At 58.8% G+C, this 114,494-nt stretch carries 108 protein-coding genes and 2 tRNA genes (2 of these 110 running past the window's edge); 54 read left to right on the forward strand and 56 right to left on the reverse strand.

Annotated elements, in window-relative coordinates; all coding sequences use genetic code 11:
* On the reverse strand, positions 1-2,700 hold the 5' portion of the coding sequence (locus tag ACQQZ8_RS12710; RefSeq protein WP_431710167.1) for a proline dehydrogenase family protein. The gene continues 822 nt to the left of window position 1, outside the view; the window shows 2,700 of its 3,522 coding nt (coding positions 1-2,700); the start codon lies at positions 2,698-2,700; its stop codon lies off the left edge, out of view.
* Between the two features lie 260 nt (positions 2,701-2,960).
* Here ACQQZ8_RS12710 and ACQQZ8_RS12715 point away from each other — a divergent pair, with 260 nt between their 5' ends.
* From ACQQZ8_RS12715 to ACQQZ8_RS12725, 3 genes are all read left to right on the forward strand, one after another.
* The gene (locus ACQQZ8_RS12715) at positions 2,961-3,938 is read left to right on the forward strand and encodes a LysR substrate-binding domain-containing protein (RefSeq protein WP_431710168.1); all 978 of its coding nucleotides are present in this window, start codon (positions 2,961-2,963) and stop codon (positions 3,936-3,938) included.
* Between the two features lie 130 nt (positions 3,939-4,068).
* The gene (gene putP, locus ACQQZ8_RS12720; protein ID WP_431710169.1) at positions 4,069-5,574 is read left to right on the forward strand and encodes a sodium/proline symporter PutP; all 1,506 of its coding nucleotides are present in this window, start codon (positions 4,069-4,071) and stop codon (positions 5,572-5,574) included.
* An 86-nt stretch (positions 5,575-5,660) separates the two neighbouring features.
* Entirely contained in the window at positions 5,661-7,223 is a 1,563-nt protein-coding gene (locus tag ACQQZ8_RS12725; protein ID WP_431710170.1) for a DUF1731 domain-containing protein, read from the forward strand.
* On the opposite strand, the gene ACQQZ8_RS12730 is transcribed toward ACQQZ8_RS12725, so the two are convergent.
* Entirely contained in the window at positions 7,206-8,171 is a 966-nt protein-coding gene (locus ACQQZ8_RS12730; RefSeq protein WP_431710171.1) for an AsnC family transcriptional regulator, read from the reverse strand. The two genes, ACQQZ8_RS12725 and ACQQZ8_RS12730, sit on opposite strands and share 18 nt — an antisense overlap.
* Positions 8,172-8,404: 233 nt before the next feature.
* On the opposite strand from ACQQZ8_RS12730, the gene ACQQZ8_RS12735 reads away from it, so the two are divergent.
* The 6 genes from ACQQZ8_RS12735 (at position 8,405) to ACQQZ8_RS12760 (ending at position 14,903) form a co-directional block, all read left to right on the forward strand.
* The gene (locus ACQQZ8_RS12735) at positions 8,405-9,151 is read left to right on the forward strand and encodes a DUF5058 family protein (protein WP_431710172.1); all 747 of its coding nucleotides are present in this window, start codon (positions 8,405-8,407) and stop codon (positions 9,149-9,151) included.
* A gap of 19 nt (positions 9,152-9,170) precedes the next feature.
* Entirely contained in the window at positions 9,171-9,899 is a 729-nt protein-coding gene (locus ACQQZ8_RS12740; protein WP_431710173.1) for a hypothetical protein, read from the forward strand.
* Between the two features lie 95 nt (positions 9,900-9,994).
* A complete protein-coding gene (locus tag ACQQZ8_RS12745) occupies positions 9,995-11,161 on the forward strand; it encodes an amidohydrolase (RefSeq protein ID WP_431712197.1) in 1,167 nt (388 codons plus the stop codon).
* Positions 11,162-11,451: 290 nt separating this feature from the next.
* Positions 11,452-13,077, forward strand: a complete 1,626-nt coding sequence (locus tag ACQQZ8_RS12750) for a biotin carboxylase (protein ID WP_431710174.1) — start codon at positions 11,452-11,454, stop codon at positions 13,075-13,077.
* An 83-nt stretch (positions 13,078-13,160) separates the two neighbouring features.
* On the forward strand, positions 13,161-14,363 hold the full coding sequence (locus tag ACQQZ8_RS12755) for a serine hydrolase domain-containing protein (protein WP_431710175.1): 1,203 nt from the start codon (positions 13,161-13,163) through the stop codon (positions 14,361-14,363).
* A 123-nt stretch (positions 14,364-14,486) separates the two neighbouring features.
* Positions 14,487-14,903: a DoxX family protein gene (locus tag ACQQZ8_RS12760; RefSeq protein ID WP_431710176.1), complete on the forward strand. Its 417-nt coding sequence runs from the start codon at positions 14,487-14,489 to the stop codon at positions 14,901-14,903.
* Here ACQQZ8_RS12760 and ACQQZ8_RS12765 read toward each other — a convergent pair.
* From ACQQZ8_RS12765 to ACQQZ8_RS12775, 3 genes are all read right to left on the reverse strand, one after another.
* Positions 14,900-15,748, reverse strand: a complete 849-nt coding sequence (locus tag ACQQZ8_RS12765; RefSeq protein ID WP_431710177.1) for a Cof-type HAD-IIB family hydrolase — start codon at positions 15,746-15,748, stop codon at positions 14,900-14,902. The genes ACQQZ8_RS12760 and ACQQZ8_RS12765 overlap by 4 nt on opposite strands.
* Before the next feature lie 108 nt (positions 15,749-15,856).
* Positions 15,857-16,579: a tyrosine-protein phosphatase gene (locus ACQQZ8_RS12770; protein WP_431710178.1), complete on the reverse strand. Its 723-nt coding sequence runs from the start codon at positions 16,577-16,579 to the stop codon at positions 15,857-15,859.
* A 61-nt stretch (positions 16,580-16,640) separates the two neighbouring features.
* Positions 16,641-17,426 (reverse strand): nitrilase-related carbon-nitrogen hydrolase, encoded by a 786-nt coding sequence (locus tag ACQQZ8_RS12775; RefSeq protein WP_431710179.1) that lies wholly within the window; start codon positions 17,424-17,426, stop codon positions 16,641-16,643.
* A 289-nt stretch (positions 17,427-17,715) separates the two neighbouring features.
* On the opposite strand from ACQQZ8_RS12775, the gene ACQQZ8_RS12780 reads away from it, so the two are divergent.
* The 7 genes from ACQQZ8_RS12780 (at position 17,716) to ACQQZ8_RS12810 (ending at position 25,097) form a co-directional block, all read left to right on the forward strand.
* A complete protein-coding gene (locus tag ACQQZ8_RS12780; RefSeq protein ID WP_431710180.1) occupies positions 17,716-18,279 on the forward strand; it encodes a GNAT family N-acetyltransferase in 564 nt (187 codons plus the stop codon).
* Entirely contained in the window at positions 18,276-19,574 is a 1,299-nt protein-coding gene (locus tag ACQQZ8_RS12785; RefSeq protein ID WP_431710181.1) for a sensor histidine kinase, read from the forward strand. Before ACQQZ8_RS12780 ends, ACQQZ8_RS12785 begins: the two co-directional genes overlap by 4 nt.
* Positions 19,571-20,188 (forward strand): response regulator, encoded by a 618-nt coding sequence (locus ACQQZ8_RS12790; protein WP_431710182.1) that lies wholly within the window; start codon positions 19,571-19,573, stop codon positions 20,186-20,188. The genes ACQQZ8_RS12785 and ACQQZ8_RS12790 overlap by 4 nt, the downstream gene beginning before the upstream one ends.
* Positions 20,189-20,305: 117 nt before the next feature.
* Entirely contained in the window at positions 20,306-22,477 is a 2,172-nt protein-coding gene (locus tag ACQQZ8_RS12795) for an MMPL family transporter (protein WP_431710183.1), read from the forward strand.
* A 101-nt stretch (positions 22,478-22,578) separates the two neighbouring features.
* On the forward strand, positions 22,579-23,028 hold the full coding sequence (locus tag ACQQZ8_RS12800) for a DUF2871 domain-containing protein (protein ID WP_431710184.1): 450 nt from the start codon (positions 22,579-22,581) through the stop codon (positions 23,026-23,028).
* Positions 23,029-23,070: 42 nt separating this feature from the next.
* Positions 23,071-24,102, forward strand: a complete 1,032-nt coding sequence (locus ACQQZ8_RS12805) for an alcohol dehydrogenase catalytic domain-containing protein (RefSeq protein ID WP_431710185.1) — start codon at positions 23,071-23,073, stop codon at positions 24,100-24,102.
* A 62-nt stretch (positions 24,103-24,164) separates the two neighbouring features.
* Positions 24,165-25,097 carry a LysR family transcriptional regulator gene (locus ACQQZ8_RS12810; protein ID WP_431710186.1) on the forward strand — a complete coding sequence of 311 codons (933 nt, stop codon included), beginning with the start codon at positions 24,165-24,167 and terminating at the stop codon, positions 25,095-25,097.
* Positions 25,098-25,154: 57 nt separating this feature from the next.
* Here the strand turns inward: ACQQZ8_RS12810 and ACQQZ8_RS12815 are convergent, their stop codons facing one another.
* From ACQQZ8_RS12815 to ACQQZ8_RS12835, 5 genes are all read right to left on the reverse strand, one after another.
* Entirely contained in the window at positions 25,155-26,648 is a 1,494-nt protein-coding gene (locus tag ACQQZ8_RS12815) for an aminobutyraldehyde dehydrogenase (RefSeq protein ID WP_431710187.1), read from the reverse strand.
* Between the two features lie 2 nt (positions 26,649-26,650).
* Positions 26,651-27,037 (reverse strand): cupin domain-containing protein, encoded by a 387-nt coding sequence (locus tag ACQQZ8_RS12820; protein WP_431710188.1) that lies wholly within the window; start codon positions 27,035-27,037, stop codon positions 26,651-26,653.
* The gene (locus tag ACQQZ8_RS12825) at positions 27,034-28,467 is read right to left on the reverse strand and encodes an NAD(P)/FAD-dependent oxidoreductase (protein WP_431710189.1); all 1,434 of its coding nucleotides are present in this window, start codon (positions 28,465-28,467) and stop codon (positions 27,034-27,036) included. Before ACQQZ8_RS12825 ends, ACQQZ8_RS12820 begins: the two co-directional genes overlap by 4 nt.
* A gap of 99 nt (positions 28,468-28,566) precedes the next feature.
* A complete protein-coding gene (locus tag ACQQZ8_RS12830; RefSeq protein WP_431710190.1) occupies positions 28,567-28,929 on the reverse strand; it encodes a DMT family transporter in 363 nt (120 codons plus the stop codon).
* A gap of 25 nt (positions 28,930-28,954) precedes the next feature.
* Positions 28,955-30,376 carry an APC family permease gene (locus tag ACQQZ8_RS12835; RefSeq protein WP_431710191.1) on the reverse strand — a complete coding sequence of 474 codons (1,422 nt, stop codon included), beginning with the start codon at positions 30,374-30,376 and terminating at the stop codon, positions 28,955-28,957.
* A gap of 198 nt (positions 30,377-30,574) precedes the next feature.
* On the opposite strand from ACQQZ8_RS12835, the gene ACQQZ8_RS12840 reads away from it, so the two are divergent.
* The 3 genes from ACQQZ8_RS12840 to ACQQZ8_RS12850 all read left to right on the forward strand — a co-directional run bounded on the left by ACQQZ8_RS12840 (position 30,575) and on the right by ACQQZ8_RS12850 (position 33,913).
* Positions 30,575-32,032, forward strand: coding sequence for an aldehyde dehydrogenase family protein (locus tag ACQQZ8_RS12840; RefSeq protein ID WP_431710192.1), 1,458 nt, complete (start codon positions 30,575-30,577; stop codon positions 32,030-32,032).
* Between the two features lie 154 nt (positions 32,033-32,186).
* Positions 32,187-32,681, forward strand: a complete 495-nt coding sequence (locus ACQQZ8_RS12845; RefSeq protein ID WP_431710193.1) for an Lrp/AsnC family transcriptional regulator — start codon at positions 32,187-32,189, stop codon at positions 32,679-32,681.
* A 56-nt stretch (positions 32,682-32,737) separates the two neighbouring features.
* Positions 32,738-33,913, forward strand: a complete 1,176-nt coding sequence (locus tag ACQQZ8_RS12850) for an AAA family ATPase (protein ID WP_431710194.1) — start codon at positions 32,738-32,740, stop codon at positions 33,911-33,913.
* Between the two features lie 27 nt (positions 33,914-33,940).
* On the opposite strand, the gene ACQQZ8_RS12855 is transcribed toward ACQQZ8_RS12850, so the two are convergent.
* The 7 genes from ACQQZ8_RS12855 to glyA all read right to left on the reverse strand — a co-directional run bounded on the left by ACQQZ8_RS12855 (position 33,941) and on the right by glyA (position 42,937).
* Positions 33,941-35,350, reverse strand: coding sequence for a mycothione reductase (locus ACQQZ8_RS12855; protein ID WP_431710195.1), 1,410 nt, complete (start codon positions 35,348-35,350; stop codon positions 33,941-33,943).
* 145 nt (positions 35,351-35,495) lie between these two features.
* Entirely contained in the window at positions 35,496-36,356 is an 861-nt protein-coding gene (purU, locus tag ACQQZ8_RS12860) for a formyltetrahydrofolate deformylase (protein WP_431710196.1), read from the reverse strand.
* 223 nt (positions 36,357-36,579) lie between these two features.
* Complete coding sequence (soxG, locus tag ACQQZ8_RS12865; RefSeq protein WP_431710197.1) at positions 36,580-37,194, reverse strand: sarcosine oxidase subunit gamma family protein; 615 nt, start codon at positions 37,192-37,194, stop codon at positions 36,580-36,582.
* The gene (locus ACQQZ8_RS12870; RefSeq protein ID WP_431710198.1) at positions 37,187-40,090 is read right to left on the reverse strand and encodes a sarcosine oxidase subunit alpha family protein; all 2,904 of its coding nucleotides are present in this window, start codon (positions 40,088-40,090) and stop codon (positions 37,187-37,189) included. Before ACQQZ8_RS12870 ends, soxG begins: the two co-directional genes overlap by 8 nt.
* Entirely contained in the window at positions 40,087-40,386 is a 300-nt protein-coding gene (locus tag ACQQZ8_RS12875) for a sarcosine oxidase subunit delta (protein ID WP_431710199.1), read from the reverse strand. The genes ACQQZ8_RS12870 and ACQQZ8_RS12875 overlap by 4 nt, the downstream gene beginning before the upstream one ends.
* 11 nt (positions 40,387-40,397) lie before the next feature.
* Complete coding sequence (locus ACQQZ8_RS12880; RefSeq protein ID WP_431710200.1) at positions 40,398-41,615, reverse strand: sarcosine oxidase subunit beta family protein; 1,218 nt, start codon at positions 41,613-41,615, stop codon at positions 40,398-40,400.
* A gap of 2 nt (positions 41,616-41,617) precedes the next feature.
* Positions 41,618-42,937, reverse strand: a complete 1,320-nt coding sequence (gene glyA / locus ACQQZ8_RS12885; RefSeq protein WP_431710201.1) for a serine hydroxymethyltransferase — start codon at positions 42,935-42,937, stop codon at positions 41,618-41,620.
* A 154-nt stretch (positions 42,938-43,091) separates the two neighbouring features.
* Between glyA and ACQQZ8_RS12890 the strand changes: the two genes are divergently transcribed.
* The 10 genes from ACQQZ8_RS12890 (at position 43,092) to ACQQZ8_RS12935 (ending at position 53,401) form a co-directional block, all read left to right on the forward strand.
* Positions 43,092-43,748, forward strand: a complete 657-nt coding sequence (locus tag ACQQZ8_RS12890) for a GntR family transcriptional regulator (RefSeq protein WP_431710202.1) — start codon at positions 43,092-43,094, stop codon at positions 43,746-43,748.
* A gap of 757 nt (positions 43,749-44,505) precedes the next feature.
* Positions 44,506-44,967: a nucleoside deaminase gene (locus ACQQZ8_RS12895; protein ID WP_431710203.1), complete on the forward strand. Its 462-nt coding sequence runs from the start codon at positions 44,506-44,508 to the stop codon at positions 44,965-44,967.
* A 205-nt stretch (positions 44,968-45,172) separates the two neighbouring features.
* Positions 45,173-45,967 (forward strand): creatininase, encoded by a 795-nt coding sequence (locus ACQQZ8_RS12900; protein WP_431710204.1) that lies wholly within the window; start codon positions 45,173-45,175, stop codon positions 45,965-45,967.
* Between the two features lies 1 nt (position 45,968).
* Positions 45,969-47,711 carry a BCCT family transporter gene (locus ACQQZ8_RS12905; RefSeq protein WP_431710205.1) on the forward strand — a complete coding sequence of 581 codons (1,743 nt, stop codon included), beginning with the start codon at positions 45,969-45,971 and terminating at the stop codon, positions 47,709-47,711.
* A gap of 233 nt (positions 47,712-47,944) precedes the next feature.
* A complete protein-coding gene (locus ACQQZ8_RS12910; protein WP_431710206.1) occupies positions 47,945-49,201 on the forward strand; it encodes an aminopeptidase P family protein in 1,257 nt (418 codons plus the stop codon).
* Positions 49,202-49,310: 109 nt separating this feature from the next.
* Positions 49,311-50,114, forward strand: coding sequence for an IclR family transcriptional regulator (locus tag ACQQZ8_RS12915; RefSeq protein ID WP_431710207.1), 804 nt, complete (start codon positions 49,311-49,313; stop codon positions 50,112-50,114).
* A 76-nt stretch (positions 50,115-50,190) separates the two neighbouring features.
* On the forward strand, positions 50,191-50,541 hold the full coding sequence (locus ACQQZ8_RS12920; RefSeq protein WP_431710208.1) for a cupin domain-containing protein: 351 nt from the start codon (positions 50,191-50,193) through the stop codon (positions 50,539-50,541).
* Between the two features lie 365 nt (positions 50,542-50,906).
* Positions 50,907-51,800: an EamA family transporter gene (locus ACQQZ8_RS12925; RefSeq protein ID WP_431710209.1), complete on the forward strand. Its 894-nt coding sequence runs from the start codon at positions 50,907-50,909 to the stop codon at positions 51,798-51,800.
* Between the two features lie 138 nt (positions 51,801-51,938).
* Positions 51,939-53,132: a S8 family serine peptidase gene (locus ACQQZ8_RS12930; protein WP_431710210.1), complete on the forward strand. Its 1,194-nt coding sequence runs from the start codon at positions 51,939-51,941 to the stop codon at positions 53,130-53,132.
* A 5-nt stretch (positions 53,133-53,137) separates the two neighbouring features.
* A complete protein-coding gene (locus ACQQZ8_RS12935) occupies positions 53,138-53,401 on the forward strand; it encodes a hypothetical protein (protein ID WP_431710211.1) in 264 nt (87 codons plus the stop codon).
* A gap of 55 nt (positions 53,402-53,456) precedes the next feature.
* Here the strand turns inward: ACQQZ8_RS12935 and ACQQZ8_RS12940 are convergent, their stop codons facing one another.
* The 3 genes from ACQQZ8_RS12940 to ACQQZ8_RS12950 all read right to left on the reverse strand — a co-directional run bounded on the left by ACQQZ8_RS12940 (position 53,457) and on the right by ACQQZ8_RS12950 (position 55,028).
* Positions 53,457-54,347, reverse strand: coding sequence for a P1 family peptidase (locus ACQQZ8_RS12940; protein WP_431710212.1), 891 nt, complete (start codon positions 54,345-54,347; stop codon positions 53,457-53,459).
* Positions 54,348-54,651: 304 nt separating this feature from the next.
* A tRNA-Met gene (locus ACQQZ8_RS12945) sits at positions 54,652-54,725 on the reverse strand.
* Between the two features lie 230 nt (positions 54,726-54,955).
* A tRNA-Ala gene (locus ACQQZ8_RS12950) sits at positions 54,956-55,028 on the reverse strand.
* A gap of 189 nt (positions 55,029-55,217) precedes the next feature.
* On the opposite strand from ACQQZ8_RS12950, the gene ACQQZ8_RS12955 reads away from it, so the two are divergent.
* Complete coding sequence (locus ACQQZ8_RS12955) at positions 55,218-55,649, forward strand: VOC family protein (protein WP_431710213.1); 432 nt, start codon at positions 55,218-55,220, stop codon at positions 55,647-55,649.
* Positions 55,650-55,709: 60 nt separating this feature from the next.
* Here the strand turns inward: ACQQZ8_RS12955 and ACQQZ8_RS12960 are convergent, their stop codons facing one another.
* The 6 genes from ACQQZ8_RS12960 to ACQQZ8_RS12985 form a co-directional block, all read right to left on the reverse strand.
* On the reverse strand, positions 55,710-56,912 hold the full coding sequence (locus ACQQZ8_RS12960; RefSeq protein WP_431710214.1) for an MFS transporter: 1,203 nt from the start codon (positions 56,910-56,912) through the stop codon (positions 55,710-55,712).
* Between the two features lie 233 nt (positions 56,913-57,145).
* Entirely contained in the window at positions 57,146-57,433 is a 288-nt protein-coding gene (locus ACQQZ8_RS12965; RefSeq protein WP_431710215.1) for a hypothetical protein, read from the reverse strand.
* Positions 57,434-57,478: 45 nt separating this feature from the next.
* The gene (locus ACQQZ8_RS12970) at positions 57,479-57,670 is read right to left on the reverse strand and encodes a hypothetical protein (RefSeq protein ID WP_431710216.1); all 192 of its coding nucleotides are present in this window, start codon (positions 57,668-57,670) and stop codon (positions 57,479-57,481) included.
* Between the two features lie 83 nt (positions 57,671-57,753).
* On the reverse strand, positions 57,754-58,011 hold the full coding sequence (locus tag ACQQZ8_RS12975; protein WP_431710217.1) for a hypothetical protein: 258 nt from the start codon (positions 58,009-58,011) through the stop codon (positions 57,754-57,756).
* Positions 58,012-58,087: 76 nt separating this feature from the next.
* Positions 58,088-58,276 carry a hypothetical protein gene (locus ACQQZ8_RS12980; RefSeq protein ID WP_431710218.1) on the reverse strand — a complete coding sequence of 63 codons (189 nt, stop codon included), beginning with the start codon at positions 58,274-58,276 and terminating at the stop codon, positions 58,088-58,090.
* A gap of 33 nt (positions 58,277-58,309) precedes the next feature.
* The gene (locus ACQQZ8_RS12985; protein WP_431710219.1) at positions 58,310-58,576 is read right to left on the reverse strand and encodes a Rho termination factor N-terminal domain-containing protein; all 267 of its coding nucleotides are present in this window, start codon (positions 58,574-58,576) and stop codon (positions 58,310-58,312) included.
* 357 nt (positions 58,577-58,933) lie between these two features.
* On the opposite strand from ACQQZ8_RS12985, the gene ACQQZ8_RS12990 reads away from it, so the two are divergent.
* Together ACQQZ8_RS12990 and ACQQZ8_RS12995 are read left to right on the forward strand one after the other, a co-directional pair.
* Positions 58,934-59,095 carry a hypothetical protein gene (locus tag ACQQZ8_RS12990; RefSeq protein WP_431710220.1) on the forward strand — a complete coding sequence of 54 codons (162 nt, stop codon included), beginning with the start codon at positions 58,934-58,936 and terminating at the stop codon, positions 59,093-59,095.
* A gap of 340 nt (positions 59,096-59,435) precedes the next feature.
* A complete protein-coding gene (locus tag ACQQZ8_RS12995) occupies positions 59,436-60,344 on the forward strand; it encodes an endonuclease/exonuclease/phosphatase family protein (protein WP_431710221.1) in 909 nt (302 codons plus the stop codon).
* On the opposite strand, the gene ACQQZ8_RS13000 is transcribed toward ACQQZ8_RS12995, so the two are convergent.
* Positions 60,341-61,009 carry an alpha-ketoglutarate-dependent dioxygenase AlkB family protein gene (locus ACQQZ8_RS13000; RefSeq protein WP_431710222.1) on the reverse strand — a complete coding sequence of 223 codons (669 nt, stop codon included), beginning with the start codon at positions 61,007-61,009 and terminating at the stop codon, positions 60,341-60,343. The two genes, ACQQZ8_RS12995 and ACQQZ8_RS13000, sit on opposite strands and share 4 nt — an antisense overlap.
* A gap of 63 nt (positions 61,010-61,072) precedes the next feature.
* Positions 61,073-63,901, reverse strand: coding sequence for a hypothetical protein (locus ACQQZ8_RS13005; RefSeq protein WP_431710223.1), 2,829 nt, complete (start codon positions 63,899-63,901; stop codon positions 61,073-61,075).
* A gap of 156 nt (positions 63,902-64,057) precedes the next feature.
* Here ACQQZ8_RS13005 and ACQQZ8_RS13010 point away from each other — a divergent pair, with 156 nt between their 5' ends.
* From ACQQZ8_RS13010 to ACQQZ8_RS13035, 6 genes are all read left to right on the forward strand, one after another.
* Complete coding sequence (locus tag ACQQZ8_RS13010) at positions 64,058-64,972, forward strand: PfkB family carbohydrate kinase (protein WP_431710224.1); 915 nt, start codon at positions 64,058-64,060, stop codon at positions 64,970-64,972.
* A gap of 29 nt (positions 64,973-65,001) precedes the next feature.
* Positions 65,002-65,781, forward strand: coding sequence for an IclR family transcriptional regulator (locus ACQQZ8_RS13015; protein ID WP_431710225.1), 780 nt, complete (start codon positions 65,002-65,004; stop codon positions 65,779-65,781).
* A 463-nt stretch (positions 65,782-66,244) separates the two neighbouring features.
* Positions 66,245-66,397 (forward strand): hypothetical protein, encoded by a 153-nt coding sequence (locus ACQQZ8_RS13020; RefSeq protein ID WP_431710226.1) that lies wholly within the window; start codon positions 66,245-66,247, stop codon positions 66,395-66,397.
* A gap of 263 nt (positions 66,398-66,660) precedes the next feature.
* A complete protein-coding gene (locus ACQQZ8_RS13025; RefSeq protein ID WP_431710227.1) occupies positions 66,661-67,278 on the forward strand; it encodes a DUF3060 domain-containing protein in 618 nt (205 codons plus the stop codon).
* An 84-nt stretch (positions 67,279-67,362) separates the two neighbouring features.
* Complete coding sequence (locus ACQQZ8_RS13030) at positions 67,363-68,094, forward strand: response regulator transcription factor (RefSeq protein ID WP_431710228.1); 732 nt, start codon at positions 67,363-67,365, stop codon at positions 68,092-68,094.
* Entirely contained in the window at positions 68,087-69,025 is a 939-nt protein-coding gene (locus tag ACQQZ8_RS13035; RefSeq protein ID WP_431710229.1) for a sensor histidine kinase, read from the forward strand. The genes ACQQZ8_RS13030 and ACQQZ8_RS13035 overlap by 8 nt, the downstream gene beginning before the upstream one ends.
* Positions 69,026-69,084: 59 nt before the next feature.
* Here ACQQZ8_RS13035 and ACQQZ8_RS13040 read toward each other — a convergent pair whose 3' ends face one another.
* Positions 69,085-71,823 carry an aminotransferase class I/II-fold pyridoxal phosphate-dependent enzyme gene (locus ACQQZ8_RS13040; protein ID WP_431710230.1) on the reverse strand — a complete coding sequence of 913 codons (2,739 nt, stop codon included), beginning with the start codon at positions 71,821-71,823 and terminating at the stop codon, positions 69,085-69,087.
* Between the two features lie 357 nt (positions 71,824-72,180).
* Between ACQQZ8_RS13040 and hutH the strand changes: the two genes are divergently transcribed.
* The 3 genes from hutH (at position 72,181) to ACQQZ8_RS13055 (ending at position 74,918) form a co-directional block, all read left to right on the forward strand.
* Positions 72,181-73,734, forward strand: coding sequence for a histidine ammonia-lyase (gene hutH / locus ACQQZ8_RS13045; RefSeq protein ID WP_431710231.1), 1,554 nt, complete (start codon positions 72,181-72,183; stop codon positions 73,732-73,734).
* Positions 73,735-73,896: 162 nt separating this feature from the next.
* Positions 73,897-74,319 (forward strand): aspartate 1-decarboxylase, encoded by a 423-nt coding sequence (gene panD / locus ACQQZ8_RS13050; RefSeq protein WP_431710232.1) that lies wholly within the window; start codon positions 73,897-73,899, stop codon positions 74,317-74,319.
* An 86-nt stretch (positions 74,320-74,405) separates the two neighbouring features.
* Entirely contained in the window at positions 74,406-74,918 is a 513-nt protein-coding gene (locus ACQQZ8_RS13055) for a DUF6328 family protein (protein ID WP_431710233.1), read from the forward strand.
* Between the two features lie 11 nt (positions 74,919-74,929).
* On the opposite strand, the gene ACQQZ8_RS13060 is transcribed toward ACQQZ8_RS13055, so the two are convergent.
* The 7 genes from ACQQZ8_RS13060 to ACQQZ8_RS13090 form a co-directional block, all read right to left on the reverse strand.
* Positions 74,930-75,733, reverse strand: coding sequence for an oxygenase MpaB family protein (locus ACQQZ8_RS13060; protein ID WP_431710234.1), 804 nt, complete (start codon positions 75,731-75,733; stop codon positions 74,930-74,932).
* A gap of 482 nt (positions 75,734-76,215) precedes the next feature.
* On the reverse strand, positions 76,216-76,599 hold the full coding sequence (gene rbsD, locus ACQQZ8_RS13065; protein WP_431710235.1) for a D-ribose pyranase: 384 nt from the start codon (positions 76,597-76,599) through the stop codon (positions 76,216-76,218).
* Between the two features lie 35 nt (positions 76,600-76,634).
* Positions 76,635-77,558, reverse strand: a complete 924-nt coding sequence (locus tag ACQQZ8_RS13070) for a ribokinase (RefSeq protein ID WP_431710236.1) — start codon at positions 77,556-77,558, stop codon at positions 76,635-76,637.
* A gap of 47 nt (positions 77,559-77,605) precedes the next feature.
* A complete protein-coding gene (locus ACQQZ8_RS13075; protein WP_431710237.1) occupies positions 77,606-78,541 on the reverse strand; it encodes a substrate-binding domain-containing protein in 936 nt (311 codons plus the stop codon).
* Between the two features lie 65 nt (positions 78,542-78,606).
* Positions 78,607-79,572 (reverse strand): ABC transporter permease, encoded by a 966-nt coding sequence (locus ACQQZ8_RS13080; protein WP_431710238.1) that lies wholly within the window; start codon positions 79,570-79,572, stop codon positions 78,607-78,609.
* The gene (locus tag ACQQZ8_RS13085; protein WP_431710239.1) at positions 79,572-81,086 is read right to left on the reverse strand and encodes a sugar ABC transporter ATP-binding protein; all 1,515 of its coding nucleotides are present in this window, start codon (positions 81,084-81,086) and stop codon (positions 79,572-79,574) included. Before ACQQZ8_RS13085 ends, ACQQZ8_RS13080 begins: the two co-directional genes overlap by 1 nt.
* Positions 81,083-82,138 carry a LacI family DNA-binding transcriptional regulator gene (locus ACQQZ8_RS13090; protein WP_431710240.1) on the reverse strand — a complete coding sequence of 352 codons (1,056 nt, stop codon included), beginning with the start codon at positions 82,136-82,138 and terminating at the stop codon, positions 81,083-81,085. The genes ACQQZ8_RS13085 and ACQQZ8_RS13090 overlap by 4 nt, the downstream gene beginning before the upstream one ends.
* A 352-nt stretch (positions 82,139-82,490) precedes the next feature.
* On the opposite strand from ACQQZ8_RS13090, the gene ACQQZ8_RS13095 reads away from it, so the two are divergent.
* Positions 82,491-83,186, forward strand: coding sequence for a metal-dependent transcriptional regulator (locus ACQQZ8_RS13095; RefSeq protein WP_431710241.1), 696 nt, complete (start codon positions 82,491-82,493; stop codon positions 83,184-83,186).
* Positions 83,187-83,190: 4 nt separating this feature from the next.
* Here the strand turns inward: ACQQZ8_RS13095 and ACQQZ8_RS13100 are convergent, their stop codons facing one another.
* The 7 genes from ACQQZ8_RS13100 to ACQQZ8_RS13130 all read right to left on the reverse strand — a co-directional run bounded on the left by ACQQZ8_RS13100 (position 83,191) and on the right by ACQQZ8_RS13130 (position 89,009).
* Positions 83,191-84,066, reverse strand: a complete 876-nt coding sequence (locus ACQQZ8_RS13100; RefSeq protein WP_431710242.1) for a metal ABC transporter permease — start codon at positions 84,064-84,066, stop codon at positions 83,191-83,193.
* Positions 84,063-84,803, reverse strand: coding sequence for a metal ABC transporter ATP-binding protein (locus ACQQZ8_RS13105; protein WP_431710243.1), 741 nt, complete (start codon positions 84,801-84,803; stop codon positions 84,063-84,065). The genes ACQQZ8_RS13100 and ACQQZ8_RS13105 overlap by 4 nt, the downstream gene beginning before the upstream one ends.
* The gene (locus ACQQZ8_RS13110) at positions 84,800-85,699 is read right to left on the reverse strand and encodes a metal ABC transporter substrate-binding protein (RefSeq protein WP_431712198.1); all 900 of its coding nucleotides are present in this window, start codon (positions 85,697-85,699) and stop codon (positions 84,800-84,802) included. The genes ACQQZ8_RS13105 and ACQQZ8_RS13110 overlap by 4 nt, the downstream gene beginning before the upstream one ends.
* 177 nt (positions 85,700-85,876) lie before the next feature.
* Positions 85,877-86,851, reverse strand: coding sequence for a formimidoylglutamase (hutG, locus tag ACQQZ8_RS13115; RefSeq protein ID WP_431710244.1), 975 nt, complete (start codon positions 86,849-86,851; stop codon positions 85,877-85,879).
* A gap of 81 nt (positions 86,852-86,932) precedes the next feature.
* Complete coding sequence (locus ACQQZ8_RS13120; protein WP_431710245.1) at positions 86,933-87,280, reverse strand: cupin domain-containing protein; 348 nt, start codon at positions 87,278-87,280, stop codon at positions 86,933-86,935.
* A 64-nt stretch (positions 87,281-87,344) separates the two neighbouring features.
* Positions 87,345-87,995 (reverse strand): aminoacyl-tRNA hydrolase, encoded by a 651-nt coding sequence (locus ACQQZ8_RS13125; RefSeq protein WP_431710246.1) that lies wholly within the window; start codon positions 87,993-87,995, stop codon positions 87,345-87,347.
* A 42-nt stretch (positions 87,996-88,037) separates the two neighbouring features.
* Positions 88,038-89,009: a zinc-binding dehydrogenase gene (locus ACQQZ8_RS13130; RefSeq protein ID WP_431710247.1), complete on the reverse strand. Its 972-nt coding sequence runs from the start codon at positions 89,007-89,009 to the stop codon at positions 88,038-88,040.
* Positions 89,010-89,187: 178 nt separating this feature from the next.
* Between ACQQZ8_RS13130 and ACQQZ8_RS13135 the strand changes: the two genes are divergently transcribed.
* Complete coding sequence (locus tag ACQQZ8_RS13135) at positions 89,188-89,664, forward strand: PaaI family thioesterase (RefSeq protein WP_431710248.1); 477 nt, start codon at positions 89,188-89,190, stop codon at positions 89,662-89,664.
* 38 nt (positions 89,665-89,702) lie between these two features.
* Here the strand turns inward: ACQQZ8_RS13135 and ACQQZ8_RS13140 are convergent, their stop codons facing one another.
* Positions 89,703-90,278 (reverse strand): helix-turn-helix domain-containing protein, encoded by a 576-nt coding sequence (locus tag ACQQZ8_RS13140; protein WP_431710249.1) that lies wholly within the window; start codon positions 90,276-90,278, stop codon positions 89,703-89,705.
* A gap of 137 nt (positions 90,279-90,415) precedes the next feature.
* Between ACQQZ8_RS13140 and ACQQZ8_RS13145 the strand changes: the two genes are divergently transcribed.
* Positions 90,416-91,207 carry an IclR family transcriptional regulator gene (locus ACQQZ8_RS13145; RefSeq protein ID WP_431710250.1) on the forward strand — a complete coding sequence of 264 codons (792 nt, stop codon included), beginning with the start codon at positions 90,416-90,418 and terminating at the stop codon, positions 91,205-91,207.
* An 88-nt stretch (positions 91,208-91,295) separates the two neighbouring features.
* Here ACQQZ8_RS13145 and ACQQZ8_RS13150 read toward each other — a convergent pair whose 3' ends face one another.
* From ACQQZ8_RS13150 to ACQQZ8_RS13180, 7 genes are all read right to left on the reverse strand, one after another.
* Positions 91,296-91,766, reverse strand: coding sequence for a hypothetical protein (locus ACQQZ8_RS13150; protein WP_431710251.1), 471 nt, complete (start codon positions 91,764-91,766; stop codon positions 91,296-91,298).
* A 7-nt stretch (positions 91,767-91,773) separates the two neighbouring features.
* Entirely contained in the window at positions 91,774-93,360 is a 1,587-nt protein-coding gene (locus ACQQZ8_RS13155) for an acyl-CoA synthetase (RefSeq protein ID WP_431710252.1), read from the reverse strand.
* On the reverse strand, positions 93,357-94,211 hold the full coding sequence (locus tag ACQQZ8_RS13160; protein WP_431710253.1) for an SDR family NAD(P)-dependent oxidoreductase: 855 nt from the start codon (positions 94,209-94,211) through the stop codon (positions 93,357-93,359). Before ACQQZ8_RS13160 ends, ACQQZ8_RS13155 begins: the two co-directional genes overlap by 4 nt.
* Positions 94,212-94,308: 97 nt before the next feature.
* Positions 94,309-94,872, reverse strand: coding sequence for a 3-phenylpropionate/cinnamic acid dioxygenase subunit beta (locus ACQQZ8_RS13165; protein ID WP_431710254.1), 564 nt, complete (start codon positions 94,870-94,872; stop codon positions 94,309-94,311).
* A gap of 25 nt (positions 94,873-94,897) precedes the next feature.
* Complete coding sequence (locus tag ACQQZ8_RS13170) at positions 94,898-96,112, reverse strand: NAD(P)/FAD-dependent oxidoreductase (RefSeq protein ID WP_431710255.1); 1,215 nt, start codon at positions 96,110-96,112, stop codon at positions 94,898-94,900.
* 35 nt (positions 96,113-96,147) lie between these two features.
* Positions 96,148-96,495, reverse strand: coding sequence for a non-heme iron oxygenase ferredoxin subunit (locus tag ACQQZ8_RS13175; RefSeq protein ID WP_431710256.1), 348 nt, complete (start codon positions 96,493-96,495; stop codon positions 96,148-96,150).
* Positions 96,492-97,850: an aromatic ring-hydroxylating oxygenase subunit alpha gene (locus ACQQZ8_RS13180; protein WP_431710257.1), complete on the reverse strand. Its 1,359-nt coding sequence runs from the start codon at positions 97,848-97,850 to the stop codon at positions 96,492-96,494. Before ACQQZ8_RS13180 ends, ACQQZ8_RS13175 begins: the two co-directional genes overlap by 4 nt.
* Positions 97,851-98,381: 531 nt before the next feature.
* Between ACQQZ8_RS13180 and ACQQZ8_RS13185 the strand changes: the two genes are divergently transcribed.
* From ACQQZ8_RS13185 to ACQQZ8_RS13195, 3 genes are all read left to right on the forward strand, one after another.
* Positions 98,382-99,743: an MFS transporter gene (locus ACQQZ8_RS13185; RefSeq protein WP_431710258.1), complete on the forward strand. Its 1,362-nt coding sequence runs from the start codon at positions 98,382-98,384 to the stop codon at positions 99,741-99,743.
* 146 nt (positions 99,744-99,889) lie between these two features.
* Complete coding sequence (locus ACQQZ8_RS13190; protein WP_431710259.1) at positions 99,890-100,339, forward strand: PaaI family thioesterase; 450 nt, start codon at positions 99,890-99,892, stop codon at positions 100,337-100,339.
* Between the two features lie 151 nt (positions 100,340-100,490).
* Entirely contained in the window at positions 100,491-101,348 is an 858-nt protein-coding gene (locus tag ACQQZ8_RS13195) for an alpha/beta fold hydrolase (protein WP_431710260.1), read from the forward strand.
* 112 nt (positions 101,349-101,460) lie between these two features.
* Here ACQQZ8_RS13195 and ACQQZ8_RS13200 read toward each other — a convergent pair whose 3' ends face one another.
* The 3 genes from ACQQZ8_RS13200 to ACQQZ8_RS13210 form a co-directional block, all read right to left on the reverse strand.
* Positions 101,461-102,966, reverse strand: coding sequence for a CoA transferase (locus ACQQZ8_RS13200; protein WP_431710261.1), 1,506 nt, complete (start codon positions 102,964-102,966; stop codon positions 101,461-101,463).
* 103 nt (positions 102,967-103,069) lie between these two features.
* Positions 103,070-104,389 (reverse strand): MFS transporter, encoded by a 1,320-nt coding sequence (locus ACQQZ8_RS13205; RefSeq protein WP_431710262.1) that lies wholly within the window; start codon positions 104,387-104,389, stop codon positions 103,070-103,072.
* A 157-nt stretch (positions 104,390-104,546) separates the two neighbouring features.
* Positions 104,547-104,978, reverse strand: a complete 432-nt coding sequence (locus ACQQZ8_RS13210; RefSeq protein ID WP_431710263.1) for a MarR family winged helix-turn-helix transcriptional regulator — start codon at positions 104,976-104,978, stop codon at positions 104,547-104,549.
* A 231-nt stretch (positions 104,979-105,209) separates the two neighbouring features.
* Here ACQQZ8_RS13210 and ACQQZ8_RS13215 point away from each other — a divergent pair, with 231 nt between their 5' ends.
* The 6 genes from ACQQZ8_RS13215 (at position 105,210) to dmpG (ending at position 112,056) form a co-directional block, all read left to right on the forward strand.
* Positions 105,210-107,036: an FAD-dependent monooxygenase gene (locus ACQQZ8_RS13215; protein ID WP_431710264.1), complete on the forward strand. Its 1,827-nt coding sequence runs from the start codon at positions 105,210-105,212 to the stop codon at positions 107,034-107,036.
* A 63-nt stretch (positions 107,037-107,099) separates the two neighbouring features.
* The gene (locus ACQQZ8_RS13220; protein ID WP_431710265.1) at positions 107,100-107,957 is read left to right on the forward strand and encodes an alpha/beta fold hydrolase; all 858 of its coding nucleotides are present in this window, start codon (positions 107,100-107,102) and stop codon (positions 107,955-107,957) included.
* Between the two features lie 231 nt (positions 107,958-108,188).
* Positions 108,189-109,127, forward strand: coding sequence for a 3-carboxyethylcatechol 2,3-dioxygenase (locus ACQQZ8_RS13225; RefSeq protein ID WP_431710266.1), 939 nt, complete (start codon positions 108,189-108,191; stop codon positions 109,125-109,127).
* Positions 109,127-109,969, forward strand: a complete 843-nt coding sequence (locus ACQQZ8_RS13230) for a 2-keto-4-pentenoate hydratase (RefSeq protein ID WP_431710267.1) — start codon at positions 109,127-109,129, stop codon at positions 109,967-109,969. Before ACQQZ8_RS13225 ends, ACQQZ8_RS13230 begins: the two co-directional genes overlap by 1 nt.
* 98 nt (positions 109,970-110,067) lie before the next feature.
* On the forward strand, positions 110,068-110,997 hold the full coding sequence (locus ACQQZ8_RS13235; RefSeq protein ID WP_431710268.1) for an acetaldehyde dehydrogenase (acetylating): 930 nt from the start codon (positions 110,068-110,070) through the stop codon (positions 110,995-110,997).
* Positions 110,998-111,027: 30 nt separating this feature from the next.
* Positions 111,028-112,056 carry a 4-hydroxy-2-oxovalerate aldolase gene (gene dmpG, locus ACQQZ8_RS13240; RefSeq protein ID WP_431710269.1) on the forward strand — a complete coding sequence of 343 codons (1,029 nt, stop codon included), beginning with the start codon at positions 111,028-111,030 and terminating at the stop codon, positions 112,054-112,056.
* Between the two features lie 108 nt (positions 112,057-112,164).
* Here dmpG and ACQQZ8_RS13245 read toward each other — a convergent pair whose 3' ends face one another.
* Positions 112,165-112,515, reverse strand: a complete 351-nt coding sequence (locus ACQQZ8_RS13245) for a cupin domain-containing protein (RefSeq protein WP_431710270.1) — start codon at positions 112,513-112,515, stop codon at positions 112,165-112,167.
* A gap of 257 nt (positions 112,516-112,772) precedes the next feature.
* On the reverse strand, positions 112,773-114,008 hold the full coding sequence (locus ACQQZ8_RS13250) for an MFS transporter (RefSeq protein ID WP_431710271.1): 1,236 nt from the start codon (positions 114,006-114,008) through the stop codon (positions 112,773-112,775).
* Positions 114,009-114,143: 135 nt separating this feature from the next.
* Here ACQQZ8_RS13250 and ACQQZ8_RS13255 point away from each other — a divergent pair, with 135 nt between their 5' ends.
* Positions 114,144-114,494 carry the 5' end (the start) of a helix-turn-helix domain-containing protein gene (locus ACQQZ8_RS13255; protein ID WP_431710272.1) on the forward strand. The gene runs 357 nt beyond the window's last position, so the window shows 351 of its 708 coding nt (coding positions 1-351); it begins with the start codon at positions 114,144-114,146; its stop codon lies off the right edge, out of view.

Genomic DNA, 114,494 nt, shown 5'->3' on the forward strand with positions numbered 1-114,494 from the left:
GTGCAGGCCCGAGGTCAACCCGTAGTCGATCTCGTTGACCATCGCTACGGCCTCTTCCAGAGTTTCGGCGGTCATCACACCCAAGATCGGCCCGAAGTACTCGGTCAGGTGGTATTCACTACCGCGCTGTACCCCGTAACGTACACCGGGCGAGTAGAGGATGCCGGACTCATCCAAGGCCTTCGGTTCTAAGGCCCAGCTTTCGCCAGCCCCCAGCGTGGTCAGCCCGCGCTTGAGCTTCTCCCCCGGTTCTCCAATCAACGGTCCCATCTGAGCCTGCGGGTTCCAAGGGTAGCCCACCCGCAAGGATTTCACCGCGTCAATCAGCTGACTGTTGAAACGCCGGGATTCGGCGACCGAGCCCACCAGAATCACCAGCGAAGCGGCCGAACACTTCTGTCCGGCATGCCCGAACGCGGACTGCACCACGTCGCGTGCGGCCAGATCCAAATCCGCGTGTGGGGTGACGATGATGGCGTTCTTTCCGGAGGTTTCAGCCAGCAATGGCAGGTCCTTGCGGAAGGAGCGGAACAATTCGGCGGTTTCGTAGCCACCGGTGAGAATCAACCGATCCACTCGTGGGTCAGAGACCAACTGCTGACCCAGTTCACGTTCTCCAACGAAAACCAGTTGCAGCACATCGCGCGGCACCCCGGCATCCCAGAGCGCTTGGACCATCACCGCACCGATACGGGCGGCCTGGCTGGCGGGCTTAATGATCACTGCGGACCCGGCGGCCAGCGCCGAGAGGGTTGAACCGGCCGGGATGGCCATCGGGAAGTTCCACGGTGGGGTGACCACGGTGAGTTTTGAAGCAACGAACTTCGCGCCGTCTACCTCATCGAGTTCACGGCCCAGTTCCGCATAATAGTGGGCGAAGTCGATCGCCTCGGATACTTCCACGTCGCCCTGGTCGATGGTCTTGCCACATTCGGACCCCAGCACCTCAAGCATGGTGCCGCGGCGTTCCTCGAACAGTAGCCCCGCACGGTGCAAAATGTCGGCCCGTGCGGCCGAGCCAAGCTCCTGCCAGTCACTGGCTGCGTCCACGCCCATGGCGATCGCTTCATCCAACTCCGCAGCAGAATCGATGGTGTGCCCCGAAACCAAGTCCTTGCCAAGCGTGGAATCCTGCATCCGCTCCAGGATGGCACGCCCCCAGCGACGGTTGGCGTCTAGGTCCGGGTCGGTGTCCGGGGTGTTGAAGAAGGTGGTGGAACCATCGGCGAAACCCGCCACCTTGGCAGCTAGCCCCGGCTGGTCCTGATTGCGGTCTTGAACACGGTGGGAGGAAGGTACATGGTCGTTCATCGCTTCCAAGGAGGCGAGGAAACGATTGGTTTCACGTTCGAACAGGGCCTCGTTTTGCTCCAGTTCGAAAACTGCGGACATGAAGTTTTCCTGGCTGGCCCCTTCTTCAAGGCGACGAATCAGGTAGGCGATGGCCACGTCGAACTCATTGGGGTGCACCACCGGGGTGTAGAGCAACAGTTCGCCCACGTCCTTGCGCACCGCCTCGGCCTGACCGGTGGCCATTCCCAACAGCATTTCGAACTCGATGCCTGATGTCACCCGGCGGGCCTTCGCCAACAACCAGGCCAGCGCCACGTCAAAGAGGTTATGCCCGGCGATGCCGATGCGCACGTTCTGAATGTGGTCCGGGCGCAGCGCGTATTCCAGGACCGCTTTGTAACTGGTATCCGAATCCTGTTTGCTGTGCCAGGTAGCCAGTGGCCAGCCGTGGATGTCCGCTTCCATGGTTTCCATCGGCAGATTCGCACCCTTAACCACACGCACCTTAATCGGTGCGCCACCGGCGGCCACGCGCGCGGCAGCGAACTGCTGCAGTTCGATCATCGCGCCGAGCGCATCGGGCAGGTAGGCCTGCAAGACGATGCCGGCAGGCAGGTCCTTGAACTCATCGAGCGACAGCAGCTTGGTGAAGACCGCGATGGTCAGTTCTAGGTCCTTGAACTCTTCCATGTCCAAGTTGATGAACTTCTTGACCGGCGCGTTGGCGGCCATCTGGTAGAGCGGGCGCAGCTTCGCGATGATGTTCTCCACCGCTTCGTCAAAGGCCCAGTGGTTATGTGGGGCGACGGTGGAGGAAACCTTGATCGAGACATAGTCCACGTCATCGCGGGCTAGAAGTTTTTCGGTGCCGGCAATGCGGCGGGCGGCTTCACCTTCACCAAGGATGTATTCGCCGAGCAGGTTGACGTTCAGGTTCACACCCTCGCGTTTAATCTTAGAAATTGCCCCGCCCAGCTTCTTATCACTGGCGTCGATGATCAGGTGACCAACCATTTCACGAAGCACCCGACGGGCCACCGGAACCACGATACCCGGCAGCACCGGAGCCAGTGCGCCGCCTAGGGCCACGGCCTTGCGCATATACCAAGGCAGGAAGCTAGGCACTTTCGGTGCCAAAGTTCTCAGGTTCGCTGCGGCAACCTTCAGATCTTCGGGACGAATCACTCCGTCGACGAATCCCACGGTGAATTCCAGACCTTGGGGATCCTTCAAGACCCCAGCCAAACGGGTGGCCGAGGCATCCGCGGGATACTTAGCGGCTTCGGTCAACCAGTGCCGAACCAGAGCAATGGCCTCTTCGGCCAGCTCGGCGGGCTGCACCAAGGGGGTTCCGTCGGCAGCGACCGCTGCTGGTACATGGGAGGGGATGTTGTTCGTGAGTGACACGTTGCGCCTTTCCACAATGATGGGTGATTCCAGGAGCACCAACGCATCTTTCGTTCTGGGTCCAACCGGATAGGCCTGCTGGCAGATTCCGAGGGCTTACTTCGAAAAAGCTGTGTGCACTTTCGAGTATGACCCCTAATTCACTTCAGTAAAAGTGAACAAAAGTGAATTGTTACCATCGGTTTTTCCGATGTATCGTAATCGATACCAAAACCCTGTCTTGCACCGCGCTTAGTCACTTGGAAAGTGGTTCGGAAATTATGTTTGAAATGCGACGACTGCGCCTGCTGCGCGAGCTGAGCATCCGCGGAACCATCGTCGATGTAGCTTTCGCGTTGAGCTATTCGCCATCTTCGGTTTCACAGCAGTTGAGCTTGCTCGAAGCCGAGGCCGGGGTGAAGCTTTTGCAACGCAACGGGCGCACCTTGGCGTTGACCCCACAGGCACAGGTCTTGGTTGCACACACCGAGACGCTCTTGGATTCGATGGAGCGCGCCGAGGCAGATTTGAAAGCCACACTCTCCGCCGTGTCGGGAACCGTGCGTTTGGCCGCTTTTCAGACCGCGATGCTTGCGATTATGCCCACCGCTCTGCGTCGACTGCGCGCCGAGTTTCCCCAACTACGTGTGGAGCTAAGCCAGCAGGAACCGGAGCACGCCCTGTCTGAAACTGCTTTGCGGAACTTTGACCTAGTCGTCGCCGAACAATATCCGGGGCATGCGGCTAAGCACTTTGAGAACTTAGATCGGCGCACGCTGACGCACGACGCGATTCGACTGGCGTTGCCGGCAGTAGATCCCACCGACATCTCCGCATTCGATCGGGTTAATCGCATCGAGGAGGCCGCCTTTCTCCCCTGGGTGATGGAACCGGTGGGGGCTGCGAGCCGACACTGGGCCGAACAAGCTTGCCGGCTAGCCGGGTTTGAACCGGATGTGCGCTACGAGACTGCGGATCTGCAGGCACAAGTGCAGTTGGTGGAATCCGGCAATGCGGTGGCGCTGCTACCAGACTTGGTCTGGGCTCAGCGTCCCCGCCAGCTGCGCATCATCGATTTGCCAGGTGCCCCGGTGCGCACCGTGTTCACCGCGATGCGGCATGCTTCCGAACGCAACCCAGCGATCACCGCGGTGCGGGAGTGTCTCCATGATCAGGCCCGACTTCTACCCTCACCGCACACCGCGGAAAAGAACGCCGCGATCGTAACCTCAGGCACGAACAATATAACGAATGAATAACGACGAATGTTGCTGTCCGCGACAAATGGAACAAATGGTGCCATAGTGGTGACTCGCACCACTAGCACAGTGCGCCTCATTAGATCATGAGGGAAGTACCACGCACACTCGCGCTACCAATGAGGAAATTATGTCCGACCATACATTCCAAATGATCGCGATAGTCTTCTATATGTGCGTCATGCTCGGAATCGGTTATTTCGCTTACCGACGCACCAGCAATATCGATGACTACATGCTCGCAGACCGCGGGCTCAAACCATGGGTGGCGGCCTTGTCAGCCGGCGCCTCCGACATGTCCGGTTGGCTGCTCATGGGCCTGCCCGGTGCCATCTACCTTGCCGGTCTCCACGAAGCGTGGATCGCCATTGGTCTGCTCATCGGCGCCTGGTTGAACTGGAAGTTCGTCGCACCACGACTGCGTTCCTACACCGCGATCGCGCAGAACGCCATCACCATCCCGAGCTTCTTTGAGAAGCGGCTGAAGGACAAACGACACCTGCTGCGCATCGGCTCGGCAATCATCATTCTGGTGTTCTTCACCTTCTATGTGTCCTCCGGCATGGTTGCTGCCGGTAAGTTCTTTGAAGCGTCCTTCGAATGGCCATACCTGAACGGCATGTTGTTCGTCGCCGTCATTACTCTGCTTTACACCCTGTTCGGCGGCTTCTTGGGCGCCTCGCTCACCGATGTGGCCCAGGGCCTATTGATGTTTACCGCGCTGATTGCAGTGCCCATTGTTGCGGTCATCGAAATGGGTAGTTTCTCCACATTGGGCGCCCAAATCACCGAAGTGAATCCCGAGGCGTTCAACCTCTTCTCCTCCTTCAACGACACACACTGGCTACTGGCCATCGTGGCGATCTTCTCCACCGCCGCGTGGGGGCTGGGGTACTTCGGTCAGCCGCATATTATTGTGCGGTTCATGGCGTTGCGCTCCCCGGGTGAAGCTAAGGTCGCCCGCCGGATCGGTATCGGTTGGATGTTCCTGACCTCTGCAGGCGCAGTGGGTACCGCATTGATTGGTATCGCCTACTTCGCCGACGCCCCGCTCACTGAGGCCTCAAGCGAGACCGTCTTCTTGCTGCTCAGCCAGATCTTCTTCCACCCACTGATCGCTGGCCTCGTGTTGGCTGCCGTGCTGGCAGCAATTATGTCTACTATGTCTTCGCAGATGATTGTGTGTTCCTCGGCGCTGGTCGAGGATCTATACAACATCGTGGGCCGCAAGAGCTCACCGAAGATGTTGGTGATGTTGGGCCGGCTGGCCGTACTGACCATTACGATCATTGCCACGCTGCTGGCTTTGAATCCGGACTCCTCGATCCTGGATCTCGTGGCCTTCGCGTGGGCCGGTTTCGGTGGCGCCTTCGGTCCGCTGGTACTGCTGAGCCTGTACTGGCGCAAGCTGACCGCCCTCGGCGCTTTCGCCGGTATGGTCACCGGCGCGGTCACCGTGTTCGTCTGGGGCAATATCGATGTGCTGACCGGTGCGATGTACGAAATCGTTCCTGGCTTCCTATTGAACCTGCTGGTTGCCGTGGTGGTTTCCAAGCGCACCTACAAGCCGAATCCCGTCATCGACGAGGAATTCAGCCAGATGGAACTGGAAGTCAACCCACGCACCACCGTATAACGGCTGGCATTTTCTGCGCACTGCCCGGCGTCTTGCGGTTTCCCGCAAGACGCCGGGCAGTTTCTTTTTCACAGGAATAGGCCCTAGTGGTAGCACCACAACAGAGTTTTTGTCTCGCGTCCCAAGTCGAAGCTGGGCATCAATGCCCCATCGGCCTACGATGGAACAACAGCAACTTCCCGGCCACCGACCGGGCTGTACTTGCACTCGAATTCGAAGGACTGATTACTCTGGCAGCGTTGAAGCAGAACCTGGCTCATTGGCAGCGCACCGAGTCGTACTTTTTGGCCGCCGAACCCGATGCGCTCTTTGCCGTAGTCGGTGATCTGAAGCAGACCGGGAACTGGATGAAGAGTTTCGATGGCTTCATGGTGCATGATAATCAGCGCGGGGTCGGTAGTGCGGTGGACCTGTTACCGCCCGGAAAAGTCTTTGGTACGCTCCACCGCGAAACCGCTCCTGCGGGGTCGATTACCCGACGTAATCAGCAGCAACGGCTCGTTGAGTTCACTCAGCCTCAACCCGGTGGCGCAATGGTACTGCGCTGGGCGGTCCAGGCGGTCAGCGGCGGATCTCGTCTACATTTCACGGTGGAACTCACCGGCCCGGGTACCGCGGTGTTCAAACACACCGTAGCTAACCCGCTGTTTGATGACTTCGCCATTAACTGCGCGCGGCTTTACCGGCAGATCCCACATATGGCTCGTCACCGGGTGCAGCGGCATGTGGTCGTTGCCGGAGGCCGGGGCTTCCTCGGTCGTCGGTTGGTGGCGGATCTGATCTGCCACGGGAACTCGGTGGTGGTACTCACCCGAAGTCACGAAGATGATTTCCCCGCCGCGCAATTCCTCTGGGACGGCGTTCATCAAGGACCCTGGAAGGCCGCCTTTATCCGTGAGAACTACCCGGTCAGCTTGGTAAACCTCGCCGGTGAGCTGGTGGATAAACGCAACACCGAAGCTAATATCGAACTGCTCACCGCCTCTCGGGTGCAATCCACTCAGGCACTAGCTGACGCGGTCGCAGGGCTGGGCTTCAGCCTCGATACGTGGGTGCAATCCAGCACTACCGCCATCTATGGTGATGCCGGCGAGCGCAGGATCACCGAGTCCAGCCCCCTACCGACCGGGCCGGATGCGCTACCGGAAATGACCGGGGTAGCGCAGGCCTGGGAGGACGCTTTCGCGCAAGCTCCGGTCACGGCGGAGAACAACTATGTACTGCGTACTTCACTGGTCTTCGCAGACCAAGCACCATTGCTCAAAAGCCTCATGATGCTGGTCCGTACCGGGCTCGGTGGCCCCATCGGTGATGGGCAACAGTGGGTGAGTTGGATCTCCCTACCCGATTGGCTCGCTCTGGTTCGTCAGTTACTCGGGGTTGAAGGAACTCGACCGGATCCCGGGGTGATTAATGCGGCTGCGCCCACCCCGGTACGTAACGCCCAGATGATGCAGTGGCTGCGTCAGAAATATGCCATGCCGGGCTTTGGTGCGCCGGCGGCATTGGTGCGGGTGGGTGCCAACGTCTTAGGTTCTAACCCGCGCGTAGCCCTCACCGGCCGACATGTGACCAGCCAAGTACTCACGGAGCACGGCTTCGAATTTCAGCAGCCAACCTTCGAGTCCCTGCTAACCGATCTCGAATAGTCGACCGCCGCGTTTACGCGCCCGAACCACCATCGCGGTCCGAATCCTGGTCTGTCCTTCTCCCCACATCGGCGCGGTTAAGAACCTGTACAGGTCGATCTGGGTGGGCAGCGTCAGGTCGATCAGTAGCTGATAGTCTCCGGCCAAAGCCGCCGCGTAACGTACTTGGGGCAGGGCGCTGAGCTTTGTGCCCAGTTCATCGATCAGGTGCGGCGAGGTTTCCACCCAGAGTTGGGCCTCAATGGGCAGTCCCATGAGCCTTGGCTCCACCAAGGTCCGCACGGTGGCCTGCGACGTGGAAAGCAAGGTCTCCAATCGTCGCGAAGCCGAGGTCTCGCTGATCCCCACCTGCCGGGCGATGGATTCCACTGTCGCGCGCCCATCTTTTTTGAGGATGTCGATGATTTGCAGGTCTTGCGGACCGAGTTCTGGATTCGGCGTCCAGCTGGTGCGGTCTGCTCCATAAGGACCGAGCATCGCTGCTTCTTCCGCGGCGGTGAGTACCCCGGCGCGCCAGCCTCGAATGGTTTTGAAGTATTTCAACACCGGGTAGGTGGCATACTGCGAAATACCGGGGGTGGCTGGCAATTGCAGAGTAAGGATATCGGCCACATCCCCGTCGTAGTGAACCTCGGTGACCACATCGGCAATGCCTGTGGTGAGGTAGCTATAAGTGGTGTCCTCGCGCTGAGCGAGAGATTCGACGGTCAATCGGGCCGCGCCGGGAAGGCAGGAGAAAGTGCTCACCACCGACCCCTGCTGGTTACGGATGGCGGCTACGGTTAACTGCCCGCTCGTCAACAGCTCGTTCCCGTAGCGGGCGATGGTGCGTTCCGGCTCCCCCAGAACCGTGGCAATTTTGCGCCACGTCGCCCGACCGTCAACTTGCAGCGCCCCGACGATGCGTTGCTGCAACGGGTTCAGAACCTTGCCCGTCGAGTCCTTCATACTCGTTCCCCTCCACAAAAGTTGCTCCCCCTTGGAGAATACCCGCACTAAGCACCGGAGTAACTATCGATATCCCCCGAAACCTCGGCTACAACTCGACAGAATTGGAGGATTTAGCCAAATTTCTGACTACTCACACCATTTCTTGTCACCCGGACTTTTCTCATTCAGGATTGAGTGACGAAAGCCACATTGCACCATCTGCGCGATGGCTCCGGAGCTAGGAGAGAACCATGACCCACCCGCCAGTACTGGCACTCAGAGATCCGTCCTCCACCGATATCTGGGCGCTGGCCAACATCCCGGTCCTATGGATCTGTGCTTTGGGTGTTTTCGCGGTGATCTTTGTGCAAACGATTTTGTATGTCCGGGCCGCGCGCGCCGCCGCACCGCACGTTAATATGCCGAGCCGGGAGCTAAGCGAATCCTTTCGTGCGGGAGCCGTAGCCTCCATCGGCCCTTCGCTTGCAGTCGTACTGGTAGCCATCGCCTTGCTGGCCTTATTCGGAACTCCCGCGGTCATGCTGCGTATTGGTTTGGTCGGATCGGCGCAAGCGGAAACCGCCTCCGCGCAGCTGGCCGCCACCACCATGGGTGCCGATCTGGGTGGAGAGTCCTACACCCAGCAGGTTTTCGCGGTCGCTTTTATCACCATGAGTCTGTCCGGTGGGATGTGGATGCTCAGCACGCTGCTATTGACCCCGATCCTGAAAAAGGGTGGGAAGTCGCTCTCCAAGAAGAATCCTGCGGTGATGGCACTGATCCCCACCGCCGCCTTGATCGCAGCTTTCTCCTCGTTAGCCATCGCCGAACTACCCAAGTCCAACATTCACGCCATGCTGATTTTCATTTCCGCCGGGCTGATGGGGCTTTGCCTGTTGCTGGCCAAACTGCTCAAGGCGAGCTGGCTGCGTGAGTGGGCGCTGGGATTCTCGATCCTCATTTCGCTGACCGCCGCGTATTTCTTGCACACGGCCTAAGACTTCTGGAGTATTCATTATGGCAACATCAATCCCGGCCCCAGCATCCAACGCCGATGCCTCAATGGCCCGCTTCGAAGCTCAAACCACTCGCTACGGTTCCATCACCATGGCCATCGGGCTCCTGTTCTCCTTGGCCGGACCGGCTTACTTCTTCTTTTTCGCCGATATGGAAATCACCGCGGGCATGGTGTGGCTTTCGGTGGCCGCCGTCGCGGCAACCTTCGGCGTACTGTGGTTCGTTGAGCCGTTGACCTACTTCCCAATCCTGGGATCCGCGGCCATGTATCAGGCCTTCATGATCGGCAATATCTCCAATAAGCTGCTTCCCGCGGCCATCGTCGCCCAATCCACCATCAACGCCAAAGCCGGCACTAAGCGTGGGGATCTGGCCGCGGTGATGGCCATCTGTGGTGCGGCTACCGTGCACTTGACCAGCCTGCTGATCTTTGTGGGTGTCCTCGGCACGTGGTTAGTCGCCCGCATCCCCACAGAGGTCATCGAAGTGGCAAGACTGTACATCCTGCCCTCACTAATGGGAGCGGTCTTGGTTCAGGCGATTGTGTCAATGAAGCAACTGCGCCCCACACTGGTGGCAGTTGGCTTGGCCTTGCTCATGCAGTTCCTGATCCTTCCGGCTTTCCCGGCGCTGGGGATGTTCTCCACCGCCTTGGTGGTCATCTTCGCGATCATCGTCACCTGGCTGGTGCGTGACCGGAAGCAGTGCCAGAACACCGAGTCAGCCTAGAGCGTCGACCACCTTCGGCAACACCGGTATCCCTACGTTTCATTCAAGGAGTTCCTTTGCTCAACACCCAGCTTTCAGCCCCAGACACCGAAGCGATGCATCGCATGTACCGGCATCTGCACGCCAACCCCGAACTGTCCATGCAGGAGGAGCAGACCGCACGCTATATTGAAGCGCAGCTCGACGAGTTGGGAATCGAGCACTTCCGGTGCGGCGGTACCGGAGTGGTAGGTCTGCTGGTCAATGGTGCAGGCCCGACGATCGGGTACCGGGCCGACACCGATGGGTTGCCGATCAAGGAGGATACCGCAGCGGAGTATGCCTCTGTGTCTACGGGGCACTTGGCCGATGGAACCGAGGTTCCGCTGATGCATGGGTGCGGCCACGACACCCACGTCACCACGGCACTGACCGCCGCCAAACTGCTCACCCGGCAACGTGAGAACTGGGCTGGCACCATCGTGCTGATTTTCCAGCCCGGGGAAGAAACCGCCGCGGGGGCCAAGGCGATGGTTGCCGACGGGTTATGGGACAAAGCGCCACGACCCGAGGTAGTTTTGGGCCAGCACGTCTTCCCCTTTGCTGCGGGTCAGGTGGCGTTGACCAGTGGCCCAGCCATGGCCTTGGCCGATTCGCTGAAGGTCACCCTCTATGGCCGGCAGTCACACGGTTCGCAGCCACAGGATTCCATCGACCCGATCGTGCTCGGCGCTCACATTGTGACGCGCCTGCAGACCATCACTTCCCGCGAACTGGCGCCGCTCAGCCCGGCCGTGGTCACCTGCGCGACCTTCCATGCCGGACTGAAAGAAAATATCATCCCCGACCGGGCAGAATTTACGCTCAACATCCGCACCCTCACCCCCGAGGTCCGTCAGCAGGTGCTCGCTGCGGTGGAGCGGATCATCAACGCCGAGGCGCAGGCCTCCAACGCGCCGACCCCGTTGATTGAGAAACTTTATGACTTCCCCCGCCTGTACAACAATCCGGATCACACGGCGTTGGTCCAGAGCGCATTGGAAGCCGAGCTGGGTGTAGAGAATGTGCACCTGCAGCAGCCCAAGATGGGTTCGGAAGACGTCGGTTGGCTGGGTGACAGCATTGGGGTGCCCACCGTGTACTGGTTCTTTGGTGGCTTTGATCCCGCGCAAGCGAATCCCCCGGTTAACCACTCCCCGCATTTCCTGCCCCTAGAAGAACCAACACTGAGCACCGGAGTGCGCGCTGCACTGGCCGCCATCGGCCATTACGTGGCAAGGTAGTAGATAGAGATCTACGTCACAACTCCTGCCGTCGACCCGTGAGTTCGACGGCAGGCAGGTGCGGCAAACAACCTCGCTGACGCAGGTCAGCAAGGTTGTTGCCTGCGCTGCACCGGGAGTTCATCTCGCGTTCAGAAGGAGGGGATCCGCCACTTACTTAGTTCATGTCATATAGAAGTGACATAAATTGATTTTCAACACATGTTGACGCACGCTCGTGTTAAGCGTGTGCATTTCAAATCACACATCATCGCCGTCAGCTCAAGCAGGAAAACGTGGGGGACCCAACTATGAGCAAGGATGTTGCCGCACCAGAAGTAAATCACAAGCAGCGGATGCCAAAGCCAAGCGATATCGCCCGGTGGCGCGCAGCTCCGGTGAGTGAAGATGCTCCGACCGCCAATGTGGGCACCGATGCAGCTTATACTCCCCTAGAGCTTCCGGAAGAGACTCAAAGCCGGGTCGTGAACTTTGTCCGCCCCTTGAAGAATATGAGCGAAGTCCGCCATTTCTTCCGCACTAACGAAACGCCGATTTACTTCGTGGGCGCCACCCCTTTTAACCTGCTGGGCTTGGACCGGTGGGTCCGCAAGTTCAGCTTTATTAGCTACTACGATGGCTGGGATGGTGCGCACCCTCGCGTGTTCTCCCCGAGCGAGAAGCCATACTCCGAATTTGAAAGCGGCGAGGCAATCAACAATTGGTTGCTGCAGAACCCCGAGGTACGCGAACACATCGATTCTCGTCGCACCCCCAATGGCCCCCGCCCAAAGATCGCAATGGTGTTCTTCGATGAGGAAACTGAACAGATCTGTGAAGAACTGGGCTATGACCTGATCCTGCCCTCGGCCGAGCTACGGACACACTTGGACTCCAAGATCGTCACCACTGAGTTGGGTAACGCAGCTGGTGCCCCCTCGGTACCTAATGTGTTGGGTTACGCCACCAGCTATGAGGAATTGTTGGACCTGGCCGACTCCAACGATTTAGGTCACGATTTGGTCGTCCAGACCCCCTACGGTGATTCGGGCAAGACCACCTTCTTCATTGCCGACGAGTCCGACTGGTTTAAGCACGCCAAGGACATGATTGGCGAGCAGCTGAAGGTGATGAAGCGGATCAACAACGTCCCGGTGGCCGTTGAGGCTGTCCTGACCAGTTGCGGCACCGTTGTCGGCCCGTTCCTAACCGAATTGGCTGGCTACAAGGAACTCACTCCATACAAGGGTGGCTGGTGTGGCAATGAGATGCACCCGGACGTGCTCAGTGCCTCGCAACGCGCCCGCGCCATTGAACTGGTACGCCGAGTAGGTAACGGTCTGCAAGAGAAGGGTTACCGCGGTTTCTTCGAAGTCGACGTGCTGGTGGATACCGACAGTGACGAGGTGTACCTTGGCGAACTCAATCCGCGCATCTCCGGTGCCAGTGCCATCACCAATGTCACGGCCGGCGCCTACGCGGACGTTCCACTATTCCTCTTCCATCTCTTGGAGTACCTCGATGTGGAGTTCGACCTCGATGTCGACGAGATCAATGAACGCTGGGAGGCTTTGAGCGGCGCGGATATCTGGAGCCACATGATCATTAAAGAAACCGATGACATTGTGGAGTACCTCACCCACGCGCCACGCACCGGCCAGTATGTTCTCGACTCCAGCGGCAAGCTCCAGTTCGTGCGTTCGGCACTGGACTGGCATCAGTTGCAGCACCATAAAGAGGCGTTTTTCCTGCGGATTTACGGTGCCGAAGACTACCGTTGGAAGGGCGCTGATCTGGGGGTATTGGTCACCAAGGCGAAGCTGCAGTACGAGGGGCGCAATAAGACCCGACTGAGCATCGATGCCAAACACTTTGTGTCCTCAATCCGTGGACTCTATAAGGGCATCCCGGTTCCTCCCTCGGCTACCGAGGGGTAAGTCAGATGTCGTAGCTCTTTACCTGGCGGTGGTATCCTCCGAAGGATTGATACTCACCGCCGGGGAAGGACACTGATAGTTCCATGACAACTGCCAAACCCAAGGATCCGATCACGGTCGAGAATTGGCAGCACCAGGACAATCTGCGCTGGAGCTTCCAGAACCTCTCCTCGATCTTGCCTACCTCCCCGGTCAGCCGTGGCGGAGAACCCACAGCCAAACTGCACATGATGCAGATGGATCTGGGCAGCATCGAACTGATCGAAAAGCATGAAAACGAACCGTCGTTGACGGTCCGCAGCGTCATTCAAGCCACCAATACCGATGGCTGGTTGGTGATGCACCGCGGCAAGGTACTGGTCGAAGAGTACTTCGGGACGATGAACTCGGTTACCGATCACTTGCTGATGAGCGTCAGTAAAACTCTGGTAGGTACCGTTGCTGGCATCCTGAATGAGCTGGGCAAACTGGATCTGAACCTACCGATCACCCACTATGTGCCGGAGCTAGCTACCAGCGGTTATGCCGGAGCGACCACACGCCACCTGCTGGATATGCGCTCGGGTATCAAGTTCTCCGAAGAGTATATGGATCCTCAGGCCGAGGTGCGTCTGCTAGAACAGGCCATCGGCTGGGCGGTTCGCGAGGATACTAACCCGAACCCGGCTCAGGGAATGTACGAATATTTGGCCACTCTGCAGGCGAAAACCGAGCACGGCGGCCCATTTGAGTACCGCTCCTGTGAAACCGATGCGCTGGGTTGGGTCTGTGAGCGAGCCGGTGGTAAGAAAATGCAGGAGTTACTCTCGGAGCTGATCTGGTCTCAGATTGGTGCCCAACAGGATCTGGTCATGGGAACCGATCAGTTCGATGTGGGGATGTTTGACGGCGGTTTTAATGCCACCCTGCGCGATCTGGCCCGTTTCGGTTGGATCTACGTGAACAAGGGCGTGGCGCTGAACGGCAAGAAAATCATCGACGAAGCCTGGATCACCGACACCTTTACCGGGGACCCGGACTCACGCCAGGCCTTCGAGGACTCACCCGGGGATAACCGGATGCCCGGGGGCATGTATCGAAATCAGATCTGGTTCCCTTATCCAGGGTCCGATGTGGCGTTGGCTTTGGGTATTCACGGACAAATGATCTACATGAACCCCAACACCAATACCGTCGGAGTCAAGCTATCCAGCTGGCCTTACCCGCAGGATCCGGGACGTCTCTTCCCCACCATCCGGGCCTTCGACGCGATCGCTAACCATTTGGCAGCCACCCAACCCGCCTAATCCTAACTATCCGCGTTCCGGTAAGCATCTTCAGCTTGCCGGACGCGTTGTGGTGTTACCCGCAATTCAATCCGCGGCAAGGGTATCGTGAATGCTGTTACCGGCGCGAAGGAATCACCGAGGATGAACCGATCCACTCAGGCAACCTTGTCCAGTATTGCGGCCACCGGCCTACGGATCTGTGTGGGCGTAATCTTCCTGATCCACGGTTGGGATAAATTCTCCGCAGGGATCCCGGCCACCACTGCTTGGTTGGAAGGGCTGGGGGTGGAATATGCCGCGTTGGCCGCCCCGGTGGTGATGGGGGCAGAACTCTTGGCCGGCGCAGCCCTCATTCTGGGATTAGCGACCCGTTTCGCTGCCCTCGTGTTGTTGATCCACACATCTTTGGCTTGGTTTCTGGTACATCGCGGGCAGGGTTTTTTCGTTGCCGAAGGAGGGTCTGAATTCGTCATCTTGCTGGCGGTGGCCCTCGCCGGGATCGCACTGAGCGGCAGTTGCCGAACCGGCTTGGATCGGTTTATCGTCCGTCGTCGCTAGCCAGCAAAATTATTGAGCGTAGCGCTGGCATCCAACCACTGTTCTAATACTTGCAGGACCCCGTGTTCGCTATTCTTCGGGGCGCGGAAGCGGGCGGCGGTTCGAATCTCTGGGTGGGCGTTAGCCATCGCAAAACTATAGTCGGCGCTGCGCAGCATTTGTAGGTCGTTGAGGTAGTCGCCGAAGACCACGGTGTGTTGCGCCCCAATGCCCATGCTGCGTTGCAAGTTTTGCACGGCGAGGCCCTTATGCACCCCGAGGTTCATCAGATCCACCCAGTTCTCCCCGGAGATCACGACCTGAATCTTGTGGCTCACTGGTTCCAGTAAGGCGGCCACCGCAGCGGAATGGCCCGGCGCGTGGATCGCCAGCTTGAGGCTAGGGTCGGATGGTTCCGCCACTGTCGGCACAAGTTGGGTGCTGGCGTAGTACGGGGCGATTGCCGCGGCGAATTCCGCGCTGGGATCCTGTATGTAGGCGGTGTTAGCTGCGCAGCGTACCAACGCGTCCAGAAGCGCGGGTTCGGTCGATTCCAATAAGGTAAGAACCTCAGCCAGCAGCGCCTCATCGATGGGTTCGGATGAAATTTCTGTTCCTCCGCGCATCACCAAACTACCGTTTTCGGCGATGAAGGTCAGCGCGTGTTCAAGCCGGGCGAACTGTCCGGAGAGTTTGGCATATTGTCGTCCACTGGCCGGAACGAACGCGATCTCCCGTTCCTGTAGCCGTTCGATGAGCGGCCAGGCCGCGTCCGGAATGAGCCCGTGATCATCCAAGAAGGTTCCATCCATGTCCACCGCGACCAGTTTGATCTGTGCGCGGGGGTCGATCGGGTCGAAGGGCACTTATGCTCCTTTGCACGCCGCAAGGCGAGGTTGGGATCGGGTAGCTGTTCTGTAGCGCAGCAGGGGGCCGGCTTTAGGTGCTGGGCTCAACACCGTGGCTAGTGAGTTTTAGTCCACGAGTCGGGTGGCCAATTCGTCAAGTTTCGCCGTGCTCAGACCGTGGGCGATGAGATAGTCGGCTACCGAGCCATGGCGCGTTTCGACTTCGCGCAGCGCCGTATCTAGCCCAGGAATGCTGGTCCCGACCATCAGCTGCACCATTTTCTCGGTGACCGGGTATCCGGCGGCGGCGATGCGCGCACGCATCGTATCGAGCCAGGCACCTTCTAAGTTGGCGGTGGATGAAGCGTAGTCTTCGAATACGGCATCACGGTCGGCTCCCACAGCCAAGAGCAATAGTGCAACCGCCATCCCGGTCCGATCCTTCCCTGCGGTGCAGTGAACCAACGTGGCTTGGGCGTTATCGGCAACTTCCTCGGCCAGTTGAACCCAGGCGGTGGGATGGTTGAGCAGCAGTGGCGGGTAGAGCGAGTCTAGATCCGGGAAGGTGGTGGCCGCGCTCAACGCCCCTTCCAAGAGTGGTAGCCGCGTCCGGGTGGTTTGGCCAGCGATCTCGGGGAAACCGGGAGCCCGCTGGACCTCCTGATCACTGCGCAAATCGAAAATCCGGCTGATCTGGGTGTGCGCCAACCAATCGGTGATCTGGGTATCCAACTGTTCCGGAGCAGCGCACCGGTAAAGTACCGTGCTGCGAATCGTTGAACTTCCGGCGCTCATCCCGCCCACGGCCCGGCTGTTGGGCAGACTCAACGGAAAGCTATTCTCACTCATTTTGTCTCCTTGACCAGATACCTGATCTTCACGCTACCAAGTCTCTTGCGCAGAGCAAGAATTAGCTTTCACGATAGAGCTCGGGGCGTAACTGGGACAGGTAGGGTGCCGCTTTACGCACGGCTTGCTGCCGGAGCCGGTCCATGTCCGCCACGATCAGCTGTGGTTGTCGACCGGCCAATTGAATATTTTGCCCATCGGGCCCGATGATGGTTGAACGTCCGGTCATCGGCATTTGACCCTGGACCGAACAATGGTTGGCCCAGAGCAAGTAGATCCCGTTCTCCATGGCCCGCGCCGGGAGGAGTTTGAGTGCTAGGGCTGCAGCACCGACCTCCGCGGCGGCTGGCACAAACACAATCTTTGCTCCCGCGGCCGCAGCGAAACGTACATTCTCCGGGAACTGGGCATCATAACCACAAGTGAGTGCCATTTTTGTGTGGTGAAATTCGAAGATCTGTGGTGGCGATTGTCCGGCGTTGAAGTGTTGACGTTCAGATGCTGTGGCTAGGTGCACCCGTGTGTAGCTGGCTAGCTGGTGACCTCGATCGTCAAGAAAAAAGCTGCCGATGAACACCCGGTCCGCGGCGAATTCCGGCAAAGAATAGGCTAAGGCCACACCGTAGCTGGCGCTCAAAGAGGTCAGGTGTTGATGTAAACCAGCGATGCTGGACGCGGAGAAGTTCTTAAGCACCGCGTGCGGGTCAGCGCCGGTGAGATACAGTTCGGGAGTGAGCAGGACATCCACCCGATTTGTGGCGGCAAGCTGCAGCGATTCCTCCAGCCGGGCCAGGTTCTTTTCCCAGTCCCCACTCGTCGACTCATGTTGCAGTACCGCCAGCCGCATAGCCTCTCACTTCCCCATCTCGGTGCCTTGGGGAGTGCCCTGCACCGGATGTTGTTGTTTGGGTGCCTTAAGCCTAAGCCCGACGACGCGGGCCGACTAGTGCATTTGCGCAGTTTGTCGGGTTTGCGGCCGGCCGTGACCAAGGGCCCGGGCTCCCCGGGCCGGCGCTAACGTCCGTCAGCCTCGGACCGAGTGGGTGCAGGCCGCTGTCGGCAGCCAGAGCGGGCTGCTACGCGAACCGACGGCGCCAACAAGACAGTTCACCGGGCCGGGGTTTAGAGTCGTGACTATGAGCGAAGCGATCTTCCCGAGATACACCCGGCGTTTAGAGCTGCGTTTCCACACGGCCGAAGACGCCGCGGACCTGCTGCGCGTGTACTCCCAAAAATCCGTGGCCCGTTACCTCTTAGAGGATCGCTGGGATGAGGAATACACTCAGGAGCAGCTGGCCAAGCGAATCTCACGGGTCACCCTGGACCAAGAACCGCACGCCCTGGCTCTGGTGGTCGCCAATGATATGGGACGTTATGTGGGTGATCTGGCCCTGTGGCTCACCGATATCCCCCACCGGCAAGCCGAAATCGGGTGGGTCAGTGATCCGCAATGCGCCGGGTTGGGCTACCTGCGCGAAGCCGCGAACGAACTTTTGACCTTAGCTTTTGGGCCGTTGCGCGTACACCGGGTCGTCGCGCACATGGATGCGCGCAATGCGGCCAGTGCGGCCCTGGCCGAAAGGCTCGGGTTTCGCAAGGAAGGGTATCTACGTGGGGACCTGTTCAGCAAGAACGAATACACCGACACCCTGATCTACGGGATGCTCGCCGAAGATCTGCCAACGTGCGAGCCCGCATGAGTAACTCAAGCGCACCGGGTGGCGGTGAACTCCAAGGTCTACGACGTGATCGGTTGATCTCCGCAAAGTTTCTGCGCTGGGGCCAACATGGAATCACTTTGGTCCTGTGGGGTTTCGCCGTGGCCCGGGCCTTAGTCCTGGATCCGGCTCACCCCGGATTAGTGCTGAGCGTCGGGGTACTCTTTGCCGGGTGGTACCTGTGTGGGTTGCCACTGATGCATCGCGACGATGCACCACGCCGCCTGACGGGCTGGTTAGCGGTACTGCTGTTGTTTTGGGTGCTGGGATTAGTACTCAGTGCGGAATTCATGTGGTTGGCCTTTAGTCTCTGGCTGCTGGTGGGCCACCTCTTGGGCTTAACCGCATCAATCCTGTGCAGCGCACTGATCTACGCGTTGGCCATTGGGTTGCCCTATCTGCTGCATCAGAGTCTGGGTGCCGCCGGGATTATTGGTCCGGTGGTGGGTGGCTCCTTCGCCTGGGGCATCTCCCGCGGCTACCTACAACTGCTGCGCGATGTGGAAGAACGCAACGTCTTGGTGGCTTCGCTGCGGCAGGCGCAGGAACACACCAGCAAACTTCAAGAGGAGCTGGCCCGTTCGCAGCATGAAGCCGGACAGCTGGCCGAACGCACCCGGCTGGCGCGCGATATCCACGACACCATCGCCCAGCAGCTCGCCGCGATTTCCTTGCACGCGCGCGCCGCAAATGCGTTGACCGACTCGACTCGCACCGAAGCTAATCCCGACGCTGAAGAACGCCTTGCCCCGGTGCTAGCCCAGGTGGGTGAGCTGGCCGGGCAGGCCCTGACCGATCTGCGCCGGATCATCGCCGCACTGGCCCCGGCTGAGTTGGAAGATCGGGCGCTGGTCGGGGCGCTCGGACGAATGTTGGGCAGGTTGCAGGAACAATCCGGGATTCGTACCGAGCTGCGCGCGGCCCCCGGACTACCGGTTCTGCCCAGCACCGTTCAGGTGGCGTTGCTGCGTACCGCGCAGTCCGCGTTGGCCAATGTGCAACAACATTCCGAAGCCAAGAACGTAGTTCTTTCCCTCCACGATGCCGGTGATACGGTACGCATGGACATCGTCGATGACGGCAGGGGTTTTGATCCCACCCCCTGGCGGCAGGGATTAGCCCCGCGCGACATCGACGGTGGTTTCGGTTTACCCGCCATGGATCAGCGGTTACGCGAACTCGGTGGCGGGCTGGTGGTGGAATCCGCACCCGGTCACGGAACCGCTTTATCCGCCCATCTTCCACTGACCGCCAAGAAAGGCTCCGACACCCGATGATCACCTTGATGCTGGTTGATGACCATCCGATCGTGCGCACCGGGTTACGGGCCGTGCTCAGCGGCGCCGAGGATATTCAGGTGGTGGCCGAGGCCAATACCGGTGAAGAAGCCGTGGCGTTGGCGGCGTTGAGCCCGGTAGATGTGGTGCTCTGCGATCTGCGTCTGGGGCAGGGCATGAGCGGAGTTGAAACCACCACGGCATTGCGCGCACTCCCGCACCCCCCACAGGTGCTGATCTTGACCACTTTCGACACGGACGCACAGATTCTGGCGTGTGTGGAGGCCGGGGCCAGCGGATACCTGCTCAAAGATGTTGCTGCGAAAACCATCGTGAACTCGGTGCGTCAGGCCGCGGCCGGGCGAATGGTGTTAGCCGCAGAAATGACCCAACGCGTGCTGGCCGGTTTACGTACCCCAAAAGTCACGCTCACCGCGCGCGAACGCGAAGTGCTGAGCCTGCTGGCGACCGGGGCGAGCAACCGGGGCATCGCCAAGGAGATGTTTGTCAGCGAAGCGACCGTCAAAACCCATTTGGTGCACATTTTTGAAAAACTCCAGGTCGCCTCGCGTACCGAGGCGGTCGCCACCGCCCGGGAACGCGGGCTGATCTGACCGGGCAACCACCAGCGGCTAGCCCACACAGCACGACGGTGCATCCATCAAAGGGTTGAGAAATAGTTCGGTTGCTTGACCGATCCGCGCGCGTGAGCTGCACAGTTGACTGGAGGCATGAGATCTTCCCCGCTGCACACGTTATCCCACAGCCTCACCTCCCGCCGCGGCGCGCGAGGCTGGGTACTTGGTTTTCTAATACTCATTTTGCTCAGCTTCGGGCTCTTATCAGCCGCCCCGGACGCCACCCACAGCCCCAACCCGCTCCCGGAGCACAGCGACTCGGCGCAGGTGGCCCAGCTGCTCCAGGAATTTGATGGCGCGGGCAAGGCCACCACCCTGCTGGTGGCCAGCCGCAACGACGGTGTCGGGCTGGATGACCAGGACATCGACCGCTTGGCTGAACTGGGTGCCCTACTGGAGCAACACAGCACTAGCAGCGGCAGCGGTGATGCGGACAGCAGTGCGCCGGACAGCGGTAATAACGAGGCGGTACAGCTGCAGGTTGGCGAGCCAATGCTCAGCGAAGATCGGGCCGCCGGCTTACTGACCTTGAGCTGGCCCAGCGTAGACCCGTTGCAGGACCGTGCACAGCTCGCTGCGCTCCGCGCGATACTCCACGACCAGCCCACCGTGGAGCTCACACTACAATTCACCGGGGGCACCGCCTTCGGGCTCGATGTTGCCCAATCCTTCACCGGGGCGGACTTCACCCTGCTAGCGGTCACCGTGGCCATCGTCGCCGTACTATTGATCCTGACCTACCGCTCCCCCGTCCTGTGGCTCATTCCGCTCCTCGTGGTGGCCGTGGCCGACCGTGCCGCCAGCCTGCTCACCGGGGCGCTCGCCGGAGTGTGGGAGCTGCATTTTGATAGTGGCGTGCTTTCGGTGCTGGTGTTCGGCGCCGGGACGAACTATGCGCTGCTGTTAATTTCCCGGTACCGTGACGAGCTGCGTCACCACACCGATCACCGGCAGGCCATGGCCTCGGCGTGGCGGGCGAGTCTGGTGGCGATCCTCTGCTCAAATCTGACCGTTGTTTTGGCGCTGGGCACCCTGGTCTTGGCCACCATGGATGACACCCGCGGGTTGGGTATCGCCTGCGCCGTGGGGCTGCTGCTCGCGCTGCTGTTCACTCTGCTGTTGCTGCCGGCGGTGCTGGTGCTCTGTGGCCGCACCGTGTTCTGGCCGTTGATCCCCCAAGTTCAAGATCCAGCGGTGGCATTAGCCGCGCGCCCGGGCCGCTGGGCACGGATCGCTAGCACGGTGACCGCCCGCCCGGGGGTGAGCCTCAGCGTAGTGGCAGCAGTGCTGCTCATTTTTACCTCGCTGCTGGCCACAACCAGTCTAGGGATCAAACCGGCCGAGCAGTTCCGCGGGGCCATGGAATCGGCCCGGGGCAGCGAGATCCTGGCCGAACACTTCCCGGTGGGGGAAATCTATCCAAGCATCCTGCTCAGCCGGCCGGATGCGGCCCAACAGGTTGCCGCGGTGGCCGCCGAGGTTCCGGGCATCGAACGCGTCAGTGTGTTGGATGCCAGCGCTGATGGGGCTTGGCAACGGCTCATGGTGGTCGGTAGCGCGCAGCCGGGCAGCGAAGCGAGCCAAGCGGAGATTCACGCTCTACGCGACGCGGTGGCCCAGGTGCCCGGGGCCCAGGCACTACTTGGTGGGCCCGGGGCGCAGCAGGTTGATACTCAGCGCGGTCACCTCACCGACTTCTTCACCATTGCCCCGCTGGTGTTGGGTATCTGTTTCATTATGTTGCTGCTATTGACCCGTTCCTGGGTCGGCGGGGTACTGCTGACCCTGGTCAACTTGCTCAGTTCCGCCGCGGCACTGGGGTTAGGTGCCTTCATCGCAGGATTTGTGTTCGACGTGTGGGCGTTGGATGTGCAGGTGCCACTGTTGGCTTTCATTTTCCTCGTCGCACTGGGCGTGGACTACACCATCTTCTTGACACACCGGATCAAACAGGAGGCCGCTACTTGGCCGATCCGTCAGGCCATTATCCGGGCCGTGTCCGCCACCGGAGCGGTGATCACCAGTGCGGGGCTGGTTTTGGCCGGGGTGTTCGCGGCACTGGCCAGCCTGCCGTTGCTGGTGCTGGGTCAGCTAGGGCTCATTGTCGGGCTGGGGGTGGTGCTGGATACCTTCTTGGTGCGCACCGTCCTGGTTCCGGCGCTGCTGAGCTTGCTGGGCCGCAGCGGTCGGCCCGGTTGGGGTACGCCCCAGGAACCTCAACCCGCTGCATCGTCAGAGCCAGCGCTGCACAGCGCGGTTCATTAAGCCGCCGACGGCGGTCTGACGGCCAGTATTAACGGCTTGGGCCCCGGTCGGACGGAAGAACGATTTAGGACAATCCAAACACAACAAAGGAAGTGTTTTTGATGCGCAACATTCTGCATTGGGCCTTCGGGTACATGCTCGTTGGGGTGGCCTCGGGCCTGTTTTACCGGGAGTTCACCAAACTCAACGAGTTCCCGGCAGGTGAATTTACCCAGCTGTCGTTAGCCCACACTCACCTACTAACGCTCGGGTTCATCGTACTATTACTGGTGCTGCTGCTGGAGAAAGCCTTTGAGTTAAGTGCGCGGCCACGGCTTTTCGGCTGGTTTTTTGGCCTCTACAACGCCGGGGTGATCCTCACCAGTGCCATGCTCATCGTCCATGGGATGCTCACCGTGCGCGGCCTACCCTCCTCGGCGATGCTCGCCGGGATCGCCGGGCTGGGGCATATGCTCCTCAGCGCCGGGTTGGTGCTGCTGTTCGTGTTGCTGCGCTCTCGGGTGCCGCAAAGGCAGCAACCTGCGGTGACAGCCGTGCGCGTCAACGGTTAGGCTGAGAGTCAAGACACACCATCCAGCCAAAGGGGTCTCTCCGTGCGCGCCAACTTTCTCTTCGGACCCGGGCAGGTCGCCCTGCGTCAGGTCGCCGATCCGCTGCTGACCGAAACCACCGACGCGATTGTGCGGATTACCGCCAGCTGTATTTGCGGCTCCGACTTACATCCCTACCGGGACCAGACCCCGCATCCGGCGGGCCGACCGATCGGGCACGAGTTCATTGGTGTGGTTGAACAGGTAGGCGCCGAGGTACACACCGTGACGGTCGGCGACTTTGTGATCGCCCCCTTCGCGGTATCTTGCGGGCACTGCGAATTCTGTGTCGCAAGGCTGACCACGTCCTGCCTGAACTCCAGTTATTGGGGCGCCGATGGGTCCGCGGCGCAGGCCGAAGCGATCCGGGTGCCTACCGCCGACGGAACCCTGGTGAAGGTTCCCGGGCCGGTGGATCCGGGGCTCTACCCCAGCCTGCTGACCCTCTCCGATGTGTACGGCACCGGCTACCATGCGGCGGTCAGTGCGCGGGTGAGCGCCGGGGACGCGGTGACGGTGATCGGGGACGGGGCCGTGGGGCTCCTGGCGGTGCTCTCGGCCAAACTATTGGGTGCCGAACAGATTATTCTGATGGGCCGCCATGAGCACCGGACCGAGTTGGGTCGGGTCTTCGGAGCCACCGAGGTGGTGGCCGAACGCGGGCAGGAAGGCATCGAGCGGGTGCGGGAGCTCTCCGGCGGGCACGGGACGGCCAAGGTGTTAGAAGCCGTGGGACTGCTGCCGGCCTATGAGCAGGCGCTGGGCGTGGTGCGTGATGGCGGAACCATCTCCCGGGTGGGAGTGCCACAGTACACCACCGGGCCGATGGGTCGGGAACTCTTTGGCCGGAACCTGACGCTGACCGGCGGGGTGGCTCCGGTACGCAGCTATATTCCGCAGCTGCTGCCCGGGGTGCTGTCCGGCAAGGTGAATCCGGGGCTAGTTTTTGACCGGGTGCTGCCGTTGGATGAGATCGCCGAAGGCTATGAGCTGATGGATTCCCGGGCGGCCATCAAGGTGATGATCCGTAACTAGGTTGCGGACCCAGCGCATGGTTTTTCGGCAACGGCTCCGGGTAGCCATGGCAGACTGAGCATATGGACCGTTCCATTGATTACCGGCACCTGGAATCGCTCATCGCCTTGCTGACCGTGGCCCGGCTTGGACGTTACACCGCGGCGGCAAAGGTGTTGGGAGTAAATCATTCCACCATCTCACGGCGTATCGATTCCCTGCAGAAGGCCATGGGTGGGCACCTGCTCAGCCGTACCCCCAATGGGTGGGAACTGACCGATCTGGGTCGCCGGGCGATGAGCTCGGCCGAAGCCATCGAACAAGCGGTTGCGGCCATCGGTGGAAAGGAAGAACCGGCGGGCCTATCCGGCCATGTGCGCATCGCCGCGCCGGATGCGTTCAGCGCACATCTGGCCGCCCCGGCCTTAGCGCGGTTGCAGGCGGCGCATCCGGCGCTGGTGTTTGAGATTGTTTCGGAAACCACCCGGGCGCGGCAGACCCGCACCGGGATGGATCTTGAAATCGTCATTGGTGAACCCGATGTGCGTCGGGCCACCTCACAGAAGCTGATGGACTACGAGTTGCGGCTCTATGCCACGCAAACCTATCTGCACCGGCACGGGACCCCGCGCACCCTCGATGAACTGCGCGGGCACAGCCTGAACTACTACATCGATACCGCTTTGACGGTAGATAAACTCGATGAGGCCACCGGTGGGCTGCCGCCGATGCGCCGGGCAATCTCCTCCACAAGTATCGCCGTGCAGTATTCGGCGACCATGAATCACGCCGGGGTGGGATTGCTTCCGGTGTTCCTCTCCAGCCAATACCCGAATCTGCTGCCGGTGCTCCACGAGGAGTTCAGTTACCGTTCCGAGTACTGGTTGGTGGGTCGCGAAGAGGCACTACGCAATAAGGCGGTGCAAGAAACCGTGCGCGCCTTACAGCAGGCGGTGGCCGCCGAACAATGGTTCCTTCCCCCACTGGTCCCGGCAGATACACCCGGCAGTCACTGAGCAAGCGTCCGGGTTTGGCAGATATCTGCCGGTACCTGCCAAACCCGCGCTAAGGTTTTACTGATCGGCCCGCGCTAAGAAAACGGTGTCGTGCCAGGACTTATGTGCGGTGACATCGTGAGCGAGCATCACATGTTTAACATTCGTGTACTCCTCGAAGGAGTAGGAGCTCATGTCCTTACCCATCCCGGAGGACTTGAAACCGCCGTGCGGCATTTCCGAAGCCATCGGGATATGTTCATTAATCCACACGCAGCCAGCCTGAATTTCAGCCGCGGCGCGCATCGCCAGATTCACGTCCTTGGTCCAGGCCGAGGCGGCCAGCCCGAAGTCCGAATCATTGGCCAGGGCCAGGGCCTCATCCTCGGTGTTGAAGGGCAACGCCACCAGCACCGGGCCGAACACCTCCTGCTGCACAATCGGGGAATCCTGGGCCGCGTCCACCAATAGCGTGGGCCGGTAGTAGGCGCCGGGTAGCTCCGGAGCGAACCCGCCGGCCAGCGCACGGGCACCGGAATCAATCGCCTGTTGCACCATCGAGGAAACCTTCTGGCGGTGTGCGAAGGAAATCAGCGACCCCATATCGGTATCCTTAGCAGTAGGGTCTCCCACCACCATGGAGTTCATCAGCTGCGCCACCCGGGTGGTGAACTGTTCAAACACCGAGGAATGAACGTACGCGCGGGTGGCCGCGGTGCAATCTTGGCCGCTATTGAGGGTTGAACCGGCCACCGCACTGTGCGCGGCAGCTTCCACATCGGCATCCTTAAAGACCACCATCGGAGCCTTGCCGCCCAGTTCTAGATGCACCCGCTTACCGGTTTCGGCGGCCATCGCCATGATCTTGCGGCCCACCGCGGTGGAGCCGGTGAAGGAGGTCATCTTCACCAGCGGGTGTTTCACCAGGGCCTCACCCACCTCCGGCCCGGTGCCGGTAAGCACGTTGATCACTCCGGCTGGGATGCCGGCACGGTGCGCGGCCTCAGCGAAGAGTAGGGTGGTGCCCGGGGTCAGTTCCGAGGGTTTAAGCACAATCGTGTTTCCGGCGGCAATGGCCGGTAGCACCTTCCAAGCTGCCATCTGCAGTGGGTAATTCCACGGGGAGATCGAACCGATCACCCCGATCGCTTCACGGCGAATCATCGAGGTTGAGTTCCCGGCATAGTCCGCGGCAGCTAAACCCGATAAGTGGCGGGCCGCACCGGCAAAGAAATTCACATTATCTAGGGTTCCGGGCACGTCGAACTCGGTGGACATGCGTATGGTTTTGCCGGTCTGTTCGGTTTCCAGCACGGCTAGCTCATCGGCCATGGCCGCCAGTTCGCGGCCGAAGTTCAGCAGGTGTTCCGAGCGCTGGCCCGGGGTGAGTCGTGACCAGCTGGCGAAGGCCTCCTGCGCGCCGGCGAGCGCGTCGTGCAGATCCTGCGTTCCGGCATAGTCGATGAGCTCCGCCGCGACACCGATGGCCGGGTTAACCCGGCGGGCGCTTGCCCCGGATCCTACCCGGTAGGCCCCGTTGATGAACTGGTGACCTTCGGAAAAAGTTCTCATGTTTAGCTCTCCTCACGTGGGGTTATGTACACCTTACGCAGTGCCTGACTGACGCTCCAAGTGGTTCTCATCCCGGCGCTTAGCCGCATGAGAACCCCCGGAAAAAGTTCCACCGTGTGTTCCGGCGCCCCGTTGAATTCTGCGATGTATACGCTGCCACGGCCGGCGGTGATGACGAAGATTTCCTCGGCCTCCACGTCGTACATCTTGCCTTGGCTCATTTCCCACACGCCGAATGCTGCTGAGCCGATAGCGCCCAAGGATTGCACACCGGTGGTGGTGGGGATCCCGGCGTTTTGGTGGGCCTGAACCGGCTGCTGGGTCAGTTCCAGTGCTGCCACGTCAACCGCGCTGCCACCACTAAGCGGCTGGTTTCGTTGCTGGCTCATGAGTCGAATCCCATGCCTAGTGCGTCCATGGTTTTCAGGAACAGTCCGCGCTTGCCCTGATTGCGGTCGGCGCGCGCCAGTTCGCTGGTCATCAGCTTCACGCCGATCCAGGCCGCGGGTTCTGGTGGGAACGGAATCGGCTTCTTTTTCACCATTTCCAGTTCGGTGCGCTGGGTTTTCTGCCCGGAGAGCAGATCCAGTAGGACGTTGCCGGCAAAACGGGTGGCGCCCACACCGAGTCCGGTGAACCCGGCAACATAGGCCACCTTGCCGCCATGGGAGCTATCGAAGAAGGAGAAGAATCGGCTGCAGGAGTCGATCGCGCCACCCCAGGCATGGCTGAACTTCACCCCTTCGAGCTGCGGAAAGGTGAAGTAAAAGTGTGCGACGAGCTTGCGGAAAGTTTCGGCACGCTGGTCGTATTCCGGTTTCACCTGACCACCGAAGTAGTATTCGGCGTCGAACCCGCCAAAGAGGATCCGCACCGCACCATTGGCGTCGCGGGTCATCCGGTAGTAGTGGAAACGGTTGTTCAGATCTGCGAGTCCCTGCTGGTCTTTCCAGCCGATGGATTCCAGTTGGGTGTCGCTCAACGGTTCGCTCATCAGGGCATAGTCGTAAACCGGGATAGTGTAAAGGTGGTGGCGTTTGAGCAGGGAGGGGAACACATTGGTGGCTAGTGCCACTTTCTGGGCGGTGATGCTTCCGGCACCGGTGCGCACCGTGATCCGGTTCTTATGCTCTTCGAGCCCGGTGGCCTGGGTATGCTCAAAAATCTTGACACCCTTCTCCAGGCACACCCGGCGCAGCCCCCAAGCCAGTTTGGCAGGGTTGACCATCACCGTGCCGTTCCTATCCCAGAGTCCACCCTGGTAGAGCGGCGACTGCACGGTCTCGCGCACCTCAGTGCGGGAGAGCAAGACCAGTTCCGGGTAAAGTTCTTGTTCCTCCTTCAACCATTGAAGTTGATGCTCCTCGGTGGCCAGTTTCAACACCCCGGAGTAGGTCAGCTCGCAGTCAATCTCATAACGCTCGATAGTTTCGGTCAGTTCGCGCAGGTTTTCCAATCCTAGTTCGCGGAGCAACGCGTTTTCTTTGGGTAGGTGTTGGCGTCCATTGGAGTCCCCGTGGACTAGTGAGGCTTCGCAGAACCCACCGTTACGCCCGGAAGCCGCCCAACCAATGGTTTGTGCCTCGATTAGCACCACCTGGCGCTGCGGGTCGCGTTCCTTGGCCAGCAGCGCGGTCCATAGTCCGCTGTAGCCGCCCCCGACCACTAATAGGTCGGTGTCCAAGGTTCCTTCTAGGGCGGGCAGGGCTGCCGGGCGTTGCGGATCATCTAGCCAATAGGGCACCTGGCTGGACCCCGCGAGAGCAGCATCAATGACCGATGCTGGATATTTGTCGGCAACGTTCTCATAGATACTCATATCGGGCTTTCTCTTGTGTGGATGTGCGGGTTGCTGGTGGTGGGACTGTTCAACATTGTGAAGCGCAAAGTTCGCCCAGTCCACCATCGCGACAATGGTCTATGAGTGCAGCTGACTTTCGACGCTGCTGACTTCGGCCGTTGGCGGAGCCGCCCCGAGATTGATCAGGGCGACTCCACCAGCGGTCAGTAAGATGCCGATAATTTGAATGGAGGTCAGCCGTTCGGAATAGACCACGACCCCAATCAACGCAATCGCCACCGTTCCTGCCGCTGCCCAAATCGCGTAGGCGGTACCCAGTGGAACGTATTTGAGAACTAAGCTCAGCAGATAGAAAGAAGCGATATACCCAATCACTGTGCCAACGCTTGGCCATGGTTTGGTGAAGCCTGCCGAGGCCTTGAGCAATGAGGTCGCGATAACCTCGGCCACAATCGCTGCAATAAGCAAAAGCCAGTGCATCTGTCGCTACTTTCTCTAGTGAGTATTAATTCTCGGATGATGCCTGAAGAAGTTGCTCGCGGGCATCCTTACGCCTCACGAACATCCAAATCAGCACGCCGCTGGCCAGCACGCCGAGGGCTATGCCCAGTTCCTTAAAACCGCCGTATCCGGTGACGGAGAAGCCGGTGGCTCCCACGACCAAGATCACGATCATCAGCACGGTCAGCGCGATGGACAGTGGAACAAAGAACTGCGGCAGGCGAAGTGGCCGATCGGCGTTAGGGCGATCTTTGCGCAGGAGGAAGAAGCCGGAGACTGCAAAAATGTGGGTCAGAATGTAGCCCAGGTTGCCGGTCACGATAATGGCCAGCGGCGATTGCAGCACCACCAGTACAACAATGTTCAACACCAACATGACATTCAACGCACGAAGCGGAACGCCGCGCTTGTTCAGCTTTCCAACCGAACGCACCGTGATCCCGGTTTTGCCCATGTTGAACAGTACCCGGGAGGCGTCGGCAACAGAGGTAGTCATAATGAGCAGCAGGGATGCGATCAGGCATAACACCATAACTTCCGAGGCTCCGCCGACCAGTGCAGCAAAGGAGGCAACAAAGAAGGTGGCTGGGTCGTCTTGGATGGCCGCTTCACCCGCATAACCACCGAGGGTGATCGGGATCAGGAAGAAGACGCCCAGGCAGAAGAGCACTGCGGCCTTGATGGCGCGGGTGCTGTCCTTCACGGAGTCTTTATATTCCGGGGCGAAGGTGGCGCACACTTCGATGCCGAAGGTGGTCCAGGCCATGATGTAGAGCCAGACCAAGGCCTTGTGCAAGCCTTCCATGCCATGAAGGTTCCAGGTCAATTCGCCCGGTGCCCAATCGCCGCTAAATAGTGGCAGAACGATGAAGGCGAACAGTGGAATCATCAAGATGCCGGCGGTGATGTATACGAAGGCCATGGTGAGGCGTACGCCGGCCACATTGATCAGGTACATGAAGAGAATGACACCGATGCCGATGACGATCGGCAGACTTAATTCGATGGGTCCTAGGGTGATGAGCCACTGCGATTCCGGGAACCATTGGGCTTGGATGAGCGCACCGGTAACCGCACCGTAGGTTGCCAAGTTTGTTCCCCAGGGGAACCAGTACCCGACACTGGCTAGCGGAGCCACCCAGGGTGCGCGTTTCTTCCATGCTTCGGCCGCGTAATGCGTAATTCCGCCAGAGGAGTCGGGGAACATCGTGGCCAGTTCGGTGTAAATCCAGTTCACCCCCATGGCAATAATCATCGAAACCGCCCACAAGAACGCGGCTCCCCACCCACCCAAGTCGGCGATGGTGGCACCGAGGGTGGCGATCAATGCTGCGGGCATGGTCATCGACATGGCGAAGCCATCCCACCACCGCATTTTCTTAGGCATCTGCTCCTTCGGTGGCGCAGTTGCTAGCTGTTCTGACATCGGGTTTCCTCCGAACCAATGGTTGCGAGTAAGACACATCACAGCTTGTCAAAGTTGCGCAAAAAGTCAATAGTTTGATCCAAAGTTGCTTCTAGAACAATATCATCTAGAAATTTTTGCTTGACGCACGTCCTGTTCGGGATATAGTGATCTATGTCATCACCTTTAGACCGTTCTCGTGAAAGGGACTTCGATTCCATGACCTCCGTATCCGCGCCAACTCGAACACAGCTTTTTATTGCCGGCGAATACTCCGACGGAAGCGGCCAGGAACGCTATGACGTCACCAGCCCCGCCACCGGCGAATTTATCGCTTCGATTCCGGTACCAACCGAAGCAGACCTCAATCTGGCCGTGGCAAAGGCCCACGAAGCCAAGGGTGCCTGGCAGAAGTTGGGCGTGTTCAAGCGCGCGGAAATCTGCCACAAGATCGGCAATGCACTGGAGGCGAAGGTCGATGAGCTGGCCCGCTTGCAGTCTCTGGAACAGGGCAAGCCCCTAGCCGAATCGATTGCCGACATTGAGGAGGCCGCCCAGCTTTTCCACCTCCATGCCGAGGACGCGATTCGCCTCAATGGCGAAACCATCCAGTCCACCGACACCTCCAAGCGGATGTTCACCTTCCGTGCGGCCGTCGGGGTGTGGGGCATCATTACCCCGTGGAACTTCCCGCTGCTGATGTTCGCGGAGTTCGTCGCCCCGGGACTGGCCACCGGTAACGCCCACGTGGTCAAGCCACCATCGAACACCTCGCTCACCGTGCTGGCCGCCATGGAATGCCTGATCGAGGCCGGCGTTCCAGCCGGTTTGGTTTCGGTCCTGCCCGGTGAAGGTGACTTCGGCGCGATGCTGACCTCGCATCCTGATATTGACGCCATCGGCTTCATCGGCTCCTCGGCCACCGCCGGAAAGATTCAGGCCACCGCCGGTTTCAAGCGTTCAATTATGGAGGCTTCGGGTAACGGCCCGGTCGTGGTTTTGGCGGATGCGGACCTGAAGTTGGCTGCACAGAAGGCAGTGGATGGCGCTTACTACTGTGCCGGTCAGGTCTGCTGCGCTACCGAACGCGTCATCGTCCACCAGGATGTGCACCAGGCATTCGTCAAGGAGGTGCTGGAGTACGCCGAGCAGACCGTGAAGCTCGGTGATCCCTTTGATCCACAAACTAATCTGGGCCCATTGAACAATGAGCAGGTTGCCCAGAAGATGGATGCGCACATGGCCGACGCGCGCGAGCGCGGGCTGGATGTGCTGATGGGCGGGCAGCGCAGCACCGAGTTCGCAACCGACCTGTACTACGAATTCACTGTGGTGGATAACGTCACCGAGGACAGCCTGCTCAGCCGCGAAGAATCCTTCGGCCCGGTTCTGCCGATCATCGTCGGAAAGGACGACGATGATCTGCTGCGTATCGCCAATGACGATGCACTGGGTCTGCAGGGTGCGGTATTCACCCGCGATATGACCAAGGCGTTCCGTTTCATTGAGGAAATGCAGGTGGGCCAGGTAGTGGTCAACGACTCCAACGGCTGGTGGGATATCAACATGCCATTCGGTGGCGCTGGCGGCAAGGGCACCGGTTGGGGCCGGATCGGTGGGGTGCACACTCTGCTAGATATGACTGACCTGCGCACCGGTGTATTGAACCTGGGCTAGAGTTAGCGCATAAAGTGGGGGTTGTGCCGATCCGTCCGGTTCCGCACAACCCCCATTGTCGTTAATAGCGCACCGCGCCGGTGAGCGGGACCACTGCCGGTCCTAACCGGTGTCGTTGGTAAGAACCCGGACCTGATTGTTGCAAAGGAACTCGATGACCGAACTCGATGACATTGACCGACAGCTGATCGCCGCCTTGCAGCTCAATGGGCGCAAATCCTTTAAGGAGATCGCCGAGGAAACCGGAATTCCGGCGTCTTCCGTGCGTTATCGGGTGCAACGGCTGGAGGATTCCGGGACCTTGCAGATCGTGGGGATCGCTAACCCACTATCCATCGGCTTTGACCGTTTGGCGCTGATCGGAATCCGCTGCGCCCCGGGTAAGGCTAAGAGCGTGTGCCAGGATTTGGCAGAACTCACCGAATCCAGCTACGTGGTGCTGACCACCGGAAGCTATGACGTGATGGTTGAGGTGGTGTGCCGGGATCTGGAGCATTACACCGAGCTGCTCTACGACCGCCTGCAGCTGATCGACGGGGTGGTCGCCACCGAAACCTTCTTCGTCTTGGAGGCACATAAGTTGGCCTATGGCTGGGGTGTGGGCGACGGGCCGCTAGCCAGTAGCCCGCGGCCGCAGAGCGGGAGCTAAGCTCTGCCCGGCTTGTGCACCGCCTGTTGTCGGAAGGCTAGATTAGGCTGGGAATCATGCTGCAGACTTTAGCGATCAGCGGGTACCGTTCGGTACGCGACTTGGTCATGCCGCTGGCGGGGTTGACCGTGGTCACCGGCGCTAACGGGGTGGGCAAATCCAATGTGTACCGGGCGCTGAAACTCATTAGTGAACTGGGCCGGGACGGGGCAATTTCCACCCTGGCACGGGAAGGTGGACTGGGCTCGGCCACCTGGGCCGGGCCGGAAGCAGGGACGCGGGCCCGCGGCAATGGTGAGCGGCGCTCCGCCCAAGGCACGGTGCGCCGGGAAGCGGTGGCCCTGAAACTTGGTTTTGCCACCGACGACTACGGTTACACCGTGGACTTGGGTTTACCGCGGCCGGATTTGGATCCCCGTGACCCGAGCATGTTCGGGCTGGATCCGATTATCAAAACCGAAAGTATCTTCCACGGTGCCCTCTTGCGCCCGTCCACCACCATGGTCAAACGCAGTGGCCCGCTGGTGCAGGTGCGGGCCCAGTCGACTTTGGATGATGTGGGGCTGCGGCTGGCCGATTGGGAGTCGGTGCTCTCCATGCTGGATGCCACTACCGCTCCCGAGGCCGGGATGCTACGCCGCGAGCTGACGGCATGGCGTTTTTACGACGCGTTGCGCACCGATGCGCAGTCCCCGGCACGCAGCGAACAGATCGGTACGCGCACCCCGGTTCTCGCCTCGGACGGTTCGGATGTGGCCGCCGCGATCCGCACCATCCACGAGCAATCCGACCCGCAACCCTTCCACGAGGCCATCGCCGCGGCCTTTGACGGGGCCCGGGTGCAGGTCCGCGCCGATGAACACGGCCGTTTTGGGCTGCTGCTGCAGCAGCCCGGGCTGCTGCGCCCGCTATCGGCAGCGGAACTCTCCGACGGTACGCTGCGCTACATTCTCTTGGCCACCGCGCTGCTCTCGGTGCACCCGGCGCCACTGTTGGTATTGAACGAACCGGAAAATTCCTTACACCCGCAACTGTTGGAACCCTTGGGTGCGTTGATCGCCGAAGCCAGCGAACGCTCACAGATTGTGGTGGTGTCCCATGCCAAGGCGCTGGTAGATTCCCTCACTCAGCACGGCGCGCTGCGCCATGAACTGCTCAAGGACGGCGGGGAAACCGTCATTGACGAACAAGGAATTTTTGATCGCCCAGCATGGGCTTGGCCCAAGCGCTAGCCTCGGGTGGCCAGCTGGCTGGGACGTTTAGAGATCCGCGCCCGGGGGAACCGGGACCTCGAGCCCCAGCAACGCATTTTCGGTCACTTCCATCAGCGCCGGATGGATCCAGTATTGGCCGCGCGCCGCGGTGTACGCATCGATGCCCAAGTTCATCGCCATTACCACCGGCTGAATCAGGTTCGAACTTTGATATCCCATGGCGTGTGCGCCCAGGATGCTTCCATCGCGTTTATCGGCCACGATCTTAAACAGTCCAGCGGAGTCTTCCAACGCCCAACCGTAGGCGGTGTCCCCCACCTGCTGGGTTTTGCTGGTGACATGCTCGGCACCAATTTTCTCGATGGCTTCGGCCTCGGTCAGCCCCACCATCGCCAATTCTGGGTGGGTGAACACGGCCGCCGGCACTGCACGGCGCGAATTGGCGCGCAGCTGCTGCGGGTTTTCGAGGTTGTGCATCACCACGCGGGCCTCATAATTGGCCACGTGTTTGAGCTGGTCTTCCGCACAAATATCGCCCAGTGCGTAGAGCCCGGTCACCGGCTGGCCATCGCGCAGCACCCGTTGGTATTCGTCGACCACCAGTCGGCCGTCGTCATGTAAATCCAGTCCCGCCTCGCGGGCCCCGATCCGGTCGGTGTTTGGAACACGGCCGGTGGCCAATAGCACCACGTCGGCGGTGTAAGAGTGCGCATCGGTATGAACCTGTAGGCTGCCGTCCGCGTTGGCGGTGATTTTGCGTGGCTCGGCCTGGTAGGCCACGTTCCAGTGCTGTGGGGCTTCGGTGTTGAAGGCGGTCACCAGCTCGGTATCAAGGTGGCGCATCAGCGCATCCTTGCGGACCAGCTGGGTGGTGTGTGTCCCCAGTCCGGAGAAGATCGCGGCGAATTCGCACGCAATATACCCGCCGCCAATCACGATCAAGCGTTCGGGCAGTTTCACTAGGCGCATTACGCTGTCCGAGGTGTGTACCCCGGGAAGGTCGACACCTTCAATCTGCGGGATCATCGGTCGTGAACCGGCCGCGATCACCAGTTGCTGAGCGTGGACTTCGGTGCCATCGGGGGCGCGGAAACCATGAGTCCCGGCGAGTTTCACCTCGGCAGAAACCACGGTGGCGTTGCTCGCCGAGTTGCGGTAGTCATAACCCGACTCGGCGATCGCATCAATCCGGCCGAAGACGCGGTCGCGGATGGCTGGCCAATTGGCCTCGCCGGCAGGTAGTTCCACGTTCACCCGCGCGGCGTCCACCCGGGTGCGGGCCATTTCGGCCGAACGGACAAACATCTTGGTGGGAATACAGCCCACGTTCAGACAGGTACCACCAAAAACCGCCTTTTCGGCGATGGCCACCTGCTTGTCATTCCAGTATTCGCTGAGCAGCGAGTTGCCCGAACCGGTACCAATGATTGCCAAATCCACCTGATGCGTTGTCATAACTTCATCCTAAGCAGGCGCGGTGAAACTTGCCCAGCCGGTGACGCAGGAAACCTCTGCGCCACCGGCCGTCGGCGGATTGCTCGCTACCTGTTCCGGCGCACATTGCTGTTCCGACGCACAATGGCACTTCGACGATTGTCGTCTAACGCAGTACGACCGTGCGGTTCCCGTAGAGAAAGACTCGACCCTCGCAGTGCCAGCGCACCGCGTTGGACAGGGCCTTGCATTCGGTGTCCCGTCCGGCAGAGACAAGGTCTTCCGGGCCGTAGGTATGGTCAACTTCCACCACCTGTTGGGCGATAATCGGCCCCTCGTCCAATTCGGAATTCACGTAGTGGGCGGTGGCACCCACGGTTTTCACTCCGCGCTCCCAGGCCTGATGGTACGGTTTCGCTCCCTTGAAGGAAGGCAAGAATGAGTGGTGAATGTTGATGGTTTTCCCGGTGAGTTCGGTGGCCAGATGGTCCGAGAGCACCTGCATATACCGGGCAAGTACCACCAGTTTGGCCCCGGTTTCATCAATCAGTTCCAATAAGCGGGCTTCGGCCTGTGGCTTGGTGTCCTTGCTGATCGGCACGTGGTGGAACTCGATACCGTGCCATTCCACCAAGGAGCGGTGATCCGGATGGTTGGACACCACGGCCACCACCTCGATCGGCAGGTCCCCGGTGCGAGCCCGGAAGAGTAAGTCGTTGAGGCAGTGCTCAAATTTGGAGACCATGATCAGGGTTTTGACACGGGTGCCGCGCTCACCCAGATTCCATTCCATCTGCCAGGCTTCGGCCACCGGCGCGAATTCCTCGCGCAGTGTCGCGAGTAGTCCCGGCAGTTCGTCGCCGGCGAAATCCACCCGCATGAACAGCCGCCCGGCGCTCATGTCATCGTACTGTTTCAATTCCACGATGGTGCGCTGGTGTTTCACCAAGAATCCGGTGACGGCATGAACGATTCCCGGGGCTTCTGGGCACTGCAAGGTCAGTACGTGTCGAACCTGATCACTCATGATGGTTGTCCTTTCGGGTGCGGTCAAGGCTACCGGTCGCCAGGGCGCCGGCTGGCCCGGCGGCGCGCGGTGTGTGCGGTGTGCGGCGGTCTATGCCGCCACAAGTCTTAGTATGGTGCAGCCTACGGGCCGCGACCAGTGGGTCATGGTGAGGAAAGTCGCCCGGCAGCACCGGTCCCGGCGCCGCGATGAGGGCAGCGCCGGGACCGGTTGTGCATGGCAGTTAGTCGACTTCCGGGGAGGCGAACTCACGCATCGCGTCGATCAGCCAGTGCACGGTGTGCTCGGTGAAGGACACTCGGGGCATGATCCGCCAGGTCTGTTCGGCGCTACGCCACAGCAGCACCGGAACATTGGCCAGAGTGGTGACAATGGCCTGATTGACCTGGAACTGCCGCGGGTGTAGGTCCGCTGGGCAGCTCTTGCGTAGCACCAACGAGGCGGCGGGGCCCTGTAACTCCAGCACACTGCGGTTTGCGGACAAGTCCAGTACTTGGCCCGGTTCCTCGCCCAGCGCGGTGATCAGTTCGGGCAGTAGCCCACTGCCTTCCGGTGCGGTGAGCAGGAATTCATCGGGTCCCAACCAGAGCACCGCGGTGTCCTGTACATCGCCGCTGACTTCACCGACCCGCTCGGGTAACCCTACGCCGGTGGCGGCAGCCACGACTTGGTGTCCGCGGCTGCCGGGGATCGCACGGATCCCCAACTGGGTGGTGAAGGCAACTTCGCGCAACGCCACGGCACGTTCACCGGTGACGGTGGCCGCGGCCATGATGTCAGTCAGGTGCGCCGCCGGAGAACGGCGCAATTCGGTGGTCTCTAGCACAGTATTAGCCATCTCGACGGCTCCCTTCCGGGTCAAAGAGGACGGTTTCGGATACCACGACGTCAACCAGTTTGCCGTCGATCGGGGTCTTGAGCACTTCGCCGATGCGGTTGCGTCCGTTCTTGATCAGTGCCAGTGCGAAGGTACGGCCCAAGGCCGGGGAATCATAGGAGCTGGTAACCCAACCTTCCATCGGGGTGACGCCATCGGCACCCAGTTCCTCGACCGCCACCAGGGCGGATCCTTCGGCCAGACGCAGGCCGGTGTCCACCGGCAATACCGAGACCAGATGCTTGCGGTCCTCGCGGGTATTATCCGCACGAGCGTAGGAACGCTTACCAACAAAGTCCTTGACCTTGGAAACCACCCATTCCATACCGGCGTCCTGCGGGGTCACCGTGCCGTCGGTGTCCTGCCCGACGATGATGAAGCCCTTTTCGGCGCGCAGCACGTGCATGGTTTCGGTGCCGTACGGGGTGATGTTGAATTCTTCGCCGGCAGCGTACACATCCTCCCAGACGCGCAGGCCGTGCCAGGACGGGACCGCGATTTCGAAAGCCAGTTCACCGGAGAAGGAAATCCGGCTGATCCGTGCCTCGATACCCGAGTCCAGTACGACGTCTTCGAAAGCCATGAACTTGAAGTTCTCGTTGGAGACATCCAGGTTGCTGGCCAGCTTGGCGATGACCTCGCGCGAGCGTGGCCCTACCACCGCTACGGTGGCTAGCTGCTCGGTGACCGAGGTGCAGGTGACATCCAGTTCCGGCCATTCGGTCTGCAGCCACTCTTCCAACCAGTCCAGTACGTCCGCCGCACCGCCGGTGGTGGTATGCAGTAGGAAGCGGTCATCGGCCAGGCGGAGATTGACACCGTCGTCGAAGATCATGCCGTCGGCTTTGCACATGAGTCCGTAGCGTCCCATGCCCACCTTCAGCTTGGAGTAGCCGTTGGTGTACATGCGGTTGAGGAATTCCGCGGCGTCCTTGCCGCGGATCTCAATCTTGCCCAAGGTGGTGGCATCGAGCATGCCCACCGAGTCGCGCACGGCCTTGGCTTCGCGGTAAACCGCGGCGTCCATGTCCTCGCCTTCCTGCGGGAAATACCAGGCACGCTTCCACTGTCCGACGTCCTCAAACTTGGCCCCGTGAGCCAGGTGCCAGGAGTGCATTGGGGTAATGCGTGCCGGATCAAGTAGCTCGCCGCGGGTGCGGCCAGCAAGGGCTGCGAAGGCAACCGGGGTGTATGGGGCGCGGAAGGTGGTGGTGCCGATCTCGGATGGGTTCTCGATCCCCAGCACCGCGGAGATCACACCGATGGCGGCAACCCCGCTGGTCTTGCCCTGATCGTTGGCGGTGGAGATGGAGGTGTAGCGCTTGATATGCTCCACCGACTTCATTCCGGCACCGGTGGCGCGCAGTACGTCGGCCACGGACTGGTCGCGCTGCAGATCCACGAAATGGTGGCGGTAGTTGGTGGCGTCATCCCCGGCCAGCGAAGGCACCAGCCACACCGCACGGGTTTCACCCTGGGTGGTTTCTACGGCCTGCGGCACGCTGGCGATGTGCTGGAAACCGGCGGCCGATGCTGCGGCAGCACCGGTGGCGGCACCGGTGGACAGGGCGCTGGCGGTATCCAGGCGTCCGGTAATCGCACCGGCCAGATGCTGATTGGCGACAGCTTCGGCTGGGACGAAGGCGTGAATGCTCTCGTCCCAAGACAGCTTGCCTTGTCGCTGGGAGTGCAGATGCACTACCGGGTTGAATCCGCCTGCCACGGCCAGCACATCGGCCTCAAATCGCTGCGGAGCACCCAGTTCGCGCTGCTCGTCCAGACTGGCGACGATCACCGCGGATAGCTCCCCGGAATCGTTGGCTTCGGTATCGACAACGACCGACCCGGTGATCACCTGCACCCCCGCGCCGACGGCTTCGGCGGCGGCCGCGGAGGCCTGGGTTCGGGCGTCGATCACGGCAACGACGCCACCGCTGGCGGCCAACTCGCTCACCAGTGCGTAGGCAGAGTCATTCGTGGTGGCCACGACGATATTTTGTCCGGCACGCACCCCATAACGGTTCAGGTAGCTGCGTACCGCCCCGGCGAGCATAATGCCCGGACGGTCGTTGTTTTCAAAGACGATCGGACGCTCGTGGGTGCCGGTGGCCAGGACCACCTGATTCGTGCGGATATGCCAGATACGTTCGCGGGAGACCCCGGCCCCACTTGGTTCATCCAGGTGCACGGTGCGGCGCTGCGCGGCAATGAAGTAGTTTGCATCGTAGGCGCCCAACACGGTGGTGCGCTGCAGGTGAGTGGTGTCCGCGGCCTCGGCGAGTTCCTCGGTCACCGTGCTGATCCACTCGGTTGAGGGCTTCCCGTCGATGTCTTCTCCGGCGGTATCGAGCAGGCTACCACCGGCTTCGGCGCGTTCGTCCAGTAGCATGACTCGGGCCCCGGAGCGGGTGGCTTCGCGGGCCGCGGCCAAGCCGGCCGGGCCGGCACCGACGACCAACACGTCGGTGTGCACATGCACGTGATCGTAGTAGGCCGGGTCGGTGTTCGGATCCAGCACACCCAGTCCGCTGAGCAGCGTGGCGTTCAGGTTTGCGGTGACCGGCACGGTGGTGGCCGGCAGCATCGACTCATTAATATCTTGGGCGTGACGGGCCGCGACGGTCACTAGGGCGTTGGGCTCCTCCACTCCTGCGGAGAAGATCCCGCGGGGGCGATCCAAGTACATGGAGTTTCCGCAGGAGCGCATCCCGTTGGCGAGCATGGCGCTGGCCACGGTGTCACCGCGGAAGGCGGTCAGTTGTTCTCCGTCGATCACCAGGTCGAGCTGGTCCTCACGGTTGATCCGCGCCGCGGCGGACGCGGTGGAGTCCAGGCGGAAGGGCTTGGGCTGGCTCATCGGGTACCTCCCTGGGTGTTCTCTAGTTCTGGGCGGGCTTCCCCGGCCCGGTAGACTGCTTTGAATTCGTAGCTGACGGTGTCCCGCAGGGCGTTAAACCACTTGCGACAGCCGCCGGCGTGGACCCAGCGTTCGGCAAAGATGCCTTTCGGGTTTTCCCGGTAGAACAGGTACTGGGCCCATTCGCGGTCGCTCAGTGCGTGTGGGTCGGCCGGGTAGGCTACGTGAGCCTGGCCGCCGTACTTGAATTCGGTTTCGTTGCGTGGCCCGCAGTTCGGGCACTGAATCAACATCATGGTGCTTACTCCTAGTGGGCCACGGCGGCGGCGCCGTGTTCGTCAATGAGGTGTCCGGTTTCGAAGCGGTCCAGGCTGAACGGGGCGTTCAGCTCGTGCGGCTCGTCGTTGGCGATGGTGTGGGCCAGCGTGTAGCCAGCACCTGGGGTGCCCTTGAAGCCACCGGTTCCCCAGCCACAGTTGACGTAGAGGTTTTGGATCGGGGTCTTGGAAATAATCGGCGAAGCGTCCATGGTGGTGTCCACGATGCCGCCCCAGGTGCGTAGCACGTGGGCTCGGGCGAAGATCGGGAATAGTTCCACGGCCGCAGCCATCTGTTCCTCAATGACGTGGAAGGCCCCGCGTTGGCCATACCCGTTGTAGGTGTCGATCCCCGCACCCATCACCAGTTCACCCTTGTGGGCTTGGGAGACATAAACGTGGATGTGGTTGGACATCACCACGGTGGGGTGCACCGGCTCAAAGAGTTCGGAGACCAAGGCTTGCAGTGGGTGAGACTGGATCGGCAGCTGGAATCCGGCCAGTTCGGCCAGCACCGAGGAGTGTCCGGCGCCGGCTAGCGCCACCTTGCCAGCGTGGATAGTTCCTCGGGTGGTTTTCACGCCGGTGACCTTGTCGCCATCCTTGATAAAGCCGATGACTTCACAGTTTTGGATGATGTCTACGCCCATTTCGTTGGCCTTGCGGGCAAAGGCCCAGGCCACATGGTCGTGCTTGGCGATGCCGGCGCGTGGCTGCCAGGTGGCACCCATCACCGGGTAGCGGATGTCATCGCCGGTGTTGATAATCGGGCAGGCTTCCTTGACCTGGTCCGGGGTGAGCCACTCGGCGTCCACGCCATTGAGCTTGTTCGCCTCGACGCGGCGCACGGATTCGCGCACATCGCCCAGGGTGTGGGCTAGGTTCAGCACACCACGCTGCGAAAAGAGGAAGTCGTATTCCAGCTCTTCGGGTAGCTCTTCCCACAGTTTCAGGGACTTCTCGTAGATCCCAGAAGACTCGTCCCAGAGGTAGTTCGAGCGGATGATGGTGGTGTTGCGGGCCATATTCCCGCCGGCCAGCCAACCCTTTTCAAGGACGGCGATGTTGGTCATGCCGTGGTTTTTGGCTAGATAGTAGGCCGTGGCTAGGCCGTGGCCTCCACCGCCAACAATCACAGCATCATAGGAGGACTTCGGGTCCGGGTTTGCCCAGAGGAATTCTGGGTGCTCAGGTAGCAGATCAGCCATGATTATTCTCCAATCTTCGTCAAGTTCGGGTAGAGCGGGTGGGCCTGGGCGAGGTCCAACACGCGTTGTTTCAGTTCGGGAAGTATCTCGGTGTTTCCTTCGGCGCCGGCAATCAACGTCTGCGCAATAACCTCCGCAACCTCAACAAACGCCTCCTCAGAAAAACCACGAGTCGCCAACGCCGGAGTACCAATACGCAACCCAGACGTCACCATCGGCGGACGCGGATCAAACGGCACCGAATTACGATTCACCGTAATCTCCACCTGCGCCAACAAATCCTCACCCTGCTGCCCATCAAGCTCGCTATTACGCAGATCAACGAGTACTAGGTGCACATCAGTACCACCAGTCAGCACACTGATGCCCTTGGACGCCACATCCTCACGAGTCAACCGCTCAGCCAGAATCTTCGCCCCAGCCAAAGTCCGCTCCTGACGCTCCTTAAACTCCTGCGACCCAGCGATCTTAAACGCAACCGCCTTACCAGCAATCACATGCTCCAACGGACCACCCTGCTGACCAGGGAACACCGCCGAATTCAACTTCTTCGCAAGCTCCGCATCATTAGTCAAAATAATCCCACCACGCGGACCAGCCAAAGTCTTATGCGTCGTCGAAGTCACCACATGCGCGTGCGGCACCGGCGACGGGTGCAAACCAGCAGCCACCAAACCAGCGAAATGCGCCATATCCACAAACAGGTACGCACCGACCTTGTCAGCGATTTCACGGAAACGCTTGAAATCCAACTGACGAGGGTAAGCCGACCAACCAGCCACAATCATCTTCGGCTGATGCTCCACGGCTAGGCGCTCGACTTCATCCATGTCCACCAGGTTCGTTTCCTCATCCACACCATAAGGAACGATATTGAACAAGCGACCAGAGAAGTTCAGCTTCATCCCATGGGTCAGATGCCCGCCATGAGCCAGATTCAGGCCCAGCACGGTATCCCCCGGACGCACCAACGCATGGTACACCGACGCGTTCGCCTGCGCACCAGAGTGCGGCTGTACATTAGCGAACTTCGCGCCGAACAGATCCTTCAGCCGCTCGATCGCCAACGTCTCAATGACATCGACCTCTTCACAACCCCCGTAATAACGGCGACCCGGGTACCCCTCGGCATACTTATTGGTCAACACCGAACCCTGCGCCTGCATCACAGCCTGCGCAGTGTGGTTCTCCGAAGCAATCATTTCCAAACCACGCTGCTGCCGAGCCAACTCAGCATCAATACGCTGCGCCACCTCAGGATCAAGGCTTCCCAGATCCTGTGTGAGGGACTCTGCCACGAGACTTTGTATTTGTAGCATCATTCTCTTTCTTAGGTGTACGAATTGCCGACAACTGATATATCAATTTCTGACTCTTAGCGTATGATCTAACTCACAGGCCGTCAATGGGTTGCCCCAAATAATTTTGGAACGGGTCACATTAGGCAAAATAGAGCAGATAAAAGGAGGCAGAGGAATGACCAGCACGACCGAAATTGCCAGCACGGAATCCATGGCCGAGCGTTCTTACCGAATTCTGCGTGATCGGCTCATCATGTTGGACATCGCTCCGGGCGATCCGATCAATGAAGCCGCTCTCGCCGCCGATCTCGATATGGGCCGCACCCCGATCCGGGAAGCACTCAAACGTCTCGAGGTTGACCACCTCGTAGTCTCCTACCCACGTCGCGGCACTTTTGCGACCGGCGTGGACATTACCGAACTGGCCGCCATCTCCGAGATGCGCCAAGTTCTTGAACCGCTAGCTGCCCAGCGTGCGGCCGAAAACCGGGGAGGCACCCTGCGTGAGGAATTGCAGATAACCATGGCCGCGATTCGCGCGCTGGATCCGGAGCGTGAACGGCGCCAGCTCATGGAGTATGACCTTGAGGTACACCGGCTAATCTACCGCGCCGCGCAGAATCATCACTTGGAAGAGACTTTGGTGCGTTTAGATAATCTGGCAACCCGAATTTGGTGCCTGGTGCTGGATCGACTGCCCGATATTCATGACCATATTTCCGAGCATGCCAATTTGATCGACCTCATTTTGTCGGGCCAAGCCGAGGAGGCCTCGCGCGTGGCCGCCGAACACGTGGTCAGCTTTGAACAGACGGTGCGCGCAGCACTTTAGTAGGGGAAACTTAGCCGGATAAGTCGACGACCACTACTGTTGGGCAGGTTGGATCGCCGCGATCGGCGCCCCAGAGTGCTGTTAGCGCAGCCCCTCGCCGCCTTGGCGGGATCGCGAATAAATTCGACTCACTGAGTGCGCTACCCGGCAACCGGGTGACTCGGCAGTTCCCCGGGCAGGAACCTAGGCCCGCGCGTACCGTCGGCAGGCTGACTTAGAGAAACCCGCGCGACGCTGTCCGCTGAGTGTGCTAACCTCGGTGGGCCCAAGGACGGAGCTCCGTTGACCCCGGGCGATTTCTCGCAGCGCACGAATGAAATATTTGTGCCGCCACTTGAATTTAACTGTTTCTCAACGTCCGCGCTGGCCCAGTCGACACCTCTTCCCCACTTCTCCCACGGGACGCTGAACTACGAACACCGCTTCACGTCAGACCACCGTTTCCGCTTACCGAGTGGCCGCTAGAACAACCGCTTTTCCATGGGGCAACGGATGATCAGCGCCTAGGACCCCGGAGCTTCAAGGAACCTAGATTACGGCTTTTGACCTTGGCTACCAACATTCCCCTCGATCCGCGCTTATGCTGCAAAACCCCCCTCAAAAAACATGCATCGCCACCTAGCGCACCCGTTGACCGGTAGTCGGTTCGCCAATAGTGGGTAAGGATTAGTCTTGGCCGGCATCCCTACCCGGCTCACACACAAAGCTCACACACAAAGCTCACACGACCCACCTTTGAATAGCATCAGGAGAGAACATGAAGCAGCCACAACAGCAGGATCACGAGGGTTACCAGGCCGCACTACAGGCGGCGATCGCCGGAGGCCAGCTAGGAGGGGTGCCTATTGGCTCTGCGCTGGCTGATACCAATGGAGTCATTGCCAGCGGTCACAACCGCCGAGTCCAGAACTCGGACCCCACGGCCCATGCCGAAATCGAAGCCTTGCGCGCGGCGGGCCGTCGCGCCAGCTATACGGAAACCACGCTGTACACGACACTGGCACCCTGCGCACTGTGCTCGGGCGCGATTGTGCAGTTCAAAATCCCTCGGGTGGTCATCGGCGAGGCGGAAAATTTTGCCGGAGAATTGCAGTGGTTGACTGAACGCGGGGTAGAAGTGCTGATTTTGGACGATCCCCAAGCGCGCGATCTGATGAAAAAGTTTATCGCCGAGCAGCCAACCTTGTGGAACGAGGATATCTCCGAGCCTGGCGACTAACCGGATGAAGTTCACAACTGAATCGAGAAAACCTAGGCAAATGCAGGCGCGGTTGGAGCAGTAATCCAACGAAATAGCTTGACTGTGACACGCACCACTGGAATGATTCAACGCAACAGAGTTGCGATCATTGCAACCTTGAAGGCCTTGGATCAGATTAATTCGCTTTCCGAAATTCCTCATTTTCATTCCGCAGGAGGCAACGATGCCCACGGTTTTCCTCGAAGAACTGGATGCCGAAACCTATCAGCAGAAAGTCAGTCAACCCGGTTCAACTCTCATCATCCCCACCGGTGCCACCGAACAGCACGGGCCGCACATGCCGCTAGGTGTGGACGCCATGCTCTCGAAGGCTATCTCGGGAATGGTCGCCGAGAAGATCGGTGCGCTGGTCGCCCCCGTCTTCAGTTATGGCTACAAGTCCCAGCCGCGTTCCGGCGGGGGCAACCATCGCGTAGGCACCACCAGCCTCGGCGCAACCGCACTCATTAGTATGACCGAAGACGTGGTGGGATCCTTTATTACTCAGGGGTTCGATAATATCGTCGTTCTCAATGGTCACTTTGAGAATTACCAATTCCTCTACGAAGGTTTGGATAACGCGGTTAGCCACAGCCGCCTGGCGGGCCTGTCGGCACGCGCAGCACTGCTCTCCTATTGGGATTTCGTCGACGAGACCACGCTGAAGAAAGTCTTTCCGGACGGCTTCTTGGGCTGGGACATTGAACACGGCGGGGTGCTGGAAACTTCGCTCATGCTCCTGCTACATCCCGAAAAGGTGGACATGTCCCGGGTGATCGACCACCCACCGGCCACCCTTACCCCCTATGACATCTTCCCGGAAGACCCGGCACGAACCCCAAGTAGCGGCTGCCTCTCCAGTGCCAAGGGTGCCAGCGCGCAGAGTGGACAACTGCTTTTGGATGCCGTCACCGATGCGGTGGCCGACTCGCTACGAAGCGAATTCACCCTACAGACGAACCCCTCGGAAGTGAACTAGCATGTCGATCAACGAAGCCCAGCGCGCCACCGATGGACAGAGCCAGAAACAGTCGGCCGCTTCTACGAAAGAGGCGACACAGGTCGAACTTCCGCGTTTCATGGGGCGGATCATCCCACCGATTGATCGGCTGCTGATCCGCACCATCCCGCCAGTGCTGATTATCTCGGTAATCATCTGGGTGCTGACCAATCCGGAGGGCGCTTCGGCGGTGATCTCCACCATGCGCACCTACGTCACGGGTAACTTCACCTGGTTATTCGTTCTCTATTCGGTCTTTGCCGTGGTGGTGTGTATCTGGCTTGCCATGAGTAAGGTCGGTCGGATCCGGCTCGGCGGCCCCAAGGCCCAACCTGAACACAGCAAATTTGCCTGGTACTCCATGCTCTTCGCTTGCGGTCAGGGTATCGGCCTGATCTTCTGGTCGGTGGCCGAGCCGATTATGCTGCGCGATGAGAACCCGGTGATTCCTCCTGGCCCGACCGGTTCCGCCGAGGGCGGCATCGTATGGACCTATTTCCATTGGGGCCTGACCGCCTGGGCTATGTATTGCGTGGTCGCCGTATGCTTGGCCTACTCGCACCACAACCTAGGCAAGACGCTGACCTTCCGCGAAGCCACCGTGGATATTCTCCCGCGCTGGTCGCAGCGAGGTGCGGGAGTCATCGTCGAACTGCTAGCCATTATTGCCACCGTACTGGGTTTAGCCACTTCCTTCGGGTTTGCGGCCCTGCAATTTAGCTCCGGAATCAATTCATTTCTGGGACTGGAATCGAACTCCACTATGTGGCTGATGGTGATCGCGATCTTTGCTGGCGTGACTTGTATTTCGGCGATCGTCGGCATCAACAAGGGCATGGCTCGGCTCAGTAGCCTTAACTCGATCCTCAGTATCGTCTTAGTAGGCGCAGCACTGATTTTCGGCCCCACCCTGTACATCATCTCTAACCTGTCGCAGACCTTCGGCAGCTTCATGGCAAACTTCGTCAACATGAGCCTGTGGACAGACGCACCGCTTACCACCGGCCCCCTGGACAGCTGGCAGGATAGCTGGAATGGCTGGTGGACGGTCTTCATCTGGTGCTGGGTCATTGCGTTTTCACCCTTCGTGGCCGGTTTTATCGCTCGCATCTCGCGTGGTCGCACAATCCGCGAATTCGTTCTGGGCGTTACCGTAATCCCGACCCTGATCGTCATGATTTGGGTGGGCATCATCGGTTCGGCCGCCATCTACTACGACGATATGAACGATCGCGCGATTAGCGATGCGGTGACTGCGGATACCTCGGCCGGCCTTTTCGCGATGCTCGACTACATCCCGATCGTCGGCACGGTGTTGCTGGTGGTAGCCACGATCTTGGTGGCGACCTATTACGTCACCTCGTTGGACTCGGGAATCTACGCCTTGAGTGAGTTCGTTTCGGCTCCGAATAAGTCCGGCCCGGTTTTCCGTGTGGTGCTGGTGCTCAGTATCGCCACGGTTGCCACCGTGCTGCTGACCCTGGGTGGAACCGCGGTGGTCGATACGGTGCAAACCGGAACGATTATTGGCGCTTTCCCGTTCTCCTTCGTGATCATCTTGATGATCGTGAATCTGATTCGGCGGCTGATTAAGCGTGACAAGGCAATCAGGCAGCTGGAAAAGGACATTAATAACCCTGATCCGAACTTTATGTTCGTAGCGGAGCCCGACGGCAGCGATGCCATCGCCTCCAAGGAAGAACCACCGGCGTCCAATACCTAACACCACCGTTTTACGGGCCGGGATCGACCACCTCGATCCCGGCCCTCTCGCCTTTCAAGTTCTCTTTTTCCCTAGTCAGCTCGAATATTTCCAAGAAATGACTTGATCTCAAAGAATTTGCTTGACAGTGAGCTGAACCACAAATACTCTAAATGCAACGGGGTTGCGCTGAACGCAACACCCGGCCAAGGCTTTCAATTACCCAGTACTTATTACTTCTCGAAGGAGTCACCATGACCACCTCAGCACACACCGCCACCAGCGTTTCCGAACTGGAGCGTTTGAAGACTCTGCACAACGGGGTTAAGCAGCAGCTAACCTTCTCGGACGCCGAATTTGAGCGTCGTCTGGCCGGCCTGCGTCAGATCATGGCCGCAAAGAACCTGGATGCCACCATCCTCACCAGCTACCACGGCATCAAGTACTACTCGGACTTCCTGTACACCACCTTCGGCCGTAACTACGCACTGGTGGTAACCGCGAAGAACACCACCACCATCACCGCCAACATCGATGCCGGCATGCCATGGCGCACCAGCTACGGCGACAACATCGTGTACACCGATTGGCGTCGTGATAACTTCTACTACGGTCTGCAGGAGGCGCTACGCCGTGATGGTGTGAAGGCCACCCGCATTGGTGTGGAAGACGACTTCCTGCCGGGCTTGACCCGCGAGAAGATTGCCGCGGCCTTCGACGGTGCCGCCCTGGTAGATATTTCGCAGGATGCCATGCGTCAGCGCATGATCAAGTCGGCCGAGGAAATCGAGGTCATCAAGCACGGTGCACGCATCGGTGACATCGGCGGCGAAGCCATCAAGGCAGCCATCCGCGAAGGTATCAGCGAATACGAAGTTGCTTTGATCGGCACCGAAGCCATGACCCATGAGATCGCCAAGACCTTCCCACACCGCGAAGTGCGCGACACCTGGGTGTGGTTCCAGTCCGGTATCAACACCGACGGCGCCCACAACTGGGCCACCACCCGCAAGCTGGAACGCGGCGACATCCTGAGCCTGAACTGCTTCCCGATGACCTCGGGCTACTACACCGCGCTGGAGCGTACCCTGTTCTTGGGCGAGCCGGACGCGCGCAGCCTGGAGCTGTGGAACGTCAACGTTGAAGTGCACAAGCGTGGATTGGAACTGATCAAGCCCGGCGCGGTCTGCAAGGACATCGCCGCGGAGCTGAACGAAATCTTCATCTCGCACAACCTGCTGCCGAACCGCACCTTCGGTTACGGTCACTCCTTCGGTGTCCTCTCGCACTACTACGGTCGCGAGGCTGGTCTGGAGCTGCGCGAGGATATCGATACCGTGTTGGAGCCAGGCATGGTGGTTTCGATGGAGCCAATGATTACCGTGATGGACGGCGAGCCAGGTGCCGGCGGCTACCGCGAGCATGACATCTTGGTGATCAACCACGACGGGTCCGTTGAGAACATCACCAAATTCGGATTCGGGCCGGAACACAACATCATCGACGCCTAATCCGTGCCCAGACAGCCGGGGTGAGCAGGCAACAGCGTGCTTACCCCGGCACTGGCCATTAAACCCATTAGGATTGGTTTTCAACCGATGTTGAGGCGAGGAACCCGCGATGATTACCACCAATGAGCAAAATCAGACCACAACGCGTAGCAGCGGAAATTCGGTGATCGTCAATGTGATTGATGTGTTGCGTTGTTTCACCGTGGAAAACCCCACCGCCGGAGTGACTGAGATTGCCGACCAAGTGGGCTTGCACAAGTCCAGCATCTCCCGGATCTTGTCGACGCTGGAAGCCGAACGCGTGGTGGAACGCGATGAGCAGACTCGAAAGTTTCGCTTAGGCACCGGTCTGATCGCCATTGCTGGCCCGCTACTGGCCAATCTTCACGTCCGGCGCATCGCTTACCCGCTACTCAACGAGCTAGCGAAGGCCACCGGGGAAACCGCGGTACTGAACATCTGGGACGGTGCAGAATCGGTTTCGGTGGAGCAGATCCCTTCCTCGCATCCGGTCAAGCACACTTCGGCAATGGGTAGCCGCTACCGCACCGGAATGAGTGCCACGATTCAGCTGTTTCTCGCGCATGAACCACTTGAGGTTACCCGTCAGTTGCTCGATAGCTCACGGATCGAACTCGAGGGCACGGTGCCGGTTGAGGAGTACCTCGAACGGCTAGCCGATGCCCGATTACGCGGCTATGCGGTGAACTATGGGCAGACCTCACAAGACGAAGTGGGGGTTGCCGCCCCGGTTTATGACCACCGCGGCGACATCGTCGCCTGTGTCATGCTCGCGGCCCCCTACTACCGCATCTCTGCAGAGGTATTGGAAACTCTCATCCAGCACTGTGTACGCACCGCCCGCAGGGTCAGTGCACGTATGGGCTACAGCCCGGATACCGAACAAGCCTGAAAAGTGAGAGCGTCCCAGAATGTTCGAGGCTAGAGACGAATTTTCCTTCGACTACCGCATGCACGAGGGTAGTCCAATGCGCGTCAGTCATCATTTTGGTGGGCAGACCCAACTACCGGTAGCGATCCAAACTTGGGTGATCCCGCCGGGCGGTTTCGAAGGACCTCACCGTCACGATGGTGCAGAACCACTGACCGAGTTCTATCAAGTACTTGAAGGTCAGGCGCGAATGCGGGTGGGCGACATGGTCTATGAGTTGGGACCTGGGGACAGCGTGCTGGCCCCGTCCGACGTAGATCACGATCTGCACAACACCGGCGAAGGTGAGCTACGGGTGCTGACCGTTTGGGGACCACCCGGCAGCTTCGACATGTCGAATTTTGGTTCCCATCGTTTAGCTGAGCAGCAACGTCAGACTGCGCGATAAATTTTGTTCATCACCAGCACAGAGCGGTAGCTAGGTGAATTTTCAGGCGCCTGAGGCAGGTACTGCTTGCACTCCACAATCAGCTGCTCCCTACACCGTCGGTATCCACCCATTTTTGCTGAGGTGGCCGATTGACTCTAGGGTGCACGGAAACTGATCCGGTCAATGATCAGCATGCAGCATTGAGCGCCTAAATCCACGCTAGTTTTTGGAGGCGTGCTGGCCTCGGTGAATAAGCGACACATGCCATGTCATCTGCTGCACTCCCCCGGCAAATGCCTCAAGCAAGTTGTTTTGCCTTGTCACATAGGCAAGGCTGGGTTACAGAACCGCGGACTCGGTCAAGGCGTCTTGGGAGGTTTCTATTGTCAGCAAAGTTGTCCGGCACTCTGCGCGGGGTCAGTGCCTCGCTGGCTGCCTCGGCATTTTTTGGGTTGATTTTCCTCCTCTCGGGGTGGGTCGTAGTCGCAGCCGAGTACATTTTTGCTTGGCGGGTGGCACTGACTTTGGCCTGTTATCTCGTCGTACTGGCCTTCCCAGGGGGACGCAAAGCACTCCAGGAGTACTGGAAAATTCTCCGCCGGACGCGCTTGGGCGGTTTACTTTTGGTGTTATTGGCGCTGATGGTCGGCATTCAATTGTGGCTTTTCATCTGGGCGCCAGCCAATGGGCAGGCGTTGAATGCTTCTCTCGGGTTCTTGCTCTTGCCAATCACTTTGGTGCTCGGTGGCAGATTCATCTTCAAAGCCCATATCTCGCGGCTTCAGTGGATCAGTGTCCTCTTAGCGGCCATGGCGGTCTTGATGAAGTTGGCCTTCACTCCAACTTTCTCTTGGGTCACCGGGTTTATCGCGGTCATTTATCCAATCTATTTCATGCTGCGGCGCCACACTGGTCTAGATCATCCCGCGGGTTTCGGGGTGGAACTTGCCATACTGACTCCGTTAGCGATCCGCTTGCTCGTGCTGTCCCCCACCCCCAGCGACGTTGCCCAACAACTCTTGGTGTGGAGCATCGCGGCCGGTGGTGCACTAGCCATGATCGCCTACCTCAGTGCCTCACGTTGGCTCTCACTCCCGTTATTCGGCATGCTCTCCTATGTTGAGCCGCTCCTGTTGGTGCTCATCGCTATGGTCTTAGGGGAGCGTCTGGAGTCCATGGACGTGTGGGTGTATGCCCTTTTGGCGGTCGCGTTACTAGTTTTGGCGGCTGAGGCGCTGTTGAGCTTGCGAGCATCGAACAAGAAAACCCCAGCGTGAACCCCAACGAGCTGACATTCGCTCTTTCAAGTGCTGGCCACCCGCGGTACAGTTCAGATACTCGCAGCCAGCCGACCGACAAAGTTGTCGTCATGAGCCAGTTCGTCACGGCAACGCACCCGCGCAAAGGAACCTGCCATGTTCACACCAGATGAACCGCTGTCTATGAGTATCGCTTCGGAACCTATTCCGGGACGATACGTGGTGGTCTTCGATGACACCACCCGCGTTGGCCCACAGATGAGTCTGTCTCAATTGCGGGATGAAGCACCTGCCGCGTTGGAAGCCAGCGGGCATTCTCCCGAGCTCTATTTCCCGCGTTTGGGGATCGCAGTGGTGGACAGTGAATCAGCTCAAATCGATGAGCTGCGTTCCGGCTGCGCGAATCGAAAGCTACCACTGAATGTTGTTCCGGAACGGATCTATCGGATCCAAACCGAGCAAGCCGATGCGGCGGCCCCAGCCTTCGCCGACACCGACGAACTCACCTGGGGATTGCAGGCTGTGCGGGCCGCCGAGTCCGGCTACACCGGAGCCGGGATCCGGGTGGCGGTGTTGGATACCGGGTTCGATACGGAGCATCCAGATTTTGTTGGACGTGATGTCAGCACCAAATCCTTCATCGCTGGAGAAGATGCCTTCGATGGCCATGGTCACGGCACCCACTGCATAGGCACGTCCTGCGGTCCACGCGGCGTTCCTGACCAACGCGGATACGGTGTGGCTCCGGGCGCCAGCATTTACTCGGGTAAGGTGCTGTCCAACGCGGGCTCTGGTTCGGATGCCGGGATCCTTTCGGGCATTGAGTGGGCTCTAGAGAATGATTGCCACATCATTTCCATGTCCTTGGGCGCAGACGTTAAGGAGGTGCATCCTCCGTATGTGGCGGCAGGTCGCCGTTGTTTGGATTTAGGAACCATCATTATTGCTGCGGCGGGAAACAATGCCCGCCGTTCCCAAGGAAACGATGGGTTCGTCGGAGCTCCCGCCAATAGCCCTTACATCATGTCGGTCGGAGCTTTGGATGAGAGCTTGAAGGTGGCCGAATTCTCAGCGCGTACCTTGCCTGGGCGTGGTGGTGCGGTCGATATCTCCGGGCCGGGGGTCCGAGTATTCTCATCTTGGCCCGGAGAAGATCGCTACAACACAATCAGTGGTACCTCTATGGCCACCCCACACGTAGCCGGTGTAGCAGCACTGCTTGCCGAAGCTACCGGATATCGTGGCCGTGAATTGTGGGCGGAGTTGGCCCAGGAAGGTCAGCGTTTGCTGCAGTTTTCTGTGGATGTCGGTGCGGGCTTGACCCAAGCACCACCTCCGGCGGAATCGTAGGGGTTATGAGTCACAAGGACGGCAACGCCAAGATGGAGCAAACGGTCATCGTCACCGTGCGCTCGGACCAACTGGCACAGATCGATGATGTCACCCAGAAGTTGCAGGCCGCCGGGATGGTGATCGACAACGTGCTCAAAACCCTGGGTCAAGTCACCGGCCACGCTAGTCCCGATGCTGTCGAGGGGTTGCGCAAGGTCGAACAAGTGGAATCGGTCAGTGCACAACGCGTGGTGCGGATCGCTCCCCCAGATGCCGAGATTCAATAGCCACTGGGAATCGGTTCCATCTAGTTGCGGTGGGTTCTATCTGGACTCACCGCAACTAGGGCGCAACCAGTGCCGATTCAATTGCGTCAGCCACCGCCAAGCTAGCTAAGAAACGCACCGTATCGACGGCGGCCGCCACCTGGCCGGTCGCGGCTGCGATGAAGGCATCGCCATCGAATCTGCTGTGGGGTGGATGAACCGCCCGCGCTAATCCGTCGTGTGCACCTTCCGCGACGATGCGGCATGCCACCTTGTCGAGTTTCGCATTGGTCATCACCACGCCAATGGTGGTATTGTTCCGCGGTTGGGGTGCGTTGCCCTCGGCCTCAAAAAATTCGGCCACTTCAAGTCCTGGATTGTGACCTGGAACCAGGATGTCCCCAAAGGCATTGACCGCAACAAGTGCGCCCACCACCAGCGCTCCGTAGTGGCGTTCAGCGTAGACCAGCCCCGCCCGATAACGCGCTTCGGGGCCCCGCCACTGGCTTGAACAAGCTCCGGTCCCGGCACCAACCGGTCCGGTTACCACCGTATCGGGATGGGCCTGCTCGGCCGCGGAGTACCCGCTTGCTGCGGTGGGACGCACCGTGGCGTCTCCGATGCCCAAATCGAATAATCCGAGGGTCGGCACAATTGGCACCCGCGCTACCGGCGTCTGGACACCGCGCCCTTGTTCCTCCAAAAAGCGCATGACGCCGTCGGCGGCGGCAAGCCCGAAAGCTGAGCCTCCCGTCAGCATAACCGCGTCTACCGTACCCACCGATTTTTGTGGGTCCAGCACATCGAGTTCCCGGGCAGCTGGCGATCCCCCGCGTACTTCATAGGATGCTACGGTGTTTTCCGGGAACATCACTACGGTGCACCCGGTGACCGCGACCGGGTCGGTCCAGTGACCAATGGAAACACCGGGAAGTGAAAGCGTCTTAGTGTAACTTCCGCTGCTCATGAAACACGCTCCTGAATGGAATCGACTAGCCCGTTCCATCCTGTGGCAGAAATCTTGGGAAGTCTAGTCGCCGCCGAGGTTTCCGGGCACAACAATATTGAGCGGTTTTTCGATGATCTTCATGCCTGCTCTGTACAGGTGGCTCGTCCCGGCCATTCAGCGCAGCGGCTTCAGTCCCTTGGCCACGGCACGATGCTGTCAGCAGTGAATAGCTCCGAAAAGCGATAAAGAAAATTCCCCCCGGTCACTGGCCAGGGGAATTCTTGTGAAACTTTGTCAAGCTTGTCTCGACTCTTCACATTCGTGGCGGGGAGAGGATTTGAACCTCTGACCTCCGGGTTATGAGCCCGGCGAGCTACCGAACTGCTCCACCCCGCGTCGGTAATTCAAGTATTACTGACCAGTCATGCTCTTGGCTAATCGAGAGAGCGTGAAGTGAATCACCGCGCCTCTTTTCCGGGCAATTACGGGATCGATTCGCTCAACCATCCGTCCACATCGTTGCAGGCGAGCACAGTTCAACGGCGCCGCCCACGACGCTCAGGAGTTAAGACCTGAAACAAAAAAAGTCTCAGCATTCGTCATGAACGCTGAGACTTTGTGATCTGTGGAGGTAAGGGGATTCGAACCCCTGACCTTCTGCATGCCATGCAGACGCGCTACCAACTGCGCCATACCCCCAGATGAAGGTGCGGTTACCGGGGAATTTCTTCCCTTCGAACCGAGATAAAACTCTACCGGAGAAATTCGCGAATCACCAAATCGCCCGCGGAGAGGCTCGTCACATCGACTCTTCCCTTCTATGAAACACAGTGGAAGAATATGCCACGTTGGCGGTAAAGCCAGCTCATCTTGCGAAAGGTTCATCCCATGACCACTGCAATGACCCCCTATCTACAATTTGGCGGTGTGGCCCGCGAAGCCATGGAGTTCTACCACTCGGTTTTTGGCGGCGAACTCTCCGTGATGACTTATCAGGAAGGAATGAATGACGGAAATCCGGCCACCGCGGATCTGATCATGCACTCCTCCCTCTACTTGGAGCGCGGACTTCACCTGATGGCTGCCGACACCCCACCGGAAATGAATGTCACTGGCAATGGAACGATTGCCATCAGTGGTGATGGTGCCGGCGAAGCCGAGGAAATCAACACCCTACGCGGGTGGTGGGACAAGCTCAGCACGAACGCCCGAGTCGATATCCCCTTGGAAAAGGCGCCGTGGGGCGACTATTTCGGGCAACTCACCGACCGTTTCGGGGTGACCTGGATGTTCGACATCGGAGAAGCCCAGATGCCTTAGGCATGAACTAGGGCACCGGGTGAAAGCACTCTCACCCGGTGCCCTCCGTCTAGGCCTCATTCAGCCGATTTTCAGTCCGATCTTTCGTGAACGGTATTCGGTGACCAGCGCGAGGATCAGACCCAATGCAGCCAGGATTGCCCCAAGGAAGGCCGGGGCGCGGTACCCCAGCCCGGCGGTAATGACCGCTGCACCCAAGGCTGCGCCCAGCGCGTTGGCAACATTCAGCGCCGAATGGTTCAGCGATGCCGCGAGGGACTGCGCTTGCGGGGCCGAGTCCATCAGCAGGGTCTGCAAACTTGGGATAAGCAAAGATCCCGAAGCACCCATGATGAACACCAGAATGAAGGTGGGGATCAACCAGCTGGTGACCAGCCCAAAGACCACCATGACCACAATCATGATTACTGAAGCTAATTTGATCGCACCGAAGACCGACCAGTCTGCCAGCCTCCCGCCGATTAAGGAGCCGACCACCATCCCCAGCCCGTAGAGCGCCAAGGCGACCGGGACCAGTTTAATGTCCATGCCGGTGACGTCGGTGAGGGTGGGGCTGATGTAGGAATATACGGCGAAGAATCCGCCAAAGCCGACGATCCCGGTGGCCATGGCCAACCAGACTTGTAGGCTTTTCAGAGCGGTCAGTTCCTTACGGACGCTGGCTCCGGGGGCTACACCCCGCCACGGAACGAAGAAGCTGATCGCGAGCAGGGTGAGCACCCCGATAACTGCCACCACAATGAACATCGAACGCCAGCCAGTTTCTTGTCCAAGCCGCGTCACGAGCGGAACACCGGCTACGTTGGCCACCGAAAGACCCAGCATCACCCAAGCGATTGCCCGACCACGCATCGATGCGGGAACTAAGGATCCTGCCAGCACACCGGCAAGCCCAAAGTATGCCCCGTGAGGTAGGCCCGAAAGGAATCGAGTGATAAGCATGGACCCGTAATCCGGGGCCAGAGCCGAGGAAAAGTTCGCCAGCGCAAAGAAAATGATGAGGTATTGCACGGCACGTTTCCGCGGGATTTTCGCGGCTGCGGCGGTCAAGATCGGCGCACCGACCACGACGCCCACGGCGTAGGCGCTGATCATCAAACCCATCTGAGCGTTAGAGACGCCCAAGTCTTCGCCGCCTTCTTGCAATAACCCCATAATCGCGAATTCTGTGACTCCAATTCCGAAGCCACCCATCGCCAGCGCCACCACTGCGCCGAGTAATGCCCACCCTTCCAGGAAGTTTCCGGGTTGTGGGTGTTTCATAAATTCCTCATTTTCGTTTGCGACGACTTCTGCCACGCGGCATCATTGGCGCTCGGCTTCGATCGTAGTTGATCAACGCAGAACAAACGCTATTTCATCACGGCCTGCCGTGTGTAAAATCTGGATGCTCAGACCCGCTTTGCTCTCTGAAATCACACAGCAGTCACCCCCTGGACCAGCCGGTTAAGGCTGGTCCAGGGGGTGTTGGGTGGTGGAAATAATTTAGACCCGGGTCATCGCGCTTGCCTTTCGGCGTCGGTAGAAGGTGGCGCAAGCTCCTCGGGCTGATCTTCGTAGACCGGTCGCTCGGCATCGATCTCCGGTGCGTTGTGCACTGTCTCGGGGTATTCTTCCGCCGCTGCCATGAGTCCTTCGGGGGTATGCAGGTGCTGCTCGGTGTCCAGAGCGGCTCGCTCATCGGATGAACCGGTTACTGCGGGTTGGCCTCCGCGCTTGGTCAAGGGTTCACCGGCATCTCGTTCGATACGGAGGTGATCGGATTCTGAGTTTTCAAAGGTCATGTCACATCTCCCTTTTGTGGCGCTCACTGCATCGTTCGGCGCGAATTACTCCTTGTCGTATTGGTCCTCAGGAGAAGCGTCGAGGTCGGGGTCAGCGCCGATGGCCTCGTTCTCCGTAGTCTCCGGAACCGGGGCTTCACCCGCTGGCCAAGTTCGTTCCACCAATGACCCATCGGGGTCTTTGACCTTCTCAACGACGCTGTCGAGGACTTCCTTAGCCTTGTCTTTAAAGCTCACGGTGCTACTCCTTCAGTAGTGGCCACTTACCCAGAGCTAGCTGGGATGGTTTGCCGGATTCGATCTGGCACAGATGGGTGGGTTCAGTGTCCGTCTGCGTCGGTGCCGCCGCGCGGATGATCTAGCCGACTCTTACCTCGGATCGCCCGGTAGGCCCCATAAACCACCATGAGCACACCCCAGATCACCGCAATCCATAGGGGGTTCGCAGAGATGAAACCGCCGTCGCTCGTAAAAAGGAGAAAGGCCGCGAATCCCAATGCAATGATGGCTCCGGCGATCATCAGGCCGACGCCGGGCCGGGACTTCTTAGGTTGTCGGTTTACGTGGTCTGCACTCATGGCTTACTCTCCGATTTCAGTGGTTTGTCGCCTGTCAATTGGTCGTGTTGGCCAGCGCGCGGGAACCGGACACTAGTTAGCCCGCATCGAAGCGCTCTTCGTCTTCGTCGGTTTCCCCCAGCCGGCTGGGGTTTGAGTCAATTTGGTCGGGATCGGTGCGGGGTTGCGCGAATTGTTCATCTGGGTCCGAGGCTGCCGTGGTGGCCTCTCGTCCTGTCTCGCCGTCGGGTGCACGGTCTTCCTTGTGGGGCTTACGGTCACTCATATTTCTCACCTTTCAAGGTTTTCTCGCCGGGTTCTAGGAATCGCGTAACGCTTGGATCAGTTCATCTTTACGCATGGTTGATCGGCCGTCGATTCCGATTTCGGCGGCACGTTTACGAAGTTCGTCCACGGTCCAATCTTCATAGCGTCCCGCTTCACCTCCACGCTCCCCCACCGCTGAACGACCGTCTCGCGCCGCCGCGTTCGCTATACGTGCGGATTTTTGCTTAGAGTTTCCCTCCTCACGTAATTCCTCATAGAGTTCTGGGTCTTTGATCCGATCGTTGTTTCTTTTGGCCATTTTCCCTCCAGAGCTAATTCGATGTTCGTTTCATTCGTCAACGAGAAAAATTCGCTTTCCCTATCCAGTCACCGTACTCACCCCATCTTGTGCCGGTGCCAAGCAGTATTCAATGGCTTGCGATAAATCCCAGCCAACGCCAAGCCGTGATGTTCTCACACGTTCCAATTGACCTTTGGCACCGACGTTCTGTGACACTTTCTCGCTTTGTTACTGTAGTTGGTGCCGAAATCTGAACGTTCGCAGGGAATTACCTTCTCTGCGTTGCATGATGAGCGCAGGCTGACAAACTGGCAGTGGACCTGCAGATTTTTCTATACCTAGAATCTGCTTCACCCGAGTCATCGGAGGAATCTCATGAGTACAAATCAGTCCAGTAACGAACCGGGACATACCGAACCAGTGGGTACCCCTGACGAGTCCAGTAGTTCCAAAGCCACCCCGGCACCCGAGCACAACGAACCGGTAGGTACCGGCAAGGACTCGGATAAGGATCCCAACACTGAATCTGCACACTGATTCAAGGCATTTCTCAGTTCAGGGCGGCGGTCGCACACACTACGACCGCCGCCCTGTCACTGTGCAGAAGATGTATTTGCCCAAGTGGTAGCAATAATGTTCACTGCCGTGCGCCAAGCTGGCTGTCGAGTCTAAGGCTGGTAAACCGCGCAGCATTCGGGATCCTCACGTAGCTGACCGGCGTCGTGCCGTTGGGTCAGATGTTGGAGCCGCGGTAACACTCTTCGCAGTCCACCCCACCTTCTTCGCAGCCCAAATCAACGTTTCCCTCAGCTTTTTGTGGCACTGTTGATTTGAAATGTCCAAAGCAATAACTCGCCGCCTGACGGCCTCTCGAATCATGGCACGGATGCTCATCATCCTTGGCTGCCTTATGCTTACCCTGATACTGGTCTTCCACCAGCAGATCCCTGACGTTCTTGGATTGGGGCTCTTTGTTGATAACTTAGCGCCGTGGCTCGGTTTAGCTATTCCCCTGCTACTGGTCTTTGCCATAGTGGCCGGCGGCCGCGGCACCTATCTCACGTTACTTTTGCCAACCCTAGCTTGGGCACTGATTTTTGGTCCGCAGGTGCTGCCAGCACCTAAATTGGCGCCCCAGCAAGGTTTGACCGTGGCCACACAAAATATTGGTGGGAAGCAAGATCTCGAAACCGCGCGAACCCTGGCGGATTCGGGCGCGGAGATTATCTCCTTGCAAGAGGTCCAACCGGGTCGGGACGAGTACATTACTCAAGCGTTAGCCGATTCGCACCCGCATTTTTATTCGGTGGGCACCGTCGGGGTATGGAGCGCTCTGCCTCTGGATAATGCGCAGTCCTTGGACTTAGGGCTGGACTGGTCCCGGGCTTTGCGTCTCGATGTCCAAACGTCAACCGGTACAGTGCGCTTCTACACGGTTCATGCGGCCTCCGCACGACCGACCGGGCATGCCGACCGGGACATGATGCTGGCGAATCTTGCCGAGTATATTGCCCAGGACCCTTCGCCACGGATTATCGCCGCAGGAGATTTCAATGCCACGGCAACCGATCGCCATTTTCGGCCTATTTCCGCACAGCTAAATGCCATGACTTCATCGTCGTGGGGACCCACGTTCACTTGGCCGCGGACCCCTTTCGCCATGCTAGGGATCGACCACGTGCTCACCCGGGGTCTGGCTCACGCCTCACTGGAACGGGTGGAAGCCGGCGCATCGGATCATTATGCGTTGCTGGCCGAGATCGAGTTGGCAGAGACCGCCGACTAGCCCAAACCGGTTTGCCGCAGGGTGATGTTGATTCGTCCGGCAGCTATTCCGCACCCGGCGGGGGCGGTGTGCGGATGAATCTTGGTCACCGCGTGGAAAGCGAAACGTGCCGGGCCTTCGAAAACGAACAAATCCCCCGAGGCCAGGTACAAGTCCGTATAAGGCTTATTGCGGTGTTCGTTGTTTCCCAATCGGAAGGTGGCACTGTCTCCGATCGATAGTGAGACGACCGGAGCGTTGACGATCTCTTCACGGTCCTGATGCATTCCCATCTTGGAATCCACCGCGTAATAATTCACGATGGCGGCATCCGGGGCATAATCCCGAGCTTTCTTCGCATCTCCGGTTGCTTGTTGTACCGCGCGTCGGCCCAACTCGATCAGCCAGTCCGGAACCGGCGGGACTACGGAGCCGTTGACATCGTCGGCGGTGCGTGAATAGCGGTTTGGGCTCCAATGCCAGCCGAAGCAGATAGTCTGCACACTCATGGGGTGTCCGGCGACGATCGGGGAATGCGGCGGCACTGGCCCCTGACCCCATTCAAAAAACCGCTGACTGATCCAGCGTTGAGCCTCAAGGTTTAACCAGCCAGGCAAGTGGTACGCACCGGGGCGTGGGCTCACTGCTTGGCGGGGTAATACGCTGTCGTCAAAGAGTGCGTCCATAGTTTCCAGAGTGCCTTGAGCCTCGGCGAGCGCGCAACTGCCCGACTCTACCGATGGCTGCGCCTAGTTCGCCAACTCTTCAGCCCATTGGCGCTGTTTGTCGGCCTCATCGGGTTTGTCGAGCCGATCCAATGAATCGGCTAGTCTGAGCCGCAAGGTGCGTTCGGCCAAGGGATCTTCGATCTGTAAGTCCAATGATTGTTCGAAGAGTAGCATAGCCTCCTCATGACGCTCGGCCAGAGCCAAGTAACTGGCTGCTGCCCCTATCCCTTGGGCGGCGTTGGATTCTTGGTGCACCGTTTCAAAGAGGTTCGCGGCCTGCAGCATCAGAGCCACCGCGTCTTGGAATCGTTCATTGGCCCCGTGCCACTGAGCGTACTTGACCAGAATTTGGCCATGAAGCTGCTTTTGGTCGTGTTGCGCGGCAAGCTCAGCCGCCTGGCTGAAGCTGGTGGCGGCGTCTCCCGATCCCGTAGTTTCTTGGACGGTGGCTAGCAACATGAGTGCGTTGAGCATGGGGTGGATGCCCTGTTCCTCAGCAAGTTTTTCGGCCAGGGGGATAAGTCGTTCGGCAAGCATTTGGGCTTCGGCAAAGTTTCCGGAGACCAAATAGATATTGACCAGTTTTTCTGCGCATTGCAGTTCACGCAGGGGGTTTCCGGCGGCCGCGAAAAGTTCAAGGGACTTTTCCCAATTCTCGGCGGCCGGCTCAAACTGTTCGCTGAGCCCGTAGGCCTCGGCCAGCAGATCATGGATTTCTCCTTGCTCCGCCGCGGAGAGGCTCGGTGTGGAATCTTCCAAGGCTTGATCCAGATAGTCGATTGCCTCATAGGCTTCGCCCAAATCTACATGTGTCTGTGCCAAACGAAAGAGCAGGGCAACTCGTTGGCTGCTTTCGGCCAGTTGGGCTTGATGCAATCCGAAACGCAACCCTTCGATGGCTCGCTCGGGCTGATCCATCCCGAGAAACAGGGAAGCGCTGAAATCTGCGGCGCGGATTGCGCGTTCCCGGTCTTGATAGCCGGCAAAGACGGCCAAAGCGCGTTGGGCATATTCCAACCCGGTTTCGTACGCAGAATCATCGACGGCCAGCTGAGCTAAGAAAAAGTGTACTTGCGCTAATGAGTTATCCGTAGGAGTGAACTGGCGCCATGAGTGAACCAGCGCTTCCAGCTCTTTCATTGCCCCGTCGCTGGAGGCCAAGATGATCCGGATGGAGTAGAGATTGTGTAGCAACGAATCCCGAATGTCATCGCCCGGATAATCGCTAAGCAGTCTCGCCACATGCTGTTCGGCCGATGCAGCGGATTCGCGGGCCGCATCGAATTGATCGTGGCGCAGCTGAGCGTGAGCTAACCAGGTATCGATGTACACCCGCGTTATCAGATCCTCGTGCCCCGCGGAATGTGCGTGTAACAAGGCACTGAGCTGCTCGGCGCTTGCGTCGCGGTGCATTGATACCCCGTAGTCGCCCAGCATGCTGGCCAATTCGTGGTAGCCCGCACGCTCCAAGGTACTGAGGTAACTGCTCAGGTGCACTTCGGCCACACTGTCGTTTTCGAATCCTAGATGCAGGATCATCGCTAGTTGTTCTAGTCCAGCTGTAATATCTGCCGCGCACGGTAGTTCTAGGCCAGCTTTGACTTCTCCGAGCGCCAGCTCTGCTTTGTTGCAGGCGGTGTACTCGCGCGCACGACGCAGATACTCGGCCGCGTTGGATGCAGCAGGTACCGGCGAGACAGGATCCAGCCACGCATCATCTTCCCAGGCCAAGTCCCAGTGCTCCAGGCCGATGTCAGCTACCGCGTGAGTGCGGTTCGTGGCCCACTGGTTACCGTTGCGGGTGTCGAAACGTGAGGCCAGCTCGTGGGCGGCCGCCCAAGCCCGTGGGCCCAGTGTGTCAACTCGAAGTTCGTGATCGTGTTGGCCAAAGAATTCCCGCACTTCGCCGGCGTTAGTGCCGCGTACCGGCAGCTCGCTGAGCCCGGCTGCGGACAACTGGTCGCAGAGCAATCCCAGCGCGGCGAGGAATGCCAAGTGTTCGCGCTGAGCCATGGGGTCATGGGCCAGCCACGGAAGATGCCGTTCAGCGATCTGTAAAGCCCGAGTGAGGTTTCCGGTGGCCACCAAATACTGCAAGTGGTGTGCTACCAACCCGAGGTTATCGGGTTCCTTCCGGGCTGCCTGATAGCTGCGCACATGCAATGCCTTGGTTTCCGGTAAACGTCCGGCACGCAACATCGGCAATAAGCCGATGGCGATGGCCTGCGCGGGTTCTTGCCCGCAGCTAAATTCGTTGTCTAGTAAGGTATCGAGCAATCCGATGGCCGCGTCGGGTTCTCCGGTAGCCAGCAAGTAGGACATCTTCAAGGACAGGATGCAAGCCTCGCAATGGGCGTAGGCATCTTGATCTTCAGCCGCTAGTTCGTCATAAGTGCGCTGAGCCAGATCCATCCAACCATTGGCACAAGCCACCTCGAACCGTGAGGTTAGCACCGCGCCTTGGCTTAGTCCTGCCCGCGCATAGTGGCTACTCATCTCCTGCAGAAGTTCGTGAATTTCGGGAGCCGGAATTTGCGGGTCCGCGCTGAGCAGGGAGGCCATCCATTTGTACTGCCATAATAAGTCGGCCCCATCACCCGGATCGGAGGGGAATGCCACAGGGTCTTGATCGTAACGATCTAGGCACCAGCGGAAGTTTCCGAGAAGCCCGGTACTATCGCCACTCATGGCGCAAGCATCTGCTTGGAGTAACCGGACCCGGTATTCGGCTATCAGGTCATGAGCTTCTTCGGCCAGCTCCAGAGCCTGATCCAAAAGTTCGTTGAGCGCTGGCCCATAGGGCAGGTGAGAGCAACGTTGAAGCAGTTCGTCGATATGGTGTTCGGTCATCGGTTGGCCCCTTTCCCTTACCCCACGTGGCGACGTGTTCTGACTAGCATATTTGGCGTACGTGGCGCATGTGTCCAGCGCCACGGTCCAGACGTAGTATTTCCGCGCGTTCCGTTACCGGTGTTCCTAACCGGCTTTGCCACATAGGATGCAGTTATGGCTCGTATTTCTGTGATTGGCGAATCCTTAGTCGATGTAGTTGATCGTAAGCCGTTCCCGGGCGGTTCCCCATTAAATGTTGCAGTCGGTCTGGCACGGCTGGAACATCACGTCATATTTCATACCGAGTTCGGTCTTGACGAACACGGTGCCCTCATTGCTGAACATCTGAACCGGGCCGGGGTGCATTTAGCCGACGGCACCCAACGATTGATCGCCACCAACCAGGCCCAAGTGAAGCTGGATGCGCAACGCCGGGCAAGTTACCGTTTCAACATCACCTGGGATTTGCCCGATGATGTGGTGGCCCCGGGAACTGATCTGCTGCATACCGGTTCCATCGGTGCCTGGCTGGAGCCGGGTGGGTCCAAGGTTTTGGCGGCTTTCGAAAATTCACCGGCCAGCCTGATCCGCACTTATGATCCGAATATTCGCCCCGAATTAGCAGCGGATCGGGACGCTGTCTTCGCCCGAGTTCAGAAGCTGATGAGTCTGGCCCAGGTGGTCAAGCTCAGTGAATCAGATGCGGCGTGGCTTTACCCCCAGTGGGATCCGGCTGAGGTGCTAGACCATGTGTTGTCGCTCGGCCCCCGATTGGTGGTACTCACCCGTGGTGCGATGGGGTGTATTGCGCAAACCACGACCGATTCTTACGCCCAGCCGGCACTGGTTACCGATGTGGTGGACACGGTCGGTGCCGGAGCCGCGTTCATGTCCGGGTTGCTTCACGGTGTGCTGAGCTCTTCCCTAGCCGGACAGCTCACCGAACCATACTCGGGGGAACTTGACCCGGTAGCGGTCGACCAAGCACTCCGGTGTGCGTTGGGCAGTGCGTCGCTGAGCGTTTCACGTTCCGGCGCGAATCCCCCGTCAGCCAAAGAACTCTCCGCCTTATTAGCAGCCCGGGAATAATTGTCCGGGCGTCGTGAGGAAAGGCTCCGATGGTGACAAAAACACCGGCGGCACGCAATACGCTACGTGTGCTGAAGTTATTGGCGAGCAGGAAATCTCCCACCCCGGCCGCCATGATTGCTACCTTGCTGCAATTGCCGCGCTCCAGTGTCTACCAGTTACTCACCGAAATGGTGGATCAGGGGTTTGCCATTCACTACCCGAAGGAGCAGGCCTACGGGCTAGGGTTATCCGCCTTTGAACTCTCCAGCGCCTATACCCGACAAGAACCGTTGGCCCGGCTGGGTGCACCTTTGGTGGCGCAGCTGGTCGATCAGGTCGGCGAATGCGCACATTTGGCGGTGCTGCACGGTGCCGATGTACTGTATATCGTGGAGGAACGGGCAAAATCACGCCCCTCGTTGGTGACCGATGTGGGCGTTCGACTCCCCTCGCATCTCACAGCTTCGGGGCGTGCGATCCTTTCTAAACTTCCCAAATCACAGGTTCGGGCCCTCTACCCCCGGGCCAGTGACTTCATTAGCCGCGGCTCTAACGAAGCGACAATTAGCGACTACGCCTCATTGCGTCGGGAACTCCTGCTCGCCGAAGAACGCGGTTATGCCATTGAGCAGGGGGATGTCACCGCAGATTTTCATTCCTTGGCCATCGCCATCTTGGATTCCTCGAATTGGCCGGTGGCCGCTTTGGCGGTGACTTTTTTGGCCGATAGTTCCGGTGCTGCTGAGCGTGAGCGGCACGAGAAAATTCTCGGGCCGTTACGAGAGACCGCACACTTACTTTCTGAACGCTTCCACGGACGTCGCTAAGGACGAACTTTGGCAATCGCGTACCACGACGATCACTTAGTGTGGTGCTTCGACGGTGTCCTTGGCGGGTGCTTGGCTGCTGGGCACTGAGCTAGATCTGGCTGGCAATTTCCTTGGAAATGGCTCAAGCGTTTGGGCATAACTTGTCCGCTCGGTAGCGTGAGGGAACTCGAAGCGTCCCATCCGGTGGCGCGTAAACGATGTGAAGATTGCAGGAGGTATCCGATGAGCAACCGTCATCCCACCGATCCACCAATCAACCCAGATGATCCCACGGGACCCACCACGCCGCCGAGCGATCCGACAGCTCCTCCCGGACCGGTCACTGACCCAACCGGCCCAACCCAACCGCCGCTAGACCCCACGGCGCCGCCACTACCTCCAGAACCGGATACCGCACCAGAACGCTAAGCTCGCAGTATTTCCGGCCACCACATTTCGCAGAGAAAGGCAGTAAATTCCTATGGGCGACAAGCAGATTCCAGAGCAGGACAAACCGCAGGAACACCAGGACCCAATTTCGGATCCGAAGCTTTCCGATGAACCCGGTCACGACTGGTCCGCCGAAGGCGGTGCAACCGAAGAGGGTGCCGCGACCTCCAGCGAGCAGCAATAAGCGCATTGGTTACCCCGCGGTGACCGAACATGACGCAATCTCTTTACCAGGCAGGGTGCCAGCTTGAACGCAAGGCTGGCACCCTGCCTTGTGCGTTTCACTTGCGCACTTTGAAAATCTGCGAGGCGGTCCAGACACCGTGTCGCAGAACTGAGACAAACTTGAAACAGCAATGCGACCACTAGGGGAAGATCACCACCTAGGCTCGGTAGTACTAGCTCAGATTGGCGGGTTCTCCGCCCTTGCTTAGAAGGAGTACTCTCATGGAAAAAACCACCCTACGCACCGCTGGTCTCAGCCTTGCCGTGGCGCTGTTCGCTTCATTGGGTTTGAGCGGCTGCGTCACGGTCCAGCCCGAGGACGGGGCCCCGACACCCTCCGCCGTTGAAAACAGCCCCAGTACCGAATCGGTGGCGCCAACGACGCAATCTGCCGCAGCTAGCCCTTCGCCAACCACCCAGTCCAGCCCATCGGCGCAACCAAGTAGCGCGGCGAATTTTGATTCTATTTTCGCCAGCATCGCCGATGCCGCCGACAAGACACTTGAATGCCTTGACGATGATGACGCCAACGGTCGTGATGACGCCGATGACCTCACAATTTCGGATAGTGACATTGTCATTAGCATCACTGGAGATTGTGATGATGTGCTGGTTACCGGCAATAACCTCACCATCGCCATCGTTGAGGTTGATGACTTAACGGTTCGCGGCAACAACAACATGATTGCCGTTCAGGATCTGGATGATGTTGATGTCACTGGTTCGCAGAACATCGTCTCGTGGAACCCGGTCCATGAGGATGACCCTGATGTGGACGATAAGGGTTCGGATAACGTCCTGCGCCATGACGCGCTGTTATCCGCTGACCTGAACCTCTAGTCTCATCACATTTTCATCCACTTCGCCCGGCGGAAGACCTCAGCGTCTTTCGCTGGGCGAAGCCAGTTGAAGGAACAGCAGAAGATGACTGTTTCCACCACCGCTTCGGTGCTCTTAGTCGACGATGAACAAGACATCCTTTCCACGCTGGGCGGGTATCTGCGGCGCAGTGGATTGGAGGTGCTCACCGCTTCCGATGGAGCTGCCGCGCTGAAAATTCTCGAAGAACACCCGGTACAGGTGATCGTCTCCGATGTGATGATGCCGTTCCTGGATGGTCGAGCGTTGTTACGTACGCTGCGCCAGCGCAATGATTGGACGCCAGTAATCCTGTTGACCGTTGTCGGTGAGGCCGATGAGCGCTCAGCGGCCCTCGACGAGGGTGCCGATGACTATCTAAATAAACCATTTGCGCCCCAAGAATTACTGTCCCGGATACGGGCGGTGCTGCGCCGCATCCAATCCGCGACCCAGACATTGCATACGGCCGAGGTAGTGCTCGCCGACCACGGTTCAGGAACCCTCACCTTGGATCGCTCCGCACGTCGGGTCTGGAACTCGGACACCGAGATCACGTTGACGCCCAAAGCGCTGACCTTGCTGGAGTATCTGATGACGCGTCCCGAAGAGGTTCACAGCCGGGAACGTTTACTGCAAACTCTGTGGGGATTCGAATTCTCCGTCTCGACCAGAGCGGTAGATCACCGAATTGCTGAAATCCGCAAAGCCTTTGGCGACGATGCGGCGGCACCGACCCTCATTCAAACCGTGGCCGGTCAGGGTTATCGGTTCGCGGGGAAGGTGCGTCGTGGCTGAGATTTCGCAGCGCACCGTGCGCAACCTGCGTCGGCTCCTGTGGCTGCTACCGCTGCTGGCCGTCATGGCAGCGGCCGTGGCGTTCTTCCTCGCTCCGCAGCTACGCTTGGCGGTGCAACTGTCGTTATGGCTAGCACCAGTACTGCTAGCCGCCTTCGGTTTATTGCTGGTGCTCACCCTGCTCGTTCAGTATCGGAAGCTGCAGCGTGCGGCTCATCGGCTGCAGACCCAACTACGCGAAGAGAACGACCAGGCACGGCGTCGGCTGCTGCGCCGGTTGGATCATGAACTCAAGAACCCGCTGACCGTCCTTGAAACGGTGGTCAGCGGCAGCGAGAATGGGATGCCGGATTCTCAAAGCTGGGAAAGCGTCGCCACCCAGACCCGCAGATTGTCCCGGTTGGTCGGTGACCTGCGTGGTTTAGCCGAGTTAGAAATCGCTCAGCTTGAACGTATCGAGGTAGATCTAGAGTCCTTGCTGCGCGATGTTTTGGACGACACCGCCGAAGGCCCATTAGGTGCCGAAGCCGAACAGCGGAAAATTTCCTTACATCTGCCCAAGGCTCCTTGGCCACTCCCCCTGATCAAAGGCGACCCGGACCTTCTGCGATTGAGCCTGCAGAATCTGGTGAGCAACGCGATTAAGTACTCCGAGCCGCAGGACAGCATCGAAATCACCGCGCAGGAACTCGACGGCTGGGTGATCATCGATATCGCCGATACCGGTCGCGGCATCCCCCAAGCCGAACAGGAGCTGGTGCTGGAAGAACTCGCCCGCGGTTCCAACGCGCGCGATAAGCCAGGATCCGGGATTGGTTTGGCCCTCGTCCGGGTCATCGTTTCACGCCACGGAGGTTCATTCAATCTTCGCTCACGTGACGGACACGGCACCTCGGTGTCGATCCGCCTACCGTTAGTTCCCACGGATTAAAACTTCCGACCTGCCAACGGAGATGTAGCCGGTGGCAAGTCGGGAGCGGAACACGTTTTTTACTTCTGCTGGCGGTCCTTGGCTTCTAATTCGGCGAGCGCTTCGGTGGTAAACACCTGATAGCCGTATTCCCGGTGGTACCCGTGAATTTCTCGAGTATCAAGGACATCCATGTAATCCAGAATCTGGGCGGACACCACCTGACCGGGAACCAAGACCGGGAACCCGGGAGGATAGGGAGTCACGAAGGCCGCAGAAACAACTTCCTCTCCCGCGCTCATCCGTTCCCGAACTTGTTTAGAGAGCATGAAGGTCGTTGCCGGGTCCTTGTAGGTGAGGTAGTAGGCACGGCGCATATCGCCACTTTGCGCACCACCATCAAAGGCCTTCGCGAAATAGCTGAAGTTCGGCAATGGCACCTTCAACGCCAAAGATTCCTTCAAGTGCTCCACCGAGCGGCCGTCCAAGCGTCTGCGATGTTCCAAATCGTTGGCGATCTTGATCAATACTTCGATCAGGTAGGAGACGGCGCTGCGGTTAGTGCCAATGTTGGTCATCAACAGCACGCTGGTGCGGCTGGTTTTATTCACCTGGATGGCGTGCCCATCCATCAAATAGGTGTGCTTGAAGGTGTCCCCATCCACGCCGGTGCGGCTGATGTCCAAGGTCAGTCGGCTTGGATCAACTACGAATTCATCGGTTTCCCAGGCTTCATCCCAGGCTGCTAGCCCGTCACGCACCGGGTTCACATTCGAAGACTGCCGGTATTGGCCCGGAATTAGATCTTGGCTGTTGAGCACACGGAAGTATTTGCGTAACAGCTTGTGCCGAGCAATCGCCTTAGAGACGGATAACGCCAAATCAACCTGGCGTTGTACCAGTGCGTAGCCTTCGAGCTCGGCTTGCCGTCGCCCGATGTCCAAGGACGCTAAAATCTGGTAATTCGGTGAAGTCGAGGTGTGAGTCATGTAGGCTTCGCGGAACGAATTGGCGTTTCGTGCCACGTAATCCTGATCGTAAATGTGGATCATCGATCCCTGCCGCAATGACGTCAGCGTCTTGTGCGTGGACTGGGTGGAATAGATACGTAACCGGGTCCGATCCGGATCGGGGATTAGTCGGGTGTGGAGCCACTTCTCATCGTTTGACGGATCCTCGGTGGTTCCTGGTTCGGGCAGGGCCGAGGTCTGCTGCGCGTAGCGTTCCCGAAATTCCTTGGTGCCCATCATGTCTTCGATGGTGCGTGCGGCGGACATGCCGGTGCGTTTCCGGTAAATCGGATGGAACCCGGCAAAGGCGTACCATGCCTCATCCCAGAGGAAGACTAAATCCGGTTTGATCGCCAAGCATTCTTCCATGACCCGCCGCGGGTCGTAGATAATCCCGTCAAAGGTGCAGTTGGTTAGCGTGATCATTTTGACCTTGTCCAGCAAACCTGCGCGACGCAACCTCAACAGTTCAGCCTTGATCTCCGACAGCGGCACCGCACCGTACATGGAATGCTCCTGAAGCGGGTAGGCCTCAAGATATTTCACATGTGCACCGGCCAAGACCAGTGAATAGTGATGCGACTTGTGGCAATTCCTGTCCACGAGGACAATATCGCCCGGGGCCAGAATTGACTGGTGAACGATCTTGTTCGCGGTCGAGGTCCCGTTGGTGACGAAGTAGGTGCGGTGCGATCCAAAGGCTCGTGAAGCCAGCTCATGGGCTTCACGGATCGATCCATGCGGGTCCAATAGCGAATCTAGGCCACCGGAGGTTGCCGAGGTTTCTGCCAACAGTAAGTTAATGCCGTAAAAATCCACGAGGTCTCGGGCCCACGGGGAATTTTGTACCGATCCGGCACGTGAGATCGGCATGGCGTGAAATACGCCGGCGGGACGACGCGCATAGTTCTGCAAGGCATTGAAGAAAGGAGTCTCGTAGCGCGACAGGATCTCGTTGATAATCGATAGATGCAGATCCATTCCGTCGTTACGGGAGAAGATCCGACGGAATCGCCCCGTCATTTCGCGGGCCAGTGATTCCAGAGCCACACCCGCGACGAGATAGACGGCGACCTCGGGACGCAGTTTGCTGATAATGCCTTCAAGATCGATGAGCAGATCCATCTGCTTGGAACTGGTGAACAGCCCTTGGGTCTGCCGGCGAACGTATCCGTGAAGTGCGCTACTGAGCAATCGTTTGGTGTTAATTTCGAAGCGTGGAGTGAGTACGCAAGTCTGAATCGTGGGGTTGATCATCAATGCAACGAGGGCATCTTCGACGCTCGGAACAACCACAAAGTTGTACTGAAACTTGTCCGAGCTACGCCGTTGGTCAAGCATCTCTTGCTTGAAACCTTCGATTTCTTCCACCCGACCGTTATCAACCATCAAGACTTCCACCACCGGGGTGAAACGTTCGGTGGAGTCGGTACGCTTAGTTTGCTGTTCGTCCTCTTCCAACAAATTATTGTTCTCAGGTTCGATGTATTGGGTTTGCGAACGGAAGGTCTTATTGACCAAATACACCTTTTCTAGAGCGGTTGGATAGTCATCCTTTTCCAATGCGGCGACCATGTCATTGAAATAGCTGATTCCTGGCGTTGCCCAGTACGGTTCGATAGCGGCGATCAACACAATAAGTCGTCGCGCCTCAGCGACCAGTCGATCCGGGTCCGTCTTCTGCTCTTTATGGCGGACCACTTCACCCAGAATGTATCCCAGGTGCTCCCACGCGTCCTTGCGTCGGCGCCAAGCGCTTTCAGGTGTACCCGTTGCGTTTACGGTGTGGTTGGCTATCCCAGTATCCACGGTCGTCGGTCTTTCTCTCGATTTTGATGCTCGTTTACCGCAAATTTCAGTTCCTGGCGTCCCCTTTGACCCCCAGTGTACGAAGAATATGCGAACTTCACTTGGAATTGGTTATTAGCGCGCTAAGTTACCCCGGAATTGCTCGCCGCCCGGCATCGGCCTCGCCGGCCCTTGGCAAAGGCTTCGCCTCGGATGAACTACTCATGAACGCCGATCCCCCTGTTTTCACTCCCCCAAGACCCTGATCGGTTGTCCGAAATATCGGACAGTGTGCCTGATTTCAGAACCCTACCTCTTCCAAAGTAGCCAATGATGGGTGATAAGTCCTTTTAGATGTCATCGCAACCGAGGTGAGAAGTGGATACAAATCTGGTGAACGACGTAGTGACCTTGGGTTTATCCGGAAGCACTGCCCAAGACGTGCTACGGGTGGCGCGTCACAATGCACGCATTGAGATCTCCCCCGAGGTCCTCGCCGAGCTTTCCCGGGTTCGCTCACAGATCGATGCTTTGGCAAGCAGCGACACTCCGGTTTATGGGGTGTCCACCGGGTTTGGCGCCTTGGCCACTCGGCATATCCCCTTCGCTGATCGGACCAAACTTCAACGTTCGCTGATTCGATCCCATGCCGCAGGGATGGGTCAGCCGGTAGAGCAAGAAGTGGTGCGAGCTTTGATGTTCCTCCGCGCCAAGACGCTAGCCACCGGTCGCACCGGGGTGCGACCGGTGGTACTCGAAACCATGGTGGGATTGCTCAATCACGGAATTACGCCACTCGTGCGTGAATACGGTTCTTTGGGTTGCTCCGGCGACCTTGCCCCACTGTCCCATTGTGCGCTTGTGCTCATGGGCGAGGGGGAAGCAGCTGACCGCGAAGGGCGGGTTCGCCCCGTCCCGGAATTATTCGCGGAAGCCGGGCTAACACCGGTGGAGTTAGCGGAAAAGGAGGGTCTGGCCCTCATTAATGGCACCGACGGCATGTTGGGCATGCTGCTCATGGCGCTGGCCGACCTCGAAGATCTGGCCGATACCGCCGATCTGAGTGCAGCGATGAGCGTAGAGGCACAGCTGGGAACCGATCAGGTCTTTCGTCCGGAATTACATGCACCGTTACGTCCGCACCCGGGGCAGGAAACCAGCGCCGCCAATATGTTCGCGGCGCTGGCAAGTTCGCCAATTGTGCAGTCCCACCGGGAAAACGACGGAAGAGTCCAGGACGCGTATTCCTTACGTTGCTCGCCGCAGGTGACCGGCGCACTGCGTGACACTATGGCTCATGCCCGAACTGTAGCGAGCAGAGAATTAGCCGCAGCTATCGATAACCCGGTGGTGCTGCCCGATGGGAGCGTGAGTTCGAACGGGAACTTCCACGGCGCACCGGTGGCTTATGTGCTGGATTTCTTGGCTATCGCCGTGGCAGACCTAAGTTCGATCGCCGAGCGTCGCACCGACCGGATGCTAGACCCTGTACGTTCTCGCGGTTTGCCCGCGTTTTTGGCTGATGATCCCGGCGTTGATTCGGGAATGATGATCGCGCAATACACACAGGCAGCTCTGGTCGCTGAAAATAAGCGTCTGGCCGTTCCAGCGAGCGCGGACTCAATTCCTTCCTCGGCCATGCAGGAAGACCATGTTTCGCTAGGCTGGCATGCAGCGCGCAAGTTGCGTACCGCGGTCGATAACTTGCGTCGTGTTCTGGCAATCGAGTTGGCTGTTGCCGGCCGGGCATTAGATCTTCGTCGGCCCTTGATGCCCGGGCCGGTCACCAGTGCGGTTCTGGAACTCTTGCGCAGCAAGGTCGCGGGGCCAGGGCCGGACCGATTCCTCTCGGCAGATCTAGAGGCGGTAAATCAACTACTTGCTAGTGGAGAAATCAACCAGGTGTTGCGAAGGGTTCGAAGCACCGCATAATCCGTGACTGTTGCTAATCCTATCCGTCGCCTAGGTGGGTGACGGATAGGCAAATGGGGGTGCTGCGCCGTCAGATCAGGCACAAGTTCAGCTCTTGTCCAGTGCGGGGGTCTAAACTGGAGGGAACGAAAAATCTTTCCCTGAGCTTGAAGGTACTTCCCCATGCAACGCACTATGTTCAAGTCCAAGATTCATCGGGCCACGGTAACCCAGGCCGACCTGCATTACGTCGGTTCAGTGACGATCGACTCCGACCTGCTTGCGGCTTCGGATATTTTGCCCGGCGAATTGGTGAGCATCGTGGACGTAACCAACGGGGCAAGGCTGGAAACCTACACCATTGCTGGCGAACCCGGTAGTGGCGTCATCGGGATCAACGGAGCCGCGGCGCATCTGGTGCATCCTGGGGATACCGTGATCATCATCAGCTATGCGCAGATGGAAGATGCCGAAGCGCGCAGCTACTCCCCTGCGGTCGTGCATGTTAATGAGCACAACCAGATCATTCATCTGGGTGATGATCCGGCCGTAGCGGTGGCTGAGGGTGTGCAAACCCCACCGTTCGCGCAGGTCTCCGGGGTCTAACCGACCACGAGATCAGTAGCTGGCATCCAGCAAAGCTCCGTCACACTGAGATAGGATTCAGCTCACCAGATCGCAGGGGGCATTTGATGAGTGATAAACAGCAACCGGATGACAGCCCACAGGCACCGCACCGGCAATGGAATGAGCTGCTTCAGGAAATGCGGGTGATGCAGACCGGCATTCAGATTTTGGCCGCTTTTCTGATCATTCTCCCTTTTCAATCTCGATTCGAAATCGTTGAAGAGCGCGAACAGATCTTTTATCTCATCCTGTTGATCGCCGCAGTGTTGCTCATCGTCCTGTTGATCGTGCCGGTTGCGGTCCATCGGCACTTTTTCGGCCAGCGGGTTAAGGCGACCACCGTTCATTTGGGCCATATTGTGGCTAAAGTGGTGGCGGTCGGCGTGGGTCTGCTGGTCACCGGATGTGTCTGGTTTGTTTTGCAGGTCTTATTGGGATGGCAGATGGGGCTCTTCATCGGCGGCCCGCTGATGCTCGTGGCGCTTTTTCTGTTGGTCGGCTTGCCACGGATTATCACGCCACGCCGCGAGCTACGCGTCAATGGTTCTGAGGACTCGAATACAGATCAGTCCACTTGATCGGGTTCCCTTCACCCCAAGGCCCCGCCATCGATCCGGCGCAAAGACCATCTCATGGGTGCGTGACGCACGAACTTCGGCAGAATCCGATTCGCACCCCCTACCAGTTTAAGTATCACCGTAGCGGTCACACGCACCCGGGTCGTGAGCTGATACCCGTACAGTTCGCGCACCCGTTGTGGCAGTAAAGCGATGGTCAAATCTTTGGCTAAGGGCAAGAAGATGCGGACCCACCATGGGGTATTGTGACCGCGAAAGAGCTGCTCGGCCGCTTCGCTGACCTCCGGGCCCACCTGCAATTCCTTGATGGAACGTTCAAAGTAGTTGCGAAAGGCTGCCCGATCCGCAGGCCACATGGAATCGGGCATTTGCAGCGCCTGACCTAAACACACATATTCCCGGTATAGCTCATCCTGCTCCACCTGGGTGAGGCGTGGCAGGGTTTGTTGTGCAACCACATCCGCTGATTCGTAGAGTGTGGCCGCCACCCAGAGTTGCAGCTTCGGATCGCGCGCAGAGTAGGCGGGCGTACCGGCGATGTCATCTCGCGGGGCGTGCACAGGTTTGTGCGCTTTATTCACGTAATCGATCACCACCGCGCGTTGTGCGGCATTACCCGCACCCAACGCGTAAACGTAGGCGAGCGTATTATGCAGTCTTGACATGGGGTTGTCCACGAAATTCGAGTGCCGAACTACGGCGATACCGATGCGTGGATCGGCTAATTGCAGCAGGATCGCACGGCCAGCGCCCAACAGCAGACTTGCTTCGGGGGCAATACTTGCCAACATTCCTGTGCCCATTTCAGCATCCATAACGCCAGCGTACGTGAGCATCCTTGGTGCGCGGTGACAAAGGATACCGCTGCGCCGACCCCCTCAGAGTTCATCCGTGAGGTAACGGATCGTTCGTCAGTTCCCGGAGTAACTCATTGGAATGCTTATCCTGATCGGCTCACGCAAACCATTCGTCGAAAGGTTCCTGTACTTAGGCAAAGTGCCCTTTGCGAGGGCCTGTATCCAAGATTCATTCACGGTTGAGCACCGCCTCGTTGAGATCGTTTCACCGCTAACTGCCGGTTGACAGTTTGTACTATATAAATTTTGGATACGAAGGGCGGCGAGCTCATTTCTCGTTCAGGTGAAGTCTCGGCAGCACATCACCGTGCGGGAAGTTGCCACAGAAGACTAAAGCGGGCCTTGTCTGCAGCGAATCCAACTCAGGATTCCCTTCAGACAAGACCCGCTCTGGCTCATACTTGATCCTCACCGCTAGGGTGAGAAGCCGATGAACCTGCTTAGAAAGCAACCCCGCAGTGCAACACAATGTTGGCGTACGGGGTGGTATCCCCGGTCCGGATAATGAGTTTGGCCGCTGGTTGCATGGCTTTGAGTTCTTCGTGACTGACATATTCTGGGGTCAGTCCATAGCCTTGCACCAAGGCAGGCACCGGACCATCGAGGGACTCGCTAGCCAGGGTGCTCGCTTCGAAAACCATGTTCTGACACAGTACCTGCAGCACTTCGGCGAAGCTCAACCGGCCGCGCACCAAGGCAAGGTCCACCACGGTGGCGTCCGCCGGAATCGGCAGGCCACAGTCGGCGACCACCACAGTATCGGTGTGGCCCAAGGTAGCCAAGGCGGCAAGCAAGGGGGCGTTGAGGATCGGGGTGTTCAGCATTGTTTATCTTTCTTGGGCCGCGCGGGCTACGAGCTTCAGAGCTGGGAGAGGTCTCGAGGATAGGATGCCTGCGCTCCAGGGTGTTGCACAGTATAGGCAGCGAAACGGTTGGCAAAGTCCGCTGCTTCACTCAGGGTTTCACCCGCGGCCAGATGGGCGGCCAGCGCACCGGTGAAGGCGTCGCCGGCGCCGGTGGTGTCGACCGCGTTGACCTTCATGGCGGCCACTTGGCTCAACTGGGCTTGTCCTGCGGCATCCATCTCAGCCACCAAGCATCCAGCCCCGCCGAGAGTGATGACCACCGAACCGATCCCTTGAGCTAGCAGTTGCCGGGCTAGCTGCTCGTAATTTTCCTCCAACCCCTCGGCCGCAGCCGCATCCAACTGCTTAAGCGCTTCAAAAGCCTCGTGTTCGTTGACGACCAGCGGATTGGCGGCCAGGAAATCCCCGCGCTGCAAGGTGATGACCGGGGCAAGGTTCAGTACGACCCGATCCTTTGCGGCGGCGATAGCCGCGGTGATCCCGGCCGCAGGAATTTCGCCCTGCAGCACCAGCACCCCGTGTAATTCTCCGGCGTTTCGCACGGCAGCGGCATCAACGCTGGCATTGGCACCGGAAACCACGGCAATAGAATTTTCTGCGTGGGAGTCCACGCTAATAATAGCCACCCCGGTAGGTTCCTGGCTGCGGATCACCCGCCCCAGCTGCACCCCGGCAGTTTCCATCTGACCCAGCGCAATCGCTGAGTGTTCGTCTTCTCCCACCGCACCAATGAACTCTGTTTGGGCACCAGCCAACTGGGCAGCGAGGGCCTGATTGGCCCCCTTACCGCCGGGGGTGAGCTGATAGGAGTCAGCCAGCACGGTCTCTCCCGGCCCGGGCAGTCGGTTCATCAACGCGGTGATGTCCACATTGCTCGAGCCGACCACGGTGACCTGAATTTGCTGGTCTTCGGCCATGTTCATGTTCCTTGGTTCGTTGGTGCGATGGGTAAGCGAAGGGTTTTTTACTTCGCGAAGTCCGCGATGTTCTCTTCGGTGACGGTATCCACGGCTACCGCGATCTCGGCTTCCACGGTTTCACCGGCAAGAACCTTGCTGATGACCTGGACCGACTGGCGGCCAAGCTCGGTGGGGTTCTGCGCGATGGTGGCCAGCAAGGTGCCTGCTTCAACTGCGGCGAAGCCATCTTCGGTGCCGTCGAAGCCAACAACCGTAACATCGGTGCCAGCCTTAGCACCCAGTGCTTGGATCGCACCCAGTGCCATCTCGTCGTTCATGGCTAGAACGCCCACCACGTCCGGGTTACCCTGCAGCAAGTTGGTAGCAACGTCCAGTGCCTTGGCGCGGTCGTAGTCTGCTGGCTGCGAGGAGACAACCTCGATTTCAGGGAACTGCGCCAGACCCTTGTCGAAGCCCTCGCCACGCTCATTGGTGGAGGAGGCCCCTGGCACGCCCTCCAAAACGATGATCTTGCCCTTGCCACCAAGCTCCTCGGCCAAAGCCTTCGCAGCCTGTTCACCACCGGCAACGTTGTCGCTGGCAATGAAGGAGGCGACCTCGGCCTCACCGACGGTGCGGTCAACGGCAACGATTGGCAGGTCGGCTGCAAGTACCGGAGCGAGGCCAGCGGCGGCAGCGTCGGAGTCGACAGCGTTAATGATCACGCCGGCCGAGCCGTCGGTCGCTGCCGTGGCCAGCTGGTTGGCCTGGGTGGCCGAATCGTTCTGCGCATCAACAACGCTAAGTTCCAAACCAAGCTTCTGTGCTTCTTCTTCGGCACCATCACGCAGGTCAACGAAGAATGGGTTGTTCAGGGTCGACACGGCCAAGGTGGCTTTCGACCCTTCGGCGGCCACATCGCCACGGTTGCAGGCGGTCATGCCTAGCACCAAACCAAGGCCGAGAGATAGGGCGGTTGCCTTGCGTGCAATATTCTTCATGGGGTTCTCCTTTGAACGTTGTTCGATGCGGGGATAAAAAACTTGGCGGAAGACTGCGCGGTTATTTAGTGGCGCACGTTCTTGCGGCGGATCACGTCAAAGCCGACGGCGATCGCGATCACCAAACCGATCACGACCTGCTGCCAGAATGCGGAGACCGAGAGCAGGTTGAGACCGTTACGGATGACGGCCAGAACCAGTGCGCCGATCAGGGTGCCGGAAATACGCCCTACACCACCGGCTAGCGAGGAACCACCGATCACTACCGCGGCAATAGCGTCCAGCTCATAGCCACTGGCCAGCGTGGGCTGCGCCGAGTCCAGGCGACCGGCCAAAATCATGCCCGAGAGGGCCGCGAAAATACCGGAGATCACGAAGACGGTGACCAGCACGCGCTTGACCGGGATCCCAGAGAGACGCGCCGCTTCGGTGTTGCCGCCCACCGCAAAAGCATTCTTACCGATGACGGTGTAGTTCAGCACGAAACCGGCGATCAGGGCCGAAGCAATGAGAATCAAGATTGGCACTGGCATGAAGCCGATGTCGGAACCCAGCCAGGACACCGAGTCACCGGTAGCGATTGGTCGGCCATCGGAGATCACCAGAGTCAGTCCGCGCACTATGGTGAGCATCGCCAGTGAGGCGATAAATGTCGGTAATTTACCGTAGGCGCTCATTGCACCGGTAACCCAACCGCAGAGGGCTCCAACCAGCAGGCCAATCACGATTGCCAAGCCGTCGGGCAGATTCGCGGTTGTCACCCAGTAGGAAGAGGTCATTGCCGAAAGCGCGGCGACCGAACCCACGGACAGGTCAATGCCAGCGGCAACAATGACAAAGGTCAATCCGAAGGCCATCACGGCGATGGTGGAGACCTGAATACCGACGTTAATCAAGTTCGGCACGGTGAGGAAGCGTGGGGTGGCGATGAACATGGCCAGGCAGAGAATGACCAGTCCGACCAGTGCGCCGTTGTTAGCCAGAAAGGCCTTGAGATCAAAGCCCTTGGGCTTGGTGGCTGTGGTGTTCATTAGTTAGTTCCCATTTCCTCTTCACGATGCACATTGCTCACGGCCAAAGCCATGATCGAGTCCTGTGAGGCCGTTTCGGTGGCCATTTCCCCGGCGATCCGACCCTGGCTCATCACCACAACGCGGTCGCTCATTCCCAATACTTCGGGTAGTTCGCTGGAAGCCATCAGTACGCACCCGCCGGATGCGGTGATCTCGTTGATCAGTTCGTAAATTTCTACCTTGGCTCCCACGTCCACGCCGCGGGTTGGTTCATCCAGCAGCAGCACTTTGGAGCCGGCAGTGAACCACCGACCAAAGACCGCCTTTTGCTGGTTACCCCCGGACAGCGAACGGATTGGTTGGTCGATGGACCCCATCCGGATCCGCAGTCTCTTGGCGATTGCTTCGGCCCGTTCATGTTGACCCTTGCGATCAACCAGACCGATCTTGGCGGTGCTGGCCATGGTGGCGTAACCAATGTTCTCGGCCACCGAAGCATCCAGCACTAACCCTTGAGTTTTACGTTCTTCCGGTACATGCCCGACACCTGCGCGGGTGGCGGCGGCAACATCGTGTCGTGCCAACGATTTGCCGTTGACTAACACCTTGCCCGAGTCGTAGGCGTCGGCTCCCGCAATAGCGCGGATCAGTTCGGTGCGCCCGGCGCCCATCAACCCGGCCAATGCCACCACTTCACCGGGACGAACCGTGAGGCTCACGTCCTTGAGCGCAGAGCTGTTGAGGCCCTGAATCTGCAGCAGCGGAGTTTCACGTACGGTGGCGCGAACACGCGGGAATTGTTGGGAGATCTCGCGCCCGACCATGAGTCGTACCAGTTCGTTTTCGGCGGTGTCGGCCGGGACGGTGGCGATAAACTTGCCATCACGCAGCACGTTGACGAAGTCGCCGATTTCGGCGATTTCGTCTAGGTGGTGGCTGATGAAAACCATCCCCACACCCTTAACCTTCAACGATCGGACCACTTCAAAAAGCTGCGCAATTTCAGCGCCGGTCAGTGCCGCGGTCGGTTCATCGAGAATTAACACGCGAGCATCAAGCGATAGTGCCTTGGCAATCTCGATTAGCTGTTGCATGGCCAGACCAAGATCCCCCACCTTGGTGTCCACGTCAAGGTCTAGGCCTAGCGTATCCAGTGCCTGACGGGCGATTTTGCGCATGGCTCGGCGGTTAATGATGCCGAATTTTCGTGGCACGCGGCCCAAGGTGATGTTCTCGGCAATAGTCATCGAAGGAACCAGGTTGAGTTCCTGGTGAATGGTGGCGATTCCCAGGGCTTCGGAGGCCTTGGTGTCTGGGATCTTCACCTCCTGACCGTCTAAGATGATTCGCCCGGAGTCTGGGCTGTGCACCCCGGCAATCATCTTAATCAGCGTGGATTTACCGGCACCGTTTTCACCTAAGAGCACCGAGACCTTCCCCGCGTGCACCTCGACGGTGACCTCGTCGATGACCTGGACGGGGCCGAATGACTTGCAGACCTTGTCCAGAACCAGCAGAGCATCCTGGCTCATGGGCGTGGGTTCCTTTCCGTTGTCAGGTTCAATCTGGGGGCGGTGTCCACCGAAGCTCGGGGACTGTAATGGCTGGTCAGTTGCACTGCCGCAGTATCTTCGGAGCGCATCAATGCGGTCAGGGCGTTGAGGGCGGCTCTCCCCATCTGTTCTAGATCGTGACTGATGGTCGCGATGGGTGGTTCGTGCAGCAGCAACGCGTCCACTTCATCGAAGCTGATCACGGAGAATTCCTCGCCAATCCGTGCCCCGGTTTCTTGCCAGTAGGAGATCGCGCCCAGAGCCATCGGCGCATCGGCGATGATCACTGCCGTGGGGTGCTGCAGGTGGCCGCTAAACCACTGGGCACCAGCACGTCCGGAGCTGCGCTTGAAGTCTCCGGTGAAATGTAGCTGCGGGTCGATGCGTAGTCCGGCTTGACGTAATGCCGCGGCAAAGGCCAGCTGACGCTCGCTGGCGGTGGAGGCGTGCTTCGGTCCGCCGAGGAAGGCGATTCGCTCGTGACCTTTAGCTTTGAGGTCCGCCACGGCGTGGATCATCGCTTCATCGCTGCGTGCCGTGACACTGGGGATACCGGCATTGGCCACGGTACGGTCCACAAAGACCGTGGGAATGGGGCTGTCGATTACTCGTTGCAACATGTCGCTGGGTTTGTTGCTATCCTCACCCAATCCTTGCGGGACGATCAGCAGGCCATCAACTCGACGCGAAAGCATCGCGGCCAAAAAGTCGTCCTGCTGCGCGATGTCCTCATCGGCGTTGCCGATGAAAGTGACTAGGCCCAGCGAGCGGGCGTGCTGCTCCACGGCATGAGCTAAGTCGGAGAAGTAGGGGTTACGCACATCGGAAATCAGCAGCGCGATGGAATCGGTTTTGGTCGAGCGCAGGGAGCGGGCCTGAGCGTTGGGTAGAAAACCCAATTTCGCGGCGGCCGCTTCAACCTTGGCGCGGGATTCGGTGGAGGTTGCAGGATTGCCGGAGAGCACACGCGAAGCAGTGGCCGATGAAACACCGGCCGCGCGTGCCACATCCTTGATGGTGACTGCCTGCATGATGCGAATAAGCTCCTTTGCCTACCTCATGAAATCGATTCCATGGAATCGATTTCACAGTCTTCCCTAACAACTGGGCGATGTCAAACCATCAGCTAGAAACACCCCGGCCGACTCCCGAGCCTGCGATTACTCACTCTGAGGATTCCCGCAGACTGGTCATCTTTCAGTAGGACACCAGAAGTTCGAGAACCGCGACTCCCAGCCTGAATGCGATGTCTGGCGGCGGTAAATATTGGGTATTACCCGGCGGTCAGACCCGTCCGCGATGAGGCGTAGAGCCGCGCAGTCTGTGGCGCGTGAGCAACGGCTTGTCCCAAGATTTGGGTAAAACCCCAATCGGAATCAAGAGATGACTAAGATAGTTCTCGTGTCGGTCAACCAGCTTTCAGATAGCGCGCAAAATTACCTGAAGATCATTTTCAGTCTCAAGGAATGGTCGGATGAGCCGGTCACGCCGAGTCTGGTGGCTGAGCGTGCGGGAGTGAAACTCTCCACTGTTTCCGGAGCGCTGGCTAAGCTTCGTCAGTTGAATCTGTTAGATCATGCCCCTTACGGGGAAATTAGCTTGACGGAAACCGGGCGTGCTTATGCCTTGGATATGGTTCGCCGGCATCGTTTAATCGAAACCTTTTTGGTTCAGATGCTGGGCTACCGCTGGGATCAAGTGCATGATGAGGCCGAGAATTTGGAACACGCTGTGTCGGACTTCATGATCGAGCGGCTCGATGAGATCTTGGGACACCCCACCCGAGACCCCCATGGTGATCCGATTCCGAGCGCGGCCGGAGATATTCTGATTCCCACTGCGCACCGGCTCAACCACAGCGTTGCCGGTAGCCGGGTAATTGTCGAGCGCATTTCGGATACCGACTCGCAATTGCTGCAGTACTTTTCCGACACCGGGATTGTCGTGGGCGCACAGCTAAACGTCTTCGAGGCTGACCCGTATTCGGACACGGTGGAGATCACTACTGCTGAAAACGCTCCACGGATCAGCCTCGGTTCCCGTGCGGCCGAGGCGGTGTGGGTTTCTGACCTCGGCTAGCCTGCTAATGCGCGACGTCGACCTGCTTACGTCGCTGGCGAGCCTTGAGCGCCTTAGCAATTTGCCCCTGATTCGGGCTGAATAGATACACCAGTCCAAAGAGGACACCTTGGGAAAGCACCACCATTCCACCGGTTGAGGCATCCAGATAGTAGCTGACATAGACCCCGACGATCCCTGCCCCGGCAGCCATCAACGGCGCATAGATCAGCATCCGGCTGAAACGGTCAGTAACCAAGTAGGCGGTAGCCCCGGGAATAATCAGCATAGCCACCACCAAAATCACCCCCACGGCCTGCAAGGCCACGACAGCAGTCATCGCCAATAGCCCCAAGAGCACCGCACCGATTAGTCGCGGGTTCATTCCCAATGCATGGGCGTGTGTGGGGTCAAAGGCGTAGAGGGTGAAATCCTTGCGTTTGAGTATCAGAATCGCAAAGGTCACCACCCCCAGAATGAGTACCTGCCACAAGTCTCCGGCGGACACTCCCAAGAGATTTCCGAAGAGAATGTGGTTCAAATCCAGGTGGCTCGGGGTGATCGAAATCAGCACCAGACCAATGGCAAAGAGCGTAGTGAACACGATGCCGATGGCCGCATCTTCCTTCACTCGACTCGTGTCTCGTAGCCCACCGATCAGTGCGACAGCGAGCAATCCAAAGACGATGGCCCCCAAGGCAAAGGGTGCGCCGAGAATATAGGCGATCACCACACCGGGAAGCACCGCATGCGAAACGGCATCTCCCATCAACGACCAGCCAATCAGGACCAACCAGCAGGACAGGACCGCGCAGAGAATGGCGGCAATCACTGTCACGGCGAGCGCGCGGACCATGAAGGTGTAGCTCAATGGTTCGATAACCAGTTCAATGAGACTCATTTCTCACCACGCTTCATGGGATCTAGGCCAAAGGCCAAGGCCAGATTTTCCGGTCGCAACACGACTTGCGGAGTCCCATGCATCAAAACCTTGGTCATTAAGAGAATCGCCTCATCGGCTAGATCGGGCAGTGCGTGCAAGTCATGGGTGGAGATCAAGACGCTACCGCCTTCATTGGTGATTTCTTTGAGCAATGTGGTGATCATGGCCTCGCTGCGTTTATCCACCCCCGCGAAGGGCTCATCGAGCAACATAATCTTTGCTTCTTGGGCGATACAGCGGGCCACGAAAGCGCGCTTCTTCTGACCTCCGGAAAGCTGCCCAATTTGGCGTTGCGCCTGTTTGCTCAATCCCACTCGGGCTAGAGCTTCGTCCACCGCGGCATGATCTGCTTTGCGAGCTCGACGCATCCACCCCATACTCCCGTAACGTCCAGTCATCACAACGTCGCGCACGGAAATCGGGAAGTTCCAGTCAACCGACTCATTCTGTGGGACATAACCAATGGCTGCGTTGCGACGGGCTTGTTGCGGGTCCATCTGATTGACCTTCACCGTGCCGGTATCCGGTTTGATTAGGCCCATGATGGTTTTGAACAAGGTGGATTTACCCGAGCCGTTCATCCCGACGAGGGCACAGATTGAACCTTGCTCCACTCGCAGACTGGCCCGGTCCAGAGCCAACACGGACCCATAATGAACCGTGGCGTTGGTGACTTCAATAGCCGATTCTCTCACAATGCTCCGTTCAAGGCTGCGGCAATCGCACGGGTGTCGTGGGTGATCAAATCGAGGTAGGTTGGCACTGGCCCATCGGGGGTGGAGAGCGAATCCACGTAGAGCGCGCCACCAAAAATGGCGTCACTCGACTCCACCACGCGTTGCATGGGCCCATCAGAGACCGTGGATTCACAGAAAACTGCCGGGATGCGGTGTTCGCGCACATAGTCGATGACAGCGGCAACCTTGCGTGGGGTTGCCTCGGTTTCCGAGTTCACCGCCCAGAGGTAGGCTTCCTTCAGTTGCGCATCACGGGCCAGATAAGAAAAAGCTCCTTCGCAGGAAACCAGCACTCGTTCATTTTCTGGAACCGCGGTAAGCCCCGCGGTCAGTTCATCGTGCACGCGTTGCAATTCGGTTTGGTAGTGCAACGCATTTTGTCGGTAGTCGCTGGCGTGTTCCGGGTCCAATTCAGCGAAAGCGTCGGCGATATTCTGTGCATAGATTTTCACGTTTATTGGGCTCATCCAAGCGTGTGGATTCGGGTGCGTGGCCGCGTCACCACCCTCAATTGGGATCGGAGTGACACCCTCACTCGCCGTGACATGTGGGGCTTGAATATCGACCATAAACTGTTCAAACCAAGCTTCGAGGTTGAGCCCATTGTCGAGCACTAGATCCGCCTCGGAGGCTCGCCGCAGATCATCTGGGGTTGGTTCATAGCCGTGGATTTCGGCCCCGTATTTAGTAATGGATTCCACCCGCAGATGTTCACCAGCAACATTCTGGGCAATATCGGCCAGCACGGTGAAGGTGGTCAGCACCACGGGTTTGTCATCTTCGGTCCGCTGGTTAGTTTCCCCTGCTCGGTGTGCGGTACAACTGATCAACAGCACTGCGAGCAGGCTCAGCATGAGGGCAAGCCAGAACCGAGGACGCACTGTCGATATTGGCAGTGAGTTCATGACACCTATTTCGATCGGCCGTGACAGGTTATCGGAAACCTGCTGAATGTGTAGTTTGGCGGTCCAAAAGACCACCCCCTCAGGATAATGTTCGAGGGGTCAAACATTCAAGTTTGGTGCACCGTATTATTGTTTGTTAATCCACCCAGTTCGAACGATGGTCTCGATAAGTCGGGCCGCGCTGCGGGCGGTGCGCTGATCGATATCAAACAGTGGATTGAGTTCGACCACTTCCAGCAAAGCAAGTTTCCCACTGGCCGCCACCTGATCACAGACTTCGCGGATTACCTCATAGGGCACCCCAAAGCCTGCCGGGGCACTCACCCCGGGAGCCACACTGGCCGGTAACACATCCAAGTCGATACTCAATTGCACCCTATCCAGCGGTTCAAGAAAGCACTGCACAAAGTCTCTAACCGCGGCAATGTTCCAGCTGACGCACTGCTCATCGAGCAAGTAGTCCACCGAGAGTTCGGCTGCCCGGTCAAAAAGTGCCGTGGTATTCGAGGGCCGGCTGATCCCAAGCGCTGCATAGTGGATCCTTTCACCCTGCTGTCGCAGATACTGCGCAATATCGTTGAAAGGGGTACCAGAACTGCGCTTGGGGGCAGTGCGCAGGTCAAAGTGAGCGTCTAGGTTCAGCACACCGACGCGTTGTTTACCGCTGGCACGCAGCGCCCGATGCAAACCTAGAAAGCTGCCGTACACGCTTTCATGTCCGCCTCCGAGGACAATCGGGCGGGCCTTAGCTTGGATCAGGCGTTCAATGAGAACACTCAGTCGCTCTTGACCGCTTTCCAACTCATCACCAGGCACCACCACGTCGCCAAGATCCACAACGGGCTGCTCTGCCTCGATGGCCATAGGTGCTAACGCTTGCCTTAAGGCCGCTGGTCCGGCAGCGGCACCTACCCGACCTTGATTGCGGTGCACCCCAGCATCACTACTGAACCCGAGGAGTGTGAAATCTGCAGGTTTTGGCTGTGCCCCGAGTCGCTGGTTGATGAGCTGGTGCCAGCGAAAGTGCTCCGGTGTCGTCCCGTCGAGACGGCCTCGCCAAGGGGTCGCGGGCCGATCAATAGCTACGGGGTGATGATCCATCGGAGTCTCCATGGCTCTATCAGATCACCGGGTCTGGTCGGGGAAACGAACTCAAGCGGTCAACTGTCCGGGATTCCGGATTCAGCGCAGGAAGATGAGGATAATCCGTGCTGCTTCCAGCGCGGTGACCGCATGTTCTAACCCAGGCTCCAGGTGCAGCAGCGCCCCGGCTCCCAGCCGCCAGCGCTCCTCACCGACTTCCACCTCAATATCCCCGGTAACTACTTGGACAATCACCGCGTGTGGAGAGGAGTGCTCACTGAGCACGACACCCTTATCGAAGGCCAGCTCAGTAACCCGAAATTCCTCAGCCTTATAAAGTGCCCGCGGCGAGACCCGCCCCGGCTTGTAGGGATTCTCTTCGGCCAACTCGTCAGCCCCGAGAGTAATCAGCCCATCGGGCAGGGTTCGTGTCAATGGATGTTCCATGCCGGAGTGCTCCTTCGCCGCGTGGTACAGCCACCATGCCACACCGCCGCGGAGCGCGCCAGAGCTAATTGGAGGCAACCACGTATGCGGTCGCCGATCCCGGGTCGATCTCGGTGCGTCCAGCGTCGTGAATCACCGGCCCAATTGCTTGGTTCATCCCGGCCAGAAATTCTGCTCGTGCGCATTGCCTGATACCTAGAGTCGCACCGTTATCGATCCAGGATTTCACGCTCTGACCTGTGGCTTGGATCAACCACGCGAATAATGCATGGGCCGCCTGTGCACACGCCTTGCCGGTGGACATCCCCAGTGAAGCATCCAAGATTATTTGGATGTCCCCGGTGATCCTATCTTCGGTAGCTGGCAATTGGGTACCGGAGACCTGAAGTTTGGCCAGCCGCTTTGGCAACGCCTGTGCTGGTAACGGCCCCAGTCCTGCCGCTTGCGCCGCTCCCACTTCGATCAACGCATGATCCGCAAACTCTTCGAGCACTTTGGCGAACATTTTGGGGTTAGCCCGCCGCACACTCTTAGCGAAAGCACCAGCGGACCAGCTGGCCCACAATGGGTTCTCTGGGTCTTGCAGAAATGCGGCGACCGAGGCCAACGCAGCGGCGGCGATCCCCTCATCTTCTGCGCAAGGGTTGTCCTTATCAATGCGCAAAATAATGGGTTGCACTAATTCGCCGCTGACGGCCTCGGTCGTTTCGCTCATGACGCTAGTTTAGGCGGCTCACGCCTGACCCCGTAGCCGGCGCTAAGCTACGGTGATAACCACCTTGCCAGCAAGATGTCCATCAATCATGGCTTGAAAACCTTCATGGATACGGTCCAGCGGCAGCACTCGGTCAATCTGGGGCTGCAGCCCGTGGCGCTCAACCATGTCCAGCATTGCCTGAGTCTCATCGCGGGTCGAACCGGTGGAACCGATCACGCGCAATTGCTGGTAGAAAATACGGCCAAGGTCAGCATCCGGGCTGGTGCCGCTGGTAGCACCGGCGATAACAATGGCACCGCCGGGCTTCAGGCAGCGTAGCGAGTGGCTCCAGGTGGCTTCGCCGACGGTTTCGATGACCACATCAACCCGTTCGGGCAGACGCGCACCGGATTCAAAGGCGGCAGTAGCGCCGAGGTCCAGAGCTAATTGCCGGTTTTCCGCGCTGCGGCTGGTGGCATAGACGGTCAGGCCCGCGGCCTTGGCCAAGGAAATCGCCGCGCTGGCCACCCCGCCGCCGGCACCTTGCACCAACACCTTTTGTCCGGCAACCAATTCGCCGCGCGTAAAGAGCATCCGATACGCGGTGGACCAAGCCACCGGAAGGCAGGCAGCCTGTTCAAAGCTCAACGAACTGGGCTTATCTATGACACAATGCTCGGGAACCTGAATATATTCGGCGAAGCCGCCATCGTGCCGCTCGGAGAGTAGCGCACGGTTGGGATCTAGGGTTTCGTCTCCCCCACCGGCTTCGGCATCGGCGATGACCGGATGCACCACCACTTCGCGACCGTCTTCGGTCACCCCAGCAACATCGCAGCCCAAGATGATCGGGATATTCTTCGGATCATGTCCTACTCCGCGCAGGGTCCACAGGTCGTGCATATTCACCGAGGACGCTTTCACCTTCACCACTACCCAACCGGCCCGCGGCTCCGGTTTCGGCACGTCCTTCAAAACTAGGCTCGACAGTGGGTCGTTGGGGTTCTGAGAGACGGCAACGGCTGCACGCATCGGGTAAATCTCCTTGAGATCGTCAGATAGGTCTTTTGTTCCTAAGTCTTTTCCCCACCGGATACGAAGTCGAGTCCGCGTGCCGCACACCGGCATGAACCATTTCTTTGATGTGTTTCAGTTCATAGGATTGGCCGGAAGATTGTCTTGTCAAAGCGTTGACCACCGAGGAGAAACTGTGCTGAAGACCGACGAAGCCCTGTGGTTTGGAACCACCGACATCAACGAACTCAACGAGAAGGCCTCCGGCTGTTTGAATGAGAATCTCGGCATCGAAATGACCGAGATTACCCCTACTGCCCTACGCGGACGGATGCCGGTCGATGAGCGTACCGTTCAGCCAGCCGGCGTGCTCCATGGCGGAGCTTCGGTGGCATTCGCCGAAACTCTCGCGTCATGGGCCGCCTACATGGCAGTGGATCGTTCGCGCTTCCACGTGGTGGGGCAGGAAATAAATGCCAATCATCTGCGCCCGGGCATCAAGGGTCAATATGTCTATGGCGAAGCCACCCCAGCGATTATCGGTCGACGGTCGCATGTGTGGATGATCAATATCCGCAATGAAGAAGGCAAACTGGTGTGCGTTTCGCGCTGCACTATGGCCGTGATCGACGTACCGGGCCAGTACACCACCAAAGAGAATCGCCCGACCTAAGGTGTAGCCGCGCTCCGTATCCGTTTACGCAGCGCGGCTTACTCTTCGGGCATACTCGGCTTGAATTGGGCCACCTGAGGGGCCGTGGTGATCAGGTGCATCAACACCTCGCCGCGCTCTGCGGTGTATTGATGTTGCACATCTCCGGGAAAGCGGAAGAAGTCACCGGGGGTAAGCGAAACGCTGTCGAACTCTCCGCTGACCCGCACCCGGCCACTGATGAGATAAACCTGGTGGATCGTCCCACGTGAGTGGGGGCTAATCAGCTCGGTCGCGGCCGCTCCGAGCTTGTAGAGCCCCGATTCCACGTAGCCGGTACCGTAAATCCGGTCCATGGACCACATGGTTCCAACCCCAAACTCACGCCATGGTTCGTCCTCGGCGCGTTGCAGTTTAGCGATGCTGCCATAGGTCGCCAGCATCGCTGCGAGGGTGACTCCCAACCCTCGCGCAATCGCTTCAAGGGTTCCCACCGTTGGGTTACCTTGCCCGACTTCAATCTTGGACAGCGTCTGTTTGGAGATCCCGGTTCGCCTGGCGAGATCACCTAACGATAATTCACGTTCGCGTCGGAACCGTCGAATGTTCTCAGCCACCAATAAATTACTTTCCACGCCTTGATTGTCACTTATAGTTGACACTTTGTCATGTTTGACTATGTTTGCTCCGCCCGGGAGAATGGGATCATAGCTTCTTGGCGCTATCGCGATTGTTCGCAGCGCGTCACCACACTTCGCATTAGGAGCCTACTGTGACTCGTCCTGCCCTTCCCCCCAGAGATAATCGGACCGCGGTGGACAAGGCCATGGATCTTTTGAAGGCCTTCGGCGAAGAAGCCACCACCGGGGTGGGAGTCAGTGAGTTGGCTCGTCGCGCCGAACTATCCAAATCCACTGCCTTTCGTGTTCTCGCCTCCTTGCAGGCTAATGGTGCGGTGCAGCGTGCCGGCAACGCCTATCGCTTGGGAAAAATGATTCAAGATCTGGGCATGACGCACGAATCCGATCTCCACGCTAGATTGCGTGATGCGCTCACCCCGTACCTCGTCAACCTCTACGAGCTAACCCGGCAAACCGTGCATTTGGCTGTCTTGCAGGGTACCGACGTGGTGTACCTAAACAAGCTCTATGGTCAGCTCAGTGTGCGCAGCCCGTCGCGTATTGGCGGTCGGGCACCTTCGTACTGCACCGCAGTGGGTAAAGTCCTCTTGGCGCATACCCCCTCGGCGGCCTCCGCGGTGATGGAGCAGGAAATGCACGCCTGGACCGAAAACACCTTGACCGATCCCAATGATCTGGCCGTGGAGCTGTCGCAAATCCGCAAAACGAATCTGGGCTTTGACCGCGAAGAGATTTTGATCGGACTGAATTGCGTCGGGGCACCGGTGTTCAATGCCACCGGTCAGGCGGTGGCTGCGTTCTCGATCTCGGGCCCAACCGGAAAGTTCATCCCGGAAAGTCAAACCTCGGTGCTGCGCAAGGTCTGTTATGAAGCTTCACGAGCGGCGGCCGCCGTCACCGCTGCCGCCAGCCGGGTGAGCTAACCGGTTTCACTGGGACTATTAGCGTCTGGCAAAGACTTAAAAGCATTGAGCCCCGCATTATGCGGGGCTCGATGCTTGTCTCTGCAATCTAGCGGGTAGGAACCTCGTCGATACGACGTGATTGCTCCAGCACCCAGTCCGGTTCCGCGGTCATCAGGCTGACGGCGCGATCCCAGAGGTCCACATCAACTACGTAGCGATATCCCCCGGCTTCAGCGCGGGCGATGGCTTCAACATCTCCCTCGTTGGGGGCAATGACCAAGCGACGGCACTGTGGATCTCGGTTCATCAGCTCTTCGGAAACCAGTTGGACGGTGCCCGGCTCAGCGGGTCCGGAAACTTCCAACAGCTGATCGTGACCCGAAACCGGGTAGGCGTCCTTAATCTCGCTGCGCGAGCACAACACAGTGTCACACCGTCCGCGCGATTCTTCTCCTTCAAAGACCTCGAAGGCCAAGGTGAATCCCTCGCGGGCTGGCACCTGGGTTAGGCGCCATGATTTGGGCAACGGCTCGGGCCACTTGAGCAGGTCAATTTCATCGTCATGATCGTGCGACATCAGCTACTCACCTCGTACTGACTAGGGATCGGATCGCTACCTTATCCAGCTTACCGGCACCATTACGTGGCACGTCCTCGGTCAGCACGATTTCCTTTGGCAGCTTATAGCGAGCTAGATGTGACTCTGCATAAGCACGGATCTCATCCACAGATGGTTTCACACCAGGCTTGCAGCTAATCACCGCAACCACGCGTTCGCCCCACTTTTCATCGGGTACACCCACCACGGCAATATCGGTCAGTCCCGGGAAGCCGGTTAACGCACGCTCTACCTCGGCCGGGTAAACGTTCTCCCCACCGGAGATGATCATGTCCTTCAGGCGGTCCACAATGTAGAGGTATCCGTCCTCATCGCGATAACCGATATCCCCGGAACGGAACCAACCCTCGTGGAAAGCGTTGTCGGTAGCTTCCTGATTCTTCCAGTAACCCAAGGTGACGTTCGGGCCCTTGACCCACATTTCGCCGGTCTGCCCATCTTCGCTTACTTCCCGCATCGTGGCAGGATCCACGATCTTTACCTCGGTATACGGCATCGGGATACCGCAAGATCCGGGCTTAGCGTGGGTTAGTTCGCTTGGCAAGTAGGTGGCAAATGGCGCTGTTTCGGTCAGCCCCCAAGCCTGCTGCACGTCCACACCCTTGTGCTGGTATTGGCTGAGCAGGATTGGTGGAACCGGAGCACCGGCACAGATCAGAGCGCGCAGCGAAGAGATATCGTATTTTTCGAACTCTTCGGTTTGCTGCATGGCACCAAGCATTGCAGGCACCAAGAAGGCCTGGTTGACCTGGTAGTCTTCGATGTCTTTCAGTACTTGGCGCGGATCAAAGTTGCGCCGGATCACGGTGCGGCCACCACGAACCATGCAACGAATGGTCAACGCGTTGAGCCCGCCAATGTGGAACAGTGGTGCGACCGCAAGGTTGGTATCCCCGCGTCGAGTGTCAACTAACGAGTCAACATTGACCGAGTTCCACCAAATATTTCCGTGCGTCAGCTGAACACCCTTAGGGCTACCGGTGGTACCCGAAGTGAACATCAGCATCGCCAAATCCGTGTCGTGGCGTTCTACCGGCTCGTCCAGATTTTCGTTCTGCGCTGCTGCCCGCAATTCGCTGAGGCGAGTGTACTGTGCCGGTAGCGACTCGGTGACCGGGACCTGCGGATCCTCGTCGATCATCACCATGGTCATGGACTGGGACAGCTCATCCAGATTCTGCATCGCGTCGATGACGTTCTGGTGAGTTTGCTCCACCAGCAGAACCCTGGGTGCCGAACGGGTCAACAGGTCTGAAACTTCACCAGGAGCCAGACGGAAGTTTAACGGCACGTGGACCGCACCAATCCACCAGCTGGCCAGCATGCTCTCCAGAAAACTGAAGCTGTTCAACCCTAGGTAGGCGACCCGGTCGTTTTCCTTCACACCTTGAGCAATCAGCATTTTTGTCAACGCACGAACCGAGTCGACCAATTCGTGGTAGGTGTAGGTCTGCTCCCCGTACACCACCGCTTCTTGTGTGGGGAAGAAAAAAGCCTGACGGGCCACCCCGGCGGCGGCATTGATGTTGATCATGTGCTGGTTCTCGCTCATAGCGCGTCTCCTCCTGCTGCTTTGTCCCCGAAGCCACGAATGCCGATACCACCGTCAGCCTGAATGATCTGGCCGGTGATGTTACTGGAGTTGTTGCGCGAGGCGAATAGAACGTAGGAACCGGTGAAGTCCACTGGATCCACCGATGAGTCATGTAGTGGGATCAGCGGATTGTTTCCGGTGATCGTGGAGCGGGCGAAGGAGTCACCGATCGAACGCTCAGACAGGCCGATAGATTCTGGGCCTCGCAAGTCAGTGTTCATCCCACCGACGGCCACGCCGTTCACCCGAACCTTTGGGGCCAGCTCGTAGGCCAGCTGATAGACCAAGCCACGGGCAGCAAATTTGCTGGCCGTGTAGACCGGCCCGCCGCCAGCGGTGTGGAAGGACGCGTTAGAAAGTGTCATCACGACATTGCCGCGGCTCTTAACCAACTCGGGCCAGGCGGCTTCCACGGCTAGCAGGTAACCCTTGACGTTGATCGAGAAGAGCTCATCGAAGCTCTCACTCAGTTCTTTGCCGGACAGGCGCGTCACCGAGCGGTTGAAATCCCAGATTCCGGCATTGGGAACTAGGATGTCGAGTTTGCCGAAGCGTTCTACGGTGCTGGCCACCGCCTGATGTAGCGCATCGGTGTCCCGCACGTCGGCCACCAGACCGAGCATGTTTTCCGGTTGTCCGGATTCAGCGATCACCGTGTCCAGCTTGGCCTGATCGCGGCCGATAATGGCGACCTTTGCGCCTTCGGCGAGGTATCGCAAGGCCACGGCCTTGCCAATACCGGATCCGCCACCGGTGATCAGGGCGACGTCGCCTTCGAGCCAGCGCGCGGGGTCAGTGGGTGTGCTCATCGGTTCTCTCCACGATTGAACGGGTTAAAAGGGTGTGTGACACCGTTGCCGCACCAGGGTGTGGTTGGTTCGGCAACGGTGTGTGTGGCACATCTTTTTAGAAGAAGGTGCTCAAGTTCTTGGCCTGTAGGACATTGATGTCGAACAGGATTTCGCGGCGTGCCACGCCAAAGCTACCGTCTTCACGGATGCGCACAATATCGGTGCGGCCTCCGGAGTACAGGTCGGTTTCGGTCTGCAGGCGGTTGCGGTAGACCAAGAAGGCGCTACGCACACGCAACTCATTGGGGTTCTCCCAGCGAGCGGTGATGTTTGAAATCAGGTGCCGGGTGCGGCTCGGTGGATCTTCGGCCCAGGCCATTCCCGAATCGTAGCGGCGAATACGCCAAGCTAAGGATTCCTTGGTCTCATCGAAGTACGCGGCTTCGCCTTCGCGACCAATCGACAGGGCAGCCTGGCGGCGCAGTCGGTTGGTGCGCAGTGGTGCGAAGTAGAACAGGTCTTCTTCGAATACCTCTAGCCAGTCGGCGAACTGTCCATCGTCTAACAGTTCGGCTTCGTTGAAGTAGAACTGCTGTACTTTGTAAGCCAATTCGGCGTCCACAAGCTGTCCGCGTAGTTCGAACTGCTCCTCGGCCTCGGTGGCGGCTTGCTCAGTCATGGTTTTCCCTTCACTCTCTCCCGCGCTAGCGGGCAAGTTTCTTCAGGTCTACGGCCGGGTCAGCCAACTGCTCGGCACTAACCGGCTTTTTCTTGTCGATAATGCGACGGGCGGCGCGAACCAGCATGCCGCCGTCAATGGCGGCGCAGCCTGCGAGCAGGCCCTCACCGTCGATACGGAACGCTGCCACGGGAACACCATCTTGTTCGCGGATCACCTGGGTGCCTTCACCCAGCATGGAACCCACGCCTTCGACATGCACTCCGTGCCGATCCGACCAGAACCACGAGGCACCGTGAGTGGGTAGTTCCTGCCCCAGTAGCGCGGCCGCGGCGGTGGCACCGGTATTCATCGCATGCTCCCAGTGCTCGGCTCGGCGCAGCAAGGTGCCGTCTTCCAAGCGGGTGCGCGCGGTGTCACCGATGGCATATAGGTTCGGATGGCTGGTGCGCTGGCTGAGGTCCACCAGAATTCCGTTGTCGGTATCCAACCCGGCGGTGGTGGCGAGCACGGTATCGGCCACAATGCCGATACCTACCAACACCACATCGGCAATGACCTCCGAGCCGTCGGCCAGCGCCAGGGTGTGCACCCCGTCGTTGTCCACGGAAATTTCGGTGGGTACCCCGGTGATGAGTTTGATGCCATTCTCGGTATGCATCTGGTGCAGCCGGTTGGCCAAGGTTTCACCGACCGCTGGAATCAGTGGCGGGTCCACCGGGTCAATCAACGTGACCTGCGCACCAAACTTCAGGGCAGAGGAAGCGACTTCGGCACCGATCAGACCGGCACCGACGATCGCCAGCCGGGTCCCCTCGGTGAGTACCGAACGCAGGTGGTCGGCATCGGCGCGGGTGCGCAGTTCCAGCACCGTGGGTAGCTGCCCTCCGGGGATGGGTAGCCGGCGGGCGGTGCCGCCGGTGGCCAAGACGATCTTGTCCGCCTCACGAACCGTGCCATCGGCCAAGGTCACTGAAGGGGTCTCGGTGTCCAGATCGACCACCGAGGAGGTGATGATTTCGATGTTGTTTTCATCAAACCATTCCGCCGCGATGAGCCGGATTTGGGTGGCGTCTTGATCCCCTAAGAGATAACCCTTGCTCAGCGGTGGCCGATCATAAGGTATCCCTTCAGGATCCACGATGCTGATGCGGCCTTCAAAACCGCGTGCGCGCAATTCCTTGGCGCAGGTGAAGCCGGCCATGCCGCCTCCGGCAATGATCACTGATTCCAGTGCCATGTTCGTCCTCTAATCCTTGAAGTGCGACAGGGTGTTTAGGCTTCGATGTCGGCTGGCACGTTCGGGTATAGCAACAGCTCATCCCCGGATACCTCAACCTTGTGAGTCTGGGCATCCACCGTGGCGGGCATGCACAGTGCGGTCCCCTTCTTCAGGCAGAACTTGGCCGAGTGAATTGGGCATTCAACCTCGGTACCTTCGATCCAGCCATCGGCCAACGATGCGGTCTCATGGGTGCAGTTATCGTTCAGCGCGTAGAAGTTTCCGTCTTCGGCGTGGAAAATTGCGATGTCTTCCCCGGTTCCGGTTTCTGCTGCCGGGATGACCTTAGCTTCGCCCTCGTCGATGTCGTCGACGCTTCCGATATTGATCGCTTCGCTCATGGCTGTTCGTTCCTTTCGTGCCAGGCTGGGGTGTTCATCAGGTTCTTCCAATGCTTATAGAAGGCGCGACCTGCGGCGTCTGAGTACAGCTCGCTGGTCTGACCCGGGTAGGTGCCGTCTTCCTTCTCCGAACCGATGCCCATCTGGAAGTTCAGTGGGACATTGTTGGTGACGAAGCCGTGCGAGATCGCTTGGATCTCACTCCAGTTCTCACCGTCATCAGCTTCGAAGATACCCGACGGGCCGAAGGTGCGCAGGTTGTACAGGCGCTGAGCGTCCTTGACTTCCTGTGGCATGGACTTGTCCACCAGAACCCACGCCCAAACCTCCATCTTGTCTGGACCCTTTGGATGCCAGATCCGGATCGAACCGTTGACCGGCAGGTAGGAGAAGTTCGGGAAGACAGTGGCGTGCCCGGTGGTCATCGGGCCTTCCACTGCGGCATCCCCCAAGCGTTCACGCAGTGCGGGGTAATCGTAGTATTCGTGCACCGGACGGGCATCAAAACGGGACTTCGGGTGTGTGGGGAACCCAGCTCCGTGACCCTTTTCGCTACCGAACTGGCGTCCTGGGGTGGCGGCGATTTCGGCCTTCGGGCCACGGCCGGTGGGCGAAAGCACCATTAGCGCCGAGGCGTGGGACATGTTCACGTGGTACCAGTCGGTGGCGAACTGTTCGGCGGCCAGCTTCCAGTTACCTTCCAAGGTCCACTTCATGACCCCGCCCATGACCTCAGTTCCTTCAGGGTCGCGGTCCAGCATGGCGTCTAGGTAGTAGCGCATGTCGCCGAGGTTTTCCTCCAGCGATTCGGCGTCTTTGTCCCAGTTGCCGAAGATCAGGCCCTTGTAGGACTGCACGTTAGGAACCTCGATGAGGCTCCAGTCCTTCTTGTCGAATTCCTCGGGGTAGGCCTGCTCGTTCGGCACCGACTGTAGCGCACCGGCCAGATCGAAGGACCAGCCGTGATAAGTGCAGGTAAACATCTTGGTGGCACCGGCATCAGCGCGGCAGAGGCGTACTCCACGGTGGCGGCAAGAGTTCAGGTAAGCGCGGATCTTCTTGGTCTTGTCCATGGTGACGATGATTGGATCTTCGCCCATGAAGGTGGTGAAGAAGTCGCCCGGCTTCTTGAACTGGGTCTCGTGAGCCAGAAAAAGCCAGCTCCGGGCAAAGATGCGACGCTGCTCTTGCGCGTAAATCGCGTCGGCGGTGTAGATGGACCGATCGATCAACCCGCCGTCGGTATCCACCAGAGTGGAGACATCAATGGTTTGAGTCAGTGCCGCGGGGCGCTCCATCTTTCCAATGGAGGCATTTGCCTCGGGCTGCGAGGAACAACTATCAGCGGTGCTCATCTGCCTACCGTCCTTGCCTAGTTTTGATGTGGTGCCGTCAAAGGGATGACGACCTTGCTCACATCCTATTCATCCATGACTGTGATCCGATAGACCAGCCCATGTTCCAAACCACAACACACCCCAATCTGTCAAGCACAATTATTGCCATGATCACGAGCGCGAAGGGTGCTGCGGGAGAGCAGTTTGGCCACCCCGCCCAGTTCACTGACCCCCGTCGCAGTACGCCGCTCAAGATCACCGGCAACAGCCTGAACCTAGGCGCAACGCCTTGGAACCAAAGGTTGGAAAATCCTCTTGACCGATCAGAGACGAGACTTTAGAGAGCATGAATATTCTTATATCCCCATGTCAGGCACGCTTTATTCAAGCTTTAGGGGGCGATTTTGAACCCTTGAAACTATTATTCGTTCCGTGGTGCGGAACACTCTTTGTCTTATTGCTGGTTAGGTAACTCACACTAAATCAAGCACCTCGGCGGCAGGCACCGCCCGCACTCATTACCCGTTTCACACTCTTTGGAGCTCGCAAATGGATCAGACATCCGCACAGGCCTCACAGCCTAAATCCAGTAAGGAATCCCGCCGGGCACTGGTTTCCAGTTTCTTGGGTTCAACCGTTGAATACTACGACTTCCTGTTGTACGGCGCTGCCGCCGGATTAGTCTTCCCTTACCTATTCTTCTCCGATGAGATGGACCCAACCCTGGGTATGATCCTGTCCTTCGTGATCTTGTTGGCCGGTTACATTTCCCGCCCCATTGGTGGCATTCTCTTCGGTCACTTCGGTGACCGTTTCGGACGCAAGAACATGCTGTTCATCACACTGATGATGATGGGTATCGTCTCCATCGCGATCGGCTTAATGCCGACCTTTGACACCATTGGTGTTGCGGCTCCAATCATCTTGGTGCTGCTACGTGTGATCCAGGGGCTAGCAGTGGGTGGCGAATGGGCCGGCGCTACGCTGATGGCTGCCGAGCACGTTTCCGAGGATAAGCGCGGATTTGCTGCTTCGATCGCCGTCACCGGCGGTCCCACCGGTTCGGTGCTGGCAACCCTGATTCTCGGTCTTTTCGCAGGTCTGCCCGAAGAAGACTTCTTGTCGTGGGGCTGGCGTATACCGTTCTTGCTCTCCGCTGCCCTAGTGGTCATCGGCCTGTACATGCGTTACCGCGTCACCGAATCTCCTGACTTCGTCGCGGCTCAGGCCAAGGGTGAGGTACACACCGGCGTGCCGATCATGCGCGTACTGCGTAAGTACAAGATGTCCAGCATCTACGGCATCTTGGCAGGTGCTGGCCCACTGTTCATGCAGGCTCTGTTGGCCGTCTTCATGGTGCCTTACGTGGTTCAAACCGGTGCTGTTGACCGCCAGACAGCGCTGATGATGCTCACCGCTTCATCCTTCGTGCACATCTTCGCGATTCCGTTCTTCGCTTCGCTCTCCGATAAGTTCGGCCGTCGCCCAGTGATGCTGGTCGGTGCAGGCATCTCGATCGCACTGATCTTCCCAATGTTCGCGCTATTCAACTCCGGTGAATTCTGGCTGATTGCGCTGGCGTTCATGGTGGGTAACCCGATCATCCAAGCGTCGATGTACGGTCCAATCGGTGCCTTCTTGGCCGAAAAGTTCGAAACTCAGGACCGTTACACCGGTGTATCGCTGACCTTCCAGCTCGGTTCGGTGCTGGGTGCCGGTACCGCACCATTGATGGCCACCTGGTTGGTTGGTCTGGACAACGGCTGGGGTACCAGCAACATCGCGATCTTCTTCATCTTCATGATCGTGTTGGCAGCCATCTCGGTGCTACTGTCCAAGGAAACCCGTGGCCGTCGCGAGCGCACCGCGTTCCGTGCCCAGGAAACCATCGACGATCAGGTCAGCAACTAAATAATTACTGACAGCCCATCGATGGCCTGCACAGCTTACTGCTGTGCAGGCCACCGTGGCGTTACGAGCCGGCATTAATGCCGCAATGCACACGCATCCGTTTAGGCTGAAGACAGCTTTAATCCGCACTGTACTAAGGAGAACACGTGGCAATTCCAGCAACTACCGCAGACCTGCAGGCCTACGTTGACAAGTTTCTAAGCCGCTTGGGTTTCGATGATATTGTCACCACTCTGGGCTTGGAAGCCCACGCGGCCGACGGTGAAACCATCAGCCTCCGCATGGCTCTGCGCGAACCAATTTCTCAGGCCAACGGGATGTTCTCAGCCGCCGCGCTCTTCGGCGCTGCGGACATTACCGGCACTTTCCTCGCCATGGCCGCTTACGCCGATTCGGGACAGTTCCCCTTGGCCGTGCAGTCCAATCAGAACTTCATGTCCAATTCCAAGTCCGAATACGCCGTGGCCACCGCACGCATTCTGCGCGGCGGCGGTTCGGTTGCCGTGGCAGAGGTCGCCGTAGCCGATGCCGAAGGTAAACAACTGATGCACTCAACGTTTACTTACGTCATCAAGGAACGCACGTTCGGCAAATAAAAGACGGCACAAGACGCGGCTGTTCCACCGTACGGAACAGCCGCGCGCAGTCATGACCAACACTTCATAGTCTGGTCAGTAGATCTCCTCGGCATCGGCCACCTGGCCGTTACTCCCGAGCCCACATTCAATTGATCAAAGGGGCGTGGCAATGACCAGCGTATCCATCCCGGACTACACCACCGATAAGTTCTTCGGACTGGAAGATAAGTGGCTTGAAACCGCCGAAGGCGAACTCACTCACTACCACGAAATGGGCGAGGGTACTCCCATCCTGTTCCTCCACGGTTCGGGCACCGGTGTCACCGCTGCAGCTAACTGGTGGCTCAACCTGCCAGAACTGAGCGAGCACGGCCGCTGCATCGCGATCGACTCGGTCGGTTACGGCCAGACCGTCGCCGCTGAAGGCATCCAGTACGGCATCAAGGAATGGGTTCGTCACGCGGTACGCACCTTGGACGCCTTGGGTATCGAAAAGACCTGGATCGTGGGTAACTCGCTTGGCGGCTGGCTCGCATTCCAGTTCGCCATCGACTTCCCAGAGCGTCTCTTGGGCATCGTTTCCATGGGCACCGGCGGAGCCAAGTTGACCGGTGCGCTCAAGGGCCACTCCAACCCTGTGCTCACCGAAGAAGGCATTCGCAACACCTTGGAAATGTTCGTGGTGGATAAGTCCCTGGTCACCGATGAACTGGTTTCGCTGCGCTACCAGTCGGCACTGAATGATACCGCCAGCGACCGTCTGGCCGATGTCGTTGCCGCCCGCGACCGTGACCGCACCGAACTGCCATTGGACTTCGATGTGCTGGCCAAGCTAGACATCCCTGTCCTGCTGATCCACGGTGTGCAGGACGTGGTGATTCCAGTGTCACGCACCTGGGAACTGCTGAACACCATCCCAACTTCCGATGCGCATATTTTCAACCAGTGTGGCCACTGGTCGCAGGTTGAAAAGGCTTCTGAATTCAACGAGGTCGTCGGCAGCTACCTAAGCCGTCACATGGCCTAAGCTCAAAAGCTTAAACACAACGGGCTTCGTTGCACCTTGACGGTGGAACGAAGCCCGTTTTCTCTACTTGGCCCGTCTTCCTCAAGTACTGTCTGATTCAGGGCGGAAGTTCCTAGCGATCCAACCAGCGCGGTTGACTAGAGCCCCGCGGCACCAAGGGAAATGCGTAAGATCCGGGAGTCTGGGACATCTGCACCTGATCGGTTACACCTTGGTATAACCCCAGAGGAGTCTGGACTTGGAAGGTTTCCGGGGGAAGGTAAGCATGCTCCCCTGTCGTGGACCCCACGAGCTGTGCATATCCCTTATCGAAGATGCCTAGCTCCATCAGCCACATGGAAAGCCGCACTAGTGAAATGTGGATCCGGTAACTGCCGCCTTCGGTTTCTCGGCGTTTAAGCGTGGCCATCACCGCCATGGAAGCAAGCCATGACATGGCGTAGTCGTTGATCACAAAGATTTCGGTCAGTGCCGGATCCTCTAGACTTCCCTCACGCGCCAAAATCCCGGTAACACCTCCGGCGTTCTGGTCGAAGCCTATACGCTGGCTCCACGGCCCGCGCGTACCGTACAGTGACATCTCTACGTGGATTAATCCGGGACGAATCTTCGCAAGATTCTGGGCATCCAGCCCATGTTGCTCCAATAGTCCGGGACGACGATTGGCAAAGAATACGTCAGTCTCACGGACCAGTTCCAAGAGCTTTTCTTTACCGTGGGACTGCGCAAATTCCAGCGTTGCCGAGCGCATGCCAACATGGGAGGTGCTGTAGATGGACTCCATTTCAAAGTCGTTCGGCCGCCACAGATTCAGCACATCCGCACCGTGTAAAGCCAGAGCCCTGCCAAGACCCGCACCGGCGATCACTCGGCCAAGGCCAAGTGCACGTACTCCGTCTAAGGGAGAACTCGGCGCGGGAGGTAGTGGCTGAGCCGGAGAATCGGCGATCTTTTCGATTTCGATCAGCTGCATGCTCTCCAGCACTTTAGCCTGCTCCAACTCTAAGAATTCTTCGGGACTGCGGATTACGGTGGCTTGAAGTCCTTGACTGTTCAGTTCCTCCTCCAGGGCGAACGCATCCCACTGTCGCGTCACCCGAGCAAGGTCCTCATAGTTATCGGCACACCCAAGGACCTTGAGGGCCCGGGTCTTTGCTTTGGGATAGGTATTGAGCAGTTGGATCTTTCGGCCATCCCGCGTTGGGTACATGAAGGTAGGAAAGAAAGGGTTCGTTGGATCGTGAGAATTTTGTTTCGGGTACCCGTTAAGAAGTTCCCACTTTTGGTCATAGAACGGGCATAGACGGTGCGGCACCTGACGCAAGTCCAGAGAGAGGTCTTGCCTGGTCCCTGTACGGTGCCGCCAAAGATCCGCCGCCGCAACGGACTTCGCCATCAATGCGACACCACCCATGGTGGCTAGCGGCCAGGGGCTCTTCAGAATGGGGTCCCTGCCGGTAAAAGTCACGCTCCCACCTGTCGAGGCGGATGAGAGCCCCACCAATGAGAGAACACGTTCGAGTTCTGTCTCGGGCGAGAGGCTTTGACCTTCACCCAGCGGAGCGTTTAACGATGCCCGGATCCGCTCGCGCAGTCCTTCATCAGCTATCTGCGGCATTACCCTGTCCGTTTCTCTCGATGCTATGGCTGGTTTCAATTGAGGCCTAAATAGTTCTTGCTGGTATGGCACGACGGCCACACCAGCAAGAAATTCTCGTCGGTTACGCGTCCTGCGTCGTCAAGTTGTATTGTGCTTCCTTGCGTCCCCAGCCCCCTGGGAGTAGGGAAACGGAGATAATTGAAATCGCCGAGACGACGAGCATATATACGGCCACTGCGTCGGAGGAACCGTAGGTGGCGAATAAGGCCGTGGCAATCGTTGGGGCGAAAGCCGGACCGACAATCTGCGAAATGGTATAGCCCACCGAGGCTCCGGTATAGCGAACTTCCCGGGAGAAGACCATGGAGAACAGCGACCCGGTGACCCCGGCGGCTGGCGGCATGGCAATACCGAAGAGCAGGATAACGGCCAACGCGAAGCCCCATGCGGTGCCGGTGTTGATCAGCATGAATGCGGGCCACGTGACGACACCCATGGCGACAGCGCCGATGAGGTACATGGTTTTGCGCCCATAGGTGTCGGACAGAGCACCGAAGATCGGATAGAGGATCACGGCGATGACAGCCGCAGCGAACACTCCCAAAAGTGCCGTGCTCTTATCCAGATCCACCACGTTGGCCGCGTAGTTCACCAGATAGCTCATAGTGATGTAGGCATACACGCCTTGTGACAGGTAGGTTCCTGCGATCAGGAAGATTTCCTTCGGGTGACGCCTAAAAGCTTCCTTCAGTGGCACCTTCACGATTTCTTGTTGGCTACGGGCTGCAGCGAAGGCCGGGGATTCATCCACCGACATCCGGATGATCAGCCCTACGACGACCAAGGCCGCACTAACCAAAAACGGGATACGCCATCCCCAAGAGAAGAACGCCGCGTCGGGAAGAGCCGCCACGGCAAGGAAAGCAACCGTAGCCAGCGCGGTACCGGCAGGCGCTCCTGTCTGCGGGAAGGCTCCATAGAAACCACGTTTACCACGCGGCGCATGCTCCACGGCCATCAACGTAGCTCCACCCCATTCGCCGCCCACCATAAAACCTTGGAACAAGCGCAACACTGTCAAGAGGATCGGTGCAGCAATACCGATCTGAGCGTAGCCGGGCAGCAAACCCATCAGCATGGTCGCCAGTCCCATACCTACTAGCGAAATCACCAGCATTTTCTTGCGACCAATACGGTCGCCGAAATGCCCAAAGACCACACCGCCAAGCGGACGTGCTAGGAAGCCAACGCCAAAGGTAGCGAAGGAAAGAAGCGTACCCATCAGTGGGGTGGCTTCTGGGAAGAAGAGACGGGGAAAGACCAAAGCGGCAGCTGTGCCGTAAATAAAGAAGTCGTAGTACTCAATGGTGGTACCAATGAAGCTGGCCATAGCCACTTTAAACGGGCTAGCCTTCTTAGAATCAGTGATGGTGTGGGACATCAGAGTCCTCCAGTGTGAGATCAAAATATCAGTCGGAGGAATCGCTGTGCCTCCGAAACGAGTAGCACAGATCGCTACCCTCGGTGACTAGCTTCACATAAAACTAATTAACTAGCAAACAATCTAGTGAACTATTCTCCCCACCACGCCTCAGGGGCTACGATCGCGCCTGTTTCGATTGCGCCACGACCTGAGTCAATGCGCGCAATCCCTCCGTCAACTGAATAATATGACGCGGCGCCAACTCTTTGAGTAGCTCTTGCTCGTACGCAGAAATGGACTCGACGATTGGCTGGAAGACTTCCTCTGCCTTGCCTGTCGGCTCAATGAGATAACCGCGCCGATCTCGCGGATTTTCAATCTTGCGCACCAGATCTTCCGCGATCATGCGCTGCAATCGCTTGGTGGTCCCTGGGGCAGAAATCAATGACTGCGCCGTGATTTCGGTCGGACTGAGCGCCCTGCCACTGCGTACTAGCACCGACAAGATATCGAAGTCCGCCCGAGTAAGCCCGTAGTTTGCCAGCACCTGGTCACTGCCGGCTTGAATCGCATTGGCTAAGACGCGAATTCGACCCGTAATAGCCATGGGCGAGGTGTCCAGTTCGGGCAATATGGTCCCCCATTGCTCCTGGACGACATCAATTGAGTCACTTTCGGCAAACAATTTACTTCACCAGCTAACTAGTTTAGAGTGGGTAGTGATGACGCTCACCATCATCTCGAGATCTTGCGTCTATACCAAACTACGATGCGGTTCACGCGAAGGAATAATCGCCGGATCATCGCGAGATCCCCGTGGCGAAACGAGGAGAAGACTTTGGAAAATTTCACCACTATCACCGGCGCCGCCGACCGGTTAGACGAAGCGACCGCTGACCCAGCTTTCGATACCGACGTTTTTATTGTCGGTACCGGACCCACCGGTGCCACCGCAGCCTTAGCTTTAGCCACCTACGGGGTGCGCACGATGATGATCTCGCAATGGTCATGGCTGGCAAATACCCCCCGCGCCCACATCACCAACCAGCGCGCGGTGGAAGTTTTGCGTGATCTGGGAATCGAGGAGGAAGTTAAGAAATACGCCGTGCCGTGGGACCAGATGGGCGATACCCTGTTCACCACGTCGCTGGCCGGTGCAGAAATTGCCCGGCTTCGCACCTGGGGTACCGGCGATGAACGGCAGGGCGATTACCGCAACGCCAGTCCCTGCACCATGCTTGATGTCCCACAAACTTCGATGGAACCGTTATTGGTCAAGAACGCGGCCGAACGCGGGGCAAAGGTTGCCTTTTCCACCAAATATCTAGGGCATGAACAAGATGCTTCGGGTGTCACCATCCGGCTCTTAGACCGGACGTCAAATCGGGAGTACAGCATCCGCGCCCGGTATCTGTTTGGTGCCGATGGGGCCAACAGCCAGATCGCCGCGGAGCTCGGACTAGAGATCGTCGGGCACACAGCACGTGCTGGCACCGCTTACATCCGGTTCAAGGCCGACCTGTCTAAATACGTCGCACACCGACCAAGTATTTTGCATTGGATCATGAATCCGGCAGCCAATTTCGGTGAAATCGGCATGGGCTTGTTACGTGCGGTGAGTCCCTGGGATGAGTGGATTGCAGGATGGGGCTTCGACCTGGAAGCTGGGGAACCAGATCTATCCGCCGATCGGATCATTAGTCAGATTCGTACCCTAGTTGGCGACCCAGAACTGAACCCAGAAATTCAGGGTACCTCGGTCTGGTATGTCAACCAGCAGCATGCCTTGACCATGTCACGCGGCCGAGTCTTCGCCGGCGGGGATGCAACCCACCGGCACCCACCAAGCAGCGGATTGGGGTCCAACACCTGCATGCAGGATGCTTTTAACCTGGCCTGGAAACTGGCCTACGTCATCAAGGGATACGCCGGTCCGGAACTCTTGGAGACCTATTCGGCCGAGCGGGTACCTGTCGGGGCGCAAATTGTAGCGCGAGCCAATCAGTCGCGACTGGACTATGCCCCGCTGCGTGAATGCTTCGACACTTCGGACCCGCACGGTGGAGCACCTGCCATTGAACATGGGTTGGCGCGAATCAAGGCTCCAACCGCCGAAGGTGCCCAGTTACGCGCCAAGGTCAACGCGGCACTGCAACTCAAGAACACTGAATTCAATGCGCAGGGCATCGAAATGAACCAGCGCTATCACAGCAGTGCGGTCATCCCGGAGCCAGGACAGGTCGAAGAAGAATTTGCGCTGGACCCAATTTTGCATGTCAACGCCACCACCCGTCCCGGCGCCAAGATCCCGCACGCCTGGCTGGTCGGCGAGGACGGTCACCGGGTCTCAACCCTAGATGTGACCGGTGCCGGGCGCTTCACTTTGGTCACCGGGCTTTCCGGGCAAGCCTGGAAGCGTGCCGCCGCGCAACTGAACCTAGAGTTCTTGGACACTGTGGTCGTAGGAGAACCCGGGTACGAAGACCCCTACTGCTACTGGGCTCGGGTGCGAGAAATCGATGAGGCCGGGGCACTGCTAGTTCGTCCCGATGGTTACATCGCCTGGCGGCACAGCGCTGCGGTCTGGGATGACGAATCTGCTCACGCGCAACTCTCGGAAGCACTCAACAGTGTGCTGGGCCTCGCGCTGACCACCCGCGTCTAACCCAAAGTTCGTCTCCTGAGCCTAACGGGCAAAACATCAAACAATCCGATTGGAAGGAAAACTATGCCAACACTAAATATCCCCGACTATAAGACCGACAAATTTTTCGGTCTCGAAGATCTCTGGCTGGAAACCGCTGAAGGCGAGCTGACCCATTATCACGAAATGGGCGAAGGCACCCCGATCCTGTTCCTGCACGGTTCAGGCACCGGTGTCACCGCGGCAGCAAACTGGTGGCTTAATCTCCCAGAGCTGGCCAAAATGGGTCGTTGCATCGCAATCGACTCGGTGGGATACGGGCAAACCGTGCCCCCGGCAGGAATCGAATATGGCATCAAGGAATGGGTCCGCCACGCGGTACGCACCCTGGATGCTTTAGGGATTGAAAAGACCTGGCTTGTAGGTAACTCCATCGGTGGTTGGGTGGCCCTGCAGTTCGCCATCGATTACCCCGAACGCCTACTCGGCGTAATTTCCATGGGAACCGGTGGGGCGAAGAAGACCGCCGCGCTCTCCGGGCACGCCAAACCAGAGCTCTCCGAAGCCGGCATCCGCCGCACCCTAGAACAGTTTGTCGTGGACAAATCCTTGGTCACCGACGAGCTGGTCTCCTTGCGTTACCAGTCGGCCCTGAACGACACGGCGAGCGATCGCCTGGTCGAGGTGATCGGCGCACGTGACCGTGACCGTGATGCGCTTCCCCTGGATTTTGAGGTACTGAGCAAGCTGCAGATTCCAGTGCTTCTCATTCACGGAATGCAGGACGTGGTAATCCCAGTATCACGCACTTACCAGCTGCTTGAAGTGATTCCTACAGCGGATGCCCACATTTTCAATCAGTGTGGCCACTGGTCCCAAGTAGAGCGGGCAGCGGAGTTCAATCAGGTCATCAGCAACTATTTAGCGCAGCACATGGCCTAGCAAGTCGCACGGATCGAGGACGGTAAAAACTGTCCTCGATCCGTGCTTTTCACTCGTTGAACGGTCTAAAAACCGTTGTCAGCGGGCTGTCCCCGGCTTTTAATCAGCCCGTAGGTGAACTCTTCGTACCGTCAGATGGAACGAAAGCTGGATCACTTCCCACCCAATGCAGTGCAATGGGTACTAAGCCACTAAACGTGAAATTACTTTCCGTCGTTGAAGGAGCGCACTATGCCTCAGGCACTACTCTGCATGTCCCACAGCCCGCTACTGGAACACACCAACCCGCCGGCAGATGTTAAGGCCGCCGTGGATTCGGCATTCGATCAGGCCCGTGCCTTCGTCAAGGACTTCGATCCGGATTTGGTGATCAACTTCGGCCCGGATCACTACAACGGGTTCTTCTACGATCTGATGCCACCATTTTGCATCGGTTATGAGGCCCTAGGCACCGGTGACTACGATTCCTGGGACGGCCCCATCAACGTGCCAACCTCGATCTCCGAAGAGCTGGCCCAGTACATCATTGATCAGGATATCGACACCGCTATTTCCCGCAAGATGGAAGTCGACCACGGTGCCGTGCAGCCGATGGAAATCATCTACGGGAACCTGCAAGACAAGCCTATGATCCCGATTTTCATCAACTCGGTGGCCCGCCCCTTCACCAAGGTCTCACGCGTGCGCAAGTTCGGTCAGGCTGTTGGTGAATTCTTCAAGAATAGCGACAAGAAGGTCCTATTCATTGGGTCCGGTGGCCTCTCGCACGATCCGCCAGTGCCGCAGATCGCTACCGCCACCGAGGAACAGCGCAAGTTCCTCACCGATGGTCGTCACCCGACCCCGGAGGCCCGGGCAGCACGCCAGCAGCGCACCATTGATACCGCTATCGCATTCGCCAAGGGCGAGGCAGAGATCATGGACCTGAACCCGGAGTGGGACAAGAAGTTCATCGAGGTCTGCAAGTCCGGCAAGGTCGAGGACTTCGACGCCTACAACGCCGACGACATGGACGCGCAGGCCGGCCACTCCTCCCACGAGGTTCGCACCTGGGTTGCTGCCTACTCGGCTCTAAAAGCCTGCGGTGACTACGAAGTCACCTACGAGTTCTACAAGCCCATCAAGGAATACATTGCCGGATTCGGCGTAACGACAGCGGTGATCAAGTAATGACACAGGCAGCACAGGCAGGCGCAGCAGACTGGGCCAGCAACCACTCGGACGAAGCCACTCGCGCGGAGCTACTGAAGCGTCTGGCCGAGGAACTACTCAAGGCCACCGATGAGCTCACCGCGGTTCCACCACTGCGTGACCGCGTCCTGGACATGAATCTCAACGACGCCTACCAGGTGCAGGATCTGCAGTTGCAGGCGCACCTGGCCAACGGTCGCGTGCTGGCCGGGCGCAAGGTTGGTTTAACTTCCTTGGCCATGCAGCAGCAGCTGGGGGTGGATTCCCCGGATTTCGGTTTCTTCTTCACCGACATGGTGCATAACGAAGACGCCAGCATTCCGGCCGATTCCTTCATCTCGCCAAAGGTGGAACCAGAATTCGGTTTTGTCCTGAAGGAAACGCTCACCGGTCCGGGTGTTACCCGCGAACAGGCTGCAGCGGCCATCGGTGAGATCTACCCGGCCATTGAAATCATTGATTCGCGTATCGAGAATTGGGATATCAAGCTGGTGGATACCGTGGCCGATAACGCCTCCTGCGGTGCCATCGCCGTGGGGACCACCGCACTGGATGTCAACGTCGAGGATCTGGCCGAAGTGTCCTGCTCGCTAGTGATCGATGGGGAAACCGTCTCCACCGGTCAGGGCAGCGCCGTGATGGGCGACCCGATCGCTCCTTTGGCTTGGCTTGCCAACGTGCTGGGCGAACAGGGTGTCTCTCTGGAAGCCGGCCAACTGATTCTTCCCGGTTCCTTCACCGGCGCCGTGCCGGTGGTCGCGAATTCCAGCGCTACCGCCGACTTCGGTGAGCTAGGCAAGCTCACCATCAACTTCAGCTAAGCGACAGTCCCACACGGGACTTTCGCACCCGCTGCCGGAGTATGTCTCCGGCAGCGGGAGCAACACCTCTAATCTCTCTCTAAAAGGATTTCGCTCTCATGGCAAAGAAAACCGCCGCCATTGTAGGCTCTGGCAACATCGGCACCGACCTGATGTTCAAGATCATGCGCCGTTCAAAGAACGTCGAAGTTAAGTACATGATCGGCATCGACCCGAACTCCGACGGTCTGGCCCGTGCCAAGAAGCTTGGCGTCACTGTCTCCGCCGAAGGCGTGGACTGGTTACTGGCTCAGGAAGACAAGCCAGACTTCGTCTTTGAGTGCACCAGCGCTAAGGCACACGCGGCCAACGCTCCACGCTACAAGGAAGCCGGGATCCACGCGATCGACCTGACCCCGGCAGCCGTTGGCCCGTACTTGGCCCCTGTGGTGAACCTCGATGAGCTCACCGACACCATGAACGTCAACATGATCACCTGCGCCGGCCAGGCCACCACCCCCATCGTGGCCGCCGTGTCCTCCGTGGTGCCCGTTGATTACGCCGAAATCGTCGCGTCGATCGCCTCGAAGTCCGCTGGCCCGGGCACCCGCGCCAACGTGGACGAGTTCACCGAGACCACCGCTAAGGCCCTGGAGGCAATCGGCGGTGCCAAGCGCGGCAAGGCGATCATCATCATCAACCCGGTCGAGCCACCGATGATCATGCGCAACACCATTTACTGCGCGATCCCAGCCGAAGCGGCAGAACCTGGCGAAACGCAGGACAAGATTCGTGCCGCCATCGACGAAGCCGCGGCCAAGATCCGTGACTACGTTCCGGGTTATGAGCTACGCGTAGAGCCACAGTTCGATGTTGCTCGTGAAGACTGGGGCGGTAATGGACGCGTCGGTGTCTGGGTGCAGGTCAAGGGCGCAGCAGATTACCTGCCCGAGTACGCCGGCAACTTGGACATCATCACCGCTGCCGCCACCCGCACCGCCGATCTGCTCTCCGAGAAGATCGATGCCAAGCTCGCCGCAGGCGCCTAAAGCTCTCGCCCGGATAAGGATTTAGAAATAATGAATGCACCTTTGGATACAACTTTCGATATCCGTCTGACCGATACCACTCTGCGTGATGGTTCACATGCCATGAGCCACAAGTTCACCGAGCAGCATGTGCGCGATGTGGTCCGTGCGCTAGATGATTCGCGCGTTGAGGTCATCGAGGTCACCCACGGTGACGGCTTGGGCGGCTCCTCCTTCAACTATGGTTTCTCGCTCACCCCGGAACTGGATCTGATCCGTGCCGCCGTGGATGAAGCCAAGCAGGCCAAGATCGCTGTGCTGATGCTGCCGGGTTTGGGCACCATCCACGATCTAAACCAGGCCCATGACGCCGGTGCCTCCGTGGCGCGTATCGCCACCCACTGCACCGAAGCCGATATCTCGATCCAGCACTTCCAGCACGCACGCAAATTGGGCATGGAAACCGTGGGCTTCCTGATGCTCAGCCACCGCACCAGCCCGGAGGATCTGGCCAAGCAGGCTCGCATCATGGCCGATGCCGGGTGCCAGTGTGTGTACGTGGTCGACTCGGCCGGCGCGCTGATCTTGGAAGACGTCTCCGACCGTGTTTCGGCACTGGTTGCCGAGCTGGGCGATGACGCTCAGGTTGGCTTCCACGGCCACCAGAACATGAGCTTCGGTGTTGCGAACTCGGTCTACGCCGTGCGTGCCGGGGCCAAGCAGATCGACGGCACTTTGCTGGCACTGGGCGCCGGTGCGGGTAACTCCCCTACCGAGGTTCTGGCCGCAGCCTTCGACCGACTGGATGTCAAGACCGGTGTGGATGTGCAGGGCCTGATGGGTGCCGCCGAAGATATCGTCAAGCCATTCATTACCCGCATGCCAATCATGGACCGCGCCTCGATCATGCAGGGTTACGCCGGGGTGTACTCCTCGTTCCTGATCCACGCCGAGCGCGCTGCCGAACGCTACGGTGTTCCTGCCTACCGGATCTTGGAAGAAGTCGGTAAGGCTGGCTACGTAGGTGGCCAGGAAGACATGATTGTGGACGTGGCTGTCCAGTTGGCCGCAGCCAAGTAAAGCCCTTCCACGGCAAAGACCGGTGGGGATCAGTTCGATGAAACTGATCCCCACCGGTCTTTGCCTTCATCCCTTGGGATTCGCCGGGACATCAGCCCCGCTCGCACGCTACTGACTCAAGAAGGTCACCGTGATTCGTGCCGGTGCCGCGGCATAGACCGCGTGCATAATGTCGGCTTCTAAATGCAGCAACCCACCGACCGCTAGCGAATGCAGCTGATCCCCAATGGTGAAATCTACTGACCCCTCAATGACCTGAACTAGGATCGGGGTCCGGGCCTTGTGATCGGGCAGCTCGACACCCGCATCGAAGGCGATCTCGGTGATTTGGACCTTCTCACCAGCGAAAATCCGCTTAGCCGCGTATTTGCCGGGCTTGATGGGGTTTCTTTCGATGTAGTCCTGTACTGAGCGGGCAATCAGTGTCGATTCCGCGTGCGTGGATTCCTTAGCAGCCATGCCATGTCCTCTTTCGGTTCCCGATGTGCTTACGCTCATTATGCCGTTTGGGGATACGTTACTCGATGAGGTGACGCCGGAGGGTTCCTCGGGAGCCAAGCTTTTGGCTTTTAATCAGCAACAGCTAGCATTTGGCAGAAAATGCTAGCTGTTGCTGATCCAGTGGGAACCTCGGGATTCGGACACCGTATGGTTGTTTGCGCACCAGCTAACTGGTCAGAGCAGGGCAGGTGACGAACCCCAAGACATTTCACCGTTTAGGATCGGTTGTCCCTGACGACTGGGTTCACGGCGGCTACAGCATCCAGCCCGTGTCGGGAGTTGAGCAGGATCAGCGCAATGCACAGGATCGCCATAAGGATAACGACCACCAATAGGCTCATCAGTGGGAACCACAGTGTCAAAAAAGCCAAGATGGTTGGGGCGAGGTATGCGCCATAAGCCAAGGTGTAGAACTTCCCGGTGGCCGCTCCCAAACGTTGGGGACTGCTCAACCGCTGGGTCTCCAACAACCCGGCGACCAGCATCAGACCGTAGCCGGCACCCAACAGGCAACAGGCGAGCAAGCCGGCCCACGGCCATTGCCCAAGCGCGGTTCCCCATGCCACCAGCAAACCCAAGAGCGACATGCTCAGCGCAACGATACTGGCGCGTGCCGAATGCAGGCTATCGAGTTTTCGCGCCAAGGGCTGTACTGCCACACCAAAGCCCAAGGTCAGGGCCACCGCACTGGTCGAATAGAGCAGCGCGGTGTCTCCCAGATTGCTGAACAAGCTGGGAACCACGGCAAAACCAATGGTTCCAGCGCCAAAGACCCAGAAGGCACCCGGGGCCACCACGCGCCGGAAACGTTGCTGCGCTTCAGGACTAACGTAAGCCGGAACCTCGCGTAGCGATTGCTGGGCGCTAGTTGCGTGTTCGTGTAGCCCGGGTACTTTGGCCACCAGGAAGAAGAGTGGGATACACAGCAGAATATGAACTAGATAAGGGACGACCTCCGGCCAGGGGGCAAAGTTTGCAATCAATCCGCTGGCTACCGGGCCTAGCCAAAAGCCGGCGGTACTAAAAAGTGATGCCCGGCGAGCTCCGACACCGGCGGTGGCGTGCGGGTCCCACTGTCCTTGCGAGAGTTCCTTGACCCAAGCGGTGGCGGCCGCCATGGCAGCACCGGTTGCTACCCCGGCAAGGAAGCGTCCCAGATAGAGCAGGAAGGCAAACTGACTGCCAAAGATCATTGCCACACTAGCGATAACGGTAATGGCTAAGGCGGCCAGGCTGGTCCCCTTCCGTCCCAAACGGTCCGAAATTTGTCCACCCAGCAGCAGTGCCGGGATCAACCCGCCGACGTAGATTCCGAGCATCGAGGTAACCTCGATCTGCGTGAAGCCGAAGGTCTGCTGATAGAAGGCCAGCATCGAGGCGAACTGATTAGCGCCCCACCCCACAAGCAAAAGTGCCAAGGCAACGGGGAGCCAGTACTGCGTCTGCTTCACCAGTGCTCTATCCTTTCTCTGGTACAGCACCCGGCGTACTGCACCCTCTGGCTATCCTTGGTTACCACCGCGGCGATTGCCAGCTATCGTGCCATGGTACGCAACACGGGTGTGCAGTGTGTCATGATCGGAAGCGTGAAGGAAGAACAAACCACCCCCGCCACCAGTTCGCGCACCGCGGGCTCCCAAACCTTGGCTCGCGGATTAACGATCTTGCGACATGTCACCGAATCCGCAGATGGCCTGTCCAGCACCGAAGTCGCCGAACTGTCCGGGGTGCACCGCACCGTGGCCTATCGAATCCTCAACACCCTGTGCGATTCACAGCTACTACACCGTGGCACCGATGGAAGGTACCGCGGTGCTGCCGGTTTACTGTCACTAGCCGCGGCCGGACACCAACATCTGCGCAATAGTGCCATCCCCCATCTGCGGCAGGCAGCCAATGAATTAGGTGCCACCGTAGCGCTACTCGCTCGCGAAGGA

Origin of the sequence: Glutamicibacter uratoxydans (genome assembly GCF_050753455.1) — a bacterium.
Classification (GTDB): Bacteria; Actinomycetota; Actinomycetes; order Actinomycetales; family Micrococcaceae; genus Glutamicibacter; species Glutamicibacter uratoxydans_A.

Coding starts and splice junctions, on each gene's coding strand:
- ACQQZ8_RS12895 (WP_431710203.1), top strand. CDS start 44,506: ATGAAGCAGCCACAACAGCAGGATCACGAGGGTTACCAGGCCGCACTA.
- ACQQZ8_RS12910 (WP_431710206.1), top strand. CDS start 47,945: ATGACCACCTCAGCACACACCGCCACCAGCGTTTCCGAACTGGAGCGT.
- ACQQZ8_RS12785 (WP_431710181.1), top strand. CDS start 18,276: ATGAGTAACTCAAGCGCACCGGGTGGCGGTGAACTCCAAGGTCTACGA.
- ACQQZ8_RS12790 (WP_431710182.1), top strand. CDS start 19,571: ATGATCACCTTGATGCTGGTTGATGACCATCCGATCGTGCGCACCGGG.
- ACQQZ8_RS13235 (WP_431710268.1), top strand. CDS start 110,068: ATGGCAAAGAAAACCGCCGCCATTGTAGGCTCTGGCAACATCGGCACC.
- ACQQZ8_RS13015 (WP_431710225.1), top strand. CDS start 65,002: ATGGTGACAAAAACACCGGCGGCACGCAATACGCTACGTGTGCTGAAG.
- ACQQZ8_RS13220 (WP_431710265.1), top strand. CDS start 107,100: ATGCCAACACTAAATATCCCCGACTATAAGACCGACAAATTTTTCGGT.
- ACQQZ8_RS12965 (WP_431710215.1), bottom strand. CDS start 57,433: ATGACCTTTGAAAACTCAGAATCCGATCACCTCCGTATCGAACGAGAT.
- purU (WP_431710196.1), bottom strand. CDS start 36,356: ATGAGTGATCAGGTTCGACACGTACTGACCTTGCAGTGCCCAGAAGCC.
- ACQQZ8_RS12820 (WP_431710188.1), bottom strand. CDS start 27,037: ATGAGCCAGCAACGAAACCAGCCGCTTAGTGGTGGCAGCGCGGTTGAC.
- ACQQZ8_RS13120 (WP_431710245.1), bottom strand. CDS start 87,280: ATGGAACATCCATTGACACGAACCCTGCCCGATGGGCTGATTACTCTC.
- ACQQZ8_RS13155 (WP_431710252.1), bottom strand. CDS start 93,360: ATGAGCGAGAACCAGCACATGATCAACATCAATGCCGCCGCCGGGGTG.
- ACQQZ8_RS12995 (WP_431710221.1), top strand. CDS start 59,436: ATGGCACGGATGCTCATCATCCTTGGCTGCCTTATGCTTACCCTGATA.
- rbsD (WP_431710235.1), bottom strand. CDS start 76,599: ATGCTGAACACCCCGATCCTCAACGCCCCCTTGCTTGCCGCCTTGGCT.
- ACQQZ8_RS12830 (WP_431710190.1), bottom strand. CDS start 28,929: ATGCACTGGCTTTTGCTTATTGCAGCGATTGTGGCCGAGGTTATCGCG.
- ACQQZ8_RS13110 (WP_431712198.1), bottom strand. CDS start 85,699: ATGCTGAGCCTGCTCGCAGTGCTGTTGATCAGTTGTACCGCACACCGA.
- ACQQZ8_RS13000 (WP_431710222.1), bottom strand. CDS start 61,009: ATGGACGCACTCTTTGACGACAGCGTATTACCCCGCCAAGCAGTGAGC.
- ACQQZ8_RS13055 (WP_431710233.1), top strand. CDS start 74,406: ATGAGTGATAAACAGCAACCGGATGACAGCCCACAGGCACCGCACCGG.
- ACQQZ8_RS12770 (WP_431710178.1), bottom strand. CDS start 16,579: ATGAGTGAGAATAGCTTTCCGTTGAGTCTGCCCAACAGCCGGGCCGTG.
- ACQQZ8_RS12900 (WP_431710204.1), top strand. CDS start 45,173: ATGCCCACGGTTTTCCTCGAAGAACTGGATGCCGAAACCTATCAGCAG.
- ACQQZ8_RS13210 (WP_431710263.1), bottom strand. CDS start 104,978: ATGGCTATTACGGGTCGAATTCGCGTCTTAGCCAATGCGATTCAAGCC.
- ACQQZ8_RS13020 (WP_431710226.1), top strand. CDS start 66,245: ATGGGCGACAAGCAGATTCCAGAGCAGGACAAACCGCAGGAACACCAG.
- ACQQZ8_RS12760 (WP_431710176.1), top strand. CDS start 14,487: ATGAACCGATCCACTCAGGCAACCTTGTCCAGTATTGCGGCCACCGGC.
- ACQQZ8_RS13180 (WP_431710257.1), bottom strand. CDS start 97,850: ATGAGCACCGCTGATAGTTGTTCCTCGCAGCCCGAGGCAAATGCCTCC.
- ACQQZ8_RS12975 (WP_431710217.1), bottom strand. CDS start 58,011: ATGAGTGCAGACCACGTAAACCGACAACCTAAGAAGTCCCGGCCCGGC.
- ACQQZ8_RS13195 (WP_431710260.1), top strand. CDS start 100,491: ATGACCAGCGTATCCATCCCGGACTACACCACCGATAAGTTCTTCGGA.
- ACQQZ8_RS13175 (WP_431710256.1), bottom strand. CDS start 96,495: ATGAGCGAAGCGATCAATATCGGAAGCGTCGACGACATCGACGAGGGC.
- ACQQZ8_RS12960 (WP_431710214.1), bottom strand. CDS start 56,912: ATGAAACACCCACAACCCGGAAACTTCCTGGAAGGGTGGGCATTACTC.
- ACQQZ8_RS13225 (WP_431710266.1), top strand. CDS start 108,189: ATGCCTCAGGCACTACTCTGCATGTCCCACAGCCCGCTACTGGAACAC.
- ACQQZ8_RS12845 (WP_431710193.1), top strand. CDS start 32,187: ATGACCGAACTCGATGACATTGACCGACAGCTGATCGCCGCCTTGCAG.
- ACQQZ8_RS13095 (WP_431710241.1), top strand. CDS start 82,491: ATGACTAAGATAGTTCTCGTGTCGGTCAACCAGCTTTCAGATAGCGCG.
- ACQQZ8_RS12935 (WP_431710211.1), top strand. CDS start 53,138: ATGAGTCACAAGGACGGCAACGCCAAGATGGAGCAAACGGTCATCGTC.
- ACQQZ8_RS13185 (WP_431710258.1), top strand. CDS start 98,382: ATGGATCAGACATCCGCACAGGCCTCACAGCCTAAATCCAGTAAGGAA.
- ACQQZ8_RS12870 (WP_431710198.1), bottom strand. CDS start 40,090: ATGAGCCAGCCCAAGCCCTTCCGCCTGGACTCCACCGCGTCCGCCGCG.
- ACQQZ8_RS12930 (WP_431710210.1), top strand. CDS start 51,939: ATGTTCACACCAGATGAACCGCTGTCTATGAGTATCGCTTCGGAACCT.
- ACQQZ8_RS12990 (WP_431710220.1), top strand. CDS start 58,934: ATGAGTACAAATCAGTCCAGTAACGAACCGGGACATACCGAACCAGTG.
- ACQQZ8_RS13150 (WP_431710251.1), bottom strand. CDS start 91,766: ATGTCGCACGATCATGACGATGAAATTGACCTGCTCAAGTGGCCCGAG.
- panD (WP_431710232.1), top strand. CDS start 73,897: ATGCAACGCACTATGTTCAAGTCCAAGATTCATCGGGCCACGGTAACC.
- ACQQZ8_RS12940 (WP_431710212.1), bottom strand. CDS start 54,347: ATGAGCAGCGGAAGTTACACTAAGACGCTTTCACTTCCCGGTGTTTCC.
- ACQQZ8_RS12750 (WP_431710174.1), top strand. CDS start 11,452: ATGAGCAAGGATGTTGCCGCACCAGAAGTAAATCACAAGCAGCGGATG.
- ACQQZ8_RS12825 (WP_431710189.1), bottom strand. CDS start 28,467: ATGAGTATCTATGAGAACGTTGCCGACAAATATCCAGCATCGGTCATT.
- ACQQZ8_RS13200 (WP_431710261.1), bottom strand. CDS start 102,966: ATGCCGCAGATAGCTGATGAAGGACTGCGCGAGCGGATCCGGGCATCG.
- ACQQZ8_RS12840 (WP_431710192.1), top strand. CDS start 30,575: ATGACCTCCGTATCCGCGCCAACTCGAACACAGCTTTTTATTGCCGGC.
- ACQQZ8_RS12800 (WP_431710184.1), top strand. CDS start 22,579: ATGCGCAACATTCTGCATTGGGCCTTCGGGTACATGCTCGTTGGGGTG.
- ACQQZ8_RS12920 (WP_431710208.1), top strand. CDS start 50,191: ATGCGCGTCAGTCATCATTTTGGTGGGCAGACCCAACTACCGGTAGCG.
- ACQQZ8_RS12915 (WP_431710207.1), top strand. CDS start 49,311: ATGATTACCACCAATGAGCAAAATCAGACCACAACGCGTAGCAGCGGA.
- ACQQZ8_RS12890 (WP_431710202.1), top strand. CDS start 43,092: ATGACCAGCACGACCGAAATTGCCAGCACGGAATCCATGGCCGAGCGT.
- ACQQZ8_RS13230 (WP_431710267.1), top strand. CDS start 109,127: ATGACACAGGCAGCACAGGCAGGCGCAGCAGACTGGGCCAGCAACCAC.
- ACQQZ8_RS12775 (WP_431710179.1), bottom strand. CDS start 17,426: ATGCGGCTGGCGGTACTGCAACATGAGTCGACGAGTGGGGACTGGGAA.
- ACQQZ8_RS12795 (WP_431710183.1), top strand. CDS start 20,306: ATGAGATCTTCCCCGCTGCACACGTTATCCCACAGCCTCACCTCCCGC.
- ACQQZ8_RS13085 (WP_431710239.1), bottom strand. CDS start 81,086: ATGAGCCAGGATGCTCTGCTGGTTCTGGACAAGGTCTGCAAGTCATTC.
- ACQQZ8_RS12855 (WP_431710195.1), bottom strand. CDS start 35,350: ATGACAACGCATCAGGTGGATTTGGCAATCATTGGTACCGGTTCGGGC.
- ACQQZ8_RS12715 (WP_431710168.1), top strand. CDS start 2,961: ATGTTTGAAATGCGACGACTGCGCCTGCTGCGCGAGCTGAGCATCCGC.
- ACQQZ8_RS13100 (WP_431710242.1), bottom strand. CDS start 84,066: ATGAGTCTCATTGAACTGGTTATCGAACCATTGAGCTACACCTTCATG.
- ACQQZ8_RS12880 (WP_431710200.1), bottom strand. CDS start 41,615: ATGGCTGATCTGCTACCTGAGCACCCAGAATTCCTCTGGGCAAACCCG.
- ACQQZ8_RS12875 (WP_431710199.1), bottom strand. CDS start 40,386: ATGATGTTGATTCAGTGCCCGAACTGCGGGCCACGCAACGAAACCGAA.
- ACQQZ8_RS12730 (WP_431710171.1), bottom strand. CDS start 8,171: ATGAAGGACTCGACGGGCAAGGTTCTGAACCCGTTGCAGCAACGCATC.
- ACQQZ8_RS13010 (WP_431710224.1), top strand. CDS start 64,058: ATGGCTCGTATTTCTGTGATTGGCGAATCCTTAGTCGATGTAGTTGAT.
- ACQQZ8_RS13080 (WP_431710238.1), bottom strand. CDS start 79,572: ATGAACACCACAGCCACCAAGCCCAAGGGCTTTGATCTCAAGGCCTTT.
- ACQQZ8_RS12810 (WP_431710186.1), top strand. CDS start 24,165: ATGGACCGTTCCATTGATTACCGGCACCTGGAATCGCTCATCGCCTTG.
- ACQQZ8_RS12740 (WP_431710173.1), top strand. CDS start 9,171: ATGGCAACATCAATCCCGGCCCCAGCATCCAACGCCGATGCCTCAATG.
- ACQQZ8_RS12755 (WP_431710175.1), top strand. CDS start 13,161: ATGACAACTGCCAAACCCAAGGATCCGATCACGGTCGAGAATTGGCAG.
- dmpG (WP_431710269.1), top strand. CDS start 111,028: ATGAATGCACCTTTGGATACAACTTTCGATATCCGTCTGACCGATACC.
- ACQQZ8_RS13070 (WP_431710236.1), bottom strand. CDS start 77,558: ATGGCCGAAGACCAGCAAATTCAGGTCACCGTGGTCGGCTCGAGCAAT.
- ACQQZ8_RS13090 (WP_431710240.1), bottom strand. CDS start 82,138: ATGCAGGCAGTCACCATCAAGGATGTGGCACGCGCGGCCGGTGTTTCA.
- ACQQZ8_RS13130 (WP_431710247.1), bottom strand. CDS start 89,009: ATGCGTGCAGCCGTTGCCGTCTCTCAGAACCCCAACGACCCACTGTCG.
- ACQQZ8_RS13170 (WP_431710255.1), bottom strand. CDS start 96,112: ATGGCACTGGAATCAGTGATCATTGCCGGAGGCGGCATGGCCGGCTTC.
- ACQQZ8_RS13160 (WP_431710253.1), bottom strand. CDS start 94,211: ATGAGCACACCCACTGACCCCGCGCGCTGGCTCGAAGGCGACGTCGCC.
- putP (WP_431710169.1), top strand. CDS start 4,069: ATGTCCGACCATACATTCCAAATGATCGCGATAGTCTTCTATATGTGC.
- ACQQZ8_RS12745 (WP_431712197.1), top strand. CDS start 9,995: ATGCATCGCATGTACCGGCATCTGCACGCCAACCCCGAACTGTCCATG.
- ACQQZ8_RS12815 (WP_431710187.1), bottom strand. CDS start 26,648: ATGAGAACTTTTTCCGAAGGTCACCAGTTCATCAACGGGGCCTACCGG.
- ACQQZ8_RS13025 (WP_431710227.1), top strand. CDS start 66,661: ATGGAAAAAACCACCCTACGCACCGCTGGTCTCAGCCTTGCCGTGGCG.
- ACQQZ8_RS12850 (WP_431710194.1), top strand. CDS start 32,738: ATGCTGCAGACTTTAGCGATCAGCGGGTACCGTTCGGTACGCGACTTG.
- ACQQZ8_RS13060 (WP_431710234.1), bottom strand. CDS start 75,733: ATGGATGCTGAAATGGGCACAGGAATGTTGGCAAGTATTGCCCCCGAA.
- ACQQZ8_RS12735 (WP_431710172.1), top strand. CDS start 8,405: ATGACCCACCCGCCAGTACTGGCACTCAGAGATCCGTCCTCCACCGAT.
- ACQQZ8_RS12835 (WP_431710191.1), bottom strand. CDS start 30,376: ATGTCAGAACAGCTAGCAACTGCGCCACCGAAGGAGCAGATGCCTAAG.
- ACQQZ8_RS12985 (WP_431710219.1), bottom strand. CDS start 58,576: ATGGCCAAAAGAAACAACGATCGGATCAAAGACCCAGAACTCTATGAG.
- ACQQZ8_RS13205 (WP_431710262.1), bottom strand. CDS start 104,389: ATGTCCCACACCATCACTGATTCTAAGAAGGCTAGCCCGTTTAAAGTG.
- ACQQZ8_RS12955 (WP_431710213.1), top strand. CDS start 55,218: ATGACCACTGCAATGACCCCCTATCTACAATTTGGCGGTGTGGCCCGC.
- ACQQZ8_RS13165 (WP_431710254.1), bottom strand. CDS start 94,872: ATGACTGAGCAAGCCGCCACCGAGGCCGAGGAGCAGTTCGAACTACGC.
- ACQQZ8_RS13075 (WP_431710237.1), bottom strand. CDS start 78,541: ATGAAGAATATTGCACGCAAGGCAACCGCCCTATCTCTCGGCCTTGGT.
- ACQQZ8_RS12780 (WP_431710180.1), top strand. CDS start 17,716: ATGAGCGAAGCGATCTTCCCGAGATACACCCGGCGTTTAGAGCTGCGT.
- ACQQZ8_RS13245 (WP_431710270.1), bottom strand. CDS start 112,515: ATGGCTGCTAAGGAATCCACGCACGCGGAATCGACACTGATTGCCCGC.
- hutG (WP_431710244.1), bottom strand. CDS start 86,851: ATGGATCATCACCCCGTAGCTATTGATCGGCCCGCGACCCCTTGGCGA.
- soxG (WP_431710197.1), bottom strand. CDS start 37,194: ATGGCTAATACTGTGCTAGAGACCACCGAATTGCGCCGTTCTCCGGCG.
- ACQQZ8_RS13005 (WP_431710223.1), bottom strand. CDS start 63,901: ATGACCGAACACCATATCGACGAACTGCTTCAACGTTGCTCTCACCTG.
- ACQQZ8_RS13125 (WP_431710246.1), bottom strand. CDS start 87,995: ATGAGCGAAACGACCGAGGCCGTCAGCGGCGAATTAGTGCAACCCATT.
- glyA (WP_431710201.1), bottom strand. CDS start 42,937: ATGATGCTACAAATACAAAGTCTCGTGGCAGAGTCCCTCACACAGGAT.
- ACQQZ8_RS12980 (WP_431710218.1), bottom strand. CDS start 58,276: ATGAGTGACCGTAAGCCCCACAAGGAAGACCGTGCACCCGACGGCGAG.
- ACQQZ8_RS12905 (WP_431710205.1), top strand. CDS start 45,969: ATGTCGATCAACGAAGCCCAGCGCGCCACCGATGGACAGAGCCAGAAA.
- ACQQZ8_RS13030 (WP_431710228.1), top strand. CDS start 67,363: ATGACTGTTTCCACCACCGCTTCGGTGCTCTTAGTCGACGATGAACAA.